Below are 81,542 nucleotides of genomic sequence, written 5' to 3'. Positions count from 1 at the left end.
CCACATTATACTCTTGATACTCTCTCCCGCCCACCGGAAAAATCCGCTGACCCTTTGTTTGTCTTTTCTGTGTTTGTGGGCTTTATTTCGTATTATGGCAGTACGCTTTAGAAATATAGGTCATGGATTTTCTTGTGAGTCATGACAGGCTTGATGTACGTTGAAAATATGTGATTTCGGAAAGATCATTCTGATAAATGGTGACGTACCAGAGGGTATGAAAAAATAAATGCGCAAGTATCCGTAATGGGATTACTTGCGCATTTATGTCTTAAAAGACACAGTTTGTGTATCGTTTGCAAAGTGTCTTGGACACAATATTACGGTATATATCCGTTATTGCATATCTTTTTATGCTTTGTTCTCGGCGTCAATGGCCTTGATTTTCTCTCGCACAAGGTTCATGTCGTCTTTCAGTTTCTGAACCTTGCGGTTCATCTCGTCAATCAGGCTGTTGCCTTTCTTGCTGCTGGCGTTGAGGAAACCGAGATTGTTCTCGTATGTCTGAACCTCATTTTTGATTGCCTCATACTGGCGCATGAGTCTTGCTCGCTCGTTGTCAAGTGCGTTCTCGCCTTGCTCGGCCACGTTCTTTATTTTGTTTTTGAAGTTGGACAGGCGTCTGCGGGCACTGCTGATATTAAGTTCTTTGTACAGTTGGTCTACCACAGCGTGGAACTCATCGTACAGTTTGTCTTTCTCCTTATATGGTACATGACCTATCGAATTGTATTCCTCGATAAGCTTCTGAACCGCTTCCTGGGTGCGTTCCGCCCCTTCTTCGGTCAGGGCTTTGAGTCGCTCGATGACTCCGCGCTTTTTGTCAAGATTGTCGTGTTCCTCTTTATGCTGGCCGGATGTGGCGGCATTGCGCGCTTCGAAGAAATGGTTGCATGCCCCGAGAAATTCTTCCCATAGCTGATCGCTGATTTTCTTGGATACCATGCCGATGGTCTTCCATTCTTTTTGCATGGCGATGAACTTGTCGGTGGTCGACTTCCAGTCAGTGCTGTCTTTCAAGGCATTGGCCTTTTCGATGAGCGCGCGTTTCTTGTCGGCATTCTCTTTGAAAGTATCTTTCAGATTCTTGAAGTATTCTGCCTTGCGGCTGAAAAAGTCGTCGCATGCAGTGCGGAAACGTTCGAATATCTTGACGTTCATCTTCTGCGGAGCGAAACCTATCGTCTTCCATTCCGTCTGTATGTCGATGATCTCTTTCGTATGCTTGTCCCAGTCTGCCGAACCTTTGTTCTCTTCTGCGGCAATAGCCTCTACTTTCTCGCAAAGGACCGTCTTGCGTGCGAGGTTGTCTTCCTCCTTGGCGCGCAAGTCCTCGAAGTGCTGCTGGTGGCGCTTGTTGATCACAGTGGACGCAGCTTTGAAGCGTGTCCATATCTCATCGCGCAACTCTTTTGCCACGGGGCCTGTCTCGCGGTATTCCTGATGCAGTTTCTGCAGTTGGTGGAACGCGCTGATGAGGTCTTCTTCGTCTGCCAGTTTCTCGGCGGCCTCGCACAGGCGTGTCTTTATTTCGAGATTTTTCTTGAAGTCGTATTCGCGCGCCTCGCTGTTCAGTTTCAACAGATCGTAGAATTGCTCCACATACAACTGGTAGCTGCGCCATACCTCATTGGCTTTTGCGGCTGGAATGCTTTTGATTTCTTTCCATTCCTGTTGCAGTGCCTTGAAATCCTGATATGATTTATTGGCCTCCTCGGGCGAGGTGGCCATTGTTTTGATTTTCTCTATTATGTCGAGCTTCTTTTGCAGGTTGGCTTCTTTCTCGGCCTCCTGCTCCTTGAATATGCGTGCGCGTTTTTCCTTGATTATGGTCATCTCGGCTTTATATGCCTCTTCATCCTCGTCAGGGGTTATCTGATAGCTCTCCGGGTCGCCTCCTCCGTCGATGTATGTTTTTAGTTTGGCTTCGCGTTCGGCGATGTGCAGTTTGTAGAACACTGTTTTCAGGTAGTCCACTTCGTCTTTCGACGGTGCTTCGTCACCGTGAGCCAGTTCCTTCACTCTGTCGAGCACTTCTTTTTTCGTGGCATACGTCTTCTTCTCTGCCGCCGGTTCGGCCGCAACGGGCTGTTCTGTTGCTATTGTTTCTTCTGTCTTACCCACTTCGAGGATTTTGTCTTGAGAGTCCATCATTTAAACTTGTTTTAGTTTATGATTCGGTTGTTTCTTGTTAAATCATTCCGGTTTGCGGCCGAAATGTTTATTATTTTCTGCGCAAACTTAATTAAAAATATTGTAAACTCAGAATTTTTCTGTCGCTTTTTTTTGTTTTAACCGTCAAATGAGGCGTTTATGGCGGAAAATCCACCAGAATACGCCTGATATCGTGCAGGAGAGTACAATGGCTATCACAAATCCGTACTTGGTTGTCTCCATGCCGTTGAGCAGGTTCATTCCGAACAAGCTTGAGACCAGCGTGGGAACCATCAGGATGATAGACACCGAGGTAAGGGTACGCATCACGGTGTTCATGTTGTTGTTGATGATGCTCGAATAGGTGTCCATTGTCGATTCGAGGATGTTCGAATATATGTTGGTCGTTTCCCGTGCCTGTGCCATCTCGATGTTAACGTCTTCCATCAGGTCGGCATCCAGTTCGTCTATTTGCAGCTTGAATTTCAGTTTCGACAGCAGCGTCTCGTTGCCTCGGATGGAGGTGATGAAGTATGTCAGTGAGTCTTGCAGGCGGCTCAGGCCTATGAGCGACTCGTTGTTCACCTCGCGGTCAAGGTTGCGTTTGGCTTTCTCTATGAGGCTGCTTATCTGTTTCAACCTTTTCAGATACCACACGGCCGACGACAGGAACAGCCTGAATATCATGTCGACATGGTCTGTGAAGCCTTCGCCGCGTTTTTGCTGGAAACTGACGAAATCGATCATCATGTTGGTCTCGTAGTAGCATACCGTGATAGTCACATCCCGTTTATGGATTATGCCCAGCGGCACTGTCGTGTATGGCGTGCGCGAGCGTATCTCCTTTACGTATGGTATACGGAGGATTATGAGCATCCAGCCGTCGTCGTACTCATAGCGGGCACGCTCGTCGGTATCGCTGATGTCTGAAAAGAAGTAGTCGGGGATTTTAAATCTTTCTTCCAGTTCTTGTTGGTCGTCCTCGGTGGGACATGTCACTTGTATCCAGCAGTTGGGCTGCCATTCGTCAATGGTGCTCAGTCCATTGGTAGTGTTCCAGTATGTTTTCATTTTGCCAATCCTCCATGATTTGATTAACGAGCATGGGGATGGCCGTGATAAGCGATCCTGATGCTCTTACAAGTTTAAGTTTTCCGAGTGATAATCGTCCATATTTCCGTTAGAATTGATTTTATCGCTGCAAAATTAGTAAAAAATACCCGTAAACAGAAGCGGTGGGTATGTTTTTTATGTGCTTCGGCGCTTTTTTTGTTTTTCTGCGCTACATCTGATGTGTTCCGGTCGCTCCGCCGTTGTCATAATCCGTTGTTCTTTTAAACATTATGATGACGGATAATCTGTAAAAAGAAAAAAACGGATGCGAGAGTGCCGATAGCCTCCTGCATCCGTTTGGGATTGTATTTCATTCCGTTACTTCACCGGAACTTCTTTCAATGCCTTTTTCAGCAGTTCATAGAACGGCTCCACTGTCTCTATCATGGCACGCTCGCTTGTGGTGTGCGGAGAACGCATCGTCGGACCCATGGATACCACGTCGAGGTTTGGATACTTTCCGAGGATGATAGAGCATTCCAGTCCGGCATGGTCGACCTGTACTATTCCGTCTGTGCCGTTCAGCTCCTTGTAAGTGCGGAGAAGCAGGTTGAGTATCTCACTGTCGGGGTTCGGATCCCATCCACCGTAGCTTCCGGCTGTCTCCACCTTCATTCCTGCCATGTTGAAGCAGCTTTCCAGCATTGTGGTCACATAGTCTTTCATGTCTTCGCGGGCACTGCGCGGCAGTGCTTTGATGAGCGCTTTGCCGCCTTCGATATCTATTATGGCGAGGTTGCTCGATGTCTCCACCACGTCGGGATATGACGGTATCATGCGTATTACTCCGTCGTGGCAGGCATATATGGCGTTCACCAGGTTGTCTTGTATCTCTACCGGTACTTCGGTCTTCGGTGTCTCGACATCTTCTGCGTAGAACTCAATGCCGCTCTCGATACCCTTGTACTCGTCTGTGAAGTCTTCTTTCCAGTCTTCCACGAGCTCTTTCAATGCGTCAACATTTTCTTTGGGCAGTGTGAGCACGACCTCGGCCTTGAACGGGATGGCATTGCGCATGTTGCCGCCGTGCCATGAAGCCAGACGTGCCTCACACTCGGCGATGGCTTCACGCACGAAGCGCACCATCAGTTTGTTGGCGTTTCCGCGGCCTTCGTGTATTTCAAGTCCTGAGTGTCCGCCTTTCAGCCCTTTCAGGGTTATACGCACGGCGGCATCGTCGGTGTCTGTCTCGGTCTCTTTGTAGTCGAGTGTGGCGGTCACGTTGATGCCTCCGGCACTTCCGATGACAAACTTGCCCCATGTCTCTGAGTCGAGGTTTATGAGGATGTCACCGTTCAACTCACCTTCCGGCAGGTCGTTGGCGCCATACATTCCGGTCTCCTCATCGGCGGTGATGAGCGCCTCTATCGGCCCGTGTTCCAGCGTCTTGTCTTCCATAATGGCCATAATGGCCGCCACTCCGAGTCCGTTGTCGGCTCCGAGAGTCGTTCCTTTGGCTTTCACCCATCCGTCTTCTATGTATGTTTCAATGGGGTCTGTTTCGAAATTATGAGTGCTTTCCGGTGCTTTCTGCGGCACCATGTCCATGTGCGCCTGCAGTATGACACCCTTCCGGTCTTCCATTCCGGCGGTGGCGGCCTTGCGCATCACTATGTTCTGTGCCGGATCTTTGAATGCTTCCACTCCGGCCTGCTTGGCAAAGTCGAGCAGGAATTGTTGCACTTGTGCGAGATGTCCCGACGGGCGCGGCACTTTTGTCAGTGCGTCGAAGTTGCGCCATACGCATTCGGGTGCCAGGTTTTTGATTTCGTTCATGATGATTGTTCTTTTAAAGAGGATTTCGAGGCTCGATATTCGTGTAGTGGTAGTGGGGAGCCGGTAGTGGGACATTGTTTTGTCTTCATTCCGTATTTTATGGTTGTTCTCCTTTTTCTCCTTTGTTATATGATCCTTTCATCTCTCTTGGTTAATATTATAGTTTTGATATTTGTTCCGTAACGGTCTTTGGGGCTCTTCAATAACTGTTCAGGTTATTATTTTTTTCTTTGGCGTAATTCTTTTCTTTATCGGAAATGTATCGTTTCATAGTGTCATTACCGTTGTTTTTTTTGCTTACGCTTGTGATGGCTGGCAGTCAGTTCTTGAATGTGTTTGGAGACCGTGTGTCGTTCGGTTATTGCCATACAAAGACGTATCCCCGTTCTCGTTCCCGCTTCTCACTTTCCGAAAATCATCTATCGATTTTGGATATGCGAGTAAATGCCAATGCCCCCCAGGCCCATACACCCAGCAATATAACCAGCATCGTCTGCACGGTGTGTACTATAAGCACGAAGTACAGTGCTTTTTCTTCCGCTACGCCGTAGAGTATCAGCATCGTCTTGACGGCAAAATGCCATGGTCCGGCACCGTTGGGAGTTGGCACCACGACGGCTATGCTGCCAACCACGAATGTCACCAGGGCGCAGGCCATGCCAAGGTTGGCGGTAAAGTCAAAGCAGAAGAAAGTCAGGTAGTAGTGCAGAAAATAGCTCGCCCATATCCCGATAGTGAGCAGGGCGAACAGCGGTACGTTGCGTACATGCCTCATCGACAGCACACCCTGCCATATTCCGCTGAGCGTTGTCTTCACCTTATTATATATCGAGAGCTTCTTCATCAGCACGTGCAGCAGCCAGCACGCGGCTATTCCGCATACTGCCGTCACGGCATAGCCAGCGGGCGAGAATCCGCTGAGTACTGAGTCTATGCTCGTTCCCGTCTCGTCGAAAAAAGTGTTGAACACCCTCAACTGGAAAATAAGCGTCAGGCCGCAAACTCCCATCACCACGAGCGAGTCGATGGCACGTTCTGTCACTACCGTGCCCAGCGCCTTGGCAAACGACACTCCGTCGTATCTTTTGAGTACGCCGCAACGTGTGAACTCGCCGATGCGCGGCACAAGAAGGCTTGCGGCGTATGAAAGGAAAACCGAGTTGACACATGTGCCCATTCTCGGACGCTCTCCAAGAGGCTCAAGTGCCTGTCTCCACCGCCATCCGCGGAATGCCTGTGCCAGGATGCCGAAAGGGAAAGAGAGCAACATCCACGTCCAGTCCATCTCCTCAAGCATGAACAGGCCTATGCGCTTGAAGTCGAACCCGCGATACATCCAGTACAGTATGGCTCCACCGAGTACAAGCGGCAGCAATATCTTGACTGTGACATTCGTAATCTTCCTGATTTCCATATCATCTGCAAAAATACATTATTTTAACCGGAAAACAAAGAAAAAAACAGTCAAACACGGTGTAGCGGTGCCGCTCCTTAACTCCCTTTAACTCCCCGAAGCCGTGCTGTTCGGAAATTAAGCATTACCTTTGCCTGCGAATTATGAAGCAAGTAAGACCAAAGAAAAACCTCGGCCAGCACTTCCTGACCGACCTTAACATAGCCAGGCGCATAGCCGACACGGTAGACGCGTGTCCCGAAATTCCGGTGCTCGAAGTGGGGCCGGGCATGGGGGTGCTCACCCAATATCTGATGGAGAAACCAAGACCGGTGAAGGTTGTCGAGATAGACACGGAGTCGGTGGAGTATCTGCACGCCAACTTCCCACGCCTGAGAGACAATATCATAGGGGAGGATTTTCTGCGTATGGATCTCAACACACTCTTCGAAGGCCGACAGTTTGTGCTCACGGGTAATTATCCCTACGACATATCATCGCAGATATTCTTCAAGATGCTCGACAACAAAGACCTCATCCCTTGCTGCACGGGTATGATACAGCGTGAGGTGGCACTGCGCATGGCTTCTGCCCCGGGATGCAAGGCATACGGCATACTGAGCGTGTTGACGCAGGCATGGTATGACGTGGAGTACCTGTTCACGGTAGATGAGAACGTGTTCAACCCGCCGCCGAAAGTCAAGAGTGCCGTGATACGCATGACACGCAACAACGTCACCGATCTCGGGTGCGACGAGAGGCTGTTCAAGCGGGTGGTGAAGACCGTCTTCAACCAGCGCCGCAAGATGCTCCGGGTCAGTCTTCGGCAGATATTCCCCGCCGGAACTGTGGCTTCCGACTTTTTCGAGCACGAGATAATGACGCTACGCCCCGAGCAACTCTCGGTGGGACGGTTTGTCGAACTGACAAATTTGGTGGCCGGCCGGTTGGAAGAAAGGCATGTCACAGAATGATATCGGGGTGTCTGCCACTCTTCGTTGTATATGGAAGTGTATCGTGATGAGATTTGTATTTCGTGATTTTATTGTGTAAATTTGTTGCCGACAACAAAACATTCAAACATATAAATCATGATAAATATTTACAAATCTTCAGCCTGTTTAATCGGTGCGTACATGTTTTTGTGTATATTCATGTACTCATATGGTACTTTGATTTTTGACAAACCTCTTGCGGCTCATATCCCATAAGGGCGTTTGTTACATATTATATGTACTGTTCGGATGCTCTGACATACCCATGCCTTACTCTCGGCATGTGATTTTTTTCAGGATGTTTATTTGGAATTCATGCTCCCGGCGCTATGCGTCGGGAGTTTTTTTGTGTTGCGTCGAGCCGCTCGTTGGGTTCCATTCGGTATCTAAACGCAGTGTAACGGGATACTCGTTGCAATCCAACGAGTATCCCGTTGCAGTCTGACGGGTATCCGAATGCGGAATAATGGTTCTTACGTTGTCGCATGCTTGTGTTTCTGTCAAAAAACAAAGTGTTTTTCTGGAGATTGCATTGTGTTTCCCGTATAAATATGCTTAAATAGCAATCGAGGATATTTTGATATAATATTTACAAATTCCATATATTTGATTTATGATGGCCGGTGGCATACACCTGTCTTGATTTTAACTTATGGAATAAAGAGTAAAAATAAATACAAAATCTTTCATATATAAAATGTGTTTGTTTATATATTTTTTCGTATCTTTGCCACCGGTTGTCACGGTCTTTGCGAGACAGTGATAACGTGGTGGCTGATTGACAGCTTTTGATAAATAAAACAATCATGCCGCCGAATGACATGACGGACAGTATCGAAATTTTCGGCATTCGTCTACGTAAGAAATTGTAACGCATTGTTTATCAGTACTTTACTTATTAAGTGCGGATATGGCGGAGGAGTATCCTCAAATCATGAAAACCTTTACTCATCATAATGTCAGACGTTGGTACGTACTCACGTTACCGGCATCTCACAGGGGCGGAGCGCGCGGTTTGCAGCAGGAACTCGAAAGCAGGATACGCAATAACGAGCCTTTGTTCGAGTATTTTGCGCCGACATACGTCACAGGCAGGAACGTGAATGGCCGTGACGTGGAAGTGTGCAGGCCACTGCTGTTCAACTACGTGTTCGTTCGCATGTCGGAACTGGAAATCAGACAGTTCAAACGACGACTTCCGCAATATAATTTTCTGCCACGGATAACAGTCGGCGGCAGAGCTACTTACCCGTACGTACAAGACTCGGCGATGGAAAACTTCATGTGCGTCGCCTCGGCATACTCCAACAACATTCCAGCATACGCCCCCGACCCGCAACGGCTGGCCAAGGGAGATAAGGTGCGTATAAAGGGCGGTCCGTTCGACGGGGTTGAGGCGACGATTGTCTGTTCGCCCGGAGCAGGTATGCGTGAGATTGTCGTTTGCGTTGACGACTGGCTGTGGGTGCCGCTGATGCACATCGCTCCCGGTCAGTACGAAGTGATATCATTCGGCAGGCAAGGCAAGCGGGCGTATGCCGGTCTCGACAACGAGCGCATACACTCGGGGCTGCACGACGCGCTGTGCCGCCGTCGGCGGGGTGTCGCTGTCACGCGGCACGATAGGGATTTGGCCGAAGAGGCCGTCAGAAACTATGCCTCACTCACTCTCGACACCGACGTGATGCGTGTCAAGCAACAATCGCTCCTGCTCATGGCCCATACCATATTGGGACACACTGCCGACTGCCTGCGCATCATCGAGACGGCAAAGCCATCACTCACGCAAATCAAGGCCGGCCAGTCGCGAGCCTTGCTCCTTGTCACCCTCTACGGCTGCACCGGCTCCCCTGTTTACCGAACACTTGCGCACACCATAATATCTCCGTGGCGCGAGGAACCGAACCCGAAAAAAAGCAAAGCCCGCCTCATCGCCAGGCTGGATGATTATGATGAGGTTCGGGGCGGAGTGATGGCTGATGAAATGTAGGGCATTGATATTGCGCTGTTTCAACCGGCATTGTTTGGCCGGATAATCAATAAATAGTAATTATTTGTTTGCTGATAATATCAGGTTATGGAAAAGCAAAGCCGCTTTTCTGTATATGTCTGTTGTTTTTTTATATTCAATCTGTTACATGATTTCTTGCTTTGCTCCGGTTGATAGTCATTCGGATTGTGAAAGTATTAATGGCTTATGAATTTTTGTATATTAAATAAAATCAGGAAAAGTTTAAGTAACGGTGATGTTAGAAGTATTGCCGTAAAGAAGAATATCGCAGGTTCATTGGTTTTGAAATGTGTCAGTATTTTAGTATCACTTCAAATCGTTCCGTTGACAATTGGTTATGTAAATCCAGCAAAATACGGTATTTGGTTGACATTAAGTTCCATCATTGCTTGGTTATCATATTTTGATTTAGGATTTGCGCATGGCTTCCGTAATCGCTTTGCAGAGGCGAAAGCAAAGGGAGATATAAAGTTGGCGAGAGAATATGTCAGTACTACATACGCAGTACTGTTTTTGCTGTTTTCTGTTATATTGACAATAACTTTAGTTGTTAATAGATATCTGGATTGGAGCAATATTTTGAACATAGATGGTATATACAATGATGAATTGCATATAGTATTTGGCTTGTTGGCTTGTTTTTTTTGCCTGAATATTGTGGGAAGTGTATTTACAACAATGTTAATGGCAGATCAGAAACCGGCATTGGCATCATTGATACAAACTGGAGGACAGGTATTGGCTTTGGGATGTATTTATATTTTGACAAAGATCACGTCAGGAAGTCTTGGAGCTCTTGCTTTTGCATTTTCAGGTATACCTTGTTTGTTGTTGATTTTGGTTTCCGTTATTCTGTTTAATGGGAAAAGGTATAAGGCGGTGTCGCCATTAATAAGTTATGTCCGTTTTTCATTGACTAAGAAGATACTGGGATTGGGCGGACAGTTTTTTGTAATAATGGTCTCTATGCTATTTATCTATCAGATTATTAATATCGTTTTGTCAAGAGTGGAAGGGCCTGAGGCCGTTACGCAGTATAATATTGCTTATAAGTATTTCAATGTATTGAATATGTTATTTACGATTATTCTTACTCCGTTTTGGTCTGCATTTACGGATGCATATACTAAACATGACTATAAATGGATGCGTAACATAGTAAAGAAGTTGGAAAAACTATGGCTTTTATGTATCCCCTCACTGATATTATTGGTATTGTGTTCTGATTTTTTGTATAAGTGGTGGATTGGCGATTCCATCGTAATTCCTTTTTCGTTATCTGTGTGTATGGCAATTTTTATTCTGTTTTATTCCAGTGCCAATCTTTATATGATTCTTATTAATGGAACAAGTAACGTTCGTCTGCAATTGATTATAAATGTATGTTTTGCTGTTATCTCAATACCTTCCATACATATATTTTGTCGTTTATGGGGAGTTCAAGGAGTTTTGTTTGTACCGACAATGACACTGATTGTATTGACATTAGTTGGTAAGATACAAATAATGAAAATCGTGAATAATACGGCAACGGGAATTTGGTTGCGATAGAAATTATTTATATGCTTTATAATTGGATAAAACATCTCATAAAGGTTCTGGTATTCAAATACAGGTGGAGAGGGAAATTGTTGTTTGATTACAGTTGTAAGATTTCTAATCGGTCTATATTTGAAGGAATGAATAAACTTTATGGAAATGTTGTGTTTGATGGGTATCTTGGAAAAGGGTCTTATATAGCAAGTAATTCCATGATTATAGGAAAAGTGGGGCGTTATACTTCGATAGCTTCTTGTTGTACGGTTATTTTGGGAATTCATCCTTATACATATCCTTATGTATCCACTTCACCCGTTTTTTTTTCTTTGTTGAAACAAAACGGGCATTCTTTTACAGAAAACCAGCTTTTTGTTGAGCATAACTATGCTGAAGGCAAGTATCCTGTGATTATAGGGAATGATTGTTGGATTGGCTATGGTGTCAAAATGGTAAGTGGGGTCAGAATAGGTGATGGGGCTGTTGTCTTGGCCGGATCTGTTGTTACGAAAGATATACCGCCTTATGCCATAGTAGGAGGCATACCGGCGAAAGTGATAAAGTATAGATATTCAGAGGAAGATGTTGCTTATTTATTGAATGTATGTTGGTGGAATAAAGATGTGGAATGGTTAAGAGAAAATACTCTTCTTTTTCTTGATATTGAAAAGTTGAAACAAAATTCTGATGTTGAATTGTAAATCATGAAAACTGAATTTGTTGAAAATTTATTTGTTATGTAACAATTATGGAATTGAAAAATTGTGACCAGAAAATAGATAATAGATTACTTGTTATTTTTATTATTATGATTATAGCTCTTGGAGGAGCTATAGAAGGATTTAACAGTCATTCTCTTAGGTTTAATAATTTATGGAATTTGATAATTCCAGTGATTTCAATCTATTATTTATATGTGGTAAGAATAAAGTTAGGTAGTATATTACCTTTGATTGTGGCTTTAGTTATTGTTCTTATATGGCAAATCGCTCTTTATTATAAATTTGATGGATATAATGTACTGGCAGGTCGAATATATGATGTGCTATTTGCTTTTATAATAATAAGAACATTAGGGATTAAAAAGTTCTTTTTTTATATTGAGACTTCTGTGGTTAAACTGACAAGGATAAGTTTGTTTTTATGGATTATAATTGTCATACTTCCGTCAATAAGGGATTTATTGTCCTTGTATAGTTTGCCTATATATTCAGTCAATACATGTGGTGGAACATGGGGATTTTGGGGGTTCGCAAGTAAACTGAGGGAAGGAGAGGGTGTCATAATACGTAATATTGGTTTTGCTTGGGAGCCGGGACGTTTTTCATCTATTCTTGTTATTACATTTTTGATACATCTATTTAGAAATAGATTTATGTTGTTCAAAAAAAACTTTTGGGTGTTGCTATTAGGTATATTGAGTACTCAGTCGACAACAGGATATTTGACTTTCGGTGTTTGTTTGTATGGTTTGTTTATGAACAATAATGGCAAGAGATATAAAAAGGCTTTAAGTTATGGTATCTTAGGAGGATTTATTGGGTTATTCTTATTGGCTCCATTTATGTTGGATAAGATAAAATATGTGTTCAGTGAAGAGTCTTTTATTCAACAAGGGGCTGCAAACTGGTTTATTGAACAAGGAAAGGTTTATGTCCCTCAACGGTGGGAGGGATTGTATTTGGAATTTATGAATATACAGGATTCTCCATGGATTGGTTATGGAGATGATAAATCTTATTCTTATGTTCGCAATGTTTTGTTTCCCAAATTGGATATAAGGCTTTCAAATGGTTTATTGCAGATTATAGCAATGATGGGGATACCGTTAGGATTATTGTTGTATTTTTGTTTATATAAATCTTCTATATATATATCGAATTTATATAATGTAAAAGGACGTCTTTTAATATTTATAGCTGTTTGTACTATAAATATATCATACAATTTCTTTTTAGAACCGATATTTGTGGCAATAACTCTTTACTGCTTGTTTAGACCAAAATCAGATAGAATATATATACAAAGTAACATAATAAATAGTGGTAGGCGTTTTGAGTGTTAATAAGATTTATGCTTATGTGTATTTATGGGGATTATATGCATGAGTAATTGTTATAAGGTAAATAATTGGTGTATAATAGTTTTGTGAAAGTTATTCGAAAATAAAAAAATAAAAAAATAAAAAAATAAATATGTTACCTAAAATTACAATAGTAATTGCTACATATAATTCAGAAAAGACATTGGCTGTGGCAATGGAAAGTGTTCTTAATCAAACTTTTCAAGATTGGGAATGTTTGGTTGTAGATGGGGCTTCTACGGATAGTACCGTTAATATCGTGGAAGAATTTATTCGGGTAGATAAAAGATTTAGATTGATTTCGGAACCAGATAAGGGGATTTATGATGCATTCAATAAAGGTTGGCGTAACGCGGCGGGAGAATGGGTAATGTATCTTGGTAGTGATGATAAGTTGACTACTGATGGTACAAATGCTTTAATGTCCGTACAAACAAAAGATGAAGCTATAGTGAGCGGTTCTATTTTGTTGGTAAGACCAGATGGAAGTATCAAAAAATGGAAGTCAGAAGGGTACGATGGAAATCATCAGGCAAAGATGACAAGGCGTGCTTTACTTGAAAAATTCGGAGGTTATGATACTGATTATAGAATTTGTGCGGATACAGAATTCCATGTAAGGTTGAAGAATGCTGGCTGCAGGGTTTTAAATATTGATGATGATATTGCGTATTTTACGATGGACGGTGTTTCGTCAAAATTCAGTGGCCTTTTTATACAGTTTAAGGAGCGTTATAGTATTTATTCTAAAGATAAATACGTAAAAAATCCGTTGCTAAAAACATTTAGGATAATGACATTTAATATTTGTGCATTATTCTACAGAAGACTATTAAAGATAATGAAGAGATGAATATAGCCGTAATATTTGCAGGTGGTTCTGGCAACAGGATGAATACGAAATCCAGGCCTAAGCAGTTTTTGGAACTGAACGGTAAGCCAATTTTGATCTATACCATTGAATTGTTTGACAATCATCCGGATATAGATGGAATAATTGTTGTTTGTCTTGAATCTTGGATTCCTTTTTTGGAAAAGATGATTCGTAAATTTGAGATAAACAAGGTTGTAAGAGTTGTGCCGGGTGGGGAGTCGGGGCAAGATTCCATTTATAAAGGACTTTGTGCGGTAGAGGAATATGCCGCAGGTGACAATACGATTGTACTTATTCATGATGGTGTGAGGCCTTTGATAACAGAAGAAGTTATAACCGCTAATATACGGAAAGTAAAGGAAGTGGGAAGTTGTATTACTTGTGTTCCGGCTATTGAAACCGTTATTATGAGAAACAAAGAAAATCCGATGGATATTCCTAAGAGATCCGATACAATGATAGCCCGCGCTCCTCAGAGTTTTTATTTGAAAGATATATTGACAGCACATAGGAAATCACGTAAAGATGGTATTACAGATTTTATAGACAGCTGTTCTATGATGAGGCATTATGGATATGAACTGGGAATAGTGCAAGGCCCTATGGAGAACATAAAAATAACGACACCAACAGATTTCTTTGTTTTTAGGGCAATGGTTGAGGTACATGAAAATCAACAGATATTCGGATTTTGATGATGGATAGTATGATATTAAAGCAGGACATACATGATTTTGTGAGGTCTTTTGGTCTGTATGAGCGATTGAGAGGAACATATATATTAGTTACCGGTGGTACAGGTCTGATCGGATCCATATTGGTGAAATGTCTTATGGCATTGAATATGGAACATGATTTGGGTATAAGGATCACTTGTCCGGTTCGTGATAAAGAAAAGGCATATTCGGTTTATGATGATATTTTTAAGCATTTAAATGTTTATGTCGGGGATTTGATGGAGTTCATTGAAACAACAAATGAATCTTATGATTTTATTTTTCATTGTGCAAGTCCTACTGTAAGTAAATACTTTATAGATAACCCAGTTGAGACATTTGAACTGTCTTTGCTAAGTACGATAAAACTTCTGAAATATGCCAAACAGAGAAGTGTGAGAAGTTTTGTTTATGTTTCTTCATTGGAGTGCTACGGAAGTATATTAAATGAGAATGTGATAGATGAGAAAAATCAGGGGTATATAGATCCGTTGGATGTGAGAAGCTCATATTCGATGGGTAAGCGTGCTGCGGAAACAATATGTCATGCGTATTCAAAAGAATATGGTGTATCGGTAAAGATTGCACGTCTGACGCAAACATTTGGTCCGGGGGTATCTGCTAATGATAATCGTGTGTTTGCCCAGTTCGCTCGAAAAATAATAAATGGAGAAGATATAGTATTACATACATCGGGCGAATCTTCGAAACCATATTGTTATACGGTGGATTGTATTACGGCTTTGTTGTATATATTATTAAAAGGTGAGGATGGTGCGGCTTATAATGTGGCAAATGAGGATACTTATTGTTCAATAAAAGAATTGGCCTATTTTCTTTGTTCTAATTTTAATAAAGAAAGTAAAGTCGTTATGGAACTGAATGATAATTTGGGATATGCTCCGGTAACAAAGCTGCCTCTTTTATGTGATAAATTAAAGGAATTGGGATGGAGACCGAAATATGGTTTGTATGAAATGTTTGCTCGCTATATAAGTAGTATTTCTATTAAGACAAAAAATAAGTAAAATGAAAACAGATTTGTCACATTTGTCTTCGCTTCAATTGGCGGAGTTTGAAATCTTTAAGACTTTTATCAGTATTTGTGAGAAATATGGTATAGAATATCACATGACCGGAGGCTCTTTGATAGGTTTGGTGCGTCATAAAGGGTTCATACCATGGGATGATGATATAGATGTCTTGATGACTCGTAAGGAATATAATCGTTTCTTGGATGTAGCTGACAAGGAACTTCCGGACAGTATGTATTTAAGCCGATTTGAAACTCCAGGGCATATATGGCTTGTTCCTAGAATAATAGATAGGAATACTCGTTTTTATTTGAATAACGCTATGGAGAAAAAAGAAATTGGCGCGTGGATGGATATTCTCGTGTTTGACGGAGTTCCTGCTCCGGGGATTAAACGGAAGATATTCTCTTTCTTTTATTTGATGACAAGAATGTTGTATCAATTCTCGAATTTCAGTGTTGCCGTTAATATGAATAAAAAGCGTCCGTGGCATGAAGCGATGGCGATAAAATTTGCCAGGATGACCCATATAGAGAAAATACTGAATCCGGTAAGGATGGGACATCTGTATAGAAAGGTTTGCAGCCATTATAATTTGGACAAGATGGAATATGGAGCATCTTTAAGTGGTTCAATGATGTTGAAAGAGTTTATCCCTAAAAAATGGATCGGTAAAGGAACTTTATTGCCTTTTGAGGATGTGATGGTGTATGGGATCGATGATAATGATGTTTATTTGAGATATTTTTATGGTGATTATATGCAGTTGCCTCCAATTGAAGAACGTAACAGGCATAATGTGACAAAAGTTGAATAAAATGGAAATGTAATAATTACATCAACGATATATCTAAAATTTTGAAAATGATAAAAGGACAACATTTAACCGGATGGGTGTTCTGAGATAGAAAATATAAATAATAATTATTATAATGGCAGAAAAAAAACTGAACGGTACGGTGATTGTTACTTACCGATGCAATGCGCGGTGTTCTATGTGCAACCGCTATAAGGCACCGTCAAAACCGGAGGAAGAGATTTCGATAGATACAATCAAGAAACTTCCGAAGATGTATTTTACCAATATTACTGGTGGTGAGCCTTTCATACGTACTGATTTGAAAGACGTGGTGAGAGAGCTTTATAGGAAGAGTGACCGTATCGTAATCTCGACAAACGGATTTTTTACAGACAGAATAATCGACCTGTGTAAGGAGTTTCCGCAGATAGGAATCCGTATCTCCATAGAGGGATTGGAGCAGACAAACAATGAGATACGCGGTCTTAACGACGGATTTAACCGTGGATACATCACTTTGAAAAAGCTGCGCGAGATGGGAATGAAGGATGTCGGTTTCGGAATGACCGTGCAGGATAAAAATGCTCCTGATCTCGTTCCTCTTTATAATCTAAGTAACGAGATGGGGATGGAGTTTGCCACGGCATCGCTACACAACTCATTCTACTTTGTTGAGGCGAAGAACATCATCAACGACCGTCCCATGGTGGCAAAGAACTTTGAACATTTGGTTAATGAACTGTTGAAGTCCAATTCTCCGAAGAAATGGTTCCGTGCGTATTTCAATCACGGGCTGATTAATTATATTTATGGCCGGACACGTCTTTTGCCTTGCGATATGAGTTTCGACACGTTTTTCATCGATCCATATGGAGATGTGATGCCTTGTAACGGTACAAAGGACAAGGAGGTTATGGGGAATCTTAACCGTCAGACGTGGGATGAATTGTGGAACTCTTCCGAGGCGGAAGAAGTGCGGAAGAAGGTTAGGCATTGCAACCGCAACTGCTGGATGATAGGCTCCGTGAGTCCTGCGATGCATAAGTATATCCGTATTCCGCTACTTTGGGTTTTGAAGCATAAGTTGAAGTCTTTGTTAGGTGGCAAATACTCCATGTATGAAAACAAGGTGTGTTGCGACTATCGTGACGGAAAAGTGACCAAAGAGCAGCTTGATCGTTGCTCCACTTGCGATTTACATGCAGACATAAACAACGGACTTTCAGATGTGTCCAAAGAGGCTCTGCGTGGCAGGCGTGGCGAAGATATCGTCAATGACGACGTTGCCGGTCAGGGTTATGAGGCGACGAAGGCTGAGACAGACCGTGAGATTGAAATAAAGTAACATTCCTATTTCGTATGCAGCGTTTGGTGGCTTTTGATATGGCAAAAGCCATTGTTTGCATTGAAATAGGTTTTGTGTGACCATTATTGATTGTCACGCTGTTTTCTATAATAACAACAGAGTACTTATGTTAAATAAATTTACCCCCCCGAAAAGGCAGAGCGTCTTGAACGTTACGGTTCACTTGACGGTCTTAGAGCGTATGCGGCGATTGGAATAGTGATAATGCACGTATTGGCAAACATCTCTGTGAAGCCGTCTGAAAACTATTTTACTGTCACGTTGATACCGTGGTTTACCGATTTTACACTGTTATTCATGGTCGTAAGCGGTTTTTCGCTTTGCTGCGGATATTATGAGCGGATTAAAGCCGGTTTGATTACTCCCAATTCTTTTTATAAGAAAAGATATATAAGAATACTTCCGTTCTTTGCTTCTCTTTGTGTTCTTGATGTGATTATATCACCGAGTATGTATTCTTTATACGAGATGTTTGCGGATATGACATTGTGTTTTGGTCTGCTTCCTGACGTTAATATTTCAGTTATCGGAGTAGGGTGGTTCTTGGGGGTCGTGTTTGTTTTCTATATGTTGTTCCCTTTCTTTGTCTTTTTGATGGACAACAGGCGTAGAGGCTGGATTGTTCTTGTCGCGACATTGTTGTTGGTTTGGATGGCTACACGGTACTCTTTCAATGGAGAGAGTCCAGAGCCTGTTATTGGGCGAGGAAATATTGTTTATTGTATGCCATTGTTCATGGCCGGAGGGCTTGTGTTTCTTTATCGCAATCCTTTGTCTTTATTTGTGAATAGACACAATCGGATGGCCTGTTGCATTATGTTGGCGGGTATTTTGACGTTTTTTGTGTTGTCTTTATGGGAGTATTCAAGTTTTGTCCTGTTACTTAGCGAACTTGTTCTTTTCACAATCGTGCTTATATATGCCATCGGTTCCGACAATATATTGTTCAACAACAGGGTCGTAAAATATGTCAGCGGACTGTCGATGGAAATATATCTTTGCCACATGGTAATGTTTCGTGTGGTCGAGCGACTTCATTTGGAGAATTTTATATCCGATACCGATTGTCTGTATATCGTTGTATCGGTGTCTGTAATGACCGGTACGATCGTTTTCTCACATGTCATGAAACATTATCTTTTGAAAGGAATTATTGCTAAATTTGGTTAGGATATTTACTTCTTTCTCTTCCCTTTGGCAAGCAGCCACAATGAGGAGAAGCATACCGTGACGAGTATGCCCGCATAAACGAGATGCTCCCATAATGCAGTGAGAAATCTTTTCATTAATTGTGATATTGCCTCTATGGGGCAAAAGTAATATAAAAATCCGAAAATCAAAATATATCATGAAGGTTTTTGTTACCGGTACGCGCGGCATTCCCAATATAATGGGTGGCGTGGAGACCCATTGCGAGGAACTGTTCCCAAGGATAGCGGCCATGGGTGTCGACGTTACAGTGGCCCGCCGGAAGAACTACGTGACCGAACGTGAGCCGCTTACCGGGTGGAACGGCGTGCATCTCGTAGACGTAGATACGCCGAAGAAGAAGTCGTTTGAGGCCATAATACATACGTTCAGGGCAATAAACGAGGCGAAAAGGTGTGGGGCAGACATTGTCCATATCCATGCCATAGGCCCGGCGTTGCTTGTTCCGTATGCCAAGATGAGAGGGTTGAAAGTCGTTTTCACTCATCACGGTCCCGATTATGACCGTGACAAGTGGGGGATAGTGGCTAAGGCCATGCTGAAACTCGGTGAGCGGATGGGCTGCATGTTTGCTGACGATGTCATCGTTATTTCCCGTGTGATAGAGCGGTTGATTGCCGATAAGTACGGCCGCACTCGTGGCGTGCATGTGATATCGAACGGTGTTCCCGCTCCCGAAAAGTGTTCCGCTCCAGATTATTTCCGTTCTCTTGGCATTGAGGAAAACAGATATATCCTTGGTATGTGCCGTTTCGTTCCCGAAAAGCGCCTTCATGACTTGGTCGAGGCATTTGCGATGTTGAAAGAACGGGGTGTCATAGACGGCAATACGCGTCTTGTACTGGCCGGTGACACCGACTTTGAAGACGATTACTCCCGTCGGCTTAAACGCATGGCTCTCGATAACGGTGTTGTGCTTACGGGCTTTGTCAAAGGCGTCAGGCTTCATTCACTGCTCACCAACGCCATGTGCTATGTACTGCCGTCTTCGCACGAGGGGCTGCCCATCGCTTTGCTTGAAGCCATGAGCTACGGCCTGCCCGTAGTAGTGAGCGATATTCCCGCCAATATGGAAGTCGGTCTTCCTGAACAATGCTATTTCCGTTTGGGAGATGTGGAGATGCTGGCCGACCGTTTGTGTGATGTCATGCTGAGACAGGTGCCGTGGGTGAATTATGATATGGGCTCATATGATTGGAATATAATAGCACAGCAAACAAGGTATGTTTATGAAGCCGAAACGACATGAAAAACACTCTCATAATCATTTGAAAAAATCTTTCAAAATATCACCTATCCAGGGTTCTTTCATCTTTTCCTTGAATGGGTCATATTTGAATTAAAAAAACATCTTTATTATATGTTTTCTTTAAGTTGCGAAAACTATCCTGATATAACATTGCTGACCGATATAAGGTAGTGTCAATAGCGCTATGTTCAACTGTCAATGAATCAATGTTAGTCTCATCTACTGATTTTTCTTGCATTGTCGTATCCATAGCCAAAGAATCCTGTGGTGCATTTATAGTTTGTGTCCCGGCGCTGCTGATTATTCTATTACTTGTTGGCTGAGCCCCAAAGGCGGAACTGCTTAGGACAATAATCAGCAATATTGATATTTTAGCAAGATTATTCATATTGATTTATTTTGCGAATATAATATTTTTCATCGGATTAAGCATAATGAATGTCTTGAAAAATGCTAAATAAAAGAACACTGCAATAGATTTGTTGTGATTAAAGGCTTGTGATGTGCTTTTTTCGTTCTTTTTATAACATAATATTATTACCCTTTATCCAGATGGATATCAATTATATGGTTTAATGCGCCCTGAGTCGGAAAGAGATGTAAGTAACTTATATACAATTATTTTCTATTGCTTTAATTCTCTTTTGTATGACCGTCTTTCCCGATAATAAGCCTGTAATTATGATTAATGAGCAGTTTTTGGAACTTCTTAGATGTGGAATGTATAGAGTATCACCCGATTTACGTCTGTTTGAACATGTAGATTGGGATGCTTTGTTTCAAATGTCAGTGGTGCAAACTGTTGTTGGAGTCGTTTTGGATGGAGTGGAGTTATTGCCACAAGGTTTACAACCGGCAACAATCTTGAAGTTAAGGTGGGTGATGTTGGTAAGACAGATAGAAATTCAAAACGAAAAACTTGACAATAGAGTAATTCATATATGTGATTTTTTTTCCAGCATGGGATTAAGCCCGATGGTAATAAAAGGGCAGGTGATAAGCCGTTACTATCCTTATCCTGATCATCGTCAGGCAGGAGATATAGACCTGTTTTTCACAAAAAGACAAGAAGTTGAAAAGGCAAATATTTGGGCAAAGAATAATACAAGGTGCTATTCTGTGGTGAATGAAAAAGAACTGGCATATAGGTTGGAAGACGTCATAGTGGAAAACCATATTAGATTAGCGGATATGCAATATGGTTGTTATCAGGATAATTTACAAAAGATTATACAAGATGAGCTTATTGAGGAAAATGGGAGTTTTGTAAAAATCAGAGAAGCAAGGGTCAGGACTTTGCCAGCTACGTTGACCGTTCTTCACCTTATAATCCATATACAGTACCATTTGTTAAATGAAGGTCTTGGCTGGCGCCAGATGTGTGACCTTGCTATGGTATTGAATGATCAAGAACTGATTGGTTGTTTGGATAGAGATGCTTTGAATAGTTATTTGTCTCAGATAGGGCTTAAACGTATGTCGGCAGCTATTGGTTATGTGTTGTTTGCCGAACTTGGATTATCGAGAGACAAAATACCTTTTGATATTTCTTCTTTTGGAGCAGATATAATTGTAGATGATATCTGGACCGGTGGTAATTTTGGAAAAAAGCGATTTGCGTTTAAAGGAAATGTCGGTTTTGTCAGGCAAAAAATTATGGCAATGCCATTGCATTGGAGACAGTATAGAAAATACAGAAAACTTCTCCCTAATGAGGCTTGGGCTAATTTCCTTGTTAAATTTAAAAGAGTTGCGAAAGGAATTAAATAATAAGATAAGGCAGGTTGAAATATTCTTTATCGCCTATTTCCCCCGCGAAGTACTTTGGGATCCTTTCTTTCATGTCTATCAACGCTTCTGGCGCCTGAAGCGTGGGTATCTTTAATCCGGCGCGTTTCCCTTTTTTAACGGTTCTTCTTTCTTTGTTGTTTCCATCCATCCGCCTTTGAACAGTCGGATGAGGAATATGGCGCCACGGAATATCAGTTCTGTCGCCATGGCTACCCATACTCCGCGCAGGCCATAGTGCGGGGCGAGGATGGCGGCGGCCGACAACCTGACGGCCCACATGCTGGCAAGGTTCATGATGGCAGGTTTCAGCGTGTCGCCCGCTCCCACGAATACTCCGTAGCAGACGATGGCCGCCGCGAACATCGGTTCGGCGAACGCCTCGATGCGCAGTGCGGCGGTGCCGAGTGCGCGTATGTCTTCCACGGGAGTCATTATAGCCATCATCTCGGGGGCGAAGACGAACATGAGTACCGCCATGAGTGTCATCACCGTCATTCCAAGTGCCACCGACAGACGGGCGAAGCTGCGGGTGAGCATCCGGCGTCCGGCGCCCAGTCCCTGTCCCACGAGCGTGGTGGCGGCCTCGGCTATGCCGTAGCCCGGCATGTAGCAGATGCTCTCCACTGTGATTGCGAACGTGTTTGCCGCTATCGATATGTTGCCGAGCGGAGCCACGATGGCCGTGCTCACTATCTGTGCGCTGCCCATAAGTATCTGTTGCAGGCTCATGGGCGCTCCGATCTTGAAAGCCGCTTTCACGCAGTCGGCCGTTGGGCGGAACGATCCCGGGCGTCCTTTTAGCGACAGTTTGCCGGGGCGGAATATCATGAAATACATCATCATGCAGGCCGTCACGGTTATAGCCATCAGAGTGCCGACGGCGGCACCGGCAACACCCAGGCCTATGACGAATATGAATATGTAGTTGAACGCCACGTCGAGAGCGCACATCATGATGTTGAGCATGCTCGGGATGCGCATGTTACCGCTGCATTTGAGCATGCTGCCGGCAAGGCTCGACATCTGTAACATGGGCAGGGCAAGCGAGAATATTAGGAAATACATAGACGCGTCGGCTGCGATGTCGGCGCCGCCGCCCAGCCAGAACGGCAGTCGAGAATGGATGGCAACGGCCGTGAGCATGAGCGCGGTGCTGAAAATGAGGGTGCACACAATGCCCTGCCGCAACACACGGCGTGCCCGCTCGAAGTTGCCCGCCCCGAAGCAGTGGGCCACCTGGACCGAGAAACCCATGGAGGCGGCACCGAGCAGTCCGCCAAAGAGCCACGTGGTAGACTCCACCAGGCCGATGGATGCCGACTGCCGCGCTCCGAGACTGCCCACCATGGCGGCGTCTATGAAGAACATCAGCACCGATGACAGTTGAGCCAGCATCGACGGGATACTCATCTCGATGATGAGGCGCAGTTTTTCCCGTCTTGTCATTGCCCGTCCGTCGCGTATGTATGCCAGCAGTTTCCCGCTCTTGTCTTTCCCTGATTTCAATTCCTTGTATTTTTAGTGTCGATACTTGTACGTGCCGGCATAAATCCACCGGCAGTCAGTGTTTCGGTCTGCAAAGTTACAAATAAACTGTCATTTACGGTGTTTCAGACATCTATTTCGGTCTGAAACCGTGTGTTTTGTCTTTCGGTGGAGAAGAAAACAACAGGAAACCGCTTTTTGGCATCGTATCGTTATGTGAATTGCGGTGGGTTATGAACTGCTTTCTTTAATCGCAAAAGGCACGGAGGCGCATACGGCTATACCATATCATACTGGATTAGCCTGTGTGCCTCCGTGCCTTTTGCGATTAAAGAAAGCTCTGTATGCCTTTGTCCTTAGTGATGTTCAGTCTTGAAAGCCTTGCCGTCTTTGGTGAATTTGACTATCGTTCCGTCGTTGTATATCCAGTCTGTGCGGCCGTTTTCCGCCGATGCGTGCTTGTCTGGTTCGCCCTTTGCCATTCTCACCTCGCGCTTTGTGAAGCCCACGGCCACACGACCCTCTTGAATCATCTTACGTTTCGCTTCCGACAGCCCTTTCAGTCCCTCGGGTATTCCTGCTCCGAACAGGTATCCATAGTAGTCTTCGCGCGCTCCGTCGATGTCGCCGGCGATGTCTTCATTCACGAATGTCACCTGTTTTACGAACGTCTCTCCGGTGTTGGTGCTTTTCAGCGTCATTCTCACATATCTTGTTCCGTTCTGTGTCTGTATCTTCTCTATCCTGAATGTCGACAGGCGGGCAATGCCGACCATCACTCCCGAGGCGTTTTCCATTTTCGTCGGATACTTGGTGTATACATTTCGCCCGATGTACTTGGAGTATTCGTTTGACGCCGCGATATTGGCGTCTGCCAGTTCGAACGATCCGGCGAAGAGAAACTTTGCCTTGTCCATTATGAACTCGTCGTCGCGCATGCCGCTGTTTGTCTTGCTCATGGCCACGCTCTGATAGAACTCGCGGCCTTTCTTGTCTTCCACGATAATCTTGACCGGGCAGCTGCGGCTGCCTGCGCCTACCGCCCTCACGGTCACTTCCTCGTTAAGCGGCACCGAAATCTCCTCAAATCCGTCGCCGTCCATCTCTGTGTCCACCCTGTAACGGGTTGCCTTGGTATACAGTTTCATGCCTATCAGTTTTTCCCGGGCTATGTCCACGTCGCCGAGATAGGCGAGGGTGGGCACTCCGAGCTTGCCGTAGCAGTAGTCTTCAAACGTGCCGTTCGGTATCCGGTAGTAGTAGTTCTTGTTGTCGTCCGTGCACAGGAAGTTTACAAGCGCAAATCCCTCGGGTGTCTCTGTGTGTCCCTTGTATATCATTATTTTGTGGCGCAGCCGTCCGCTGCTCACCTCCTTGCCCGTGGCAGCGTCGCAGAACGTGTTGACTATCAGATCGTATTTCTCGGGCATTACCATGAATTTCATGCCTTCCTGCCAGTCGCAGAGACTGTAAAACCTGAAGTTCTCGCCAATGAAGTCGCGGGCCTCCGGCTCGGCTTCGTCTTCGGCGGCCGTTGCCGTGCTTTTCGTTACGGCCGCTTTCTTTGCCCCACGTGTCTTCACTATATATGGGTTTTGTGCCGAGGCTGAAATCGTGGCCAGTGCCATCATCAAAATAAAAACTGTTTTCTTTTTCATATTCATCAGGCTTGTATCGGTGTTTTTGCTGTTTTTCCTAACTCTGCAAAGGTAAAATAAAAAAACGAGACACAAGCAAGAAACGATACATAATATGATAATGACACCGTAAAAAATGATGATGAATGTAGGAACGGCATCTTTCTGAATGCAGTGAATAATGTTTACAAAAGGTCTTTCATATTTCGGTCGCTTGAAAATTAAAATACGTCGGCCGCAAATATCGGCGTATTTTGCTGTTTTACGCAATATGGTGTATATCAGTGTTATACGAAAAATATATGTTGTTTATATTCTGGATATTCCGCTTTTGCAAATTTCTGGTTTGCGTTTAGTATACTGATTGTGTTGCGTTTAGTATCCCGTTGCTTTCCGTTTAGCCGCTAAACGGAAAGCAATCGGCAGCCGAACGGCTTCCATTCAGCCGCCCGTTGCGGGAAGTAAGGCGGATTTCCGTATTGCGATCAAGGCGCTATCGCATTGTGTATCGCAATGCGTAGCGCCTTGATTTTTCTGTTTCTACAAAAAACAAAGTGTTAAATCCGTGACTTTATTATTACGTTCTTCACTGTTCCGACACCCACTTGGCGATGTCTTCGAGCACTTCCGGTGCCATGGTCTCCTCTATTTCGGCATACTCTCCTATTTTGCCTGTCTCGCAGTGTTGGAACATGTGGTTCAGTCCCGTGTATTTCTTTATGTTCACGTTCTTGTTGCCGGCCAGGTGGCGGCGAATGGCTTCGAGGTTCATCGTAGCGTCTACCTGCAAGTCTTTATCTCCGTTTATTGCCATTACGGGGCATTCGGTACGTTCGATGTCCTCTCTCGGCGAGAAGTCTATGAAGTGGTTTGTCCATGCGTTGTTCTGCGCCTTGGCCATGTTCCTGATCTGTTCGAGTGTAAGTGTGTGTATGCCGGATATGGCTTTGGTCTGTTCGAGGAGCAGGCTGTCGCCCCTGACGGCGCACCCGGCCATGCTGACGATGAAGTCGGCCTTGCCGCGTGCGGCCAGCATGAAAGCTACCGTGCCGCCCTCGCTGTGTCCCAGAACTCCCGTTTTGCCGAATTTGCCGCTCGCCCGTAGAAAGTCGATGCCGGCCGCGGCGTCTTCCATGGCGTCCGCAGTGGTGGCATTGGCAATGTCGCCAGTCGATTTGCCGGTTCCACGGTCGTCATACCGCAGTGTGGCTATGCCGTTCCGCGCCATGTGGTCGGCGATTATGAGAAACGGTTTGTGGCCGAACAGCTCTTCGTCACGGTTCTGTTGTCCGCTGCCCGATACCATTATCATCACCGGTATATTGCCCTTGCCGTCATATCCGGCAGGGTAGGTGAGTGTGCCCGACAGCGTGGCACCTCCTTTCGTATTGTCGAATGTCACTTTTTCCGTGGTGTATCCGAACGGCGGCCGTGGAGTCTGCGGTCTTTTCCGTTCTATCAGGGTCTTTTTGAGGTCTATAGGAAAGCTCATGCCCATCTGTACGAAAGCTCCTTTCAGTGTGTCGCCATTCCGGTGTCCGGCAAGTTTACCTCCGATGGCGGGGATGGATATGTTGAGTGAGTCGGCCGACAGGTGGTTTACGGTTGTCTCTATGCCGAACGCTCCCTGGTCGGGACTGTCCATCGTGCACTTGCCGTCTTTTATGTTTATCACGACCGCCAGCGATGACGGTCCCACTTTCATGTCGCCTTTCCATGATCCGTCTATGGCTTGTGCACGTGCGTTGATGCTTGCGGCCACTATGCAAATCAGTGTGAGAATGTTTCTTTTTTTCATTATATCATGTTTGTTGTTTTTTGTCGTTTCTCAGTCTTCCAGGTATTATTGGGTGTCTTCCCGGGCTGTTTCTCGCTCTGTCCGGTTTCTCTTTTTGGGAGTTCTTCCGGCCTTGCGTAGCGCCTCGTTTATAATCCACTGTATCTGGCCGTTGGTAGAACGGAACTCATCGGCCGCCCATGCTTCGATGGCGTCCATCATCTCGCTGTCTATCCTGAGTATGAAATTCTTTGTCTTTGTCTCTTTTTTCGCCATGTCCGTTGGTTTTGAAGAGAGTTAGTGCGGTGCCGGCCATGATTGCGCAAGCCGTGTACTGTCGTCCGCTTGGATGTTTGTCATTTGTGAGCGGCGTATCAGTGGTTCAGTGTGCCAGTGTTTACCACCGGTTGTGCCGATTCGTCGCCGCAGAGTACCACGAGAAGATTGCTTACCATGGCGGCTTTCTTATCGTCGTCGAGTTCCACTATGTCCTCGTCAGCGAGTTTGTCCAGTGCCATCTTGACCATCGACACCGCTCCCTCCACAATCTTTTCGCGGGCGGTGATGATGGCCGATGCCTGCTGGCGGCGCAGCATCACAGCCGCGATCTCGGGTGCGTAGGCCAGATAGTTGATGCGTGCCTCGACCACTTCTATGCCCGCCATAGCCAGTCGCTCGTCGAGTTTCTCTTCGAGCTGCTTGTTTATCTCGTCACCTCCGCTACGCAGCGTCAGTTCTTCGATGTGGTTGTCGGTGTCGTCGTAAGCGTATTGTCCGGCCACCTGCCGCAGAGCGGCGTCGCTCTGTGTCTTCACGAAGTTTTCAAAGGCATTCATCATGCTTGTCACAGATGTGCCGATGTTCACTTCGTTCTTGCCTGCTGTTCCTGCCTGTGCCATGGTTTGCGAGTCGATTTCGAACATTGCCTTGTACGTGTCTTTCAGTTTCCATACCAGCACGAGACCTATCATCACCGGGTTTCCCGTCTTGTCGTTCACCTTTATCGGCTCGGCATCGAGGTTGCGGGCGCGTAGCGATAGCTTTTTCGTTGTCAGGAACGGATTTACCCAGAAGTATCCGGTATCGGTGAATGTGCCTTTGTACTTGCCGAAGAACACCATCACACGGGCCTCATTGGGTTCGAGCATCACGAAACCGCCCCAGATGAAGAACGTGGCTATGAGCGTCGTGACAGACGCGCCGATGAGAACTCCTCCTGGGGCGCTGTCCAATATGATACCGTATACTATGCCCGCTATGGCCAAAAAAGTCAAAATAAGATTGACAAAAAGCATAATGAAGCCGTTTACTTTCATTCCGTTGAATGCAAATTCTTTCTTTTCCATATTTTAAGTATATTTTAAAGTAATATCATTTTAATATCACAAAGATAAGCATTGATTTACTTTTTGACACTTGTCGTATCGTGAATTTTATATTATTTAACAAAAATGGATATCAAATCCCTCTGTCTCAGACTGCCGGTTGTTTTGTTTTTGATTAATTTTGCGCTATGGAAAAGTTAGACGACAAGAAGATCGCCGTGCTCCTCTCAGGCGGGGTAGACAGTTCGGTGGTGGTGCATGAGTTGGCAAGCCGCGGGCTGACGCCCGACTGTTTCTATATAAAGATAGGCCCGGAGGAACAGGAAGAGTGGGACTGCGCAAGCGAGGAAGACATGGAGATGGCTACGGTGGTGGCTGCCAGATACGGTTGTAAGTTGCAGGTGGTAGACTGTCACCGCGAGTATTGGGACGGAGTCACCCGCTATACGATGGACAAGGTGCGGGCGGGCTTCACCCCTAATCCCGACGTGATGTGCAACAGGCTTATCAAGTTTGGTGCGTTTCACGACAAGATAGGCCATGGCTACGACCTCATAGCTACGGGGCACTATGCCCGCACGGAAATTGAAGATGGTGACAAGTGGCTTGTCACAAGTCCCGACCCGGTGAAAGATCAGACCGATTTTCTCGCGCGGATTTACGACTGGCAGTTGCGTAAGGCATTGTTTCCCATAGGTCACTATATGAAAGGCGAGGTGCGGGAGATTGCCGAGCGCGAACATCTTGTCAACGCTAAGCGCAAGGACTCGCAGGGCATCTGCTTCTTGGGAAAGATAAACTATAACGAATATATCCGGAGGTATCTCGGTGAGAATCCGGGCGATGTGCTGGAACTGGAAACCGGAAAGAAGATAGGCCGGCACCGCGGACTTTGGTTTCATACAATTGGACAGCGGCACGGTCTGGGTTTCGGCGGAGGGCCGTGGTATGCGGTGAAAAAAGATGTGGATGAAAACATACTTTACGTAAGCCACGGTTTCGAGCCGGTCACGGCATATAAGAGCACATTCCCCATCCGCGATTTCCATTTTCTTACCAGACGGGTGGAGATGGGCAGAGTGACGTTCAAGATACGGCATACGCCGGAGTATCATCCCGCTACGCTCGAACAGACTGGCGAAGGGGCGTATGTCGTTCATGCCGAACGGCCTATACAGGGAGTGGCGCCGGGGCAGTTCTGTGTTGTGTATGATGAGCGGCATCACCGATGCTTCGGTTCAGGCGAGATTACGCTTTGAAACGAATTAAGTAAAAAAAAGAGACACGGAGCTCGGGGTGTAATGTCATTTAGGGCGATATACCTCTGTGGCTCCGTGTCCCTGTGTTCGGGTGATTACGGTCTTGCTGTTATTCTTGTTCTTGTTTTTCGGGGATTGTTTTCTATTTTCCGACCGTCATTTCTTTATCTCGAGGTTATTGTTTCTTTGCCTTGCCGTCACAACCTGCATTTCCTTGCGTTGTCACTTCTTTATTTTGCTTTTCATCCATTCCACCGACTCGTCGTTGGTCTCGGGAAATCTCCAGTGGCCGCTCGTCGGAGTCACACGTAATACTTTTTCTGTTGTAATCTCGTTGTAAGCGGCGAATGTTGATGTGGGCGAGCATGTCTCGTCGTTATACCCGAAAGAGTAGAACACCGGGCATTTGACACGTCGTGCGAAGTTCGCCACGTCATAGTACGCCAGTGTCTCTTCGGCTCCGGCCGGTTCGGTGGTGTTTCTGAAATACTTCGGCCAGCCGCCGGCGCGGTCGTATTTGAAGCCGAGCACATCGCAAAGGGCGGGGTAGAACGGCGAGCAGAAAGTCACTTTCCGGTTCAATGCCGCCGTGACTATCGACAGCGCGCCGCCTTGACTGCCCCCTGTTACGCCAGCATTGACACCGTCCCATTCTGGAAGTGAGCACAGAAAGTCGATGCAGCGGGAGCATCCCGCATATACGTCACGGTAGTAGAACGTTTCCTTTGAGCCTATGCCGTTGCGGTTGTAGTCTTTCGCGATTTCTTCGGCCTTCTTGTACTCCTCGTCGTCCAGTTCAGGGTTGCATCCGTTGTGGATGTTGATGTTCAGGTATATGAATCCGAGCTCGCTGTAATATGTTGTCGGTGAGATCTTTTTCGACCCTGCGCCGGGCGGACAGAACAGTACCGGATAAGTGCCATTGCCTTTCGGTTTGGTGAGATAGCCGTACATGTTTCTGCCGTTCGGGCCTACCGTAAGTTTCACAAGACTTACTTCTACCTTGTCCGTGGAGTATTGCGGCAGCGGTGTTATCTCAGGTCTCAGTTTTGTTTTCCCTGCTTTTCTCATCGTATTCTGCCAGAATTTGTCGAAGTCTTCGGGCATGGGTGTCAGGCTTTTGATGTCTTGCGGACTGTATGCCACTTTGACAAGGTCTTTGATTGTCTTGCCGTATACGGTGAAATTGAGATTGCACGAGCGGAAACCAGGCTCGCTGCGTGTGCCCATCGCGACGGTTGCCGTGCCGTTACGGAATGTGGCTGAGTCTTTTTTGTACGGCATCATCTCGTCTCCCGTGCTGTAATACACCTTCACTCCGTCTACCGGAATGCCGCCTTTGTAAGCCTCTATTTTTATTATAGCCTCTTCTCCTGTGTTGTAGTTGCGGTCTTTGTGGTCTGTCGTGATGATGTATTCCACGTAGTCCCGCTTCGCTTTCGAGAACTGTGCTGCCGCAGACAGCGAGCAGCACGTAAACAACAGCATGATGACACTCTTTTTATTCATGTGGATAAGTTTTTAGATGATTGATATTGTTTCTTTAAACAGTAGTTTGTATTTCTCCGATATGTGGATGTACGGTATTTCGGATATTGCGTGTCCGCATGAGGGATAATGTATGGCGGCCTTTATCCGGCTTTCGTTTCAGTTTGCCATGTCATCGTTTGATATGATGCCTTCGTTCTTGATGATGTTCTCGTATGTCACATTCATCTCGTCCATCATTGCACATATGTTTTCGTCTGTGCCGCATACATACCTTATATATTCGTCCATTGTATTTATCCTGTCTGTTTTTGCTGTGTCAAGCGGTTTGTCGTGCAATATAAGTGTTATGTTCTCCGTAAGCAGACCGATCAGCGTGGCCTGTCTTAATGTAGCCTTCCCGGTCTTTGCCTCGCGTATACCCATGGTGTAAGCCGTCATCACAGTCCTTACCAGCAGTCTTATGGCAAGTTCGTTGTCGACAGGATCTTCAGTGCCGTTTCGCGTGTAGTTCTTGAAGTGTTCCACCGCTTTTGTGAAGCGGCCTTCGAGTATAGCGGTGACATTACGCTTGTATTCGGTTGTCATGGCTTCGAACATCTCATCCGTGCGGCATGCCATTCTCATTAGTTCGAACAATGAGGTGTTGCCTGCGCCCATGGCCTTGAGTTGTTTCTCTATCTCGTCAAGGCTGTAATTGAGTTGTGAAATGATGAAGAACATTGTGTCGTTGAAGCCTCCCACCATGTTCTCATAGTGCTCCATGGCAAGTGTTTTCATTGTCAGCGGGGTTATTTTACCGTCATTCTGTTTGTTCATCGCATCGTATATACCGTTGATATATGCCGTGAAATATCCGCGTATTAGCGCTGCGAGTGTTTTATATTTGTCTGTCTGTGTCATAATATATATATAAAGATAGTGCAAGTCGAATGTAATGAAACTTGTTTCAAATTACTGAGGCGAAGCCTATCTGTCCGCAAAGATACTCAAAAAAAGCATTAACAGGTCGATGTTGCCGGCGTTTTATTTTGCCATTTGCGGAATGATTGTTATTTTTGCGGGTAAAAAGCGGAATATGGGTGCAGACAAAAATACGGATATACTTATTGCCCACGGCATACGTCCGACAGCCAATCGCATATTGGTTGTGCGTGCGCTGCTTGCGGCCGACCGTCCTATGTCGCTTACAGAGCTTGAGCATAAGATATTGACACTTGATAAATCCGGCATATTCCGTGCCCTTACGATTTTTCGCGACAATCACCTCGTGCATGTCATAGAAGACGGCGGCGGCAGTGCACGCTACGAACTGTGCACGAGTGATGGCGAGGCGGACGATGATCTACATGTGCATTTCTACTGTGAGAGTTGCCACCGCACGTTCTGCATTGACAATGTGCCTGTGCCTGCCGTGTCGTTGCCCCGCGGTTACCGTCCCGAATCCGTAAACTACATGTTCAAGGGACAGTGCCCGGAGTGTTCCGGGAAATGAATAGGGAGCTTGCCGGCAGGATATACGTGATAAAAACAATGGGGGGACACGACCGATGTCGTGTCCCCCCATTGTTTATCTGATATTCTGATGATGAATATCTTTTGCCCTTTATCTCTTTTTCATTTCAAAAGTTGATTGTCTATGTGCAATGAAAAGAGTTCTTTTTTTGTGTATCACAAAGTATCTTTTATTATTTCACGAAGAACTTTCTTGTCTCTCCGTTGGAAGTCTTTATGATATTAAGACCTTTTACCGGAGCGGAAATCCTGCGGCCATCAACGGTGAAGTACTCTGCGTTTTTCTTCGTGTTATTTGTTATGTTGCTGATGCCGTCGGTGATGTTGCCTTTTGTATCGAGTACGTATGATTTCACTATGGCTGTCGGAATAATCTCTCTGTCAATCTCTTTCTCGGATAGAACGCTGCCGAATACGGTGATGTATCTTCCGTCTCCCGTGATGCCTGTAACGGTATGGAAACCGTTGTCGTCATACTCTGCAAGCTCTTCGAGTGAGCCGTATACGTCTTTCAATAGTCTCGGCTGGTCTTCACCGGCTTTCAGTATGATAGCGTTACGCGGGTCAAACCATTGGCCGGTGGTATATCCCACCACGGTTCCGTCGTTGCTTACGGCGGTAGGAGTCACGCTTGTTCCCGCATCAATACCGTGGTTGCCGTCGATGGTGATTATTTTAAGCTCTTTATTCTCTATGTCATAGATGCCGATGCGGTCTTCTGTATTATCAATACACGTTTTTTAACATTTGGCATACGTGATAAGATTATTTTACTGCTTGATAGTTGTAATAAACGGGACATAGTAATGGTTTTTATGTTGATAAGTTATTGAGTGTCAGTTTGTTTTGCTTTATTATTCTTGTGCGGTAACTTCCTCTGTCAATGAGGTCGTTTGGTCGATGAACAGCCGGAATTAATATATAAAACGAAAAAGTGAGATTTGCAACGGACAACCGAGCGTCTTGTAACGGATTGACAGATTCATTTATAAAAATATAAGAAGGTGCCCTATTGTAAAAAGCGGACATGGAGATCATTCCATGTCCGCTTAAATGTTGTTGCGTATTATGTTTTTTATCGTATCGGTTCTCCGGTTTGAGAAAATAAAGCCGTTTTTCATGGCTTTATTGATCTGATAGGCAACCGGTATATTTTGTTGCCTTATGTTTATGCGTATGTGGGCGGCAATGCTTGGCTATGCGGCAATGTGTGTCAGACATTGAACAGCCGCCAAGCGGCATACCCTATGTAGCTTAAAGTGAGCAGTACTCCTTCCGTCCGGCTTACGGTATATCTCGTGAAAGAGAAAAGCCATACAGCCACCGCTCCGGCAATCATCACGCAAAGGTCTGTGATGGTGATGTCTGTGATGGTCAGCGGGCTGATGGCAGCCGTGATTCCGAGAATGGCAAGGATGTTGAACACGTTGCTGCCGATGACATTGCCAATGGCCATTGCCGACTGTCCTTTACGGGCGGCCACCACGCTTGTTGCCAGTTCGGGCAGCGATGTGCCTCCTGCCACGATGGTGATGCCGATGGTGGCATCGCTCATTCCGAGTATTGCGGCCACTTTTGTGGCATAGTCAGAGAAAAGGTCGCTGCCGATAATGAGGAACAATAGTCCGATAGAAATGAAAGCGATGCTTTTCCATACCGGCATGCCGGTATTGGAAGCATGTTCGTCTGTCGTTCCATTGCCTGTATTGGCGGCCGCGATTTCGTTTTTTTCTCGTTTCACGGTATAGATGGTGAATGCCATGAATGTGGTGAAGAATACGAGCAGTATCATTCCGTCTGCCCGGTCGATCGTGTTACCCCTTATATTTATTCCGGAGAAATTGTCGAGACAGAGAATGATCAGCAGTACTGTCATGGCAACCGAGAGAGGGAGATCTTTCGACACGGTGGATCGTGAGATGGTGATCGGTGATACCATGGCTGCGCATCCCACGATGAGCAGAGTGTTGAGGATATTGCTGCCGATGACATTTCCAACGGCCATATCGGCGGAGCCTTTCAATGCCGATGTGAGGCTGACAAACAGCTCTGGCGCCGATGTGCCGGCGGCCACGATGGTCAGGCCGATAATCATTTCGGGAACCTGCATGCGACGGGCCAGTGCGGATGCTCCTTCGGTGAGCCGGTCGGCTCCACGTAGCACGAGAACAATACCTATTATGATATATACTATGTATAATGCCATTTCCGTATTATTTTCTTTTGTCTTGGGTCGATATTTTATGTCCTTGAAACAAGAATGCCGGGAGACGCATCGTTGGCCGATTTGCGCTCCCGGCATTCTTGTAGTATGTATTAGTATCCGAAGATATATTTTACGGTATTGCCTGTCTTGCCAGTGACGGTCATCGTGCTTATGCTCTTGTCCGGGTTAAGAACGGTAGACACTGTGAAACGGCCGTTTTTCGCTGTAGCCTCCGTTATCACGTAGCTGTTGCGCATGTTGCGGAAGAGTGAGAGCAGCATGAATGGGTTGCACTCGTCGGCACCGAGCAGTAATTGGTTGGCATCTACCGATTGGTTGCGGTTGCTAACCCTTGTTTTCTCATCACCGAAGTGCAGCTTCAAGTCTTCGCCGTAAACCGGTCTGCCGTCGGGATATATATGCCTGTATTTAAGGCTGTCGGCGATGTGCTCGTCGTCTGCTCCAAATCGCTGCCCGCCTGAAACGAGGTGGGACACTCCCGATCTTTCACCTCCGGCAAGAAGCCGTTCGACGCTCATTGATATCGAGTTGGCAACGATGCCGCTCTTGTATACCACGGTGTCGGTTTCAGAAGTGAGATTGTCCGGCTGGTAACCTTCGTCAAATCGGCCTTCCAACGTGTTTGACCCTGTGGTTACGTATAGTGTGGTGTCTTTATCGTTGTAGTTGAAACCGATGTTGTGTTTCGTGGCTCCGTTCCTGAGCATCTTGAATGTTGTGGGACGGCATTTATCGTCATACGTGATTGTGATATCTGTTCCATCGTCACCCTTTATCGTTTTTACGAGAGGTGCGTTTCCGAGTGAGCCGTCGCCTCTGGTGGCATACTGTGCGAGGTAGAATGTGCTGTAAGCATCGTGCTCATTGGCATCCTGTATAGTTATTCTCGCGGTGCGTTTAAGTCCGGTCTTGTTCTGTTCGAAATGAGTCGGGATTACATAGAAACTGTATCCGTTTCCGCGCATAAGGTCTATTTTGAGCCAATCTTTGCTCCCGTCCTGTACTATGTACCAGTTGCCTATCGAGGCGAACTGAATGTAGCCGTTGGCCGTGTTTGCATAGCCGCTTGTGCCGCCGGCTCCACTGAATCCTGAGTTGCCCCCATTGTCGTTGAGGCATGATGCCATCATGGGTATGATGGCTGCCATGATAAATAGTCTGATGATTTTCATAAGTGATATTAATTAATGATGTGAATATTGGGTATTGCCTTATGTTTGTTGTGGCAGTGCCTGATGACGACTTAATACTCGTTGTCTTCGTCCGTATCTTTTCCTTCGGTTGCGTCATAGTCGAAATCGCCATCATCGTATACGTCGAGTCCTTCGAGTGACGGGCCTATGAATGCGTCGAGTGAGCGACGGTCTTTTTTAGTGGGGCGACCGGTGCCTCTCGCCCTGTTGACAAAACCGCTTATGCGGTTCATTTCGAGCAGTTCGTACTGATCTGCCGTGGTCACATTCTCATAGATCTCCGGTATTAATTTCGCACCGACACGTTGTTCGATGGGTTTAAGAACCTTGAAAGAATATGTCACGGGAGGCTTGCGCACGCTTACCGTTTCTCCGGTCTTGACCGTATGCGACGGTTTGACGTTAGTGCCGCTTATTGTCACACGTCCGTTCTTGCAGGCATCGGCCGCTATCGAGCGTGTCTTGAATATGCGTGCGGCCCACAGCCATTTGTCTATTCTTGCCTCATTGGTCATTTTCCTATTGTATTATTTAAGCGTGGGTATGGTTATTGCGGTGTTATCCGAAAACCGCTTGTATATTATTTCTTTTTATTGAACGCATTCATGGTGATGTTGACACCCGAAAGCACGAAACTTTTGATTATCTCACCGGCCGTGTCAAACTTCGGTTCAAGTGCTTTCATCTCCTCTTCGTCATATCTGCCGAGAACCCATTCCACTTGCATGCCGCGAGGAAAATCGTTGCCGATGCCTACACGCAGACGGCTGTATTTGTCGGTACCGAGCACGGATTGTATATTTCCTAAGCCATTGTGTCCGCCGTTGCTTCCTGAAGGTTTCAGGCGCAGCGTGCCGAGAGGCAGGGAAAGGTCGTCGACTATGACGAGCAGTCGGTCGATATCGATGTTTTCTTTGTTCATCCAATATCTGACGGCATTGCCGCTGAGATTCATGAATGTGCTTGGTTTCAGTAAGATCACTTTTCGCCCTTTGATGCTCGTCTCTGCTACAAATCCGTAACGGCGGTCATCAAAAACAATATTGGATGCCTTGGCGAAGGCATCCAATATCATAAATCCTGTATTGTGGCGGGTATTGTCGTATTCGTTGCCGACATTTCCCAACCCTACAATCAAATATTTGTCCATTATTGAGCAGCAGCGGCTGCGGCAGCCGATTTGGATGCGCGTGTGGTTTTAACAGAACATACGATAACTTCTGCCGGAGTGGCGAGTTCGAGACCTTCGAAACTCAACTCACCTACCTTGATGCTCTTGCCGAGGCGAAGGTTGGTAACGTCGATGTCGAGGTGTTCCGGTATGGCCTGATAAGGAGCTGTAACATTAATCTTGCGGATAGAGAGGTTGATACGACCACCATCGCGCACACCCTGGGCAAGACCGTTGAGTTTTACGGGGATGCCAATTGTGATGGGTTTAACTTCGTTTATCTCATAGAAATCCACGTGCAACAGAGCGTCTGTCACCGGATGGAACTGCAATTCTTTGAGGACAGCCTTGTGCTCCTTGCCGTCTATGTTGAGGTTTACAACGTAGATGTGCGGAGTGTATACAATCTTGCGCAGTTCTGTCATTGACACTGCGAATGACATTGCTTCGGGAAGTCCGTTCTCGCCTTTTTTCTCTCCGTACATGTTGCAGGGAATGAGTCCCTCTTTACGCATTGACTTAGATGCCTTCTTGCCCAAGTCGGTGCGCATCTTGCCTGTTAAGCTGATTTCTTTCATAACTTGTGTTACTCTAAATTAAGTTTAAACAATTGATACTTGCTTAATTCACCATCACACTGATTTTAATCGATGTGCTTGAAAAAGCGATGCAAAGATAGTCGTTTAAATTCAATTACGCAAACAATGCACGGGGATTAATAATAAAAAGTGCAATATTTTCACTTATTTCTTGCATTATATTGGTTTTTTTGTCTAATTTTGCAAGCAAAAGACATTGTTGCGAAGGATAAGTGTATCTCAATAATAAAGTCAACCATATAAATTAAGTATGATAAACCGCGAAATTATAAGAATCAAGATAGTTCAGTTAACCTATGCGTACTATCAAAACGGAAACAAGAATATAGACTCTGCCGAGAAAGAATTGTTTTTCAGTCTTTCAAAAGCCTACGACTTGTATAATTATTTGTTGGCGCTCATGGTGGCGGTGACAAAAGAGGCTCGTAAACATGTGGAGGTGGCTCAGGCAAAAGCAAGACGTGAGGGAACGGAAGAGCCGTCCACGAAATTCATATATAATAAGTTCGCTCTTCAACTTGAAGAAAACAAGATGCTGAACGAATTTATGGAGAGCCAGAAGAAGACATGGGATGACGAGGCTGAGTTTGTCAGGAAGTTGTATTTGCAGATTACCGAAAGCAATATATATAAGGAATACATGGCAAGCGGTGATGATTCTTATGCTGCCGACCGTGAGCTTTGGCGGAAGATATACAGAACATTGATACAGGAGAACGAGGCACTCGATGATGTGCTCGAAGAACAGAGTCTGTACTGGAACGATGACAAGGAGGTGGTTGACACATTTGTACTTAAAACAATAAAGCGGTTTGACGAGAAGAACGGTCCGAAGCAGGAACTGCTTCCTGAATATAACAGTGATGACGACAGGGATTACGCCCGCAAACTGTTCCGTGCTACTATTCTGAATGCCGATGAATACCAGCGTTTCATGAGTGAGGCCTCGCGTAATTGGGACTTCGGACGTCTCGCATATATGGATGTAGTGATAATGCAGATAGCTATAGCTGAGATTATGACGTTCCCCACTATACCGATAAGTGTTTCTATCAACGAATATGTGGAAATGTCGAAACTGTACAGTACACCGCGAAGTGGCGGATATATCAACGGCATGCTTGACACCATCGCACGCCACTTGGTGGATACTGGGCGTCTGCTCAAAAGCATCGAGCCTCAACGGGTAAGCATGCCAAAGGGAGGTGAAAAGACTGAAAACGAATAAACACGGATTAAAACGAATAAACATCGAATATGACAACAACATTATTTTTATCGGCTCAGGCTGCCCAGGGTGGTGGAATGACAAGCATGCTTCTTATGATGGTGGCCTTGTTTGCCATCATGTGGTTCTTCATGATCAGACCTCAGCAGAAGAAGCAGAAAGAGATACAGAACTTCCAGAACTCTCTTGCCGTAGGAACATCTGTGGTGACCGGTGGCGGCATCTACGGAACGGTGAAGAAAATAGATCTTGCGGCAAACATCATTGAGGTGGAAATAGCCAAGGGAGTGGTGATACGTGTAGACAAAGGCTATGTCTTCAAGGATATGGCAAGCACACCTGTGCAGACAAAATAAATGGACTGGCGGTATCGCATAGCACATATAGTCAGGAAATCCTTATTCAAATTAGTGAATAAGGATTTCCTGATTTTTTTGTTTTTTCTTGCGCTTTCCGCTGTCTTCTGGTTGTTGATGACGCTTAATGAGACCTATGAAAAAGAAGTGAGAATACCTGTCAGCATAGTGAATGTGCCTGATAACGTGGTACTCATATCTCCGAGTACGGATACCATGAAAGTGGTGGTGAGGGATAAAGGACTCGTTTTGCTTGGATATGAATATAGAGACATCTTGCGTCCGCTGCGTATAAACTTCAAATCATATGTACGTGGCACGGAGAGTGCTTCGATAACATCGGCCGAGTTGCAGCGTTTCATATATCAACAGTTGTCGGCTTCGACTAAAATCGTGAGTATAAAACCGGATAAGTCGGAGTTCTTTTTTAATTACGGACTGTGCAAGCGTGTGCCTGTCAGATGGCGCGGGCATGTGGTTCCGGAGCAACTTTATTTTATTTCTCACGTGGATTATCAGCCAGACAGTGTCGATGTGTATGCCGCAGAGGAGAAATTGGACAGTATAGACGTGGTATATACGGAGACGTTGAACTATGATAACTTCCGGGATACGCTCTCTATAACCTGCGGATTACAGAAAATACGAGGTGCGAAGTGCGTGCCGGATAGGATAAAGATGGCTTTTTATACCGATGTGCTCACGGAGGCAAACATGAGTGTGCCGGTGACGGGTGTCAATTTTCCTGACGGTAAGGTGCTGAGAACATTTCCATCGAAAGTCACCGTTCATTTTGTTACGGGTATAAGCCGGTTGAAAAAACTTCGACCGTCTGATTTTACGGTGGTTGCTGATTATGAAGAGATAATGCGGCATCCGTCGGATAAATGTGCGGTACATCTGAAAGGGATACCGCATGACGTAAGTAGGGCGAAGATAGATGTTGGTTCAGTGGATTATCTTATCGAGGAAGAATGACGGGATATACGATATCGGAGTTGTTGATATGCCCGAATGGGATATTAATGCCATTCGATGGAGTACGGCTCTGTCTGTTAATGGTTGAAATACGCGGCTGATAAGGATGAGAATAGGAATTACCGGAGGTATCGGCAGTGGAAAAAGCTATGTTTGTGCCAGACTTGAAGCTTTGGGGATAAAAGTCTATGACTGTGACAGCGCGGCCAAACGTATAATCAGTTCTTCTGATGAGATAAAAGAGCGGCTGACGGAACTCATTGGTCCGGACACATATAAAGACGGCAAACTCAATAAAGCGGCCGTTGCGAGTTTTCTTCTTGCTTCGGAAAGCAATGCGCAAGCTATAGACGCCATTGTGCATCCGGCTGTTGCCGTTGATTTTGAAAATAGCGGAATAGAGTGGATGGAGTGCGCCATTCTATATGAGTCGGGATTTGACCGGCTTGTAGATAAGGTAATAGCGGTGACTGCTCCCGATAGTGTAAGGGTGAAAAGGGTTATGGAACGTGACGGAATTACATGCGGGAAAGTACGTGAATGGATGGCACGGCAGTTGCCACAGGAAACCGTTATTGCGCGTGCTGATTATGAGATAATAAACGATGGTACACATGATGTGGACCGACAGATAAACGAATTAATAAACAAATTGAAGTAAACAAAGACATGTTACAGACAATCTTAGCAATCTCGGGAAAGCCCGGACTTTACAAATTGGTATCAAGGGCAAAGAACAGTCTTATAGTGGAGGTTCTCGACGATACGCACCGCCGTATGCCTGCGTTCGCCACCGACAGGATAACATCGCTCGCAGATATCGCAATGTATACAGAAACGGATGATGTCCCGTTGCACAAAGTGCTCACAAGTATGAAGAATCTTGAAGAAGGAAAGACCTCTGCTTTGGATTATAAAAAGGCAAGTGGTGACGAACTGCGTGAGTATTTCGCAAAAATACTGCCCGATTTCGATCGCGACCGTGTGCATAACAGTGATATAAAGAAACTTATCCAGTGGTACAATATACTTATAAGTAACGGTATTTCCGATTTCGATGAAGAGATGACACCTACGGAAGGTGATAATATCGATGACCGAAAAGAATAAGAAAGATACTGTCTGAGATAATGAAAGACGAAGGAAGACCGGCCAAACTGAAAGACATTGCCGAGAGACTCGGTATAAGTGTCGCCACGGTGAGCCGTGCTCTCCAAGCAAATCCCGCAATCAGTAGGCAGACGCGAGAACTCGTGATGCAGACCGCACGGGATATGAATTATACCAAAAATATCATTGCCGATAGCCTGCGCAGCGGTTCGCTGCCGGTTATCGGTGTTATTGTTCCCCACGGTGTGACCCACTTTTACTCATCTGTGCTTGATGGGATAGAGCACATTGCGGCATCAGCCGGATATGCCGTGGTGAACATAAACTCACATGAGAGATATGTAGAGGAATATGCCAATGTGCGAGATCTTGCCAATCTGCATGTTGCCGGAATAATAGCGAGCGTGACTCAGGAGACGGCCGATTTCTCACATTTCGGCTCTTTGATGGCCGGAGGTATACCGGTGGTTTTTGTCGCACGCGACATACCGATGCAGACATATTCTTCCGTGACGGCCGATGGAGCAGAGGCGGCTCGTCGCGCGACACATCATCTTATCAAACAAGGTTGCCGTAGGATTGCCATTCTGTGTGGTCCGAGCCGTTTGAAAATGGTGGCTGATCGCAAGCACGGATATATTGAGGCACTGCGTGAGTATGGTTTGCCTCTGCGCCCCTGTTATGTGGCATATAGTGATATCGATTCAGCGTCAGCTGTTGACGCCACCGATACGCTACTTGATCTCAACGAGTGTCCCGATGGCATTATAGCACTTAATGATACGCTACTCTTTTCAGCTATGAAGACAATAAAACGCCGCGGTCTTTCGATGCCGTCGGATATAGCCCTGATAGGTTTCAGTGATGCGGAATATGCCGCTGATGTATGTCCGACATTATCTACAATAGAAGATCGGAGCCGTCTGATGGGTGAGAGTGCGGCACAAATCCTTTTAAATCATATACGTGGAGATATGACTCCGGTGCGAAAGGTAATCTCCACGGTGCAGCGTATACGGCAAAGCAGTCGACGGAAATAATGGTCTTCCATATTATTTATAATTTTTGTTTTTTTTCATAGGTATCTCAATTGGGTGAAAAGCAATTGCTTTTTATAAAACGTCCGCAAACCGGCTTTCTGGCAATGGTATGACAGGCAAATGAAAAGCATCCGCTTTTCTGGTCTTTATGACCATCCAAGCGGATGCTGTCTTTGTTTTCTGTTTTTAAATGTCGGTATGTAATATATATAGTTGCAGTTTGTTTTTCAGAACATTCCAGGTCCGCCGAAACCGCCACCTCCGCGGTTGCCACCCATGCGCGGGCCGCGTCCGCCTCTCTGGCCTGGTCTGTCAGTCCTTCTGCCATCTCGCATACCTTCACGTGCGGCTTTTCCTCCGAATAAGTTCATGCGGTAAATGACGTGCAGCATGGCAAAGTTTGTAATGGCATTATACTCTGTGTCGTTGCGTTGCATGGCGTTGATGGTGCGGCTGATGGTCGACTGTTGGTGCAACAGGTCGTAGAACTGCAGCGACAGGGTGAGTTTTTTGTTTTTCAGGAAACTCTGGCTTATCTGCGCATTCCATATCAGTTCGTTGGTGTTCATCGACTCATCGTTGAATCCACGTCGGCTGTTCATGTTGAAGTCTGTGGATAGCCCCATTCCCCAAGGCAGTGTCATACTTGTATTGAATCCGTAAGAATATATCCATGTGTCGAGATTGCTGTTGGGTTGAAGAGCGTTTCTTGCGTGGTTGTATGTCACGGTTCCGTTCACTTCAAACTCAATCCACTCGTTGCGGTAGCTTCCGGCAAGTTTTTCACGTATGGATGTAGACTTTGTAACGTTCTTTTGTGAGTCTGAATTACGGTTTATGCTGATATAGCTCACGTAGTGTTCATATCCGAAATCGGTAGATGTGTTCACGTTGAAATAGCCTGTAGTGTCGATAGCCGTGTTGTAGAAGAACGATCCTTTAATGTTCCAGTTGCCGTTTATGTTCTCCGGTCGTGTGATACGTCCTCCAGTTTCGGGATTGTATGTCACGCGGCTGCTGAAGCTGTTGCTTGTCGTATTGAAACTCATGTTTGCTCCGAAAGCCTGCTGCCGGTGCTGTATGTAGTTGTTGTAGCGTATGAAGAAACTGTTGGTGAATGATGGCTTCAGTCCCGGGTTACCCATCGTGATGTTCAGCGGATTACTGTCATCGGTGATGTCAAGCAGGTCTGTCATGCTCGGTTGGCTTGTCGATCCGCGGTAGTTGAACCTCAGTTGGCTCACTTTCGATATCTTCCAGCGGAAATCGAGGGTGGGGGTCACGTTTGTCACCGTGCGGACCGTGTCGGCGTGATGGCCCTGGTAGCGCTGCACGAAATGTGTTTTCTGCGGCATCACAGTCACTCCGACGTTGAAGTTATACGCCTGACGTATTATTCGCAGCATTAACTGTATGTCGTGTATGTAGTTCTTGTACTCCGAGAAGCGGCTCAGGTCATCGTCAAGATAGTCCTGATAGGGATTATCTAAACGGTTGAGGTATTCGTCCCACCCGCGGAATTGCGGCGTGATGTCGGCGAAGAAGTTTTCACCGAGGTTGCTGAAATCAAACGTTGAGCGTTCGCTCTTTGTATATTTATACTGAAATTCATAGCTGAATTGCAGGAAAGTGGCCTTGAATATAGGCTCGCTGTATGTCGTTCTCACACTGTAATTATAGTTTTTCTGCGGTGTGAGGTTATATCTGTTTGTCTGATATGTGGAGTCGAGTCCGAGAATGTTTTTAATCTGATACAGATGCACGTTGGAAGTTGAGAGACTTTTGTTTTCTGACTCTCCATAGTTTGCGCCCATTCTCAGTGTTACGTTTCGTCCGGTGTTGTTCAGTTTGCGGTTGATTTGCAGCGAACCGCCGAAATTTTTTGACTCGCCGTAGCTTATAGAGTTGTTTTTCCGTGAGTTTACCATCACGTCATTTTCGGCCAGTTCTTCTATATCTTTCTCGTCCAGCGGGTCGAAGACGTATAGATACGGGTCGTCCTTGTAAGTTGCCGAGCGGCTCATCGATAAGCCGTCGTTTGTGGAATAGCTGAAATTCGGGCGGAACATGATGTTTGTCATCGTGTCGGGCATCCATTCCAGACGCATCTGCGCGTTCCAACTATTGCTGCGTGAGTAGTTTTGGTTCAGGCTATTTGAGAACGAGCCTACTGTGCTTACGAAATTTTCTGCTGCCGTTTTGGTACGTGTGTCGCCATCGCTGTGGTTCCAAAGTACACTTCCATCCAGTTTCAGTTTGTCTTTTTTCTCGTAATTGAAGTTGGCTCCGGCCATTTTATGAGCTGTGAGTCCGCTTCGTCCGCCACCGCCACGGCCTGAAAATCCACGGTCGTTGACGTTATTTGCATTCCCAAATCCCATTACTCTGAAATTGTCTTGCATCCTTGCTGCCATCACACGTGCCGCATATCGGTCTTTCGTACCGATTGCAAGGTCGTTGTTAGTGAAAAATCCCTTATTCATACCACGTTTGATGCCGAAGTCAAGCACTGTTTGTTCGTTACCGTCATCTATTCCCGATATACGGGCGAGGTCGCTTTTCTCGTCATACGATTTCACCTTTTCTATAATAGAGGTGGGCAGGTTCTTCATTGCCGTCTTTGTGTCGCCCGTCATGAATTCCTTGCCGTCTATCAGTATCTTTTTCACTTCCTTGCCGTTGATGGTTATCTTGCCGTCGTCGTCTACCTGTGCGCCTGGCAGTCTCTTTACCAACTCTTCCACAACAGAGCCTTCCGGCGTGCGGTATGCGGCGGCGTTATATACGAAAGTGTCTTCTTTCAGTGTTACCTTGGCTGCATGTCCTTTCACGGTTGTGCCTTCCAGCATGATGGCGTCTGCGGTGAGGGCTATCGTTCCCAGTTGAACATCTTTTCCACCGGTCACGGTTATGTTGTTTGTATAGTCTTTATATCCCACACTTGTCACTTTCAGTATGTATTTGCCGTCGGCTGGTGCTGTTACGCTGAATGTGCCGTTTTCTGCCGTGAGCAGTCCTTTCACAAGCGTGCTGTCTGTCTTCATCAGTTTCACGGTTGTCATCATCATAGCTTCTTTCGATTCGTTTTCCACTATTTTTCCCGTGATAACACGTTGTCCCAGAGCGGGAATTGTCGCCGTTATAACGGCCATCCACAATAGAAGTCTTTTCATTATATAGTTACTTTTTTTATTCATTCACGTTTTTTATGACGGGATAATGATTAAAACGTTTAATGAATGGTGGCTGAAAAATGATAAATCTAAAAAAAACGGTGTGTCCGGATGTTTGAAACGATTGTCGGAAGCTATATTTTTAATTTTTACCAATTGCTTATCTGGAACTTTTAGAGTATATGGTTAAGTGTATTGAAACTTTAATGATTATTTGGTTAAATGGATATTATTTTGCCTATTGCCAAATATTTATCACGTAATTTACTTTTGTATAATAACAAAAAAGCTTATCTTCGCGCAAAAACGATGGATAGAGAAAAGCTAATGATTATATACTACGCACTTGATGAGGCAAAATATTTAATTTCGGAAGAGATACAGTGTTTGATGAGTGAAGATGTTTTGGAGGAATATCAAAATACTCTTGACAAAATAAAATGTGCTTTGCGTGTCGTAAGAGAATACGGTGCTAACCGATATAACAATTCTCTTGGTGATACATGAGATATTTTATGTGCATATCATCTACTTTGAGCAGATGCATATTGTTATCTATGCCTAATAAATTCCTGTCATTTAAGTCGAGTAAATGGCTACAAAGTATTTTCCCTTGTATATCGAATGTTATATAGCCTTGGTCAAAAAGTTTATCGAGATTAGGTTGCAATAACAGTCCGTTGTACATGTCTAATCGCTGTTCATTGTCACTGACGTACCATGGCCGGATATGAGAAGCTACCAGTACGGGTAAAAAAGAACATCCGCTTACGCTACAACCATTCCAGTATTGGACAAGTTTATTTCGAAATACCCCTTGTCCGATACGAGATTGTATTATCTGAGTTCTTTCTGTTGAAGTCAGTTGATGGTCATCTTCTATTTTGTGTATTTCGGAAAGGATGCTATCGTTAATTCTTTTGTTATAGCCTGATTTTACAAATGCGAGGAATTTTCTTAGTCCGGCTTGAAAATCGCCTAAGGCTTTAACAGTATTGTATCGGCTTCTTTGTGTATACACCTTTCTTTCCTCATTCATTATAAAGTTTACATATTCATCTGTAATATTCTCATCCAATATATAATACTGAGAAAGGAATCGCATTCTACTGATATAATCATGGCTTGTTTTCTTTGCAATTCCTCCATACTGAAGCATATAATGCAGAAAGTTAGACTCTAATTCTTGAAAAGCTAATGTGGATGCAATCATGTCCTTCTTTATTTATTGTGGTTTGGAAATCAACTATGAATTGTTGTTTATATAAATATTCTTAACTGTAAACATACAAAATATTCTAATATGTTCAATGTTGTATTTGCAAACTTTATAATATCATTCCTGTTTTTAATTCTATTTATACTATTGTTGTATCTCATTAAGTATTCAGCTCTAACCATACGAGATTATAAAGGTGGATGCCGTCTTTTCGAATATATATGCTATTTGTTAATATAGGTAGTGCTCCGAGATATTATTATGGTTGCTGGCTTAAAATGCTGGAAATGATTTTTAAAGAGAATGCAGAATTGTCGCAGGTAGATATTTATAAGTTGTTTGAAGATTAGTTTGTGGGGTGATTTGTTTTGTGGAATATTGATAATCTGATATTTATAATCGTTCCAATACCATGTAATGATTAAGAATAAGTCATATTTTTTATTTCCGCACTATAATGAATATTCCGAAAAAACAGTGCCTTTGAAATGCGTCGGAAAAGTCGTTTTGAGGTGTTCCGGTGATGATTTCGCTCTGTTTTCATGCCTGTCTTTTTCCGTGCTTTTGGCTGTTGTGTCGCATTTGGATACTCGTTGCAAGCTGTTTTGCTTCATTTTGCGCCGCATTTGGTTGCCCGGTGTCTTCCGACGGATTGCCGGGTGCTGCCTAACGGGATACCCAATGCGGGTCAACGGGTGTCTAAATGCAAAAAACAGCCGGTGGAGTATGTGGCCGTTTGTATGTGACTGACGGTCAGATAGTTCGGAAAATCACCGTAAAGAAAGTGTAATATATTTATAATCAGTGATTTGCGAAAACTGTATCAAAATCGGGTAAAATCACGACAAAACGGTTTGCGCTGCGTGTTTTCCTGTTTATGGCTGTGTCGTTGTAATGATAATTCATGATGTTTTGCCGCATATCGTAAATTATTTTGACGTGGTTTTATGTGCCGGTGTTATCGATTGATATTATTTTCGCAAATAAATTGCCAAACATTAAGTAAATCGTAAAATATTGTTTATATTTGCAACGACTATTAACCGTAAAATTTTTAAATATGAAAAGGAAATCTTTAATTTATGTTTTGTTATCGTTGTTCATTTGTTCATGTACGAACGATATTGACACTACTGTTGAAAATTGTAATGTCCCGAATAATCATGCCCCAAACACGGATGGCAAGTTTAAAATAGATGAAGTGAAAGCATTGAGTATTGCAAATAAATTCTTTAAGTCCTCGACAAGGGGTTCTTCTGATTTTGTGATGGATTATGTGAAGAGTTCTGAACCTAATTTAACAAGAGGCGTGGATTTTGTGTATGATACTCTTGCTTATATTTTGAACAGAGGAGATGGAGAAGGCTTCATTGTCGTATCTTCTGATAATCGTGTTTTCCCTGTTCTTGCTTATTCGGAAACCGGTACTTTCAGTTATAAAGAAAGTATGGAAGATCCTGTTTATGCTAATTTTATATCACGATTGGACGGTTATTTGAAGAGTGCAGAGAATAAAGATTCTGTTATAGAAGTGCCGGATGATTATCTATTAAGATGTGTTATACATAGAGAAGTTGTTGATTCTTCATGGCATCAACTATCACCGTATAATAAATATGTAGTAAAATATAATCCAAATTGTCCCGTAGGATGTGTCGCTATTGCTACGGCACAGGCAATGTTACATTGCAAAGATGAAGTAGTATATGGTGATAGAACTTATGATTTTAAGGAGATAAGAGAAGTTTTATCAGAAAACAGGTTGCCGGGTGAGTCGTCTTTAACAATGGATTATGATATGGCGATGGATAAAATAGCATATTTGTTATATCAAATAGGTATGAGTACGAAAATGATATATCACCCAATACACGGAAGTGGTACTACATTAGAAAAAGCAATGTCTTTGCTTGATAGTTTAAATTATAATGTACGAAATCAAAGAAAGATAGATTTTGTAGATTCTATTGTTGTGAATTATTTATTGAATGACGATATTATATGTATCGGTGGCACGGGAATTGTCAATGGTGGTGAAATTAAACATGCTTGGATTATAGATGGTTGTTCTTTTTGTTGGAAAGAAAACCGTCCCAAATCAGGGGTACAGTATATTTTCCTTCATTGTAACTGGGGATGGGGTGGAAAATCGAATGGTTATTATTCCCCTCTTATATATTTTGATCCGGAAGGATGTTTGTTTTATACATATCAATTGACTTATTTTTCTGTTGGTAAAAAAAGTATTTTAGAGAGCCTTATATGCGAAGACTTATGGGGAGGATTTACAGGACCCGGACAATGATAATTATTGCCGTTGCCACATTAATCGTTTCTTGCGGTTTGCGTAGATATGATAAAGTGGATGGAAGTAAGAATGCCAATGCTATTGTTCTTAATTATATAGATGATATTATCGGCCTGTCAAGGCATGTGCGGCATCTGAGAGATAATAGTGATACGACCGTTGTCACCACCCGATACGGCGGGTGGCAGATAGACAGTATCGCAGTGTATGAAGAGCGGTATTATCTGCCGCGCCCTAAAATTGTGAGATTTGTGCATAGTATTTCTAAGGCCGATAAGCGGAAGATGGCAAAAAACGGATCTTTTGAGAATCGGCACTTATGGCTCACAACCGAGGTGAAAGGGAACGAGCTGACTTTCATGGCTCCCACGACAGATATGCAAGACGACCGTGAGGCTATAATATATCTGAGCAAAGGAGACTATACCGACAGTATAAAGATTATACAGTCGGCTATGCTTCTGGGCAAAAATCCCAACGTATTTTCTCTTATTAGTATTTGGCCTCATTGGTTAAACGCACCTGTGAACGGGGCCAAGACGGAGGCGACGACCCGTGGAACGACATGGTGGATAGAGAAAATAGTTTTTTACCGGAGCGATTACGGATTGGAATCGGAAGAATGTATATTCTCCGATAGTGACAAGGAAAAGCGTCTGCGGACGCAGAGATGCGACACAACGGTGAGATATGTGACGATAAAGAGCGTGGGGAAAGACATTGATATTTCCGTACCGCCGAACAAGACAGGCCGTCGTCGAAGGTTCATGATAGTTTTGCGGTGCGATAACAGTTGTAGTTATTTTAATGGAGAACAGGCCGCCGAGTGACATGATTATCAGTGGAAAGGCCGATGAAGGAATGTGACAATTTGTTCGTTTCTAAATTCCTTGGCTGGCCTTTTTGTTATTTTTGTGACATAAAATTGCTATCTTTGCAGGTGATAGGCTGCGTCTGAGCAATTGAAACGAGTATCATTGCGTTCGACCAATGCTGTTTTTTAGAAAGATTATGACTAAACAGGAGATTATAATATCGGATAATATAGGGCGGTCGCTGGCCGCCGCAGTAGGAATTTGCCCGCACGACCGCCTCTTTGTGCTTGCGGACGAGACCACCGAACGGCTCTGCCTGCCGCTCATCGCTGGACAGGACTGCATGCGCGAGGCACAAAAGATAGTCGTAGGAGCCACCGATGTAAACAAGACGCTTGACACCGTGGCGCACATATGGACGGAACTCGGACGCTTGGGGGCCACCCGCCACTCGCTGATGATAAATCTCGGGGGCGGCATGGTGACCGATCTCGGCGGCTTTGCCGCATCTACATTCAAGCGGGGCATAAGCTACATAAACATCCCTACGACGCTGCTCTCAATGGTGGATGCCTCTGTCGGTGGGAAAACGGGAATAAACTTCAACGGCCTTAAAAACGAGATAGGCGTGTTCAACAATGCCCGAAGCGTCATTCTCGACACCGGGTTTCTTAAAACAATGGACTCGGAGAACATACTGTCGGGCTATGCCGAGATGCTGAAACACGGACTGATAAGCGATGAGCGGATGTGGGCTGAGCTGATGTCGTTCGACCTTGACACTCCCGATCTCGACCGGCTGCGCACAATGGTGGCCGACTCAGTGAAAGTGAAAGAGCGCATCGTGGAGCAAGACCCAACGGAACGGGGACTGCGCAAGGCATTGAACTTCGGCCACACGGCGGGACACGCCTTCGAGTCTATTGCCATGCGGTGCGGCACACCGATTCTGCATGGTTACGCAGTGGCGGCCGGTATGATATGCGAGTTGTATTTGAGTGCTCTTAAAACTGGTTTCCCGACCAACAGGATGCGCCAGACAGTGGCTTTCATCGCGGAGAATTACGGCCGCATGCCTATCACATGCGATGACTATCCGGAACTGTTTGAGCTGATGACCCACGACAAAAAGAACGTTGCCGGCACAATAAACTTCACGCTGCTGGGCGGTATAGGCGACATAAGGATAGACCAAACGGCAACGAAAGAAGAAATATACGAGGCTCTCGACTTTTACAGGGAGGGATGTATTTGAGGAGGTTGTTTAAGTCTGACTCATAAAACAAAAAACACTCTTGACTCTTAAAAGATTACGTAAACAATGGAAATAAAACCGATAGCATATTTCAGTTCGCCGTTTACCTCTAAGTTTGGACTACCCAGACAAAGCGGACTGGTGCCCAAGCTGCGGGGAAAGATTGTTTTTACATGCGATTATTCAGATCCGGATTCTGTTCGGGGACTCGATGGTTTCGACTATCTGTGGATTATTTGGGGGTTTTCCGAGAACTTGTCAGCGCGCAAGCATGCTACGGTACGCCCTCCACGGCTTGGAGGAAACAAGCAGATGGGAGTTTTTGCGACCCGTTCTCCATTCAGACCCAATAACCTGGGACTATCAGCCGTGCGGATAGAGAGAATAGGGATGCAGGGTGGCAGACTGGCAATAGAAGTGTCCGGAGCAGACCTGATGGATGGAACGCCTGTATATGACATTAAGCCTTATGTGGTGCAGGCCGACTGTCACTCGGGAGTGAGAAGCGGGTTTACAGACACGGAGCAATGGAAAATGCTTGCGGTGGAGATGAAAGAAGAGCATGAGATACTGTTTGATGATGATGAGTTGGCCGCACTCAAACAGGCGCTTGCCCTCGACCCTCGGCCCCATTATCACTCAGATCCGCTGCGTGTATATGGTATGCCGTTTGCCGGTCGTGACGTGAGGTTTACAGTCGATGGTGAAGTGATGAGGGTTATAGATGTCGTAGACCGTGTGTAGTGAACCACGTTGCAATGAAGTCAAGGTCTTTCGTCAAACCTTATTATTATATGTTTAAATCCCATGGACTTCAGCATGTTTCGTATTTGTGTATCTGCGTTGTTGCGTGCACTGTTTATGTTGGCTTTTGTCATTCCTTGTCTTAGCATCCTGGTATGTGCCCGTTTGTACATTGCTTCACGGTCAGCATTGGTCCATCGGCCGCTTTCAAAGAAAGAACGTGTGCGGGCCTCGTCTATGAAATCTCTATCAAGTAGTGATATCGCAGGTAAAATCATGGTTATGGAATCACCGGATACTTTTATCCATTCTGATTTTACGTGGTGCATGTTAATTCCAAGCCGCATTGTCCCGTAATAAATGCGCACAAGGTGGTCGTCGGAGAACATCCCTCGACGCACCGTATCAATCATTTCCTCGTCTGACACGGAAAGAAACTCCCATTCACCGATGGCTTTTATCGACTCTATATGTTCGGGAGTGATGTCTATCCTCTTGTCGTTTTCCACCGTGATAGATGTCTCTTCGGCAATGTTCAGTAGCTTGTACACCACCACCGATAATGCAATCAGTGTCAGTGCAACAACTATAAACTTTATATTCGCTATGCTTGCGATCTTCTTTTTCATTTCTTTCATGCTATAGTGTTGTCATGTCATGGTATCTTTTCCACTGTTGTCGCATCGATAAGTGTTTTTAAGTCGCTCTCATCGAATTGCTTACGGAATGTCACTGTGATGTCTTTTCCCTCGTAACCCATCTGTTCTATCATTGGTATTATAATCTGGGCGGCATTTTCTTGTGCGGTCTCTATTATCCCGGTACGGGTGATTGACGATATGATAGCTTCACGTCCCTGATTTTCATAGTCGGTCATATCCTTGTCAGTGAAATGCGAACGGGTGATTGATACGAACTCTTTGATGTTCTTTCTGTCTATCTTACTGCTTGTAAGGGTCACTTTTGGATCGGGGAGAATAATGGTAATCTTATTTCCATCCCGTTCGATATTCTTTTCTGAGAATGTGGAAAAGTCGATATATGCTTTCAGTTTGGCACTCATCGGGATAGCTATCTTGCGGTCTCCGATTGGCATTTTCATATCGAATTGTTTGCCGAGAAATGTTCCTTTTAGGCGTTTTACGTCGTCGTGGGTCACTATTTTTTTTATTCTATACTCGGCAGTATATAGTCGTGAGTGTTTTCGTATCTGCATAACAAGCATAGGCAGGCTGTCTGTGTTTTCCGAATTATGTTCAGGCGCATTCTCTTTGTCTGCCGAGCATGAACACCCTGATATTATCATAATTGTCAAAAGCAAGTATATCAGTTTCATATCGTAGTTTCGTAATTATAGTTTTGGAGTGATTATTATTGTTGCAAAAGTAAGAAAAAACATCCGTTTCGCATAAAAATGAAATTATTTTTGTCAATCATTTAAACTTTTAAAACATTACGGCGTCATATAACCAGTCGCGACAGAATAAACGTATTAATAACAGCTATAAACAAGAAGCGATTATGAAAAAGACTATACTGGCATTGGCCGCAATGATGATAATCAGTGCCACAGCAATGGCTCAGAACGAAGACAGACGCGGGCGTAATGGAATGGACCGAACGGAAATCGTGAAGAGACGCACGGAGGCCACAGTTAAGAAATATGATTTGAATGCGGAGCAGGCACAAAAGTTGCTTGAGCTTAACACGAAGTATCAAGGACAAATGTGGCGCGGAATGGGAAATCGTGCGGGAAGAAATACAAATGCAGGAAAGGAGAGAGCCGTAAGACGTGACACCTCTATGCGTACGAGAACAGCTCCCGCTACCGGGAACAATGTACGCATAAGACCTGATATGAAAGAAATGCGTGAGAACATGAGGAAATATGATGAAGAATTGAAGACCATAATGACTTCTGAGCAGTATGCCAAATATCAGAAAGACATAGAAGCAAGAAGACAAGCAGGCAGGAAATAAAGAAATAAAATAAAGATAGTCATAATGATTTGGTGAACATAATAGTGATTTAGGTAAATGAAAAGCAAGGAAAGGCAAGTGTGCCTGGCTTCATGAGGTTTTAATTTTTTAAGTAAGAAGAAATTAAAGGGTAACGGGGCGTGTCAAAACTAAGGCGCGCCCTTTTTTGTTTTATAATCAATGGTCTTTAATTCTTTGTGTGCATAAATGAATATTAATAAAGTCCTTGTTGGTATTATCCGCTCTGATGATTTGAAAATACGATATTATAGAAAACTTGAAACGCCGGAAATATATTTCCGGCGTTTTAAGTTTATTGGTCGGGCATAATTGTTTTACTCGAAAGTCTTGAACTCATAACCCTCGTCTTTCAGCCATTTTATAGCCTCAGGCAGGGCTTTATGCAATTTGTCGATACTTTTTACAGAGTCGTGAAACGTTATTATCGAACCGTTGCGTGTGTACCGTTTCACGTTGTTGAGTACTCCCTCGGCTGTCATCCACTTGGAGTAGTCTCTGGTGACAAGATCCCACATCACTATACGGTATTTCCGGCCGAGCCAAATGTATTGATCCAAGCGCATCCAACCGTGCGGGGGGCGGAACAAATTGGTGTGTAACAGTTCGTCCGCTTTCTCCGCATTGTCGTAATACGCCTTTATCGAGTGACGGAATCCACCTATGTGATTATAGGTGTGGTTGCCGATTCGATGCCCTTCGGCCACTACTCTTCGGTATAGTTCAGGATATTTTCTTACGTTATCACCTACCATGAAGAATGTGGCGTGGACTCCGGCTTTGGCAAGAGTGTCAAGGATAAATGGAGTCGCTTCCGGTATAGGACCATCATCAAAAGTCAGATATATGGCTTTCTCATGTTTGTCCATTCTCCATGTTGCTCTGGGGTATAACCAGCGCAACCACATAGCCGGTTGCTCTATTATCATCTTGTTACTTTATTAGCCTTCTATTCCGAACTTACCGCCTTTGTTTTGATATCTTTCAGCGAATATTTCAAGTTCTTTCAACTTCTTTTCTGCCCATGTGGGATCGGTCTCATTGGCTATGATGGCGGCTTGCTGCATTATGTGCAGATTAATCATGCACTCTCGTTGTGCGCTCGTGAAGCGTATTCCTTCGAGTGACAGATACCAATTTAGGTATTGGCTTGATTTTTTCCACAGTTCTTTTATCAGATGATTTGCCGCGGCTTTGTTGCCAATCGCTGCATATACACGTGCTTCGTCGAGCGACCCGGAAGAGTAGTCGACAGGTACGTTGTATTCGGGGATATTCTTGTCAAGATATGCCAATACCTCTGCGGCTTTCTTGGTTTGTCCTTCTGCGGCAAGGTTCATTGCCAGTTGCACGAATACACGGCGGTTTGTATGGCACATGCGCATAACTGTTTCATCAATGTAAATACCTTTTTTGTCTATTCCGCCGAACTTGAACTTGTTCATCATCACGTCATAACTGCGCTTTGTGTCGAAGTTTTTCGCTCCCGCTGTATTAGTCGTGAACGGAGTGATGCGGTTTACAAGACCTTCCTGTATGAAGTTGTCTCCGAGGTTCATGTAGTTATCCTGGCCTACGGTGAGAGCTACGTATATCGGGCGTACCCAATTGCTTTGGGCTATCATTTCAAGCATCATGAGGTCACCTTTGTATAAAGCTCTCTTTCCAGCGAGTGAGATTACCATCTTATCAGGTATCGAATCGGTTGCCATCATCATTCCGCTTTTCTTCACCGCTTTTTTGTCGATGGTTACATATACTGTATCAGTCGGTATTACGTGAATGCTTCCGCGGTCTCCTCCGGTGAGGAGAGTCATCACTTCGCGCTGATTTTCGTCTACATCGTTGCGTACCCAGTATTTAAGTATGTTCTTCAATTCAAACGGTTCGTCTCCGAACATCTTCTTGGCTTCTTCCGGATAAGTCTTATAGAGTTCCTTGATGCTCTCTTTCATCATCGGATTCAGCTGCACATATTCGTTTGTTCCGGAGCAGTATTCAAGTCGGTTCCACGTTATCGGCACGGAAGGAGAGTCGTAAGCGGGGCGCCGCATCTGGTCGATGTACCAGTCTGTTTGCAGATAACTGAGGTTGCAGACACGTGCGTCTGTACGTACTCCCTCCACATCTTGATTATACCAGAGAGGGAACGTGTCATTATCTCCGTTTGTATAAATGATCGGATTGCCTTCTTTTTGAAGCGACATTAGATAATTCTGTCCGAAATCACGGCATGTGTAACGTCCGCTGCGGTCATGGTCGTCCCATGTCTGTGATGCCATTTGCACGGGGACAAGCAGGCAGGCGGCTCCCACTATTGCTGCCACCACTGTCTCATGGCCTTTTAGTTTGCGGTTGATTTCTTCAATTATGGCAGCGACTCCGAGTCCGCACCAGATTGCGAAAGCGTAGAACGAGCCTGCGTATGCATAATCGCGTTCGCGCGGTTGCATAGGTGTTTGGTTGAGGTAGATTACAATTGCTAGTCCGGTCATGAAGAAAAGGAAGAACACTACCCAGAACTGGCGGATGCCGTTAGGGCCTTTTCTCAGTGACTGCCAGAACAGGCCGATAAGTCCGAGCAGTAGCGGCAGGCAGTAGAATACATTGTGTCCTTTATTGTTTTTCAACTCGTCAGGCAGCAGATCCTGATTGCCCAGTCGCCAGTTGTCAAACCAAGAGAAGCCGGTTATCCAGTTACCGTGTTCCAGTTCGCCGTTACCTTGCAGGTCATTCTGGCGTCCTGCGAAGTTCCACATAAAATAACGCCAGTACATGAAGTTGCATTGGTAAGACAGGAAGAAGCGCAGATTTTCGAGTTGCGACGGCATTTTTATCATCATCGGCTCTCCGCAGCGGTCATAAGGAACCTGGCTGCCGCTCACTCCGCCCATCCAACTTTCATAGGCTCCGGCATGGGTATCACTGTACATGCGTGGGAACAGCATGTTCTGTGCATACTTGTATTCGTCTCTTGTGCGTACTACGAAGTATGAATCTTTCTCGTCGGCAGACGCTTTTTCCTTGCGTTGGTATACCGGTGCGCCCTTTTTCATTTGCGGGCGGCAGTACTCTCCGTCTTTATCGAGAGCCACTTGCGATGTATATGCCTGGCCGTAGAACAACGGTCTGTTGCCATATTGCTCTCGTCCGAGATATTCTCCGAGTGTGAAGATGTCTTCGGGAGAGTTCTGGTCCATCGGAGGATTGGCGGAAGAACGTATCACTATCATCGCATAGCTTGAATAACCGATCATCAGCATAAGCATGCAGAGCAATGATGTGTTCTTTACTCTCGAACTGATTAGCGGCATACCTTTCTTTGTATACTTCAATGCGAACCACAGTGCGGTCAGGACTATGATTCCGATTATTACGGAAGAAATGCCGTGTCCGTAGAACGGTATGCCGAGCATGCCCACCGAGGCGATGAAAGCAATGTCGCCTCGCTTTTGGCTTTTGTCGTTGTATGTCTCATATATAGCCCATATAATGCAGGCAATGAGTAGTATTATATATATTATCTCGCCTGTGTTGAACGGGCAGCCGAGGGTGTTTACGAAGAACAACTCAAACCATCCGCCTACACGCACGATGCCAGGCACCACTCCGTAGAGTACGGCTACGAGTATACCCACGGATATTGCCAGGGCAATCAGTGAGCCACGCAGATCGGCATTGGAGTTTTTGTGAGGGAATCGGCGGTAGTAGTATACCAACACAAGTGCCGGTACGCAAAGCAGGTTTAGCAGGTGCACACCGATGGACAGACCGGTCATATACATTATCAGTACCAACCAGCGGTCGCTGTGAGGCTCGTCGGCATGGTCTTCCCATTTCAATATCAGCCAGAACACAATTGCGGTGAATGCCGATGAATAGGCGTATACCTCGCCTTCGACAGCACTGAACCAAAAAGTGTCACTGAAAGTGTATATCAAAGCGCCTACAAGTCCTGAGGCTTCTATTGCGATTGCTTTTGGTAGTGTAAGCTCATTCCAGTCTTTTATGAGCAGTTTGCGCGCGAGATGCGATATTGACCAGAACAGGAACATTATGGTGATTGCCGAGAGCAAGGCGCTCATCATATTTACCATGTATGCCACTTGTGTCGGATCGCTTGCGAATTGTGAGAAGACATTTGCCGTCATGGCAAAGAAAGGTGCTCCCGGCGGGTGTCCTACTTCGAGTTTATATCCTGTTGTGATAAACTCCGGACAGTCCCAAAAACTTGCTGTCGGTTCAATAGTGGAGCAATACACAAAGGCTGCTATCAGGAAAGATAGCCACCCGAGCAGATTGTCCACTCGTCTGAATTGTTTCATCATTCCAAATGGTTATTATGTTATTCTATAATTTTGGTTATTCTGTCAATGCTCTTTTGACGATGATATAATCCGTGCAAAGGTAATATAAATAAGGTGAGATATTGAGCATTTTGTTTTTTTTAACTCGTATCCGGCTGTCGCTTGGTTTGTGTTTAATGTGTGTCCGGTTGATAAAAAAAACAAAACGTCATAAGCGTCTCTGACCCTTATGGCGTTTATATTCGTTTTTTTTAGTAGATATATGGTTTAACGGTGGAGGTATGTCTTGTTATGTTTTTGTTCATATCAGCATGCTTGCGCCGTATATCAGTAATACGTATCTTAGGAATTTGCCTATCGTAATGCTTATGAACGATATCGTGATGTTCGCACGCATCAGTCCGAGCACTATCGTGATGGCACTGCCGAGAATGGGGACGAAGGCGAAGAAGCCCATCCATGCTCCGTGACCGGCCATGAATTTTTCTGCTCTGTCCAGATCTTTGCGTTTCACGTGTAGATATTGCTCTATCCATTCCATCTTGCCTTGCCGGCCGATGGCATAGTTGAACATTCCTCCCGCCACGTTGCCTATCGTGCCGTAGACGATGAGAAGCCACGGGTTCAGGCCTGCGGCGAGAAGCGCTATCATTACGGCCTCGCTGCTGAAAGGGAAGAAGCTGCCAGCTAAAAACGAGGCTACCAATATCCCGAAATATCCGTAGTCGGTCAGAAGAGCGGTGATGACATCCATAGATTAACTCCTGTTATAGCTATTATTGTAATCATGATGAGGCAGAATGCGATGTTTGTCACCCGTGTCCGTGTGAGTGAGATGAAGTGTCCTGCCAGCGGAGCGGTGTTTATTATGAGGATCCTCGTGAGGATATCATAATGTTGCGGGAATGCCACAGCCAGTGTCATTACAAACAGTGCCATGAGGATGAAACAGTTATATAGCATTCTTATTCTTATCTTGTCGTTGTAGGCCGTGCGTGCGAAGTGTATCATTCCGGTGACTGCGAGTATGGCTATGAATATGAATGTCGCAACCTGGTTTACAGACAGTATGGTGTAGTCCGGCGGATAGCTTATCTCCGATAGAGGCATGAAGTGGTCTAACGATGCCAATGGATTGTCGGAGTAGATATAATATAATGTGGCAAACCAGTATGGTGTCACCACTCCGATAACGGAAGCGAGAAATGTGCGCCGGCTCATCGACTGTATGTAGAAAATCATCATTATCCACATGGCCGGTATTAATATAAGTGTATGCACGTAGAACATGCTCGACAGGCCAATCATAATAAATCCGTAAAATGTCTTTCCCGTGGCTGTCTTATCCTGATAGCAGTGGAACAGCGGCAGGTATGCGGCTGTTATTAATGTTGCGGCGATGGCTTCATTCATGGCGTCGAACATGAAACAGCACATTGAGGCTATCGCAATGAATGAGCACGATACCATCCTGCTGTAAATTCTGATAAGTGCGTTGCTGTTGTTCAGTTCGATCATCAGGTATGTAGATAAAACAAAGCAGGCGAACTGTATCCACCATTGCATGTGGTACAGTCCGTCCGCCAGCCATACAGCCACCCCGTACAGAGCGACCGCGGGCAGTGCCATTCTGCTTTCCGAAATCTTGTTTTGCAGTCGTTTGACCATTGTTTGGCTGAAATCAAAGGTCGCTTCCTATGTCGCTGCGGAAGTACTTGTCGGTGAATTGGATTTTCTTGGCTTCATCAAACGATTTTGCCAGAGCCTCGGCCTTGTCTTTTCCGTAAGAACTTAAGGCTATGACGCGTCCGCCTGCCGTTACCACCTCTTCGTCTTTGAGTGCCGTTCCGGCATGGAATACCATGCTTCCTTCCACATTCTCTATTCCTGTTATGGGATATCCTTTCTTGTATTCCTGCGGATAGCCGCCGCTTACAAGCATCACGCAGACAGCCGCGCGCTCGTCAAACTCAATCAGGCGCTTGTCGAGGTCGCCTTTTGCCACACCGTCGAAGAGGTCTACTATGTCGCTTTTCAGGCGTAGCATCACGCTCTCGGTCTCGGGGTCACCCATGCGGCAATTGTATTCTATCACCATCGGCTCGCCTTTGACGTTGATAAGGCCGAAGAATATAAATCCTTTATAGTCTATGCCTTCGGCAGCCAGCCCGTCTACCGTGGGGCGTATTATGCGGTCTTCCACCTTTTTCATCCATTCTTCCGTGGCAAACGGTACAGGGGTCACGCTGCCCATGCCGCCCGTGTTCAGGCCGGTGTCATGCTCTCCTATACGCTTGTAGTCTTTTGCCTCAGGCAATATCTTGTAGTTCTTGCCGTCTGTGAGCACGAATACGGAGCATTCTATACCGCTGAGGAACTCTTCAATGACCACCTGTGCCGAAGCGTTGCCGAACATGCCGCCGAGCATTTCGCGCAGTTCCTTCTTGGCTTCTTCGAGCGTGGGAAGTATCAGTACGCCTTTTCCGGCACATAGTCCGTCGGCTTTGAGCACATACGGGGCTTCCAGTGTTTCCAGAAAGGCGAGTCCTTCTTCGAGGGTGTTGCCGTCTATTGTCTTATACCTGGCCGTCGGGATGTTGTGGCGCTGCATGAATCCCTTTGCGAAATCCTTTGAGCCTTCAAGCACGGCTCCCGCTTTCGACGGTCCTATGACCGGTATGTTCTTGGTTCTTTCATCGTTCTTAAAATCATCGTATATGCCTTTTACCAGCGGATCTTCCGGTCCTACGACCACCATGTCCACTTTCTTGTCGGCAACAAACGCCTTGATGGCCTCAAAGTCGTTGACGCCTATCGCCACGTTTTCTCCGCAGTTGCCTGTCCCGGCGTTACCCGGGGCGATGAACAGTTTGTCTACTTGCGGGCTTTGCGCTATTTTCCATGCCAGGGCGTGCTCTCTGCCGCCGCTTCCTAACAACAGTATCTTCATGTTATATTGTTTTTATTGTTTGCATTATTGATGTTTGTTTTCTCCGAATAGAAATTTGTTGTTGTCCGTTCTTATCTTTATCTTACGGATTCTCTTTTACCGGTGGCTTCATTTCAGGTAGTCTTCAAAATAGCGGGTTATCCGCTCATGCAGATGCACGCTTTTGTGGCCTGCCATGTTGTGTCCTTCGCCTGGATATACGAAGAAGTCGGGTTGGGTGCCTGCTTCCGTACATGCGTTGATGAACTGCAATGCATGCTGCGGCACCACCGTCGGGTCGTTCATGCCGATGATTATCTGTAATCTGCCTTTCAAATCTTTCGCTTTATCTATCAGGGATGTGCGTTTGTAGCCTTCGGGATTGCTCTCTGGGGTGTCCATATACCGTTCTCCGTACATCACCTCGTACCATTTCCAGTCTGTCACGGGGCCTCCGGCGACACCGACTTTGAACACGTCCGGATAGTGGGTCATCAGCGATATGGTCATAAATCCGCCGAAGCTCCATCCGTGTACGCCCAGCCTGTCGGTGTCAACGTACGGAAGCGACCTTAGATATTCCACGCCCTTCATCTGGTCTTTCATCTCCTCTTGTCCAAGATTGCGGAATGTGGCCTGTTCGAATGCCAGTCCTCTGTTCTCGCTTCCACGGTTGTCGAGTATGAAAAGCAGGTATCCTTTCTGTGCCATGTATGTTTCCCATGAGCGGCTCATGTAGTGCCATCGTGCGTCTACGTTGTGTGCGTGTGGGCCTCCGTATACGTAAACCACGGTGGGATATTTCTTGGCCGGATCAAAATTGACAGGTTTCACCATTCTGTAGTACAGGTCAGTGATGCCGTCGGCGGCCTTGATGCTGCCGCAAGAGTATTCCGGTACATTGTATCCTGCCCATGGATCGGGTGCGCTGAAAATCATTTCGCGTTTTGCAGTGGCAGTGTTTGCAATCTCGATGTTGCGAGGCACGTCCGGTTCGCTGTATTTGTCATACATCAATGCCCCGCTTGCCGACAGCACACCGTGATGCACTCCGCGTCCGTTGTCGAGTGCGGTGCGTTTTCCAGTTGTCGTGTTCACGGCAAACAGGTTGCTCTGTATAGGGCTTTTCTCGTTTGACAGGATGATGATGCTTTTCTTCTTGGCATTAAATCCTACTGCTTCCTGCACTACGAAATTGCCGGATGTGAGCTGCTTTGTCTTATAATACTCCCTGTATGCCACGCCAAAATCGGTTCGGTGTGTATCTGGGTAAACCTTTGTATTCGTGTCTACGACATATAAATGGTTGTATCCGTCGCGCTGGCTCTGCATTATGAATTTGCCGTTGTCCCATGGCAGGAAGGTTATAGGATGCTGGGGTTCCACATATCTGTCGCTGCTTTCCTCGTATATCACATCCCTTTTGTTGCCTGTCTCGGCATCGTAGCTCACGAGATGCATCTTGTTCTGGTCCCGGTTCAGCTCTTGTATGTATATTGTCTTTGAGTCGGGACTCCATGCGATGTTCGTGAAGTAACGGTCTGTCGGGTTTCCTGCGTTCAGGTATATGGTCTTTCCTGTGTTCATGTCATGCACTCCCACTGTCACTTTATGACTTGTCATGCCAGCCATCGGATATTTGTCAGGCTCATGGCCGGCTATTCTTGCGAACGTGTTCACCTGCGGATAGTCTGTGACCATGCTTTGATCCATCCGGTAGAACGCCAGGCGGTTGCCGTCGTTGTTCCAGAATGTGCCGCTCATTATTCCGAACTCGTTGCGGTGCACGGCCTGGCCGTATACTATGTCACGGCTTCCGTCGGTCGTTATTTGTGTCGTTTTGCCGTCGGCGTCGGTCACGAACAACTGGTGTCCTTTCACGAACGCCACGGTTCTCGACTTGCTGTTCCAGTCCGCAAACGTCTCGCCTTCACAGTTTTGTCTCCATGCTACTGTCTTTTTCTGCCAGTCGTACAATATGCGCCGCTTGCCGTTACTCAACAAAGCAAGCGGTTCGTCAGGGTAGGGATACCGCACATTCATCATAGAACGCACCTTGTCTCCATCCGATGCCTTGTTGACTTCTTCGAGAGTGAACAGCATTTTCCTCTCGCCAGTCTTCATGTTAACCGTGCCTGTTTCCTCGGCGTCCTGATACATCAGCCTGTCGCCCCACCATGTTATGTACATGTTTTTGGGCGACATGTTGTAATAGTTGTTTCCTCCGAAGTTGAGATCTTCGAGAGTGAATTGTTTCAGTTGTGCGTGCATGGTCATGGCCGGTAACATGGACAATACTATTAGGGCATATCCGAATGTCTTAATTCTCATCGCCGTATCTGTTGTTTCTCTTGCCGTAGTCACGGCTTACTCTCGTTCTGTCGCTTTTTCCGTATCCGCCCTTGCCTGCGGGTTTGCCGTAGTTTTTGCCGCTGCGGTCAAATCGTTCGTGTCCACCGCGGTTTCCGCCGTTGTCTTCGTACCCTCTGCGTTCGCGGTCATATCCTTTTCCGCCACGGTCGAAACTTCTTTTATCCCGGTCGAAACTTCTTCTTTCACCGTCGAAGTTCCTGCGTTCTCTGCCATGCGCTCTGCCGTCGATACCGTCACGGTTCTCAAACTTCACATGGCGGAACTTGAATGAGCGTATATCGTCCTCTTCGTTGTCTTCATTATCGGACGAAAGCCTTTTCTTGAATTCCCGCTCTTTCTTGAACCTGTGCTTCTCCGCCATCTGTTTTTTCTCCTCTTCCGTCTTCACTATGCCGCCGTCGCTTCTGAAATCCTTGAGTTTTCCGTCGAAAATCTGATATTTGCGGAATTCGCATTCCAGCGAGCCATTGTAAAGCGGTATCTTGATTGACGGTTTCAGGCCTATTTGGTCGAAACACTCCTCACGGTAGCTGAGCACCCATGCGTCGTTGTTCATGAACTGATGCTTGAACCGTTCGCCTATCATCTTGTATGTACCGAGCAGGTCGGGCGTGGAAATGCGCTCGCCGTAGGGAGGATTGGTCACGATGATGCTTTTGTTCTCAGGCTGCGTGAAATCCTTAAAGTCGCCTTCGTTGATGGTTATCATGTTTGTCAGTCCCGCTGCCTTTACGTTGAGGCGTGCGGTGTTCACTGCCTTGATGTCGATGTCGTAGCCGTATATGTGGTGTTTGAATTCCCGCTCTTGCGAGTCGTCGTTGTATATCCTGTCGAACAAGTCCTTGTCGAAGTCGGCCCATTTCTCAAAGGCAAACTCCTTGCGGAACAGTCCGGGCGCCATGTTGCAGGCTATGAGAGCGGCTTCGATGGGCAATGTTCCAGAGCCGCACATCGGGTCTATGAAGTCTGTCTCTCCCTCCCAGCCGGTCATCAGGATCATTCCGGCAGCCAGCACTTCGTTCAGCGGGGCCTCCACACTCTCCTGGCGGTAGCCGCGGCGGTGCAGGCTCTCGCCGCTCGAATCGAGCGACAGTGTGCAGCGGTCTTCGGCAATGTGCATGTTCAGGCGTATGTCGGGGTTTGCCACGCTGATGTTCGGACGCTTGCCCGTTTTTTCACGGAATTGGTCTACAATGGCATCTTTCACCTTATAGGAAACAAACTTCGAGTGGCGGAACTCTTCCGAGAAAACCACCGAGTCTACCGCGAAAGTCTTGTCGACAGACATATATGACGTCCAGTCTATTTTTTTCACTTCTTCATATACGTCGTCGGCCGACAGAGCCTTGAAGTGGCAGATGGGCTTTAAAATCCTGATGGCTGTGTGCAGCTGAAAGTTTGCTCTGTACATCAGTTCCTTATCACCGGTGAATGATACCATTCTGCGGCCTATCTGCACGTCATTCGCGCCGAGGCCGGTCAGTTCTTTCGCCAATACGGGCTCCAAGCCCATGAATGTTTTGGCGATTAACTCAAATTCCTGTTCCATTTATATATTTATTCGTTATTTCTTTATGTCAGATGTCAAATACCAGATTGGCGGATGTTAAGTGTAGGGTGGCGGATGCCTGATATTAAATGGCGGCAATGGAGTATGCGGCTTTTGCGGGTAATACCCTCATCTCCTTAATCCTCATCTCCTTACTATACCTTTTTCACCACCTTGCTTTCGGGTTTCATGTCTTCCGTCACCCACAGGTTGGCACCAACCACCGAACCCCGGCCTATTGTGATGCGTCCCAGTATAGTGGCGTTGGAATATACGATAACGTTGTCTTCCAGTATGGGGTGGCGCGGTATGCCTTTGATGGGGTTGCCGTTGTTGTCGAGCGGGAAACTTTTTGCCCCAAGTGTTACTCCCTGATACAGTTTCACGTGGTTACCTATGATACATGTTGCTCCTATCACCACACCGGTGCCGTGGTCTATCGTGAAGTGGTGGCCGATACTTGCTCCGGGATGTATGTCGATGCCGGTTTCCGAGTGGGCCATTTCTGATATTATCCTTGGTATCAGCGGCACGCCGAGCAGCAGCAACTCATGTGCTATGCGATGGTTGGCAAGCGCCTTTATCGCCGGATAGCACGATATTACCTCCCCATGGTTTTCTGCCGCCGGGTCCCCGTTGTATGCAGCCTCCACATCGGTGGCGAGCGTCCGTCTTATTTCGGGTATTTTTTCTATCAGTCGCGCGGATATATCGCATGCCTTGTCACGGCATTCGTTTGGGTCGAAGTCCTCGCTGTCGTGGCACGAGAAGCACAGTCCGGCCATGATCTGGTCGGTAAGTAGCTTGTGCATCCGTTCGATGTTCACGCCGATGTGATATCTGATTGTTCGGGTATTGACAGATGATTTTCCGAAATATCCAGGGAAAAGAATGGATCGTGCCAACCCTATTATTTCTTTGAGTGCCTTTCCCGAGGGCAGCGGGGTGCCGTCCCGGTGCTGATGAAACAAACCTTCGAGCGACTTCGCTTCCGACAACTCGTCAACCGTACGGGTCAATATATGAGTGAAATCTGTATTGCTCATCTCGTTGTGTCAATATTTTTATGACTGCAAAGATACTGCAAACCTCGCAAATACACAAATTAAATAATACTTTTTTTACAGGTATCGGAAATGTGGGAAAATGCCGGAAATTGATGCCGTGATGATTGTGGCGGTTCTTGACAGATGCGGCCGGAAAAAGTTTGTTATATGGTGTTTTGTAAATAAAATATCATACAGAGCGGTGCGGGTGCTTTTATCTTTATGATGCGTGTATGTAGTGCGTTCAGATGAAAAATACATTGATTTTTGATAAATTGTTTATTGTAGTAAGGCTTTATTCTTGATGTTTTATGTTCGGATACCCGTTACTTTCCATTCAGATACCCGTTGCATTGCGTTTAGATACCCGTTGCATTGCGTTTAGATGCCCGTTGCGTGCCGGTTAATATCCCGTTGCAATCAAAAAAGAGGCTTCCGGACGGATGCCGGAAGCCTCTTTGGTGTAAGTTTTCAAACCTGTGTCACAACATGTGTACGGGCATGTTTTCGCAACCGTAGACTTGTTTGTAGCCTACTGTTGTCATATAATGGTATGGCTATGGCGGTATTGTCGCTTGCATGTCAAATATCAAGGTGTTGGTCGGTAGCGTTTTTGTTTTCTTGTTGTTGGTCACAATGTCGTTATTTGTGGATGTTTTGTAAATAAAAATCATGACTTATGTGTGTGGAAATAGTTTTGTCGTCTTCAAAGTTACACTTAAATTGTTTTTATTGCAAGCGTTATTACGATACACTTTACGATACACCGGACAGCGATCACCGGTCGACAAGCCGATTTTAAAATATATTAAAAAGTATTCTTAATTTCTTAAATAATGCCCGTTTTTTGCCCATTTGCCGAAAACGGAAAAATATTTGCCGTCAAAAAGTTTTCTATGTAAGAAATATTGTATAATTTTGCCGTTGGAGAAAAAAAGCGACGTGCTACGAAAGATTTACGCAATAAGCAGGGCAGAGCGTTTCTCGCCAAATTCGGTAGATAAAGACGCTGCCATTCTTGAGGGTGCGGCCGATGAGTTGCGGCGTGCCGGATATGAAGTGGAGATATTGGCCGAGACCGATTTTTCGGGTGCGGCCGATGCTTTGGCGTGTATATCCATGGGGCGCGAACCGTCTACCGTGGCGATGCTGAAACGAATGGAGTCGGCCGGCGTGCCGGTGGTAAACAGTGGAAGCGGTGTGGAGGCATGCTGTAATCGCAGGTTGATCAACGATATAATGAAACAGGTCGGTGTGCCGCTTCCTTCATCGCATGGTGACTGTGGCTATTGGCTCAAAAGAGCCGATGGAACGGCCGAAGGTCCGGGCGATATACGGTTTGCCTCAGACTGGCAGGAGGCTGAGGCGGAAATGGCTTTCATGAAAAGCGCTGGAATAAAAGACGTGATAGTACAGGCGCACGTGCAAGGAGACCTCGTGAAATTCTACGGGGTGAGCGGCACGGATTTTTTTCATGTCTGCTATCCCGGTGACGATGGAAATTGGAAATTTGGCGATGAGCGCCGTAACGGTGCCCCGTCTCATTATCAGTTCGACTTATCGTCGCTTCGTGCCATGGCCGGATGTGTAGCCGAAGCCGCCGATACGGTGGTGTATGGCGGCGACTGCATTGTAGACAGTGGCGGAGGCGTGACTATAATCGACTTCAACGACTGGCCCAGCTTCTCCCGATGCAGGGAAGAGGCGGCAAGTGCAATTGCGGAAATTGTGATTAAGCGCATCAGCGGTAATAAATAAAAGAAAACTCAAATGACAGACAAGCATAAAACAACGGAAGGGTATATCTTCGACTATGGCGGGACGCTCGACACGGGCGGATGCCATTGGGGGCGGCGGATATGGCATGCCTACGAGCGTGCCGGCGTGCCGGTAGGCGAAGAACTGTTCCGCGAGGCATACGTATATGCCGAGCGTGAACTGGCGCGTAATCCCATCATACAGCCCGACTATACTTTTCGCAAGACACTCGCTGTGAAACTGCGGATAGAGATGGAGTATATATCCGATAGACAGCCAGGCTTCGACGCCATGCGATGGCAGGGAGCTGTGCTCGACATACTCTATGGACAGACAAAGGAAGAAACCGCGAAAAGCAAGGCCGTGCTCGTGAAGTTGAAAGAGCGTTATCCGATGGCGCTGGTCAGCAATTTCTACGGCAATATATCTACGGTGCTCGGGGAGTTCGGGCTTGACGGGCTGTTCGACAGTATCGTGGAATCGGCCGTGGTAGGCGTTCGCAAGCCCGACCATCGCATATTCACTCTCGGTGTGGAGGCCCTCGGAATGGAGCCCGGTAAGGTTACTGTGGTGGGCGACAGCTATGACAAAGATATAGTTCCGGCAAAGAGAGCGGGCTGCCGCACGGTATGGATGCGAGGCGAGGGATGGACGGACACAACTGAAAGTGACACGTCGGCGGCCGACGCGGTGATAACGGAATTGAAGGAAATATTATAATACTTAAAAATATTCGAAGTAATGGAACAAACTAATGTGAAGCCGGCTGACGGCAAATTAGGAATTATGGTTGTGGGCAACGGCGCCGTTGCCACTACATTTATGACGGGTGTTCTTATGGCACGCCGCGGACTGACAAAGCCCGTTGGCTCTATGACACAGTATGACAAGATACGTGTGGGCAAGGGCGACGACAAGAAATACCTGAGCTACGGCGAGATTGTGCCGATGGCGAAACTCGATGATATTGTGTTCGGAACATGGGATGTATATCCGCAGAATGCTTATCAGGCTGCGATGTATGCCGAGGTATTGAAAGAGAAAGACATCAATCCGGTGAAAGACGAGCTTGAGAAGATTGTGCCCATGAAAGCCGCTTTCGACAAGAATTACGCCAAGCGTCTCGACGGTGACAATGTTAAGGAATGCAAGGACCGCTGGGACATGAAGGAACAGCTGCGCGAGGACATCCGCAAGTTTAAGGCTGATAACGGCTGTTCGCGTATAGTCGTGCTTTGGGCCGCCTCTACCGAGATTTACGTTCCGGTATGCAAGGAGGTGCATTACAAGCTCGACGATCTCGTGGCTGCGATGAAGGCCGACGACCGTGAGCACGTGGCTCCGTCTATGTGCTATGCCATGGCCGCGCTCGAAGAAGGCGCCCCGTTCATAATGGGAGCTCCCAACACAACAGTGGATATTCCCGCAATGTGGGAACTGGCTGAAAAGACAAACATGCCTATTGCCGGAAAGGACTTCAAGACAGGCCAGACACTGGTGAAGAGCGGTTTCGCTCCTATCATAGGCACACGCTGCCTGGGCCTTAACGGATGGTTCTCAACGAATATTTTGGGCAATCGTGACGGTCTGGTACTCGACGAGCCGGCAAACTTCCGCACAAAAGAAGTGTCAAAGCTCTCTACGCTTGAAACAATTCTGAAGCCCGAGGCTCAGCCAGATCTTTACGGACACGGCAACGACGAGGACACACAATACTACCACAAGGTGCGTATCAACTACTATCCGCCTCGCAATGACAATAAAGAAGGATGGGACAATATCGACATTTTCGGATGGATGGGTTATCCGATGCAGATTAAGATCAACTTCCTCTGCCGTGACTCAATCCTTGCTGCACCTCTGTGTCTCGACCTCTGCCTGCTTAGCGACCTTGCGGCACGTGCCGGACGTCATGGCACACAGCGTTTCCTTAGCTTCTTCCTCAAATCTCCTCAGCATGATTATACGAAGGGCGAGGAGCCGGTCAACCACCTGTATCAGCAGTATACCATGCTGAAAAACGCCATACGCGAGATGGGAGGGTATGAAGCTGATGAGGAAATAGATTGATATAATTAAGGAATAAAAGGGGAAAGGAGTTAACGGAGTTAAGATTTTTACAGCATATCGCTCCGGTCGTGAGCAAGAGACAGCGCTCATGATTGAGCGGGCGACGAGCAATGGTGATGTTTATTTAATGACCGATTGGAAATAAATGTCTTAACTCTTTTAACTCCTTTTACTTTCCAAAATATGCCAGTGGAAATTTATCCGTTCTCTGACTGCAATATACTTAATGCCCGGTCATGGATCAGCCGAAATTCCATTTCAACTTTCTGAAAACAGAATGAGGATTATCCGGTTCTTGGTGGCAGTATATCTTACTTCCGGTGAGCGTGGCCGAGGGTAATTCCATTTTAAACCTTTAACTCCTATATGGCAATTCCTTAACTCCAATATAAATCATAAATAAGTAAAGAGATTTGGATAAAAACAGGACAACGTATTCGATAATGCTGTTTCTGCTGATGCTGGCAATGCCGTTGCGTGCCCAGATATCAGGTTATATAATAGACGAAGAGACAGGTGACAGTATACCGTATGCCAGTGTTATTTACAAAGGGCATAACGTTGCGGTGGCGTCAAACATCAACGGCCGGTATACCATCGCGCGGCACGAAGGCCGGGCACTGACATTCAGTGCGGTGGGATATGTACCGAAGACGGTGACTATAGGCGCGAACACGAAAAACACACTCGACATAAGACTGAAACAGGATAACCGGAGACTGAAAGAAGTGACGGTGAAAACAAAGCGTCGCAAATACAGCAGGAAAAACAATCCGGCCGTGGAACTGATGAAAAAGGTGATAGAGCGGAAGAAAAAGACAGACTTGTCGAACCGTGATTACTATCAGTACAACAACTATCAGAAGATAACTCTTGCATTTAACGATATAACGAAAGAACGTCTTGAATCGCCGACGTTCAAGAAAAAGACTTGGCTCAAAGATCAGGTTGAACTGTGCCGGTACAACAATAAAATGATATTGCCGATATCGGTGGATGAGACTGTGACGCAGAAGATATACCGGAAGCATCCGCACAGTGAGAAAAGCATAGTGAAAGGACAGAACTCAACGGGAATAAACGACTTGTTCCAGACGGGAGACATACTCACCACGACACTTAAAGACGTGTTTACCGACGTGAATATTTATGATGATCAAGTGCGGTTGTTGCAGTATCCGTTTACATCCCCGATAGGAAAAGGAGCAATATCGTTTTACCGTTATTATATAGAAGATACCGTATATGTGGATCGTGACAAATGTATTCATCTGCATTTCCTGCCAAATAACCAGCAGGATTTCGGTTTCCGTGGCGATATTTACATCATGGACGACTCATCGTATCAGGTAAAACGGTGTGAACTGACAATTCCAAAGCGCAGTGACGTGAACTTCGTTGAGAACTTGAAAGTGGAACAGGAGTTTACCATGCTGCCCGACAGTACATGGGTTTTGACGGTGGATGACATGATTGCGGAACTGAAAGTGGCTAACTTCCTGCAAAAAGCAATTGTAATACGTACAACGCGACTGAGCGATTACGCTTTCGATGACCTGCCGAAACAGTTGTTCAAGGGCAAGGCCAGAGAGGTGAAAGAGGCCGATGCCATGATGCGTGACGACTCTTTCTGGGATAAATACCGCCAGGTGCATCTCACAAAGAGCGAAAGCAAGATGGATGCTTTCGTGCATAATCTCGAACAGATAAAAGGTTTTAAGTACATAATATTCGGTGCCAAGGCCTTTATAGAGAATTTTGTGGAAACCGGTAATCCGAGTAAAGTGGACATAGGACCGATAAACACCATGCTCACGAGTAATTTCGTGGACGGTTTCCGTACGAGGATTACTGCCCAGACAACGGCGAAGCTTCATAAACAACTGTTCCTCAGCGGTTATTATGCGCACGGATGGGGAAGCCATAAGAACTACTACAAGGGCGAGTTTGTGTATTCTTTCAATAAGAAAGAGTATCTTCCGAGAGAGTTTCCCAAGCGGACACTTACCTTGATGTCCACATACGACGTATGTTCGCCTTCCGATAAGTTCATGCACACCGATAAGGACAACGTCTTTACATCGTTCAAATGGGCGAAAGTAGACAAGATGATGTTCTATAACAGGCAGCAGGTGACTTTCGAGCGCGAGGAAGACTGGGGTTTTAAGACTACGGTAGGACTGAAAACGGAAGAGAACGTGCCGTGCGGAGAGCTGTATTTCCGCCCGCTGTCGACTCTTGAAAACACTAAGATAAGAACAACCGAACTGCGTGCCGAACTGCGTTTCGCTCCCGGCGAGACGTTCATAAACACCAAACAGCGCCGTTTGAAAATCAATCTCGATGCGCCGGTGTTTACTGTCAGTCACACATTGGGTCTTAAAGACGTGCTGGGAGGTGACTATCGCTATAACTATACCGAGGCAAGCATATATAAACGTTTCTGGATGAACAGTTGGGGAAAGATAGATTGCTATGTGCGCGGAGGCATACAGTGGGACAAAGTGCCGTTCCCTTTGCTGTGTATGCCGGAGACCAACCTTTCATATATTATACAGGACTTCACTTTCCAGTTGGTAAACAACATGGAATTTCTTAATGACAGGTTTGTAAGCGCCGATATCGGATGGGATTTTAACGGCAAATTGTTCAACCGCATACCGCTGATAAAGAAATTGAAGTGGCGTGAGTATATTGGCGTTAAGTGTCTGTGGGGCAGCCTAAGCGATAAGAATAATCCATATTTGCCGCAGAATGCGGGCGACGCTACGTTGATGGAATTTCCCGGTGGAGCGTATATTATGAACTCCAAGACACCGTATGTGGAGATGGCTTTCGGTATTCACAATATCTTCAAGATAATACATGTGGAGTATGCCCGTCGTCTCAACTATCTGGATCTGCCCACGGCAACCAAGCACGGAGTGAGGTTCATGTTCCGTATGACTTTCTAAAATGCTTTTGCCATATCTCTTGAAATAAGAAAAAGAATCCTTGCCGCAACTATTTCTGGTGCTGTTGCGTCTATTATGGTAGAGTAATGGCAATAGACCGGAAAAGAAATAAAATAAGGAATAGATTATTATGAAGAGATTTTTATTATTGGCATTGACGGTGTTTGCCGTCTTTTCGGGAGTGTATGCGGAAGAAAACGATTGTATGGTGACGGCCGGGCCGGATGGTAAAAATGTGAAGACGGTATACAGAAAGGTGTCGAACTTCACGAAGATAGCGGTCAACGGTTATGTGACGGTGTATTACACTCAGGGGAGCAAGCGCTCGGTAAAAATTAAAGGGCCGTCTGAAAAGTTGAAGGATCTTGACTTGACTGTGAGCAACAACACACTGTCTGTCACTTTTAAAGGCAGTACTTCGATAAGATATTCGTTCAATATATCGGATATATTCGGCTCGTTGTCCGGTCAGGATAGTGGTGGCGACGGAATATATGTATACGTCACGTCTCCTGATCTTGTGGGTGTCAAAGTGTTTGGCAGCGGTGATTTCATCTGTCAGGGTAGGCTGGATACCGATAATATGTACATAGAGCTGAAAGGGTCGGGGGATATTAAATTCAAGGATATTATCTGCGACGGGATATCGACAAACCTGATTGGCAGCGGTGACATAAGCATAAAAAAACTGGATGCGCTTAATTCCAAGGTCGCTCTTACCGGCAGCGGGGATATTGATATATCCCAGAAGAACACAAAGCATACCGATGTGTTGTTGAAAGGTAGCGGAGATATAAGCATTTCGTTTGCCAATTGTGGCCGGTTGGAGAGCTCTTTGAAAGGCAGTGGCGACATAACGTTCAGCGGAACAGTGAGATCCATGAATAAAAAATCGCTTGGCAGCGGCGATTATCATATACGAAATCTGCGTGTGGCAAAGTGAATGGACATTGATTATATAAGCGCCGGCTTTTTATCATTGCATAAAAAGCCGGCGCTTTATTTTCTCCTTTCATTTATAATTAGTAATTTTGCCATGTATTTATAATGTACAGACAGAATGAAATATGCTGTAATAGCCGCGGGCGAGGGTAGCCGGTTGGCTGCCGAGGGTATAGATGTGCCCAAACCGCTGGTAAAAGTTGGCGGTGAGCATCTGATAGACAGACTGATCCGTGTGTTCATTGAGAATGAAGCGGAAGAAATAGTGGTGATATGCAATGACATAACAGCTCAAGTGAGCCTGCATCTTGTGAAGTTACAGGCTGACGGACTTCAAGGACAGCCGGTTCCGTTGCGTTTCGTGGTGAAGAGCACGCCCAGTTCGATGCACAGTTTTTATGAGATAAGCCGATATCTCGGAGACGGCCCTTTCTGCCTCACAACGGTGGATACCATATTCCGTGAGGACGAGTTCAAAGACTATATATCTGTGTTCCGCAAGTCATTGGAGGGCGGTGAGGCCGACGGTATGATGGGAGTGACCGATTTTATAGACGATGAAAAGCCACTGTATGTGGATACCGACGGGCAGATGAATATCACCGGCTTTCTTGACAAGTCTGATACATGTCGCTATATTTCCGGCGGAATATACGGGCTCACTCCCAAAACGATAGATACACTCAACGGATGTATGGGGCGTGGCGAGAGCAGGATGCGTAATTTCCAGCGTGCTCTCATTGCCGATGGCCACCGTTTGAAAGCCTATCGTTTCTCGAAAGTGCTCGATATAGATCATGCGTCAGATATAATCAAAGCCGAACAGTTTATCACAGATTAAATATTATGAGTAAGAAATTCAGCGAATTGCTCCGTGAGTCGTTCAAGTCGGATGATACCGAGGAGTGGCTCGACATACACTTCACAAGACCGATAGGCCTCGCTTTCGCATTGCTTTGGAAGCGTCTGCATGTCCATCCCAATACGGTTACGGTAATGTCGATGTTTCTCGGCGCAGCGGCGGGATACATGTTTTATTTCAGCGACCTGTGGCACAATATTGCAGGAATAATCCTTCTTATGTTCGCTAATTTTTGCGACTCGACAGACGGGCAGCTTGCCAGGCTAACCGGGCAGCGCACTCTGATAGGGCGAATGCTCGACGGCTTTTCAAGCGATGTATGGTTCACGGCCATTTATTTTGCCATCGTGTTCCGTATCTATGACCGAGACATCCCTTTCACCGATGTGCATTGGGGACTTTGGGGCTTTCTGATGTGCCTGATAGCGGGTGTGGTCTGCCATACAAGGCAGTGCGCACTGGCAGACTATTATCGCCAGATACACCTTTATTTCCTTCTCGGAAAGAAAGGTAGCGAGCTTGACGATTCCAAGACACAGCAGGACATACTCGACAGTCTGCCAGAGAAAGGCGCTTTCTGGGATCGGGCGTTCTATTTCAATTATCGGAATTACTGCCGGGGGCAGGAAAAGCGCACTCCCGAGTTTCAGGCTTTCTATAAGCATATAAAGGCGAAATATCCCAATGCAGAGGATATGCCTCAGGGGTTGCGTGCCGATTTCAGGAAAGGATCGCTCCCGTTGATGAAATATACCAATATGCTTACGTTCAACACGCGCGGCATCACACTATACATATCGTGCCTTCTCGACGTGCCATACGTGTATCCGCTTTTCGAGATCGTGGTCCTCACTGCCATGTGCGTGTATATGCACCGTTCGCATGAGGCTATGTGCCGCAGGCTTGACACCAAGTATTTCTCCTGAACGGATATTTTTTTCTGCCGGATAAGGAGTATGGAAAGAATGCTTGATATGGTATGACACGGTATAATTATACCGGGATAATAAAAATGCAACGGATGATGTACGGTAAAATAAAGACACGGGCGCAATCTGACGGGTTGCGTTTCGTGTCTTTTTTTTATTGTCTTTTGTTCCTCTTGACATTCTCGTTGCCGTCTGCCGCCATGCCTGCCGACTCTTTGAAGTGGTATGAGCGTGTGCAGCAACTCGATGAGATAATGGTGCGTTCTGATAAAAAAAAGTATTCGCGCAAGGCTAATCCGGCTGTAGAGCTGATGCGTAAGGTGATAGCAGCCCGCCGCGATACAAGACTGTCGGCTCACGACTACTATCATTACTGCAAGTACCGGAAGCTGACAATGGCGGTAAACGACATTTCGCATGATGACTTTGAGAAAGGGATGTTTGCCGGAATACCCGGTTTTTTCAGACAGGTGGAGCTATGCCCGCACAACAACAAGCTGATACTGCCGGTCGTGGTGACCGAGGCTTACACGCAGGAGACGTTCCGTAAGGATCCGCGTGACTCTAAGACAATAGTGCGCGGATACCGTTCCGAGGGCATAAACAAGGTATTCAGATCGGGCGGGCTGATAACGGCGGCTCTTGCCGATTTCTTTCCCGACATTGATATATACGACAACAGGATACGTCTGCTGCAACAATCGTTCACGTCTCCGATTGGCGATGATGCCTTGCGTTTTTATCGCTTTACCATTGTAGATACGCTGAGTGTGGGCACCGACCGTTGTGTCCGCCTGCGTTTCATGCCTGACAATATTCTGGATTTCGGATTTTGCGGTGACATTTATGTCATGGACGACTCTTCGTACAGAGTGCGCAGGTGCGAACTGTCGGTGCCTAAGCGTGGCGGCGTGAATTTTGTGGACGGGTTGCGCATACTCCAGGAGTTTGGTGCGGCACCAGGCGGAGAGTGGGTTATGACACTTGACGAGATGGTGGGAGAGTTTAAGATGTTCGACTTTCTGAAAAAGTGCATTGTCATACGCACCACACACATGGGTGGACACTATTTCGCTGCTCTTCCGGACAAGTTGTTCCGTGGCTTTGACAAAGAGCTGGTGGAGCGAGGGGCAGACCGTCGGGATGATAGTTTCTGGGACATGTATCGCCCGGTAGACCTCACTCCCGGTGAGCGGAACCTGCCCGAGTTTATGCGCAACGTGAAGATGATGGGACGCAATAATATCTTGCTGACAGCCTTACGCTCTATTGTCGAGAACTATGTTGAGGTCGGGGCGGGCGGCCGCGAGGCTCTGGTCGATATCGGACCTGTAAATGCCATTATTTCAAACAATAGCGTGGACGGTTTCCGCACACGGATAGGAGGGAAGACAACCGCCAACCTCAACCGGCATCTTTTCTTCAACGGATATTATGCCCATGGGTGGAAGAGCCGGGCAGACTATTATAAGGCCGAGCTTACATATTCGTTTCGCCCTAAGATATATACGCCCGAGGAAAGGCCGAAACGCAGTATTACCCTGACATCTGTGTATGATATATGCTTTCCTGGTGACAGAGGGGTGGCAGACCCGGAACATAATATGTTTACAGCCCTGACGTGGGGCGATACCGAACGAATGATGACATACAACCGGCAGCGGCTGACATTCGAGCGTGAGGAGACCTGGGGACTTACTTCTTCACTGATGATTACGGCGGAGGAGAACATGCCACGAGGCAAGCTGATGTTCACGGCTGCCACACAGTCCATAAGAACGACCGAGTTGAGGGCCGGTCTGCGCTTTGCTCCCGGGGAGCGTTTTGTGGCCACCAAGCGCGGACGTCGCAGGATAAACCGCGATGTGCCGGTGCTTACGCTTACTCATGCCGTGGGTATCGACGGATTTTTGGGCGGCGGTTATGACTATAATATTACCGAACTGATGTTCAGCAACCGTTTTTGGATGAAGAGCTGGGGCAAGGTCGATGTAAGACTGCATGCCGCGGCGCAGTGGAACAGCGTGCCGTTTCCGTTGCTTGTAATCCCATCGGCCAACCAGTCGTATATGCTGCGCGACGGTATGTTCAACCTGATGGACAATATGGAGTTTCTTTCCGATCGTTGTCTGTCTGCGGATATAACGTGGGATATAGGCGGAAAGATTTTCAACCGCGTTCCGTTTGTCAGGGATTTGCGGTGGCGTGAGTGTCTTGGCGTGAAAGCAATGTGGAGCAGTCTGACATCAAAGAATAATCCGTATGAAGCCGGATGCGGTACAGATGGAGCCCTCATGTCTTTTCCGGATGATGTCCATGTGATGTCAGGCAGTACGCCTTATGTAGAGATAATGGCGGGAGTGCATAATGTGTTCCGCTTTTTCGACATCGAGTATGTGCGCCGTCTTACATATCTCGGTCACCCGACAGCCAAAAGACAGGGCGTACGTTTCAGGTTTAAGTTGCAGTTTTGACATATCAAATAATTATACTATGCGAAAAATAAAGAACCCTTGGTTGTCGAAGCCCGGTTATCACTGCTTCGGTTGTTGTCCTGAAAATCCTCACGGAGTGGGCATGGAGTTTTTTGAGGATGGCGAAGACGTCGTTTGTTTCTGGCGGCCGAGCGCCCGATATCAAGGTTGGATTGACACGCTGCATGGCGGAATACAGGCCACGCTGATAGACGAGTGCGCGTCGTGGGTGGTGTTCCGCAAGTTGCAGACCACAGGAGTGACAAGTAATCTGAGCGTGAAATATCGTCGTCCGGTAATGACAACCGAACCTCAGATAACCATCCGTGCCCGTCTGCGCGAGATGAAGCGAAACGTGGCCTTTATCGGCGTGACGATAGAAAACTCGCGTGGCGAGCTGTGTGCCGAGGGAGAGGCTGTGTATTTCACTGCCACTCCGGATAAAGCGGCTGGTATGGGTTTCACGGAATGTGTCACCGAGGGCGACGAGTTGTTGTCGATGTGACGGTCAGATCTCGTCTTCCTCTTGCGAACTGGTGTCTAACTGTGTGTCTCGCGAGATTGTGACATCGCCCATTCTCGACACCTTCACGATCAACGGGATATACTCATCGGTCTGCGGCAGGCTGACACTGGCCGCAAACAGAAGGGACGAGCCTTCCACACGGTCGAACACGAGACCTTCGAGTATGCCAGACTTGCTGTATTCATCGCTGATGTGCTGTTCGAAAGAGGCTTTTGTGAAAGTCTTGTTGAAAAACGTGCTTCCGTCGGCTCTGTTTACGGTGAGTGATATGCTGTTGTCAACAAACTTCTGGCCGCTTTCGTCTTTCACCTTCGCCAGTTTGTCATCGGCCGTGCGTTTAATCTCGCATGTGTATACGTTTCCCAGCCATTCCACGTCTTTCGATTGCGTGTAGTCCTGCATTCTCACCGGTTCGGCTGTGGTTCTGCTCTCTTTCTTCGTCGTTATTATGTTCTCGTTTTTACTCTCTCCGCCGCAACTCATCAGTCCTGCTGTCAGCATTCCGGCGGCAATGGCGTTTAAAACTTTTTTCATCGCGTATGTCAATAGGTGTATTATTTTTTTTGTAAAGATGATGCGGATCGGGTGGAATAAAACTGGTTTCGATTTTCCTTGATACCGCATATCTTCTGCAAAGGTAATGAATTTTTTCCGATATTTCATGTTTTTTATCATGTCATCTGTATCTGGCAGACGCTCATGTAGTGGGCAATGTATATTAATGTGTATCGTTATGTTGCTTGCATTTTACGATGTTTTATAGTAAATTTGGTGTCGGAAATATTAAATTTAAATGTTGTTTTTATGATAAATGTTTACAATATATGCGGTTCGTCATCTACATTTGCAGGTCTGGAAATGTATATTTATGCATATTTGCGAACTATGATATTTGATAAATTCGGGACTGTCGTGGGTATATAATGATATATACGTGTTCCGGTTGAGGCACCATCATGCCTCATTGGAGTGCCGGAAGGCTCCCTGTCTATGGGCAGGGAGCCTTTTTTATGTCTTATTCGGCCATTTTTCGTCTTGCATTGGGATACTCGTTGGCTTGCGTTTAGCCGCTCGTTGCATTGCGTTTAGTATCCGAATGCATCCTGACGGGATACTTATTGCGGAATGACGGTATGCCGAACGCAAAACGACCGATGTGCAAACTGTACTCATCGGTCGTTTTGTCATTTTTCAAAGTCTTTTGTATCGCATTTCTCACTGATGTTGCATAAATATTCGGCGTCCGTCTAATTCATTGTCGTTATGATTTTTCTTTACGTTATCAAGCCTTTTCTTTACGTTATTATGTTTTCAGGCATATACGGACATATTGTTTTGTTGCCGGTGTGGTGTCTTTCGGGTTTGTTGTGTGGTCTTCCGGCATATTCTATGATATCGGTTTTTTGGCCGATGTCTCTCTTATGACTAATTTTTGGGGCACTTTCTCATGATATATTGTTTTATCTCCGGCTATGTTTCTCAGCAGCAGGCGGCATGCCGTCACTCCCATCTTGTGCGACCGGTCTTCTATTGCCGACATGCGGGGCGTGACGTATGCGGCATGCAGGTCATCGGTAAATCCTATCAGCGCCACGTCTTCAGGTATTCGCAGGCCGAGTTGTTTTATTGCGGTAAAGGCTGCGAAAGTTATTATGTCGTTGAAAGCGAGTATGGCATCTGGGCGGTCCGGTCGTTTCAGCAGTTCGATGGCCGATTGCAGGGCTATGTCGTAGTCAATCTTGTCGCATACCACCATGTTGCGGTCTATCGCTATTTTGCTTCCACGCAGCGCTTCGAGGTATCCGTGCTTGCGGCGTCGCACCATGTCAAGGTGGTTTGGTCCGCCGATAAACGCTATCCGCCGGCTGCCGGTGTCTATGAGATGTTGCGTGGCTTGTTGTGCGGCTTCGTCTCCGTTGGCCGTGACGGAAGAGAAACGATCTGTCAGGCATGTCCTGCCGAAGAACACGAGGGGTATTCTCATATCGGCGATTTCTTCGAAGTGGGAGTAGTCTGTGGTGCTCTGTGCCAGTCCGGCGATGATGCCTTCGACATGCAGTCCCACGAAATTGTCTATCACCCTCGCTTCTGTCTCGAAGTCTTCATGGCTGTTTGCGCTTATCACCGAATATCCTTTGCGTCGTGCCTCATCTTCAATCCCATCGAGCACCGCTGCATAGTAGTGTGTGACGAGATTGGGTACCACGACGCCAATGATTTTCGGAGCTTCCCGACGTAGGCTCTGGGCAAACGGATTGGGACGGTAGTTGAGTTCTTTGGCGAGGTTTTTAACTTTGTCCTGCATCTCTTTTCCTATTTCAGGGCAGTTTCTCAGCGCTCTGCTCACCGTGGCAATGCTCACTCCCAATTTTTTTGCCAGGTCTTTCTGCGATGTTCTACGCTTGTTGTCGGTCATAAAAACTTAAAGGTGAATAAGGGATATTCTTTATGCAAAGTTAAGCAAAATCAGAGTAATCCGCAAACGTTTACGTAGGATTTTTAGGTAAAAAAGATACAAATTTATTAAAATCTGCCTATCTTTGCATCAGAAATTCAGAATGAGTAATGAATAGTTGATAATAAGTTAGTTAGAAAACAGAGGATTAAGACTGTCGTGAGACACTCTTAATCCTTTTTTTATTTCATGGGGCTTATGCAGTCCATAGCCCGATATTTGGTCAGTCCGAAAACTCTGTGGGTATGTTAAATCTACCCTGTTGGTTTGCATAATCTAAAAATCGGTTTTTATAGTCAGGCACCGGTTTTCTTGGCACAAGCCGAAATTCCGGTGCATTTGTTAAAACAATGAGAATAGAGTGTTAAA

The 81,542-nt window shown here is 45.9% G+C and carries 68 protein-coding genes; 36 read left to right on the top strand and 32 right to left on the bottom strand.

Translation table 11 applies throughout. The annotated features are described in order from the left end of the window. Positions 1 to 351: 351 nt before the first annotated feature. The 4 genes from MoGM_RS06885 to MoGM_RS06870 all read right to left on the bottom strand — a co-directional run bounded on the left by MoGM_RS06885 (position 352) and on the right by MoGM_RS06870 (position 6,457). Positions 352 to 2,154: a DUF349 domain-containing protein gene (locus tag MoGM_RS06885; RefSeq protein ID WP_104369363.1), complete on the bottom strand. Its 1,803-nt coding sequence runs from the start codon at positions 2,152 to 2,154 to the stop codon at positions 352 to 354. A gap of 144 nt (positions 2,155 to 2,298) precedes the next feature. After that, positions 2,299 to 3,225, bottom strand: a complete 927-nt coding sequence (locus MoGM_RS06880; RefSeq protein WP_104369362.1) for a magnesium transporter CorA family protein — start codon at positions 3,223 to 3,225, stop codon at positions 2,299 to 2,301. Between the two features lie 360 nt (positions 3,226 to 3,585). After that, positions 3,586 to 5,043, bottom strand: a complete 1,458-nt coding sequence (locus MoGM_RS06875; protein WP_104369361.1) for an aminoacyl-histidine dipeptidase — start codon at positions 5,041 to 5,043, stop codon at positions 3,586 to 3,588. A 415-nt stretch (positions 5,044 to 5,458) separates the two neighbouring features. Continuing rightward, positions 5,459 to 6,457, bottom strand: coding sequence for a lysylphosphatidylglycerol synthase transmembrane domain-containing protein (locus tag MoGM_RS06870; protein ID WP_104369360.1), 999 nt, complete (start codon positions 6,455 to 6,457; stop codon positions 5,459 to 5,461). 143 nt (positions 6,458 to 6,600) lie between these two features. Between MoGM_RS06870 and rsmA the strand changes: the two genes are divergently transcribed. The 12 genes from rsmA to MoGM_RS06810 all read left to right on the top strand — a co-directional run bounded on the left by rsmA (position 6,601) and on the right by MoGM_RS06810 (position 20,308). Beyond that, on the top strand, positions 6,601 to 7,410 hold the full coding sequence (gene rsmA, locus MoGM_RS06865; RefSeq protein WP_104369359.1) for a 16S rRNA (adenine(1518)-N(6)/adenine(1519)-N(6))-dimethyltransferase RsmA: 810 nt from the start codon (positions 6,601 to 6,603) through the stop codon (positions 7,408 to 7,410). A 955-nt stretch (positions 7,411 to 8,365) separates the two neighbouring features. After that, positions 8,366 to 9,421, top strand: coding sequence for a transcriptional regulator (locus MoGM_RS06860; RefSeq protein WP_104369374.1), 1,056 nt, complete (start codon positions 8,366 to 8,368; stop codon positions 9,419 to 9,421). A 207-nt stretch (positions 9,422 to 9,628) separates the two neighbouring features. Next, positions 9,629 to 10,993 carry a lipopolysaccharide biosynthesis protein gene (locus MoGM_RS06855; protein WP_104369358.1) on the top strand — a complete coding sequence of 455 codons (1,365 nt, stop codon included), beginning with the start codon at positions 9,629 to 9,631 and terminating at the stop codon, positions 10,991 to 10,993. A 128-nt stretch (positions 10,994 to 11,121) separates the two neighbouring features. Beyond that, the gene (locus MoGM_RS06850; RefSeq protein WP_275936841.1) at positions 11,122 to 11,679 is read left to right on the top strand and encodes a CatB-related O-acetyltransferase; all 558 of its coding nucleotides are present in this window, start codon (positions 11,122 to 11,124) and stop codon (positions 11,677 to 11,679) included. Positions 11,680 to 11,726: 47 nt separating this feature from the next. Further along, positions 11,727 to 13,043 carry an O-antigen ligase family protein gene (locus MoGM_RS06845; protein WP_104369357.1) on the top strand — a complete coding sequence of 439 codons (1,317 nt, stop codon included), beginning with the start codon at positions 11,727 to 11,729 and terminating at the stop codon, positions 13,041 to 13,043. Between the two features lie 130 nt (positions 13,044 to 13,173). Continuing rightward, positions 13,174 to 13,914: a glycosyltransferase family 2 protein gene (locus MoGM_RS06840; protein WP_104369356.1), complete on the top strand. Its 741-nt coding sequence runs from the start codon at positions 13,174 to 13,176 to the stop codon at positions 13,912 to 13,914. Then, entirely contained in the window at positions 13,911 to 14,630 is a 720-nt protein-coding gene (locus MoGM_RS06835; protein WP_104369355.1) for a 2-C-methyl-D-erythritol 4-phosphate cytidylyltransferase, read from the top strand. Before MoGM_RS06840 ends, MoGM_RS06835 begins: the two co-directional genes overlap by 4 nt. After that, a complete protein-coding gene (locus tag MoGM_RS06830) occupies positions 14,630 to 15,679 on the top strand; it encodes an NAD(P)-dependent oxidoreductase (protein WP_104369354.1) in 1,050 nt (349 codons plus the stop codon). The genes MoGM_RS06835 and MoGM_RS06830 overlap by 1 nt, the downstream gene beginning before the upstream one ends. A 1-nt stretch (position 15,680) precedes the next feature. Then, a complete protein-coding gene (locus tag MoGM_RS06825) occupies positions 15,681 to 16,502 on the top strand; it encodes a phosphorylcholine transferase LicD (RefSeq protein WP_104369353.1) in 822 nt (273 codons plus the stop codon). 115 nt (positions 16,503 to 16,617) lie between these two features. Then, on the top strand, positions 16,618 to 17,829 hold the full coding sequence (locus tag MoGM_RS06820) for a radical SAM protein (RefSeq protein ID WP_104369352.1): 1,212 nt from the start codon (positions 16,618 to 16,620) through the stop codon (positions 17,827 to 17,829). 138 nt (positions 17,830 to 17,967) lie between these two features. Continuing rightward, positions 17,968 to 19,020, top strand: coding sequence for an acyltransferase (locus tag MoGM_RS06815; RefSeq protein ID WP_255401874.1), 1,053 nt, complete (start codon positions 17,968 to 17,970; stop codon positions 19,018 to 19,020). 178 nt (positions 19,021 to 19,198) lie between these two features. Further along, positions 19,199 to 20,308 (top strand): glycosyltransferase family 4 protein, encoded by a 1,110-nt coding sequence (locus MoGM_RS06810; RefSeq protein ID WP_199181773.1) that lies wholly within the window; start codon positions 19,199 to 19,201, stop codon positions 20,306 to 20,308. A gap of 79 nt (positions 20,309 to 20,387) precedes the next feature. Here MoGM_RS06810 and MoGM_RS06805 read toward each other — a convergent pair whose 3' ends face one another. Beyond that, positions 20,388 to 20,696 carry a hypothetical protein gene (locus MoGM_RS06805; protein WP_104369350.1) on the bottom strand — a complete coding sequence of 103 codons (309 nt, stop codon included), beginning with the start codon at positions 20,694 to 20,696 and terminating at the stop codon, positions 20,388 to 20,390. A 293-nt stretch (positions 20,697 to 20,989) separates the two neighbouring features. Here MoGM_RS06805 and MoGM_RS06800 point away from each other — a divergent pair, with 293 nt between their 5' ends. Then, positions 20,990 to 22,078: a nucleotidyltransferase family protein gene (locus MoGM_RS06800; RefSeq protein ID WP_158249568.1), complete on the top strand. Its 1,089-nt coding sequence runs from the start codon at positions 20,990 to 20,992 to the stop codon at positions 22,076 to 22,078. A 111-nt stretch (positions 22,079 to 22,189) separates the two neighbouring features. Here MoGM_RS06800 and MoGM_RS06795 read toward each other — a convergent pair whose 3' ends face one another. The 5 genes from MoGM_RS06795 to MoGM_RS06775 form a co-directional block, all read right to left on the bottom strand. Next, positions 22,190 to 23,545 carry an MATE family efflux transporter gene (locus MoGM_RS06795; protein WP_104369371.1) on the bottom strand — a complete coding sequence of 452 codons (1,356 nt, stop codon included), beginning with the start codon at positions 23,543 to 23,545 and terminating at the stop codon, positions 22,190 to 22,192. A gap of 395 nt (positions 23,546 to 23,940) precedes the next feature. Further along, a complete protein-coding gene (locus MoGM_RS06790; RefSeq protein ID WP_146078677.1) occupies positions 23,941 to 25,242 on the bottom strand; it encodes a hypothetical protein in 1,302 nt (433 codons plus the stop codon). 565 nt (positions 25,243 to 25,807) lie between these two features. After that, positions 25,808 to 27,019, bottom strand: coding sequence for a S9 family peptidase (locus MoGM_RS06785; protein ID WP_104369347.1), 1,212 nt, complete (start codon positions 27,017 to 27,019; stop codon positions 25,808 to 25,810). Between the two features lie 45 nt (positions 27,020 to 27,064). Then, positions 27,065 to 27,274 (bottom strand): Arc family DNA-binding protein, encoded by a 210-nt coding sequence (locus MoGM_RS06780; protein ID WP_104369346.1) that lies wholly within the window; start codon positions 27,272 to 27,274, stop codon positions 27,065 to 27,067. 98 nt (positions 27,275 to 27,372) lie between these two features. Further along, positions 27,373 to 28,344, bottom strand: coding sequence for an SPFH domain-containing protein (locus MoGM_RS06775; RefSeq protein WP_104369345.1), 972 nt, complete (start codon positions 28,342 to 28,344; stop codon positions 27,373 to 27,375). Between the two features lie 167 nt (positions 28,345 to 28,511). Here MoGM_RS06775 and mnmA point away from each other — a divergent pair, with 167 nt between their 5' ends. Continuing rightward, positions 28,512 to 29,582, top strand: coding sequence for a tRNA 2-thiouridine(34) synthase MnmA (mnmA, locus tag MoGM_RS06770; protein WP_104369344.1), 1,071 nt, complete (start codon positions 28,512 to 28,514; stop codon positions 29,580 to 29,582). Positions 29,583 to 29,804: 222 nt separating this feature from the next. On the opposite strand, the gene MoGM_RS06765 is transcribed toward mnmA, so the two are convergent. Together MoGM_RS06765 and MoGM_RS06760 are read right to left on the bottom strand one after the other, a co-directional pair. After that, complete coding sequence (locus MoGM_RS06765; RefSeq protein ID WP_104369343.1) at positions 29,805 to 31,091, bottom strand: acetylxylan esterase; 1,287 nt, start codon at positions 31,089 to 31,091, stop codon at positions 29,805 to 29,807. 138 nt (positions 31,092 to 31,229) lie between these two features. Further along, a complete protein-coding gene (locus MoGM_RS06760; RefSeq protein ID WP_104369342.1) occupies positions 31,230 to 31,973 on the bottom strand; it encodes a hypothetical protein in 744 nt (247 codons plus the stop codon). Between the two features lie 175 nt (positions 31,974 to 32,148). On the opposite strand from MoGM_RS06760, the gene MoGM_RS06755 reads away from it, so the two are divergent. After that, the gene (locus tag MoGM_RS06755) at positions 32,149 to 32,565 is read left to right on the top strand and encodes a Fur family transcriptional regulator (RefSeq protein WP_104369370.1); all 417 of its coding nucleotides are present in this window, start codon (positions 32,149 to 32,151) and stop codon (positions 32,563 to 32,565) included. A 193-nt stretch (positions 32,566 to 32,758) separates the two neighbouring features. On the opposite strand, the gene MoGM_RS06750 is transcribed toward MoGM_RS06755, so the two are convergent. The 6 genes from MoGM_RS06750 to MoGM_RS06725 form a co-directional block, all read right to left on the bottom strand. Continuing rightward, positions 32,759 to 33,214 carry a hypothetical protein gene (locus tag MoGM_RS06750; RefSeq protein WP_104369341.1) on the bottom strand — a complete coding sequence of 152 codons (456 nt, stop codon included), beginning with the start codon at positions 33,212 to 33,214 and terminating at the stop codon, positions 32,759 to 32,761. A 584-nt stretch (positions 33,215 to 33,798) separates the two neighbouring features. Further along, on the bottom strand, positions 33,799 to 34,791 hold the full coding sequence (locus MoGM_RS06745; protein ID WP_104369369.1) for a calcium/sodium antiporter: 993 nt from the start codon (positions 34,789 to 34,791) through the stop codon (positions 33,799 to 33,801). Between the two features lie 110 nt (positions 34,792 to 34,901). After that, positions 34,902 to 35,984 carry a BACON domain-containing protein gene (locus tag MoGM_RS06740; protein WP_146078676.1) on the bottom strand — a complete coding sequence of 361 codons (1,083 nt, stop codon included), beginning with the start codon at positions 35,982 to 35,984 and terminating at the stop codon, positions 34,902 to 34,904. Positions 35,985 to 36,055: 71 nt separating this feature from the next. Then, the gene (locus MoGM_RS06735; protein ID WP_104369339.1) at positions 36,056 to 36,520 is read right to left on the bottom strand and encodes an RNA-binding S4 domain-containing protein; all 465 of its coding nucleotides are present in this window, start codon (positions 36,518 to 36,520) and stop codon (positions 36,056 to 36,058) included. Between the two features lie 65 nt (positions 36,521 to 36,585). Then, positions 36,586 to 37,155, bottom strand: a complete 570-nt coding sequence (pth, locus tag MoGM_RS06730; protein WP_104369338.1) for an aminoacyl-tRNA hydrolase — start codon at positions 37,153 to 37,155, stop codon at positions 36,586 to 36,588. Beyond that, on the bottom strand, positions 37,155 to 37,754 hold the full coding sequence (locus MoGM_RS06725) for a 50S ribosomal protein L25/general stress protein Ctc (protein WP_104369337.1): 600 nt from the start codon (positions 37,752 to 37,754) through the stop codon (positions 37,155 to 37,157). The genes pth and MoGM_RS06725 overlap by 1 nt, the downstream gene beginning before the upstream one ends. A 271-nt stretch (positions 37,755 to 38,025) precedes the next feature. On the opposite strand from MoGM_RS06725, the gene nusB reads away from it, so the two are divergent. From nusB to MoGM_RS06695, 6 genes are all read left to right on the top strand, one after another. Then, a complete protein-coding gene (gene nusB, locus MoGM_RS06720; RefSeq protein ID WP_104369336.1) occupies positions 38,026 to 39,003 on the top strand; it encodes a transcription antitermination factor NusB in 978 nt (325 codons plus the stop codon). A gap of 29 nt (positions 39,004 to 39,032) precedes the next feature. Then, positions 39,033 to 39,359 (top strand): preprotein translocase subunit YajC, encoded by a 327-nt coding sequence (gene yajC / locus MoGM_RS06715; protein WP_104369335.1) that lies wholly within the window; start codon positions 39,033 to 39,035, stop codon positions 39,357 to 39,359. Positions 39,360 to 39,506: 147 nt separating this feature from the next. Beyond that, positions 39,507 to 40,337, top strand: coding sequence for a YbbR-like domain-containing protein (locus MoGM_RS06710; RefSeq protein WP_233210193.1), 831 nt, complete (start codon positions 39,507 to 39,509; stop codon positions 40,335 to 40,337). A gap of 106 nt (positions 40,338 to 40,443) precedes the next feature. Then, the gene (gene coaE / locus MoGM_RS06705; RefSeq protein ID WP_104369333.1) at positions 40,444 to 40,998 is read left to right on the top strand and encodes a dephospho-CoA kinase; all 555 of its coding nucleotides are present in this window, start codon (positions 40,444 to 40,446) and stop codon (positions 40,996 to 40,998) included. Positions 40,999 to 41,006: 8 nt separating this feature from the next. Beyond that, a complete protein-coding gene (locus tag MoGM_RS06700; RefSeq protein ID WP_104369332.1) occupies positions 41,007 to 41,447 on the top strand; it encodes a DUF5606 domain-containing protein in 441 nt (146 codons plus the stop codon). Between the two features lie 20 nt (positions 41,448 to 41,467). Next, the gene (locus MoGM_RS06695; protein WP_104369331.1) at positions 41,468 to 42,487 is read left to right on the top strand and encodes a LacI family DNA-binding transcriptional regulator; all 1,020 of its coding nucleotides are present in this window, start codon (positions 41,468 to 41,470) and stop codon (positions 42,485 to 42,487) included. Between the two features lie 227 nt (positions 42,488 to 42,714). On the opposite strand, the gene MoGM_RS06690 is transcribed toward MoGM_RS06695, so the two are convergent. Continuing rightward, a complete protein-coding gene (locus tag MoGM_RS06690; protein WP_104369368.1) occupies positions 42,715 to 45,660 on the bottom strand; it encodes an outer membrane beta-barrel protein in 2,946 nt (981 codons plus the stop codon). 222 nt (positions 45,661 to 45,882) lie between these two features. Here MoGM_RS06690 and MoGM_RS06685 point away from each other — a divergent pair, with 222 nt between their 5' ends. After that, positions 45,883 to 46,167, top strand: coding sequence for a hypothetical protein (locus MoGM_RS06685; protein ID WP_104369330.1), 285 nt, complete (start codon positions 45,883 to 45,885; stop codon positions 46,165 to 46,167). Here MoGM_RS06685 and MoGM_RS06680 read toward each other — a convergent pair. Beyond that, positions 46,133 to 46,873: an HNH endonuclease gene (locus MoGM_RS06680; protein ID WP_104369329.1), complete on the bottom strand. Its 741-nt coding sequence runs from the start codon at positions 46,871 to 46,873 to the stop codon at positions 46,133 to 46,135. The genes MoGM_RS06685 and MoGM_RS06680 overlap by 35 nt on opposite strands. A 1,066-nt stretch (positions 46,874 to 47,939) precedes the next feature. Between MoGM_RS06680 and MoGM_RS06675 the strand changes: the two genes are divergently transcribed. From MoGM_RS06675 to tsaA, 4 genes are all read left to right on the top strand, one after another. Further along, a complete protein-coding gene (locus MoGM_RS06675; RefSeq protein WP_104369328.1) occupies positions 47,940 to 49,184 on the top strand; it encodes a C10 family peptidase in 1,245 nt (414 codons plus the stop codon). After that, positions 49,181 to 50,017 (top strand): hypothetical protein, encoded by an 837-nt coding sequence (locus tag MoGM_RS06670; RefSeq protein ID WP_104369327.1) that lies wholly within the window; start codon positions 49,181 to 49,183, stop codon positions 50,015 to 50,017. Before MoGM_RS06675 ends, MoGM_RS06670 begins: the two co-directional genes overlap by 4 nt. A 181-nt stretch (positions 50,018 to 50,198) precedes the next feature. Continuing rightward, entirely contained in the window at positions 50,199 to 51,257 is a 1,059-nt protein-coding gene (gene aroB, locus MoGM_RS06665) for a 3-dehydroquinate synthase (protein ID WP_104369326.1), read from the top strand. A 66-nt stretch (positions 51,258 to 51,323) separates the two neighbouring features. After that, complete coding sequence (gene tsaA / locus MoGM_RS06660; protein ID WP_104369325.1) at positions 51,324 to 52,001, top strand: tRNA (N6-threonylcarbamoyladenosine(37)-N6)-methyltransferase TrmO; 678 nt, start codon at positions 51,324 to 51,326, stop codon at positions 51,999 to 52,001. 20 nt (positions 52,002 to 52,021) lie between these two features. Here the strand turns inward: tsaA and MoGM_RS06655 are convergent, their stop codons facing one another. Both MoGM_RS06655 and MoGM_RS06650 read right to left on the bottom strand, forming a co-directional pair. Then, positions 52,022 to 52,630 carry a DUF4230 domain-containing protein gene (locus MoGM_RS06655; protein ID WP_158249567.1) on the bottom strand — a complete coding sequence of 203 codons (609 nt, stop codon included), beginning with the start codon at positions 52,628 to 52,630 and terminating at the stop codon, positions 52,022 to 52,024. A gap of 26 nt (positions 52,631 to 52,656) precedes the next feature. Then, positions 52,657 to 53,337, bottom strand: a complete 681-nt coding sequence (locus MoGM_RS06650) for a DUF4230 domain-containing protein (protein WP_104369323.1) — start codon at positions 53,335 to 53,337, stop codon at positions 52,657 to 52,659. A gap of 185 nt (positions 53,338 to 53,522) precedes the next feature. Between MoGM_RS06650 and MoGM_RS06645 the strand changes: the two genes are divergently transcribed. Then, the gene (locus MoGM_RS06645) at positions 53,523 to 53,981 is read left to right on the top strand and encodes a DUF4890 domain-containing protein (RefSeq protein WP_104369322.1); all 459 of its coding nucleotides are present in this window, start codon (positions 53,523 to 53,525) and stop codon (positions 53,979 to 53,981) included. A 335-nt stretch (positions 53,982 to 54,316) separates the two neighbouring features. On the opposite strand, the gene MoGM_RS06640 is transcribed toward MoGM_RS06645, so the two are convergent. The 8 genes from MoGM_RS06640 to MoGM_RS06605 all read right to left on the bottom strand — a co-directional run bounded on the left by MoGM_RS06640 (position 54,317) and on the right by MoGM_RS06605 (position 66,203). Beyond that, on the bottom strand, positions 54,317 to 54,928 hold the full coding sequence (locus tag MoGM_RS06640; protein WP_104369321.1) for a polysaccharide deacetylase family protein: 612 nt from the start codon (positions 54,926 to 54,928) through the stop codon (positions 54,317 to 54,319). 12 nt (positions 54,929 to 54,940) lie between these two features. Then, on the bottom strand, positions 54,941 to 58,324 hold the full coding sequence (locus MoGM_RS06635; RefSeq protein WP_104369367.1) for a DUF2723 domain-containing protein: 3,384 nt from the start codon (positions 58,322 to 58,324) through the stop codon (positions 54,941 to 54,943). 283 nt (positions 58,325 to 58,607) lie between these two features. Further along, entirely contained in the window at positions 58,608 to 59,060 is a 453-nt protein-coding gene (locus MoGM_RS06630) for a YqaA family protein (protein ID WP_104369320.1), read from the bottom strand. Then, entirely contained in the window at positions 59,036 to 59,974 is a 939-nt protein-coding gene (locus MoGM_RS06625) for a hypothetical protein (RefSeq protein WP_104369319.1), read from the bottom strand. The genes MoGM_RS06630 and MoGM_RS06625 overlap by 25 nt, the downstream gene beginning before the upstream one ends. Before the next feature lie 13 nt (positions 59,975 to 59,987). Further along, positions 59,988 to 61,256, bottom strand: coding sequence for a phosphoribosylamine--glycine ligase (gene purD / locus MoGM_RS06620; protein ID WP_104369318.1), 1,269 nt, complete (start codon positions 61,254 to 61,256; stop codon positions 59,988 to 59,990). A 108-nt stretch (positions 61,257 to 61,364) separates the two neighbouring features. Then, positions 61,365 to 63,566: a DPP IV N-terminal domain-containing protein gene (locus MoGM_RS06615; protein WP_371410510.1), complete on the bottom strand. Its 2,202-nt coding sequence runs from the start codon at positions 63,564 to 63,566 to the stop codon at positions 61,365 to 61,367. Beyond that, positions 63,556 to 65,157: a THUMP domain-containing protein gene (locus tag MoGM_RS06610; RefSeq protein WP_104369316.1), complete on the bottom strand. Its 1,602-nt coding sequence runs from the start codon at positions 65,155 to 65,157 to the stop codon at positions 63,556 to 63,558. Before MoGM_RS06610 ends, MoGM_RS06615 begins: the two co-directional genes overlap by 11 nt. A gap of 155 nt (positions 65,158 to 65,312) precedes the next feature. Beyond that, positions 65,313 to 66,203 carry a serine O-acetyltransferase gene (locus MoGM_RS06605; protein ID WP_104369315.1) on the bottom strand — a complete coding sequence of 297 codons (891 nt, stop codon included), beginning with the start codon at positions 66,201 to 66,203 and terminating at the stop codon, positions 65,313 to 65,315. Between the two features lie 942 nt (positions 66,204 to 67,145). Here MoGM_RS06605 and MoGM_RS06600 point away from each other — a divergent pair. From MoGM_RS06600 to MoGM_RS06560, 9 genes are all read left to right on the top strand, one after another. Further along, the gene (locus tag MoGM_RS06600; RefSeq protein WP_233210192.1) at positions 67,146 to 67,961 is read left to right on the top strand and encodes a hypothetical protein; all 816 of its coding nucleotides are present in this window, start codon (positions 67,146 to 67,148) and stop codon (positions 67,959 to 67,961) included. Positions 67,962 to 67,973: 12 nt separating this feature from the next. After that, positions 67,974 to 68,681, top strand: a complete 708-nt coding sequence (locus MoGM_RS06595; RefSeq protein WP_104369314.1) for an HAD family hydrolase — start codon at positions 67,974 to 67,976, stop codon at positions 68,679 to 68,681. A gap of 21 nt (positions 68,682 to 68,702) precedes the next feature. Beyond that, positions 68,703 to 70,031: an inositol-3-phosphate synthase gene (locus MoGM_RS06590; RefSeq protein WP_104369313.1), complete on the top strand. Its 1,329-nt coding sequence runs from the start codon at positions 68,703 to 68,705 to the stop codon at positions 70,029 to 70,031. Between the two features lie 443 nt (positions 70,032 to 70,474). Then, entirely contained in the window at positions 70,475 to 72,985 is a 2,511-nt protein-coding gene (locus tag MoGM_RS06585) for a DUF5686 family protein (RefSeq protein ID WP_371410511.1), read from the top strand. Between the two features lie 130 nt (positions 72,986 to 73,115). Beyond that, positions 73,116 to 73,928: a head GIN domain-containing protein gene (locus MoGM_RS06580; protein WP_104369312.1), complete on the top strand. Its 813-nt coding sequence runs from the start codon at positions 73,116 to 73,118 to the stop codon at positions 73,926 to 73,928. Positions 73,929 to 74,045: 117 nt separating this feature from the next. Then, positions 74,046 to 74,768: a sugar phosphate nucleotidyltransferase gene (locus MoGM_RS06575; protein ID WP_104369311.1), complete on the top strand. Its 723-nt coding sequence runs from the start codon at positions 74,046 to 74,048 to the stop codon at positions 74,766 to 74,768. A gap of 5 nt (positions 74,769 to 74,773) precedes the next feature. Further along, positions 74,774 to 75,715 (top strand): CDP-alcohol phosphatidyltransferase family protein, encoded by a 942-nt coding sequence (locus tag MoGM_RS06570; RefSeq protein ID WP_104369310.1) that lies wholly within the window; start codon positions 74,774 to 74,776, stop codon positions 75,713 to 75,715. 95 nt (positions 75,716 to 75,810) lie between these two features. Further along, complete coding sequence (locus MoGM_RS06565; protein WP_146078674.1) at positions 75,811 to 78,192, top strand: DUF5686 family protein; 2,382 nt, start codon at positions 75,811 to 75,813, stop codon at positions 78,190 to 78,192. Between the two features lie 19 nt (positions 78,193 to 78,211). Next, positions 78,212 to 78,697 carry a PaaI family thioesterase gene (locus MoGM_RS06560; RefSeq protein ID WP_104369308.1) on the top strand — a complete coding sequence of 162 codons (486 nt, stop codon included), beginning with the start codon at positions 78,212 to 78,214 and terminating at the stop codon, positions 78,695 to 78,697. A 3-nt stretch (positions 78,698 to 78,700) separates the two neighbouring features. Here the strand turns inward: MoGM_RS06560 and MoGM_RS06555 are convergent, their stop codons facing one another. Continuing rightward, positions 78,701 to 79,252: a DUF4738 domain-containing protein gene (locus tag MoGM_RS06555; protein ID WP_104369364.1), complete on the bottom strand. Its 552-nt coding sequence runs from the start codon at positions 79,250 to 79,252 to the stop codon at positions 78,701 to 78,703. Between the two features lie 853 nt (positions 79,253 to 80,105). Beyond that, entirely contained in the window at positions 80,106 to 81,134 is a 1,029-nt protein-coding gene (locus MoGM_RS06550; protein ID WP_104369307.1) for a LacI family DNA-binding transcriptional regulator, read from the bottom strand. Positions 81,135 to 81,542 lie beyond the last annotated feature (408 nt).

Source organism: Prevotella sp. MGM1, assembly GCF_002933775.1.
In the GTDB taxonomy this organism is placed as follows: Bacteria; Bacteroidota; Bacteroidia; order Bacteroidales; family Bacteroidaceae; genus Prevotella.
The sequence above is the reverse complement of the archived record's forward strand: the minus strand, read 5'-3'. Positions and strand labels throughout refer to the sequence as shown.

Excerpts from the sequence above, each read along its gene's own strand:
- MoGM_RS06885 (WP_104369363.1), bottom strand. The coding sequence starts at position 2,154 with ATGATGGACTCTCAAGACAAAATCCTCGAAGTGGGTAAGACAGAAGAA.
- MoGM_RS06880 (WP_104369362.1), bottom strand. The coding sequence starts at position 3,225 with ATGAAAACATACTGGAACACTACCAATGGACTGAGCACCATTGACGAA.
- MoGM_RS06875 (WP_104369361.1), bottom strand. The coding sequence starts at position 5,043 with ATGAACGAAATCAAAAACCTGGCACCCGAATGCGTATGGCGCAACTTC.
- MoGM_RS06870 (WP_104369360.1), bottom strand. The coding sequence starts at position 6,457 with ATGGAAATCAGGAAGATTACGAATGTCACAGTCAAGATATTGCTGCCG.
- rsmA (WP_104369359.1), top strand. The coding sequence starts at position 6,601 with ATGAAGCAAGTAAGACCAAAGAAAAACCTCGGCCAGCACTTCCTGACC.
- MoGM_RS06860 (WP_104369374.1), top strand. The coding sequence starts at position 8,366 with ATGAAAACCTTTACTCATCATAATGTCAGACGTTGGTACGTACTCACG.
- MoGM_RS06855 (WP_104369358.1), top strand. The coding sequence starts at position 9,629 with ATGAATTTTTGTATATTAAATAAAATCAGGAAAAGTTTAAGTAACGGT.
- MoGM_RS06850 (WP_275936841.1), top strand. The coding sequence starts at position 11,122 with ATGAATAAACTTTATGGAAATGTTGTGTTTGATGGGTATCTTGGAAAA.
- MoGM_RS06845 (WP_104369357.1), top strand. The coding sequence starts at position 11,727 with ATGGAATTGAAAAATTGTGACCAGAAAATAGATAATAGATTACTTGTT.
- MoGM_RS06840 (WP_104369356.1), top strand. The coding sequence starts at position 13,174 with ATGTTACCTAAAATTACAATAGTAATTGCTACATATAATTCAGAAAAG.
- MoGM_RS06835 (WP_104369355.1), top strand. The coding sequence starts at position 13,911 with ATGAATATAGCCGTAATATTTGCAGGTGGTTCTGGCAACAGGATGAAT.
- MoGM_RS06830 (WP_104369354.1), top strand. The coding sequence starts at position 14,630 with ATGATGGATAGTATGATATTAAAGCAGGACATACATGATTTTGTGAGG.
- MoGM_RS06825 (WP_104369353.1), top strand. The coding sequence starts at position 15,681 with ATGAAAACAGATTTGTCACATTTGTCTTCGCTTCAATTGGCGGAGTTT.
- MoGM_RS06820 (WP_104369352.1), top strand. The coding sequence starts at position 16,618 with ATGGCAGAAAAAAAACTGAACGGTACGGTGATTGTTACTTACCGATGC.
- MoGM_RS06810 (WP_199181773.1), top strand. The coding sequence starts at position 19,199 with ATGAAGGTTTTTGTTACCGGTACGCGCGGCATTCCCAATATAATGGGT.
- MoGM_RS06805 (WP_104369350.1), bottom strand. The coding sequence starts at position 20,696 with ATGAATAATCTTGCTAAAATATCAATATTGCTGATTATTGTCCTAAGC.
- MoGM_RS06800 (WP_158249568.1), top strand. The coding sequence starts at position 20,990 with ATGATTAATGAGCAGTTTTTGGAACTTCTTAGATGTGGAATGTATAGA.
- MoGM_RS06795 (WP_104369371.1), bottom strand. The coding sequence starts at position 23,545 with ATGACAAGACGGGAAAAACTGCGCCTCATCATCGAGATGAGTATCCCG.
- MoGM_RS06790 (WP_146078677.1), bottom strand. The coding sequence starts at position 25,242 with ATGAAAAAGAAAACAGTTTTTATTTTGATGATGGCACTGGCCACGATT.
- MoGM_RS06785 (WP_104369347.1), bottom strand. The coding sequence starts at position 27,019 with ATGAAAAAAAGAAACATTCTCACACTGATTTGCATAGTGGCCGCAAGC.
- MoGM_RS06780 (WP_104369346.1), bottom strand. The coding sequence starts at position 27,274 with ATGGCGAAAAAAGAGACAAAGACAAAGAATTTCATACTCAGGATAGAC.
- MoGM_RS06775 (WP_104369345.1), bottom strand. The coding sequence starts at position 28,344 with ATGGAAAAGAAAGAATTTGCATTCAACGGAATGAAAGTAAACGGCTTC.
- mnmA (WP_104369344.1), top strand. The coding sequence starts at position 28,512 with ATGGAAAAGTTAGACGACAAGAAGATCGCCGTGCTCCTCTCAGGCGGG.
- MoGM_RS06765 (WP_104369343.1), bottom strand. The coding sequence starts at position 31,091 with ATGAATAAAAAGAGTGTCATCATGCTGTTGTTTACGTGCTGCTCGCTG.
- MoGM_RS06760 (WP_104369342.1), bottom strand. The coding sequence starts at position 31,973 with ATGACACAGACAGACAAATATAAAACACTCGCAGCGCTAATACGCGGA.
- MoGM_RS06755 (WP_104369370.1), top strand. The coding sequence starts at position 32,149 with ATGGGTGCAGACAAAAATACGGATATACTTATTGCCCACGGCATACGT.
- MoGM_RS06745 (WP_104369369.1), bottom strand. The coding sequence starts at position 34,791 with ATGGCATTATACATAGTATATATCATAATAGGTATTGTTCTCGTGCTA.
- MoGM_RS06740 (WP_146078676.1), bottom strand. The coding sequence starts at position 35,984 with ATGAAAATCATCAGACTATTTATCATGGCAGCCATCATACCCATGATG.
- MoGM_RS06735 (WP_104369339.1), bottom strand. The coding sequence starts at position 36,520 with ATGACCAATGAGGCAAGAATAGACAAATGGCTGTGGGCCGCACGCATA.
- pth (WP_104369338.1), bottom strand. The coding sequence starts at position 37,155 with ATGGACAAATATTTGATTGTAGGGTTGGGAAATGTCGGCAACGAATAC.
- MoGM_RS06725 (WP_104369337.1), bottom strand. The coding sequence starts at position 37,754 with ATGAAAGAAATCAGCTTAACAGGCAAGATGCGCACCGACTTGGGCAAG.
- nusB (WP_104369336.1), top strand. The coding sequence starts at position 38,026 with ATGATAAACCGCGAAATTATAAGAATCAAGATAGTTCAGTTAACCTAT.
- yajC (WP_104369335.1), top strand. The coding sequence starts at position 39,033 with ATGACAACAACATTATTTTTATCGGCTCAGGCTGCCCAGGGTGGTGGA.
- coaE (WP_104369333.1), top strand. The coding sequence starts at position 40,444 with ATGAGAATAGGAATTACCGGAGGTATCGGCAGTGGAAAAAGCTATGTT.
- MoGM_RS06700 (WP_104369332.1), top strand. The coding sequence starts at position 41,007 with ATGTTACAGACAATCTTAGCAATCTCGGGAAAGCCCGGACTTTACAAA.
- MoGM_RS06695 (WP_104369331.1), top strand. The coding sequence starts at position 41,468 with ATGAAAGACGAAGGAAGACCGGCCAAACTGAAAGACATTGCCGAGAGA.
- MoGM_RS06690 (WP_104369368.1), bottom strand. The coding sequence starts at position 45,660 with ATGAAAAGACTTCTATTGTGGATGGCCGTTATAACGGCGACAATTCCC.
- MoGM_RS06685 (WP_104369330.1), top strand. The coding sequence starts at position 45,883 with ATGGATATTATTTTGCCTATTGCCAAATATTTATCACGTAATTTACTT.
- MoGM_RS06680 (WP_104369329.1), bottom strand. The coding sequence starts at position 46,873 with ATGATTGCATCCACATTAGCTTTTCAAGAATTAGAGTCTAACTTTCTG.
- MoGM_RS06675 (WP_104369328.1), top strand. The coding sequence starts at position 47,940 with ATGAAAAGGAAATCTTTAATTTATGTTTTGTTATCGTTGTTCATTTGT.
- MoGM_RS06670 (WP_104369327.1), top strand. The coding sequence starts at position 49,181 with ATGATAATTATTGCCGTTGCCACATTAATCGTTTCTTGCGGTTTGCGT.
- aroB (WP_104369326.1), top strand. The coding sequence starts at position 50,199 with ATGACTAAACAGGAGATTATAATATCGGATAATATAGGGCGGTCGCTG.
- tsaA (WP_104369325.1), top strand. The coding sequence starts at position 51,324 with ATGGAAATAAAACCGATAGCATATTTCAGTTCGCCGTTTACCTCTAAG.
- MoGM_RS06655 (WP_158249567.1), bottom strand. The coding sequence starts at position 52,630 with ATGAAAAAGAAGATCGCAAGCATAGCGAATATAAAGTTTATAGTTGTT.
- MoGM_RS06650 (WP_104369323.1), bottom strand. The coding sequence starts at position 53,337 with ATGAAACTGATATACTTGCTTTTGACAATTATGATAATATCAGGGTGT.
- MoGM_RS06645 (WP_104369322.1), top strand. The coding sequence starts at position 53,523 with ATGAAAAAGACTATACTGGCATTGGCCGCAATGATGATAATCAGTGCC.
- MoGM_RS06640 (WP_104369321.1), bottom strand. The coding sequence starts at position 54,928 with ATGATAATAGAGCAACCGGCTATGTGGTTGCGCTGGTTATACCCCAGA.
- MoGM_RS06635 (WP_104369367.1), bottom strand. The coding sequence starts at position 58,324 with ATGAAACAATTCAGACGAGTGGACAATCTGCTCGGGTGGCTATCTTTC.
- MoGM_RS06630 (WP_104369320.1), bottom strand. The coding sequence starts at position 59,060 with ATGGATGTCATCACCGCTCTTCTGACCGACTACGGATATTTCGGGATA.
- MoGM_RS06625 (WP_104369319.1), bottom strand. The coding sequence starts at position 59,974 with ATGGTCAAACGACTGCAAAACAAGATTTCGGAAAGCAGAATGGCACTG.
- purD (WP_104369318.1), bottom strand. The coding sequence starts at position 61,256 with ATGAAGATACTGTTGTTAGGAAGCGGCGGCAGAGAGCACGCCCTGGCA.
- MoGM_RS06615 (WP_371410510.1), bottom strand. The coding sequence starts at position 63,566 with ATGAGAATTAAGACATTCGGATATGCCCTAATAGTATTGTCCATGTTA.
- MoGM_RS06610 (WP_104369316.1), bottom strand. The coding sequence starts at position 65,157 with ATGGAACAGGAATTTGAGTTAATCGCCAAAACATTCATGGGCTTGGAG.
- MoGM_RS06605 (WP_104369315.1), bottom strand. The coding sequence starts at position 66,203 with ATGAGCAATACAGATTTCACTCATATATTGACCCGTACGGTTGACGAG.
- MoGM_RS06595 (WP_104369314.1), top strand. The coding sequence starts at position 67,974 with ATGACAGACAAGCATAAAACAACGGAAGGGTATATCTTCGACTATGGC.
- MoGM_RS06590 (WP_104369313.1), top strand. The coding sequence starts at position 68,703 with ATGGAACAAACTAATGTGAAGCCGGCTGACGGCAAATTAGGAATTATG.
- MoGM_RS06585 (WP_371410511.1), top strand. The coding sequence starts at position 70,475 with ATGCTGTTTCTGCTGATGCTGGCAATGCCGTTGCGTGCCCAGATATCA.
- MoGM_RS06580 (WP_104369312.1), top strand. The coding sequence starts at position 73,116 with ATGAAGAGATTTTTATTATTGGCATTGACGGTGTTTGCCGTCTTTTCG.
- MoGM_RS06575 (WP_104369311.1), top strand. The coding sequence starts at position 74,046 with ATGAAATATGCTGTAATAGCCGCGGGCGAGGGTAGCCGGTTGGCTGCC.
- MoGM_RS06570 (WP_104369310.1), top strand. The coding sequence starts at position 74,774 with ATGAGTAAGAAATTCAGCGAATTGCTCCGTGAGTCGTTCAAGTCGGAT.
- MoGM_RS06565 (WP_146078674.1), top strand. The coding sequence starts at position 75,811 with ATGATGTACGGTAAAATAAAGACACGGGCGCAATCTGACGGGTTGCGT.
- MoGM_RS06560 (WP_104369308.1), top strand. The coding sequence starts at position 78,212 with ATGCGAAAAATAAAGAACCCTTGGTTGTCGAAGCCCGGTTATCACTGC.
- MoGM_RS06555 (WP_104369364.1), bottom strand. The coding sequence starts at position 79,252 with ATGAAAAAAGTTTTAAACGCCATTGCCGCCGGAATGCTGACAGCAGGA.
- MoGM_RS06550 (WP_104369307.1), bottom strand. The coding sequence starts at position 81,134 with ATGACCGACAACAAGCGTAGAACATCGCAGAAAGACCTGGCAAAAAAA.